This is a genomic window from Oscillibacter sp. (assembly GCF_040505565.1).
Classification (GTDB): domain Bacteria; phylum Bacillota; class Clostridia; order Oscillospirales; family Oscillospiraceae; genus Oscillibacter.
Genome location: NZ_JBEUWZ010000014.1, coordinates 1 through 114,147, shown reverse-complemented (window position 1 = coordinate 114,147; position 114,147 = coordinate 1). Strand labels below are relative to the sequence as shown.

Sequence of the window (114,147 nt, the reverse complement as noted above, 5' to 3'; positions counted from 1 at the left end):
GCCGCTGCGGCTGTATCCCACATCCCTGCCAAACTTGTCTCTTCCGGACACAGTATAGCAGGGCTTCATCCAAAAAGCGTCTAATTTTGAAGGCAAGGTACAAGTATTGATTCTCATGTACCATTTGTTTTTGAGGATTTCAGACTTTAAAACCGCAAAGGAGTGAGCTCTTATGCAGGTTTAAGTTATCTCTCCAAAAAGCGTCTAATTTATGGATGGCTTCTTTCAGTTAACCATTGAGCAGAGCGATTTCTTCTCAGTTTGAAACGCCCGGAAGCAGCAATGCGCAGGGGAACCTCTCACCGAAAGGTTCCCCTGCGCACGTTGATTGGCTTTCTAAGCGGCCGCCATTATTTCAGGAATTTCCGCAACATGTTCAACAGCTCCTCCTGGCGCACCGGCTTGGAAAGATGTGCGTTCATCCCCGCCGCGCGGGTCTCCTGGCGGTCGCCTTCAAAAGCATTTGCCGTCATGGCGATGATGGGGATACTCCCGGCGTCGGGCCGTCCGGAGTTGCGAATGGCCTTGGTCGCCTCAAACCCGTTCATCACCGGCATTCGAATATCCATTAAAACCGCGTCGTAATACCATGCGTCCGCGTTCAGATAGCTGTCCAGCGCCGCCTGCCCGTTCTCAGCGTGGTCCACCAACAATCCGTGACGGCAAAGCATTTTTTTTGCAATCTCGGTATTGACCGGGTGATCCTCCGCCAAAAGGATCCGTTTCCCCTTAAGATTGATCTGACCGTCGGTCTCCGGAGTTTTTTTCTCGGTCTCATCGAGCGGATGGCCCTTGGGCACCGTGATCTGCACGGTAAATTCGCTGCCCTTTCCCAGCTCGCTTTTGACGCTTACCGTGCCGTCCATATGCTCCACCAGATTTTTCACAATGGCAAGGCCCAGCCCCGTACCCAGCTGAGGGTCCTGATAACCGTTGGCCTCCTGCTCAAAGGGATCAAACACCCGGTTTAAAAATTCCTGACTCATACCGCAGCCCTGGTCCCGGAAAACCATGATGCTGGTAATCTTGTCCTCTCCGCATGGAATATGCCTCACCAAGCAGGAAATCTCTGAGCCCGGTTTGGAAAACTTGATGGCATTGCTCAGGATATTGACATACACCTGCTGGATGCGCAGTCGGTCAATCACCACATACGGCGTGGTTACCCCGCTGGTATCCATCCGGAACCGGATGTGCTTTTCCTCCAGGCGGGGGAGCATAAGATCCCGGATTGCCTTGTACATCGTTTGCACGTTCACGTTTTCAGGATGCAGCTCAATACGTCCCGATTCGATCCGGCTCATATCAAGCACATCGTTGATCAATCCCAGCAGATACTCGCCGGAAACCTGAATCTTTTCCAGCGTCTCCACCACGTCCGGAGCTTCGGCATCCTCCTGTGCCAGTTGAGTCAGGCCCAGTATGGCGTTCATGGGCGTGCGTATCTCGTGGCTCATGCGCGAAAGAAACTCACTCTTTGCCTGATTGGCCCGCCGGGCCTCCTCCAACGCGGAATACATCGCCTCGCTCCGGCGGCGTTCCTTGACAAAGACGTCCGTGGCATCGGTCACGGTACAGCAGACCAAGCTGCCGTTCCTGTCCAGCCATATGAAGGCATAGCGCAGCCGCCGGACGTTTCCGGAGCTGTTGCGGCAGTCGGCATACACCACATACTCCGCGTTTTTCTCCAACTGAATGCGTATTTCCTTGAAGCGCAGGCGGCCCAGCGTGTCTGCCAGATCGTCGCCTGCATAGGAGTCCCGGACAGTGTCCAGAATGGACGCCTCCGCCTGCTTGATCTCATGAATCGAATTCTGCCCGGCCTGAGCAGAAAACACCCGGGCGGTATCCGCCGTCAGGTCAATCCGCAAAATCATCAGATATTCACGGCGGATTACGGTATTCATGATCTGCTCCATGAATTTTTGGTCGTCGATGTCAAACGAATAAATGTTGGCTTCCACATCGCCGGTAACGGGGTTTCTGGTAATGTCCGCCCGCACCATCAGCCAGCGGCAGACTCCATTGATCCAGCAGTTCCGTTCATAGGTCAGCAGCGAGGTGCCCCGCTCATAGGCATCCAGCATCGCCTGCCGACTGATGCGGGCGCCGAATGCCTCGGCCTCTTCTGCGGTAATCGCGCGGCTTTTCATTCTCTGGAACGCGGCGTCCGCGGTTCCTTCCACTCCCGCCAGCAGCTCCGGATAGAGAGAAGGTCCGGGTAGCCAGGTATTCTTCGTCAGATTCATCTGGACGGACGCCACTGCGTTGGGCAGGAGCGTCTGGATACGCTGGTTCTGCCGCTCATACCGCTCCATCTCCTGGTGGCGCTGCGTGCAGACCAGGCTGGTACAGAACACCTTTGTCCGATTCCCCTCCGTGTCGTACAGCTGCGTCATCCGGATCTCTACCCATTGGTCTTTGCCGTTTGGAAGATGCTCCCGCACCTCGCAGACGGCATGTTCTTCGCCCCGGTCAATCGTCGCAAACGCCTCTTGCAGCTTGGGCACGTCCTCATCAAAGGTAATCTGCTGGGCAAACCAGGACTGCGGATAATCTGCCATCTCCTCCGGCAGACCGAACAGCTCGCAGGCGCGTTTGCTTTGGTGCAAGGTATGCCGTTGGGGATCGTAGAGCCAATAATCCACATTTGCGTGATCCATGGCTGTCTGCAGCGTGCGCTCATCCTGCTCCAGATGTTCCTGCAGGCGCTTCAGCACATCCACATCGCTGAATACGCCGTAATAAGTCCGGCTGCCGTTTTCCTCCTGTGCCAAAGATGCCTGCAAAGACATCCAGATATAGGTTCCGTCATGCCGCAGTATCCGAAAGGTCTTCTGAATATTCTCCACGCCCTGCCGGCAAAGGCAAATCTGTTCCCCAAAGGACTCCCGGTCGTCGGGGTGGATATTCTGCAGCAGATTGGCATTTTTGTTCTCTGACGGAGCCGGGTACCCCAGCAGCTGATAAAAGGCGGTGTTGAAATGGATCATTTCAACATGATCTCCTTCGTCCACCCGAAACGAGCAGATACCACCCGGTACCAGATCCATGACATTCTGAAGCTGCCGCTCCCGTTCCTGCACCTTGCAAATCAGCGCTCTGCGTCTGCGGTTGTCCCGCAGCAGCAGGGCCGCCAGCGCAATGAGCAACACAATGGCACTCACGCCGCCAAGCAGGACCCGCTTATATTGGAGGACGGCGTCACGAACAGGGTCGTTGAGGTATTCCGTATCCCCGGGCAGACTGCTTCGCAGGACCCCACACCGATCCATCACGCGCTTATCAAACCGGGTGATCACGGGCATTTTCAAAAGGCCCACATCCGTCGCAGCCGTCTTGCCGTCCATAATCTGGCCGGCATACTGCCCAACCTGAAAGGCCATGTCGTCCGGCGAGATCACGCACCCGCCCAAAAAACCGGTGCCCAGGCTTGCGGCGTTGGCAGAAAAAATAGGAAGTGAAGTCATTGCCGTCAGCATTTCCGCCGCCTGCAGATCACTGTAGATATTTCCGCTGCCGTCATGGCTCACCTGGGCATAGATCAGGATCGTCTCCTCCCCGTATCCCTCCATCAGCTTTTGAATCCCGCTCTTGGGCATCTCCCCCAGATCCAGACTCTTGAAATCGAGCTGTGGAAAGGTACTTTCCAGACAGTAAAACGTCCCCATCATTCCCCGGGCCGCATCGGTGCCATCTCCAATGCAGACCACCTGTTTGGCATTCGGATAAAGCTGGGCCGCCAGTGAAATCGTCTCCCGAAAGGGAACGGCGCTCTCAGCGCCGGAGATCCGTTCCTTCTGCGCCGCTGTGGCGGCCAGTAGGGGCTGGCGAATATCCAAAAAGAGGATGGGCAGCCTGGCGAAATATTCATCCTGATAGTTCATGGCAAATTGCAGCGCCGCGTCGCCGCTGACGATCACCGCATCGATGGTGGGCAGCAGCTTCCATGTATCCAGCCGGCGGCAAAGCTCCTGCGACGCCGCCCGCTCGCTCTGGTTACGGGTATCCATAAAGAGATATTTTACGCTGGCCCCGCTGTTCAGGGCCTTGGTAATGGCGTCCAACTGAACGGGAACGTTTTCAAGCTCATAGGAGTAGGCGCTGATGTACAGGACCTGATGGACCCCGTCCACGGCGCGGGCGGAAGAAGCGCACAAAAAAAGCAGCAGGGCAAAGAACGATAGGCACATCGCTCTTTGCCTTGCCGTATTGCATTCTCTCCGCCTACCGCCCATACCCTTCCGCCCTTCCCTGAATACATATTCGCATTCGGTTAGCCAGTGAATAGTATATTCTATTTCGGGGAATTTGGCAAGGCAAGTTGTTTAAAACTACCAAAAGTTATGGTTTACAGCACGTAGAAATAGATCGCCGCATAGTGGAACAAAGACCCCGCCAAAATCAGCAGATGGAACAGCTCGTGAAAGGTCCAATCCGCGGAAATGCTGGGCTTTTTGACCGCGTAGAACACCGCGCCCACAGAGTAGCATACGCCGCCCAGCGCCACCAGCGTCATGCAGGGCTGGCCCACCGCCGCGAAGTCCTTTGCTATAAACAGCACCGCCCAACCCATGATGAGGTAAATCACCGTGGACAAAATACGGGGCGCGTTGATCCAGATGAACTTCATCAAAACCCCCGCCAGTGCCACCGCCCAAAGCGTTATGCAGAACCGGACACCCGTTGGCTGAGGCAGCATCACCATGGCAAACGGCGTATAGCTTCCGGCGATCAGCACATAGATCATGCTGTGGTCCATTTTTCGAAGGAACCGCTTTGCTCCGGCGGTAAGCTCATTGCCGGGATAGTAATGGTAGACTGCGCTGGCCGTGTACAATGCCAGTGCCGACAGGCAGAATACCAGCGCGGCCCACAGTGTCGCCGCAGGGACATTCAGCCCCACGCCCCGCACCGCCATAATGATACAGCCAACCAGCGCGGCCAGCGCGCCCAAGGCATGTGTCTCGAAGCTGACGCGGTCCTGCGCCTTCGCTACCAAATCACGCATATAATTTAACTCCCTTCAGCTAATTGCAAAATGTAATTTACAATATTATATTACATGGTTTGAAAAATATTTCAAGTAGTTTTTTAAATTTTGTTTCGTCGTTTTACACAAAACAGCACCTAAAAATTTTTTTGCCCATCTGCTTGCAATTTATGCACAGGTCCGATACAATAAAGTCACAATGAAAGAATGATAGCTGGAACGAAGTGCTGTTGCGCACGGGCTGACACCTATCATCTTTTGGTGGGTGTTTCAGACCGGAGATGGTTTGAAGCGCCTTTTCTTTTTATATGGCGTGAAAAACATGGAACTATGACAGGAAGACAGGAGGTTTTTGAAATGATTTTACTGGCAAACGGAAAGGTCATCACCCGGGACGCGGAAGGCGCCGGCTACTATCCTGACGGCGGCGTAGTCACCGACGGAGGAAAAATTGTGGCCGTGGGCGACACCGCGGAGCTGAAGGCTCAATACCCGAAGGCGGAATTCGTGGACGCCAAAGGCGGCGTCATCATGCCCGGTCTCATCAACGCCCATACCCACATCTATTCCGCTCTGGCCCGTGGCCTGAGCATTGCGGGCAATAACCCCACCAATTTTTACGAGGTCTTGGACGGCACCTGGTGGGCCATCGACCGCCACCTGGATCTGGAGGCCACGAAGGCCTCTGCGCAGGCTCTGGTGATTGACTCCATCAAGCAGGGCGTCACCACCATCTTTGACCACCATGCCTCCTTCTGTGAGATTCCCGGCTCTTTGATGAAAATTGCAGAGGTCACAAAGGAATTTGGGATGCGGGCCTGCCTTTGCTACGAGGTGTCCGACCGGGACGGCGAGGAGAAGTCCCTCCAGTCCGTACAGGAAAACAAGGATTTTATCGACTATTGTGAGAAAAACCCCAGCGATATGCTGAAGGCCCTGTTCGGCGGACACGCCCTGTTCACCATCTCCGACAAAACCTTTGACCGGATGGTATCCGCCAACAACGGCCGGGTGGGCTTCCACATGCATGTGTCCGAGGGCATGAACGACGTGTACGACAGCTTGCGCAATTACGGCCGCCGCCCTGTCCAGCGCTTGCAGGATCACGATATTCTGGGACCGAAGACGCTTCTTGGCCACTGCATCCACGTCAACACCGCCGAGATGGAGATTATCAAGGAAACGGACACCATGTGCGTCAACAACCCTGAAAGCAATATGGGAAACGCCGTGGGCATCTCCCCCGTTTTGCAGCTGTACAAGAAGGGGATTCTGGTTGGAATGGGCACCGATGCCTATACCAACGACATGCTGGAATCCATCAAAGTGGCTCTTTGTTCCCAGCGGAACAACGCGTGCCTCCCCAACGTAGGCTGGTGTGAGGTCACCGACATGCTGTTCCGCAACAACGCCAAAATCGCGGGCCGCTCCTTTGAGACACCGCTGGGCGTTCTGCGCCCCGGCGCGGCGGCGGACGTCATTGTCATGGACTACAAGCCGTATACGCCGTTTTCCGACGAGAATATCGACGGCCACATGCTCTTCGGCATGACAGGCCGTCAGTGCCAGACCACCATGATCGACGGCAAAATTCTGATGCGTGACCGTGAGCTGACGGAGGTGGACGAGGACGCGGTCAACGCCCATGTGCTGGAGAGCTCGAAACGCCTGTGGGGTCAGCTGAACCACAAAACCTATTAAGGAACGCAAGACTTGGAACCGCCTGCCGCGCCCGCGGTGGGAAAAGTTCGGTCCTCCCATAATTACGAGGGAATCTAAAATCGGAGGTAAGTAAAATGAGCGAATTAATGACCCCTATTCCCTTTCGGGAACTGATGACCTGGATCACCGCGGAGCACCAAAAGGAAAGCTCCGTGTTCGGCGTTCACCGGCCCTATCAGGCCGGGATGAAGACCCTTCCCATTTTTGGGGAGAAGATTGAGACTCCCTTTGGCCCCGCCGCCGGACCCGCAACCCAGCTGGCTCAGAACATCATCGCCGGATATTACGGCGGGGCGCGGTTTTTCGAGCTGAAGACCGTTCAAAAGATGGACGGCGCAGAGCTGGCCGCCTGTGTTCACAAGCCCTGCATTCTGGCAAACGACGAGTGCTATAACTGCGAGTGGTCCACGGAGCTGTATGTCGCGCAGGCATTTGAGGAATACGTGAAGGCGTGGTGCGCCTGCAAGATGCTGGCCCATCTATATGGTTTGGGCGACCCGGACGGATTTGTGTTCAATATGTCGGTGGGCTATGATCTGGAGGGAATTAAGGGTGCGAAGATCGACACCTTCCTCAACGGCATGATCGACGCGTCCGGCACCTCCATTTTTCAGGAGTGCATCGCGGTTTTGCGTCAGATGTTCCCCGGCGAGGAGGCCTTTATTTCCACCATCACGTCCCATGTTTCCCGCAGCGTCACCGTCTCCACTCTGCACGGCTGCCCCCCGGACGAGATTGAGCGCATCGCCAGCTACCTCCTTGCGGAAAAACACCTGCATACCTTTGTTAAGTGCAACCCCACCATTTTGGGCTATCAAACGGCCCGGTCGGTGCTGGACTCCATGGGCTATGACTATATCGCTTTTGATGAGCATCATTTCAAGGAGGACCTGCAATACGCCGACGCGGTACCCATGTTCCGTCGTCTGATGCAGTTGGCTGCGAAAAGCGGTCTGGAATTCGGTTTGAAACTCTCCAACACCTTCCCGGTGGACGTGAAGCAGCAGGAGCTACCCTCCGAAGAAATGTATATGGCGGGCAAATCCCTCTTCCCCCTGACCACCATCATGGCAGCCCGCATTTCCAAAGAATTCGACGGGAGACTGCGCCTCTCTTATGCGGGCGGCGCGGACTATTTCAACATTGACAAGCTGTTCGCCTGCAATATCTGGCCCATCACCATGGCCACCACAGAGCTGAAGCCCGGCGGCTATCAGCGCTTCAAGCAGATCGGAGAAAAGCTGGAAAAGCTCTGCTACAAGCCGTTTACATCCGTGGATGTGGACGGAATCGAGGCTTTGTCTCTGGCCGCGCGGAGCGATCAATACCATGTGAAGGCCGTCAAGCCCCTGCCCCGGCGGAAGCTGTATGAAAAGGTTCCCCTGCTGGACTGCTTCACCGCGCCCTGCGAAGGCGGCTGTCCCATTCAGCAGGATATTCCGGAATACATTGAGCTGTGCCGTCAGGAGCGTTTTGAGGATGCTCTGCGGCTCATCACCGAGAAGAACCCTCTGCCCTTTATCACCGGCACCATCTGCGCCCATCACTGCATGGACAAGTGCACCCGGAATTTCTACGACGACCCGGTACAGATCCGGGCAACAAAGCTTGTGGCGGCGGAAAAAGGCTACGACGCGGTGCTGCGCGGCCTCAAAGTCCCTGTTCCCGCCGAAAACGGCGTGAAAGCCGCCATCGTGGGCGGTGGACCTTCCGGTCTGGCCGCGGCGTATTTTCTGGGACGGGCAGGCGTTCCCTGCACCATTTTTGAAAAGGCTGATCATCTGGGCGGCGTGGTCCGGCAGGTGATCCCCGGCTTCCGCATCAGTGACGAGGCCATCGATAAAGATATTTCGCTGGTTCTGAAGATGGGGGCGGAGGTCCGGTGCGGCGCGCCCGCGCCCTCGGTGGCGGAGCTGAAGGCTCAGGGTTACACGCACATTTACTTCGCCGTGGGCGCCTGGAAGGCCGGGACGCTTGCGATCCCCGGCAACGTGGTGCCGGTCATCGGTTGGCTGAGGGATCTAAAGGTCGGAAAAGACGTGTCTTTGGGCCATGTGGCCGTGGTGGGCGGCGGCAACACCGCCATGGATGCGGCCCGCGCCGCCCTTCGGGCGGGAGCGAAATCCTCCACCCTGATCTATCGCCGGACAAAGAAATACATGCCCGCAGATGCGGAGGAACTGGAGCTGGCCATTGCCGACGGCGTTGGGTTCCTGGAATTGGTCGCCCCCGTGGAGCAAAAGGACGGAACTCTGCTGTGTAAGAAAATGAAGCTGGGCGAGCCGGATGCCTCCGGGCGGCGCGCTCCGGTGGAAACCGGCGAAACCGTGGAAATCAACTGCGACACGGTGATCTCTGCTGTGGGCGAGAAGGTGGACGCGCAGCTGTTCGAAGACAACGGAATTCCGGTGGACGCCGGCGGCACTCCCGCCTTCCGGACGAATTTGGACGGCGTTTACTGCGGCGGCGACGCTATGCGCGGCCCTGCCACGGTGGTAGAGGGCATTGCGGACGCCCAAGGCTTTGCAAACGAGGTGCTTAAAGCTGTCCATCCGACGAGCTTCCCCGTTCGCTCTTCTGCCTCACGTACGGATGCAGTGGCAAAACGCGGCATCCTGTGCGAATCCGCAAAATGCGAGGGCGAACGGTGCCTGAGCTGCAACGTGGTGTGTGAAAGCTGCGCGGATGTATGTCCTAACCGCGCCAACGTATCCATTGAACTGCCCGACGGGCGGCGCGAAATTCTGCACGTGGACCGCATGTGCAACGAGTGCGGCAACTGCGCGGTGTTCTGCCCCTATGACTCCGCGCCCTACCGGGATAAGTTCACCCTGTTCCACAGCAGGGATGACTTTGACGGGACTCCCAATTCCGGTTTTCTCCCGCTGGGCGGGCGCAAAGTCCTTGTCCGGCTGGACGGGAACGTGTTGGAAGCGGATCTGGACGGGGAGAACCATCTGCCTAAGGGTATTGAGTGCATGATTCTGACCGTGTATAGCAAATACGGATATCTAATGGGATAAGCTCAATTCTCGATTTACTCTCCGTTGGGGCGATAGCTTCCCAACGATCTGAAAAGATTCGCCAAATGCCGAATGGCATTTGGCGAATCTTTTGCGGGTATGTCTTTGTCTGGCTGTCCCAATGCCGATTATACGCAAAAAGCAGCGTGACGTGCCACAGGCACATCACGCTGCTTTTTAAAGCGTTCAAATCATTCTGAAAATCGCCCAAACAGCGATTTCTCAGAGATTCTTACTTCTCCTCGATGTCAATGACAGCGCCGGAACCGACGGTACGGCCACCCTCGCGGATAGCGAAACGCAGGCCCTTCTCAATGGCGATCGGGGTGATCAGCTCAACGTCCATCTCGACGTTATCGCCGGGCATGCACATCTCAACGCCCTCGGGCAGAGTGATGACGCCGGTGACATCGGTGGTACGGAAATAGAACTGAGGACGATAGTTGTTGAAGAACGGAGTATGACGGCCGCCCTCATCCTTGCTCAGAACGTAAACCTGGCCCTTGAACTTGGTGTGGGGGTGAATGGAACCGGGCTTCGCCAGAACCTGGCCGCGCTGCACACCGCTGCGGTCAACGCCGCGCAGCAGAACGCCGACGTTATCTCCGGCTTCAGCATAGTCCAGCAGCTTGTGGAACATCTCGATGCCGGTAACGACGGTCTTCTTCTTCTCCTCGGCCAGACCGACGATCTCGATTTCCTCACTCATCTTCAGCTTACCGCGCTCCACACGGCCGGTAGCGACGGTACCGCGGCCGGAGATGGTGAACACGTCCTCGACGGGCATCAGGAAGGGCATATCCTCCTTGCGGTCAGGAGTGGGGATATAGTCGTCGACCGCATCCATCAGCTCCTTGATGCAAGCATACTCGGGAGCCGCGGGATCGGTGGAATCAGTGGTCAGCGCATTCAGCGCGGAACCCTTGATAATGGGAATATCGTCGCCGGGATAGTCGTACTTGCTCAGCAGCTCACGCACTTCCATCTCAACCAGCTCAATGAGCTCGGGATCGTCGACCTGATCGCACTTGTTCAGAAAGACGATCATCGCAGGCACGCCGACCTGATGGGCAAGCAGAATGTGCTCGCGGGTCTGGGCCATGGGGCCGTCGGAAGCAGCGATGACCAGGATAGCGCCGTCCATCTGAGCAGCGCCGGTGATCATGTTCTTGATATAGTCGGCGTGGCCCGGGCAGTCCACATGGGCATAGTGGCGCTTGTCAGTCTCATACTCAACGTGGGCGGTATTGATCGTGATGCCGCGCTCCTTCTCCTCGGGAGCCTTATCGATGGAATCATAAGCTTCGAACTTGGCCTTGCCCTGCAGGGATAGCCACTTAGTGATAGCGGCAGTCAGGGTGGTCTTGCCATGGTCAACGTGACCGATGGTACCAATGTTTACATGTGGTTTGGTTCTCTCAAATTTCTGCTTAGCCATTTGATGATCCTCCTGTCAATTTCAAAAATCCTTGCGGGCAGCGCAGTTTTATTCAGCACTGCTCATTTTACAGTAAAACGCGGGGAAAATCAATCCCCAATTATTCCGCTTTGTTCCCGTTTCGGGTGGCCACAATCTTGTCCCGGATGTTCTTCGGGATCTCGATATAGTGGCTGGGCTCCATGGTATACTGGCCACGGCCCTGGGTGCGGGAGCGAAGATCAGTGGCATAGCCGAACATCTCTGACAGAGGCACATGCGCGTCGATCTGCTGAGCGCCGGGACGGGCCTCCAGCTGAATGATCTGGCCGCGGCGGCTGTTCAAGTCGCCGATGACGTCGCCCATATACTCGTCGGGGACGATGACACAGACCTTCATAATGGGCTCCAGCAACGTGGGGTCCGCCTTGCGGCAGGCCTCTTTGAAAGCCATAGAGCCGGCGATCTTAAATGCCATTTCAGAGGAGTCGACCTCGTGGAAGGAGCCGTCGTACAGCGTGGCCTTCACGTCCACCACAGGGAATCCGGCCACAACGCCGCCGTTCATGGCGCCCCGAATACCGGCGTCGACTGCGGGAATATACTCCTTGGGGATGGCGCCGCCCACTACGGCGTTGATGAACTCATAACCCTTACCGGACTCGTTGGGCTCCACACGAATCTTGACGTGACCGTACTGGCCCTTACCGCCGGACTGGCGGGCATATTTGGTGTCCTGCTCGACCTTCTTCTTGATGGTCTCCTTGTAGGCAACCTGAGGCGCGCCCACGTTGGCTTCCACCTTGAACTCGCGGAGCATACGGTCCACGATGATGTCTAGATGCAGTTCGCCCATGCCGGCGATGATGGTCTGGCCGGTCTCTTCATCGGTCCAGGTCTTGAAGGTGGGGTCCTCCTCCGCCAGCTTGATCAAAGCCATGGTCATTTTTTCCTGACCGGCCTTGGTCTTGGGCTCGATGGCCACGCGGATAACGGGGTCGGGGAACTCCATGGACTCCAGAATGATCGGGGCCTTTTCATCGCACAGGGTATCGCCGGTGGTGGTGTTCTTTAGGCCCACGGCGGCTTCGATATCGCCGGCATAGACCTCTTCAATATCCTCCCGGTGATTGGCGTGCATCTGCAAAATGCGGCCAATGCGCTCCTTTTGGCCCTTGGTGCTGTTCAGCACGGAGGAACCGGTGGTCAAGTGACCGGAGTACACCCGGAAGAAGCTCAGACGGCCCACATAGGGGTCGGTCATGATCTTGAACGCCAGCGCGGAGAACGGCTCTTCGTCGCTGGGCTTGCGGTCCTCTTCCTCATCGGTCTTGGGATTCACGCCCTTGATGGCAGGAATATCCAGAGGAGAGGGCATATAGTCCACAATGGAGTCCAGCAGCTTCTGCACGCCCTTGTTTTTATAGGACGTACCGCAGGTGACAGGGACCATTTCGTTGTGAACGGTGGCCTTTCGGATTGCCGCGCGGACCTTCTCCGCAGAGACGTCCTCCCCGGCCAGATATGTCTCCATAATGGACTCATCCACCATGGAAACAGCATCCATCAGCTTCTCGCGATACTCCTTGGCCCGGTCCAGCATGTCGGCGGGGATATCCTCCTCGCGCATATCCTTGCCCTGGTCATCGTAATACACGTCCGCCTTCATGTCCACCAGATCGATGATGCCCTTAAAGGTATCCTCGCTTCCGATGGGAAGCTGGATGGGAACGGCATTGCACTTCAGGCGCTCTTCAACCATCCGCAGAACGTTGTAATAGTCCGCGCCCATGATATCCATCTTGTTGACGTAGATCATGCGGGGGACCTTGTAGGTATCGGCCTGACGCCACACAGTCTCGGACTGGGGCTCCACACCGCCCTTGGCGCACAGCACCGTTACGGAGCCGTCCAGCACACGCAGCGAACGCTCCACTTCCACGGTGAAGTCCACATGGCCCGGAGTGTCGATGATGTTGATGCGGGTGTCCGGGAACTGGTCCTTAGACCCCTTCCAGTGGCAAGTAGTGGCGGCGGACGTAATGGTAATACCGCGCTCCTGCTCCTGCGCCATCCAGTCCATGGTGGCATTGCCGTCATGGACCTCACCCAGCTTATAGTTCACGCCGGTGTAGAACAGGATACGCTCGGTAGTAGTCGTCTTGCCCGCGTCAATGTGGGCCATAATGCCGATATTGCGGGTGTTTTCAAGCGAGTTTTTCCTCGGCATAGTCTATCTCCTTAATAGCGGAAGTGCGCGAACGCCTTGTTAGCCTCGGCAGCCTTATGGACTTCCTCGCGCTTCTTTACAGCGGCGCCGGTATTGTTGGACGCATCCGTGATCTCGTTGGCCAGACGCTCCGCCATGGTCCGCTCGCCGCGGGAGCGGGCGTAGGCGGTCAGCCACCGCAGACCCAGGGTCTGACGGCGGGCGGGACGGACCTCCAGGGGAACCTGATAGGTCGCGCCACCGACACGGCGGGCTTTGACCTCAAGGCTTGGCATAATGTTTTCCATAGCCTGAGCAAATACTTCAACGGGGTCCTTTTCGGTCTTCTCCTTGATCTGATCGAAGGCCGCATAGACCACCTTCTGGGCCACACCCTTCTTACCGTCCAGCATCACGCTGTTGACCAGTTTAGTCACCAGAATGGAACCATAGACGGGATCGGGCAGAACCTCTCTTTTGGGAACGTTACCTCTTCTCGGCACGATACTTCCCTCCTTCATAATAATATGATGTCATAGGTACTCAAAAGGCAATTTTGCCTTCCGTGAATGCCTGCCAAAGAGGTAAAATATATATAAACCTATTCGGCAAAGCTTTCAGTTTTAGTCCTTACTTGGACTTGGGACGCTTGGCGCCGTACTTGGAACGGGCCTGCATACGGCCGGACACGCCCTGGGTATCCAGAGTACCACGGATAATGTGGTAACGGACGCCGGGGAGATCCTTCACACGGCCGCCGCGAATCATGACGACGGAGTGCTCCTGCAGGGAGTGACCCACGCCGGGAATATAGGCGGTGACCTCGTAGCCGTTGGTCAGGCGAACACGGGCGATCTTACGCAGAGCGGAGTTGGGCTTCTTGGGGGTAGCCGTTCTCACAGCGGTGCAGACGCCTCTCTTTTGAGGGGAGGGCAGATCGGTGTTCTTGTTCTTCAGGGTATTCAGGCCGAACTGAAGCGCGGGGGAAGTGGACTTGTAGGTGGCCTGCTCCCGTCCTTTACGGACCAGCTGGTTAAAAGTAGGCATATTGTTCTCCTTTCTACTAAATATTCGGGCTGTAAAACACACAGCCTTTATTTTTTGCGGAAAGCCGACAGACTATTCCGAAAAAACCGAAGTTTTCCATCCTTATTTCAAAAGGACGGCAACGGCAGCGCCCACGCTGATGCGGCAGGCGGTGCCTAGCTGCGCCATCGTATAGCTCCCCTCCACGGGGACACCATTTTCCTCGCAGCTTTTTTCAAGGGAATCCAGCAGCTCCGGGTCCGCGTCGCAAGCCAGAAAAACCTTAGCGGCTTGACCTTGGGCGATGGCCTTTCGGGACTGCTTCACGCCGACGACTCTGGATTTTCCTGCTATTTCCTCCAGCACGCGGTACTTCCCTCACATTCGCATAGCAAAATTCGCGGAATATCCGCGCAGATTGGAATTGTACCATGATTTTTGAACATAGTCAAGTATTTATTCCCATGATTCATTTATAAAACTTGGATTGGCACCGGCGGGCAATTCGCGCCGCGTCACGGCTGCGCCTATCAAAGCAGCAAATTTTCACACTGGCGGTCCTGTGCTCCCGGGCGCACATAACTGCCCGATTTTCTGCATAGGATGGAGCAACGCAAGGCGGGGAGTGTTGCTTTTTGAAGGGAAACATGGAGGAGCGGGCCGAGCAGCTGGCCCAGTACATCATAGAAAACCGCGCGACGGTCCGCGCCGCCGCGGGAAAGTTCGGAATTTCTAAATCAACCGTACATAAAGATATTACCGAACGTCTTCCCAGAATAAACCCGGCGCTGGCGGCGCTGGCGCGTCAGGTACTGGACGTAAATAAACAGGAGCGCCACATCCGCGGCGGCATTGCCACCAAGGAAAAATATCTTCACGAGCATCGGTGACGCAGGGCGGACAATGCGCATAAGATGGCATAGTCAAGAAATTGGAGGGATTTCCTATGGCAAACCGTTCCAACCGCTGCCGGACTGCGCCCGCTGTCGCGGCGGCGACCGCTTGCGAACCGGAGGTTCACCGGTGGCCTCACCCCATTCCACAGCCCTACACCCAGACATCCACGGAAGCTACCCTGCATTACATATGCTGCGCGCTCAGCTATCAAAATGAGTTGCTCAGCGAGATCAAGACGCTGCTGGAGCAGACCGCCGTGAATCAGCCCGACAAGGATGCGCAGAGCTGACCGTAAAAAGCAGGGGAACTCTCCCCTGCTTTTACACGTAGGTCTTCCGAAAAGGCCGGCGAACTTTTCAAATGCCAAAAAAGCACAAAACAGGCCAGCCGGCAGGCTGACCTGTTTTGCTTTGGAAGATTGGATGAAAAGAAGTTTTGTCTCTTGCAAGTATTAAGATACAGGAGTTCTGTTAACAAAACCAGCCGGAATTGTTACAAAAGTCTTAAATCTATGCTTGTCATCGCTTTTTTAGAGATTTTGTAATTATCCGTAAATTCTTCGTGCTTTCAGTGGTTTGCTGGACTCCTGAAAATTCGTCGTTTGAAATGTTCTGAAATATTCTCGAATTATCTACGACACAGTAAATACACAGTGAAATCCAAAAAGCCTCTTAAAATCTACACAGTGTAAAACTCTGTGGAAAACTATCCGTGCTTCTCCCCGCTCAGAATAGACTGCTCCAGCGCCGTCACATATTCCGCCAGCTTGTCCGCCGCGCTCTTTTTGTGGCCATCCCGCAGATGGGTGTAGACCGCCTCCAGAACCTGGGGCGTATCGCCGACAATCTCCGCAGCCTGCCGGGGGTCAATCCCGGCCTCGTAGCAGATTGTAGCGAAGCTGTGACGGAGGCAATGCGGTGTCACAGGAAACGTCTCCATGATCTCCCCGCTGTCGATCTGTTGGATCTCATTCAACCCGGCTTCCCGACAATAGGCTTTCCAAATGGCGTAAACTTCCGAGTGCCGCATAAATCCGCCATCCTTGCCGGGGAACAACAGCCCAATCCGATTTTTGGGGACACGTGCTGCCAGCGACGGGAGAAGTGGAATATCCCGCAAACCATTGGCGCTTTTCAGGTGGTCTTCCAGCACCGGAACTTGACCGTCCGCATAGGACAGCTTTTTCGTGATGTGGATGCAGCCGGCCTTGAAATCAATATCACTGTAAGACAACGCCAACGCTTCCCCACGGCGGCAGCCAGTAAACATGAGAAAGTTACCCAAGGGACACGCCCTCGCCTTTCCTGTGGTCTTCCAGCGCCACCAGCGCCCTCTCCTGCTCGTCCGTCAAGGATTCGCGCCGCTTTGGAGGTATCGTGTGCTTTGGGATCCGTACCTTGTCCGCCGGAGAAGTGGCAATATCTCCAGATACCACGGCGGAATCGAAAATCATTTTCATGACGGCCAGTTCGATTTGCGCGGTGTTTCGGCTGTGGGTCTTTGCAAAGTCGCTGATCTGCTTTTGCAGCTCCTGCGGAGTGACCTCAGAGGCGAACTTGTCCCCCACTGAATCAACCAGCCGCGCGACGGAGTAAGAATAGACGTGGCGGGAGCTTTCCGAAATCTCGCTTTCGCGGGAAATCTCCCACCCTTTTGCAATCTCCTTGACCTTTCGGCCCTTCTTTGCAGTTTCCTTATATTCCAGGATCTTCTTGTCTACTTCGCGGTCGGACTTTCCCCGGAATGGTACGCGCTTGCCATTGATGGTCCTGATGGACTCGTGCAGCCCGTCTGGCCGCACATAATACTTTGCCATAGTAAAAAATCCCCCTTTTCATCGCGTCGCAACTGTGATAAGATAGGGGCGCAGAGACCCCAAGGATAAAATCCCCCTTGAAAATCTGCTTGCCGTCCCGGTGTTGGTAGCGCCGGGGCGGTGCTTTTTTTGTTACAACTCGGGCAATGGGAAATGCTTTCTTGTCATGACTCTCCCCTGGCACACAAGAGACTGGTTACTATCCCTCGTAATCACCACGTCACAGTCCGCCCGCTCCCGATTCAAGGAAAACAGATACGTAATCCCCAAAACCCTATCATAGTGGTATTGCTTGCAGACCGTACCACCGTCTACGCAGAATACTCCGATGTCTCCATCCGCCAGTGCATCGTGATTCACAAACGCCGTTGAACCGTCTGGGAAATACGGCTCCATGGAGTCACCCTGAATGCGTATTGCAAACGCTGCTCCCGGCGGGTCGCCCGGCCCCAGTTCGTATGGTTCATAGTCCTGACCAACGAGCGGCGTTGCGATGCCTGCGGCAGCGGGTTCCAGATACAGGTTGATAACTTTGGGTTCATCAGGAATAACAGAGTTTTCCTTAAACGCGGCTTCGTCTTCTATGCGAGACAATTCATTATCTGCCACATTACGGACCTGCACGCGCCCCCATTTGTCGAGTACATCATAGTCTTTCGCCAGCTTCAATGCTTCGCCTGAATAAGGCGAGGCGTTTTTTTGTTTTCCCTGGCTAATTCCCAGGGTGCCAATCCCCTCTTTCATGAGCTCAATTATGGCCTTACTTTGCGAGTTGATCCCACTTTCAAATCTGAATTTATTTACTATATCTAATTCTTCATCGCTTAAAGAAATTGTATATCGCATTTTATCGGTTGCCATATTCTACACCTCCTATGCGCACATTGTATCATGGGTTCATCACTTTGTAAAGAGAAAAAGGATGCAGTGATGTCTATAAGTGATGTACTTTTCTGTTGAAAATGTCAATTGTAGTGTTGCACTAATAATGTTATGCTTCATTCAGTACATCACTGTTGCCCCGAATGTCGGCAGTACAACACTTGGAGGAAACTATATGACTAATATGAAGCGCATTACAATCTCGCTCCCCAAAGATCTTGAGGAAACCCTGTCTATCCTTAAAACGGATCCTCATTTTATGGATATGACAAGTTCTCAAATCATTCGTTATCTGCTTCGCATCGGAGCCAAAGCAGAAACCCGCAAAACATAATTGAAAGGAGATGGGCGCGCTCTAAAATCTTTTTGCTCTCAAACGACTCAATAAACAAGGAACCTTCTATGGGGTCACCTCGGCGGATTGCACTTTGAACAGGGAGTGTATCCCTGAGACTTAGCGTCGGATAACGAAATGGCAATTTGGCTTTGACGAAGATACTGACAACCGTCACGGTGATATTTTTCACCAGTCTTCGTCACATACACCGTTACAGTTTGAGTATCTTCGGTGGCAATAGATGATTTGCTCGTATTAGATGTATTGCTGGTGGCTGTAGCCGTGCTGCTTTTAATAGATGCTTTCCCGGCAGATACCCCCTCGGCATAGCCCGACTTATATCCGGCATCTTTACCAGCAGAAAGACCTTCAGCATAGCCAGTGCTATATCCAGCATCCTTACCCGCAGAAAGACCTTCAGCATAGCCAGTGCCATGCCCCGCGTCTGTACCTTCGGAGTATCCGGCGTCCTTACCTTCCGCATATCCGGTATCGTAGCTGACGGCCAAGCCATCCTGGTATCCGGCCGCCTCGCCCGATTGATACGAAATGCCGGATGCTCCCGCCAAAAGGAATACCGCAAGAATACCACTGAGTATTTTCTTTTTCGTGATTTGCATACTGATACCTCCCCCTAAAATTTACCACAATTCTACATCTAAATGCAAAATTTGCCAATATTAAAATAAATGAACCTACTCAAAAATGAGTAAGTTCAAAACAAAGGAAGCAGAACAGGTTTCAACCCGGTCAAAAATGTCCGGGCTTCCGATTTCACCGGAGCAAAAGGAAGGAGGCAGGTTTATGAACGAACTAATCAAGGTTACTTACGACAACGACCGCCCGCTTGTGTCGGCGCGGGAGCTGCATGACTTTCTGGAAGTCGGCGCGGACTTCCCGCACTGGTTCGCTCGCATGTGTGAGTACGGTTTCACAGAGGGTTCAGACTATCGGACATTTTTGACTGATAGGTCTGACGGCCTCCCCGGTAAGCCCAGACAGGACGCCATGCTCTGCATGGACATGGCAAAAGAAATCTGCATGATTCAGCGCAACGAGAAAGGCAAACAGGCACGGCAATACTTTCTCAAACTTGAAAAGGACTGGAACAGTCCCGAAAAGGTCATGGTGCGGGCGCTCCAATTTGCGGACAAGCGGATTCATGAATTACAAGAGAGGGAATTGGCGAACGAGAACAAAATCCGGTTTGCCGAGGTGGTCGGCGCGGCTTATGCGTCCATCCTGAAAAAAGAGGTGCCACAGCTTCCCACCGTCCCTGCTGATCTCGTCAGGATGAAAGAAGAACGAACAGAAGAAAGGAGGCTCAGTATGAGCCGTGAATCAGAGTTTTATCGGGACAATCTGGAGCAGGTCCTCAGATTCTCCAAAGGACGCCAGATGTTGAATATCAAAGAGACCATGGAGTTTACCGGAATTAAGAGCTATGCAACGGTGGGCAAGCTGTTTCCCTTTGTCGGAGGTTACATAAGCGCCGCTACACTTGCCCGCTGCATGGCAAGAAAAGCGGATGCATGATCTGCTTTTTTACTCTCGTAGGCGTCGGCACCTGCACAACATGGTTTTTCAAGATCATTGACCGCATAGAGCAGCCTAAACATATAAGAAGGTGGTACAGGTGAAACCTCGTTACCTCATTTGCACCCGCTGCTACCGGTGCTGGAATGTCTCCCGGCTGCGTGACGATCCCCGGCCTTATCTCTGCCCATTCTGCCGCACACAAAAAGAGCCGCCCCCGGTGAGTAAGACCGGAGACGGCAAATGAAAAGAGAACTTACGGCCAATATAGGCCGGAAAGTGAGATTTGTCAAGTGAAGACAGCAAAATGTCGTGACGCGCCAATACCCCTTACACGCAAGGAAGCCGCAGCCGCTCTGGGGACTTCGCCCTATCGGCTTAAACAGATGATCGCAGCTCACCTTATCCGAACGGTGCCGCCGAATGGGCGGGTTCTTCCGAGTGAGTTGGAGAGGTTCAAGGCTGTCAACGCCAAAAAGATTGAGGCGGCGCAGGCTGAGATTATTCATGCCTATGAAATCGGCCTATCCATGAATCTTGTGGAGAACGTAGCTACTATGGCGCTATGCGCGCAGAATCCTCTGCTGCCCGGTAAACCGACCGCGCGGCAGTTCACATATAAAACCGTCTATGACTACGTAATGAAGGAGAAAAACGAAAATGGCTAATAAATCTGATCTGACCCTTGGCCTTTGCCTGAGCGACGAGAACATTCAGGTAATGAAGCGGTTCTGTGACTCCGTGGACTTCTTGAAGCAGGCGTCGCGGTCCGGCGCGGAGGTTAAGCTGCAATGGCCCGAAAACCCTACCGCTGCGCAGAGTGCTCCTGCATCGGCTGCGCAAATCGTGCCCATTGTGCCGCCCACCCCTGCACCGAATCCTGCACCGACGACTGCTGCCCTGATTGCGCCCGCTCCCATTCCTGCGCCGGTTGCAACCGCGCCTAGTGTAAACCCTACCCCTGCGGTTTCGGCTTCTGTCCCCATCCCCGGATACATGCCTGGTGTCCAGCCGCAGACCGCTGTTCCTACCACCGTGCCCGCGCCTAACTTCACCCCGGCGATTCCGTCCATGGCTCCGCCCGTTCCTATGGCGGCTCCTGTAACACCCACTGCGGCCCCCACGTACACCCTCGACCAGCTCACGAAAGCCGGTGCCGAACTCGCGCAGGCCGGCAAGATGCCGCAGCTCCTTGGTCTATTGCAGCAGTTCGGGATTCAGGCGGTGAATATGCTCCCGGAGGCACAGTACGGCGCTTTTGCTACAGTGCTTCGGGGACTGGGGGCGCAGCTCTGATGCCGACGCCTGAATACCACGCCAGAAAGTCCCCGTCCTCTGCGCACCGCTGGATTCACTGCCCCGCGTCCATCAAGCTGAGCGAGGGTATCCCGGCAACGACCAGCCCCTACGCAGAGGCGGGCAGGCTGGCGCACTCCATTGCGGAGCTGAAAGCCCGCAAGCGCTTCATGGTGCTGAACAAGCGTACATATAACGCGCAGCTGAAAAAGCTGCAGGAAGATCCTCTCTACGAGACCGAAATGGACGGCTACACCGACCTGTATGTCGAAACGCTGGAACAACACGCCATGACGTTCCAATCTGCGCCCTTCATTGCACTGGAAACCTCTGTTCCTATCGGCCTTTTTACCAGCGAAAACAAAGAGGACGGGACCCCGGCCACCGGGACCGCTGACTGCACCCAGATTGCCGAAAGCGTCCTGTGGGTCACGGATTACAAGAACGGCGCGGGTGTGCCGGTGGACGCTGACCACAACCCTCAAATGATGACCTACGCGCTGGGCGCTCTGGCCATGTATGCGCTGATTTACGGTGACTCGATCCAGACCATCAAACTGACCATCGTGCAGCCTGCGCTTCATAGCTTGTCCGACTGGGAGATCAGCCGGGCGGAATTGGAGGCATGGGGGCAGGAAGTCTTGACCCCGGCGGCAGTCCGGGCAGACAGCGAGGACCCCGGAGAGCCTTGCCCCGGCGACTGGTGCCGGTTCTGTCCCACGAAATATACCTGCCGGGCACGGGCTCAGCAGATGTTCCAGCTGGAGACAGACTACCACAAGGGTGTACCTGAAGGCTCACTGCCCGCGGGCTGGGCAGAAACCATAAAGCATGATGGACACGGCCCGTTTGGTTCAGAGACAAAGCGCCTGCTCTCCGACACGGAAGTCGGACAAGCCCTGCAACGTGCGGAGGGGCTGCTATCCTGGTACAACGACCTGAAGGAATACGCGTTGCAGGCTTGCCTAGCTGGTAAGCAGATCGCAGGCTTTAAAGCCGTGGAGGGCCGGAGTTCAAGAGACTGGGATAACCTGGACGCAGCCTTTGCAGACTTCCAGCAGTGTGGTATTGCCGAAGCAATGCTGTGGGAGCGCAAGCCCGCCACCGTGGCCGGACTTGAAAAGATTCTCGGCAAGAAGGCTTTTGCCGAAACTGCCGCCGGTCATGTAATCGCGCATCCCGGCAAGCCCACACTAGTTCCTGAATCCGATAAGCGGAAACCGTATAACTTTGCAGAGGTCGCATTTGGCGATCAGAAAGGACTATAACCTATGAACGCATCTACTTTTACAACTGGTGAGGTTCGCGCCTCTTTCGTCCATCTGTTTACCCCCGACGCGGCCCCCGGTTGCGACCCGGCTTATTCTATCACGGCTCTGATTCCCAAGACAGACGCGGCCACTCTCGGGGCATTCAGTGCCGCCTATGAAGATGCTAAGAACTACGGCATTCAGAAAAGGTGGAACGGTGCGTTGCCTCCGGTATTGCTGGGGGGCCTCGCTGACGGTGACGGTGTCAAATCCGATGGCACACCCTATGGTCCTGAGTGCAAGGGCTGCTACGTGCTAAAATGCAAATCAAACGTTGAAAATAAGCCGCTGGTTGTAGACCAGCGAAATCAAGAAATCCTGGATTCTCGCAAAGTGTATAGTGGCTGCTACGTCCGTGTGAACGCTACGCTGGTTCCCTATAACAATCAGTCCAAGGGCATTACTTCGATTCTCAACGCCGTTCAGTTCGTTCGTGACGGCGAACCGCTTGGGAGTGGTCAGGTAACTGCCGCTGAAGCATTTGGCGCTCCTGTGGCCCAGCAGCCCGCATCTATGCCCGCAACGTCGGGTTACGCAGTTCCCGGATATGCCCCCACGCCGGCAGCTGCGCCCATGTATCCGCAGCAAGCCCCCGCCTATCCCCAACAGGCAGCGCCCGTGCCTGCGTATCCTCCCCAGCAGGCAGCACCCGTGCCCACCTATCCCCAGCAGGTGACACCCGTGTATCCGCAGCAAGCTCCGGCGTACCCCCAGCAGTGGCCGGTGGACCCCATCACCGGACAGCCCATCCCCACCGGCATGCCGGTCATGGGAATGTAAACAAAAAGGGCCCCTTCGGGGGCCCTTCCAATCCGGGAGGTAAATCATGCAGCACCACTTAAATATTGACCTGGAGACATATAGCTCCGTACCGATTGCCAAGGCCGGTCTCTACAAATACGCCCAGAGCCCGGACTTTCAAATCCTGCTTTTTGGATACAGCCTCGACGGAGCGCCGGTGCAGGTCATGGACCTAACCCAGCCGGGGGCCTGCATCCCGCAGAATGTCGCGGGCTGGCTGTTTGATTCGCAGTGCATCAAGCACGCTTTCAACGCCGCGTTTGAGTGGTATTGCCTGAGTCGGTACTTCGGACTTGAGAACTACACTTCTTATTCACCTGAAATCTGGTTACCACAGTGGCGCGACACCCAGCTCCACGCGCTTTACTGCGGATACCCGGCGGCGTTGAAAAACGTCGGCCCAGCAATGGGCCTGCCGGAGGACAAGCAGAAGCTCCGCACCGGCGGAGCATTGATCCGCTATTTCTGCATCCCGTGCAAGCCCTCAAAAGTAAACGGCGGCCGCACCCGCAACCTGCCGCAGCACGACCCCGCAAAGTGGGATTTATTCAAGACCTACAACGCCGGGGACGTTGTTGCAGAGCAGGAGATCGAACGCCGACTGTCTGCGGTGCCGGTGCCGGAGGAGGTACAGCAGCAGTGGGTCCGCGATCAGATTATCAACCTTCACGGCGTGGCCGTGGATCAGCAGCTGGTGGACGGCGCTATTGAAATCGGCTCCATTGTCCACAAAGTCCAGCTGCAGGAGGCCAAGGAGCTTACCGGCCTTGCAAATCCCAACAGCCGGGACCAGCTTTTAAAATGGCTGAATGAAGAACTGGAAGACGATCTGCCGGATGTCCGTAAAAATACGGTCACCGATTTGCTTGCCCAGGGTGTACCTAGCGACAAAGCCTCCCGAATGCTGGAGCTGCGGCAGGAACTCTCCAAGACCTCCACCAAAAAATACAACGCCATTGAAACCTGCGTATGCGCGGATGGACGTATTCGCGGACTGCTGCAATTCTACGGGGCCAACCGGACAGGCCGGGAGGCGGGGCGGCTGGTGCAGGTCCAAAACCTGCCCCATGACACCGTGCCGGCGGAGGCCGCAGCGCGGGGACTGGTGAAGTCCCGCAATCTGGACGGATTGAAAGCGGTCTATGGCAACGTACCACAAGCTCTCTCCGCGCTGATCCGCACGTCCCTGATCGCCGCGCCGGGCATGACCTTTGTAGACGCCGACTTTTCCGCCATCGAGGCCCGCGTGATCGCGTGGCTGTCCGGTGAGGAATGGGTGTTGGACGTGTTCCGCACCCATGGCAAGATTTACGAGACCACCGCGGCGCAGATGTTCGGTGTCCCCTTCGACCGCATCAAGAAAGGTAACCCGGAGTATGCCTACCGCAAAAAGGGCAAAGTTGCAACGCTGGCGCTGGGCTATCAGGGCGGCAAGGGCGCCCTCATTAACATGCGCAAGACTCTGGGCATGACCGAAGAAGACCTGCCGGAAGCCGATATGCCCGACATCGTCCGGCGCTGGCGCAGTGCCAACCCGCACACGGTCCAATTCTGGTATGACGTCAACGACGCCGCATACAGGGCCGTCACGTCCGGGCAGGCTACCAGAGTGGGCCGCGTGACCATCGCCCGGGAGATTTACCGGGCGGCGGGGCTGGACTTTATGACGATCCTGCTGCCCTGCGGCCGCAAGCTCTACTATCCCGGCCCGCATATCGGCAAAAACCACTTCGGCGAAGACAGCATTCTATATTGGGGGCAGGACGGGGCCAACTGGAAACCCGTCGAGACCTACGGCGGCAAGCTGGTGGAGAACATCACGCAGGCTGTGGCCCGGGACTGCCTGTTCTACGCCATGGAGCAGCTGAACGCCGCCGGGTATCCCATTGTCTTTGACATCCACGATGAAGTTGTTTTGGAAGTGCCGCAGGAAATGGCCGATCTGGACAAGGTTGTGGGGATCATGTCCCGGCCCATTCCGTGGGCCCCCGGCCTGCCGCTGAACGCTGACGGCTGGGTGGATACTTACTTTAAGAAGGACTGAGAATCACCACTTACTTTCGGTTATGAAATTTCGTAGCCCATATCATTCCAATATGCAATAACGGCATTCCAATAGCTATCAATTCTTTCAAAAGAAATGGTATTAGCTAAAGAAATACCCGCTTGAGTTAAAAGAACATTACCTATTTTTAATCCATTACCATGAATTTTAACTTGTTTGCCATCAAAATAATCGGCTCTCTCTGCATCAGATTTCAGAACATACGCGTTGGATGGATCAAAGCTAATCAGGCCTAAAGAATCCAGATTTTTTAACGCCATAAAATCAACGCCACCAATATATGGCTTTGTATTGTCCCAAGGAAAAACTAATTTGACGGCGTGATTAGATCCTGTGAAGAACCTGACACGACAATTACTTATAACTGAAAATGTCTTAGCTAGAGAGGTGTCCAAATTCGTAAGAATACTTATTAGCACTTTGGGTACGGTTCCTGGTGTAGCGCATTCATTTGCAAGCAATTTCCCCCACATCAATTGTATTTCCCGATTTGATACATGCTTAGCAGAATCCATAAATCTCGAAAGCCATTCATCATCGATATCTTCGGGATGTGCATCTCCCTGAATTTCATTAAGTGCTTTCGCTACAATACCCGCCTGATTACAATATTTCTTAATAGTTTCTCTGGAACAGGATATATAAGCGGCCTTTTCTAGAGGAGATAATGACTTGTTCTCTTTTATATCATTGATGTATGACTCATTTGCTTGTTCAAAATCTTTCCTTTTTCCTGTCATAACGCAAAAACCAACTGCTGAACCGATCTTATCGATTAAATGCTTGCCGACATCCGCGGCACCAGAAGCGGCGGCGCCAGAAACAATTGTTAATGCTTCGCCCTCAGTCATGCCGATCCCTCTTTCGTACATTTTTCTCCATAATATCCCAATTTTCTCCGTTTGTAAAGGAGTACCCCTCCATGATGATAAATGACCGAAAAATAATAATCAGCATCGGCGCAAGCCGGCAGGCCAAGGTCTGGACACCGCAGACGCTGCTGATTTCCGAACTATATGCCAAGCTGCAAACACCCGCCCGGGGGCAAGAGACGCTGGACGCCTACATGTCCATGCAAAAGGCTCAGCAGGACATGCTGAAAGACGTGGGCGGCTTCGTCGGCGGGGAGATCGTCGGGGGCCGCCGCAAGGTTGGCTCTGTGCGTGGCAGGGACGTCCTGACCCTCGACCTTGACCACATTCCCGCAGGGCAGACGGACGCCGTCCTGCGGCGCGTGGAGGGGCTGGGCTGCGGGTACTGTGTGTACTCCACCCGCAAGCACTCTCCTGCTGCGCCGCGGCTGCGCATCGTCGTGCCGCTGGACCGCACGGCCACGCCCGACGAGTATGAGGCCGTCGCCCGAAAGCTGGCGGAGATGATTGGCATTGAAATGGCCGACCCGTCCACCTTTGAGCCGTCCCGGCTCATGTATTACCCGTCTTGCTGCGCAGATAGTGAGTATGTCTATCAGGTCGGGGACAAGCCCCTGCTGTCCGCTGACGGGATGCTGGGGCTGTATGCGGACTGGCGCAACGTCGCCTCATGGCCGCAGGTTCCGGGCACAGAAAAAGCCCCCAAGCGCCTTGCCGCGCGGCAAGGCGACCCGGAGGAAAAGCAGGGCGTTATTGGTGCGTTCTGCCGTACATACGACGTACTGCAAGCCATGGAGGCGTTTCTGCCCGGAGTCTATGAGCCTGTACCGGGCTTTGATGACCGTTATACCTATACCGGCGGCAGCACCACCGGCGGCGCGATCATCTACGACGGCGGCAAATTTCTCTTTTCCCACCACGCCACGGACCCCTGCGGGGGCAGGCTGGTAAACTCTTTCGATATGGTTCGCCTGCACAAATTCGGAGACCAGGACGATGACGCGGCCCCCGGAACCCCGACTAACCGGCTCCCGTCCAATATGGCCATGCTGGAGCTGTGCAAGCACGATACCGCCGTCTCCGACCTGCTGCATAAAGAGCGGGGCGCTGAAATTTTGGAGGCATTTCAGGCAGCAGGAACGCCGACGCAGGCCAACGACGCCGAACTAGCTATGTTTCTGGGCGGCTTGAAAGGCGAGGTGCTGACAACCGATGTCGTTCGCCGTTTGGTGGCGATGCTGGGCATCCAGATTAAGCTGAACGAGGTCACATGGCACGTAGAGCTTTCCGGGTATCCGAAAGAGTGGTCACGGGCCAATGCGGAAAATCTGCTGCCGGTACGGCTGCTGGACCACCTGCGTTCCGCTGGGGCAAAGGGAGCGGCGAAGAACACCATAGCGGACTGTCTGGACGTGATCGCGGAGGAAAACCGCTTTAACCCGGTGCTGGAAATGTTCACGGCAACGCAGTGGGATAACGCGGACCGCGCAACGGAGCTTTACGATATCTGGGGGGTAACCGATCCTCTATCCCAGACGCTAATCCGTAAGTGGCTGCTTCAATGCGTAGCCATGGCCTATAACGATGAATATAACCCGCAGGGTGCCGACGGCGTTCTCGTCCTGCAAGGAGAGCAGGGCCTTGGCAAAACAAGCGCACTGCGTCAGCTGGTGCCGCTGCCGCGTATGTTCAAAGAGGGTGCTAAACTGGATCTGCGGAATAAAGACACTTACATGCAAGCGCTCAACAGCTGGATCTGTGAGCTAGGAGAGCTTGACCGCACGACCTCCCGCGACAGCGCCGGACTGAAAGCGTTCCTCACGCAGGACATGGACGAATACCGAACCCCATACGCCAGAGACGCCGTCCGCAGGCCGCGCAGAACATCCTTCTGCGGCACGGTAAACCCCGGGGAATACCTGATTGACGACACCGGCAACCGTCGTTTCTGGACGGTCCCGGTGGACCACATCGACCTTGACCGGCTGTTTGCAATCACCAACGAGTGGAAAATCCAAATATGGGCGCAGATGCGGCAAGAGTATCTGACCACGCCCAATGCGTTCCGCCTGACGAAAGAAGAACGCCAGCAGCTGGAGAGTGTCAACACCGCATACACGCGCTCTCTTGACTTTGAAGACGAGCTGCGGGATATGCTCAATTATGACCTGCCTGCGGAGCAGTGGGGAGAGTTTACGTCGGCACAGGTGGCGTCCAGACTGGAGGCAAAGCCCTCCGCAAACCGGCTGGGCCGGGTGCTGGCGAAGCTGACAGCAGAGGACGGCAGAATTACGGCTAGATTGCGAGAAGGCCGAAAACTATACCGACTGCCCCTCCTGTGCAATTGCGTGGTTTCGTCATTCCCGGCGGTAAGTTCAGCGGAGGAAAGATTATGAAAGAAAGTGCAATCGAGGCCAAACTTGGCAAGATGGTACGCGCCCAGGGCGGCCTATATTTTAAATTCGTCTCTCCCGGCAATCCCGGCGTCCCGGACAGACTAGTTCTCCTGCCCGGGGGCCGGATCGTATTTGTCGAGTTGAAGACGGAGCTGGGACGGCTGGCGGCAATACAGAAATGGCAAATATCCGAAATGCAGAAACGTGGTGCCGATGTTCGGGTACTGAAGGGGCTGGATCAGGTCAAAGCGTTCGTAGAGGGGGCGGTTCTGCGATGAAGTTTGTACCGCACCCCTACCAGCGCTATGCGATTGAGCGAATCATACAGGACCCAGCAATTGGCCTGTTCCAGGATATGGGCCTTGGGAAAACAGTTGAAACCCTGACGGCAATCAACGACCTGCGGTATAACCGCTGGCAGGTTTCCCGGGTGCTGATCGTAGCGCCGAAGAAAGTTGCAGAGGCGACCTGGCAAAACGAGGCGCAAAACTGGGACCATTTGAATCACCTGCGCATTATACCCGTGCTGGGGACCGCGAATCAGCGGATGAAGGCCCTGTACACACCTGGCGATATCTGGACGATCAACCGGGAAAATATTCCGTGGCTGGTGGATTACTACCAGCAGGATTGGCCTTTTGATATGGTGGTCTTGGACGAGTCCAGCAGTTTCAAAAATCCACAGGCCAAGCGGTTTAAAAAGCTGAAACTGGTACGCAGTCGTGTCAAGCGCATTGTGGAACTGACCGGCACACCCGCGCCGAACGGCCTCGAAGACCTTTTTGCACAAGTATATTTGCTGGACGGTGGGGATCGGCTGGGCCGGACGATGACCAGCTACCGGGAGCAGTTCTTCACACAGGATTACGCCCACCCGGGGCAGCAGTACCGAACCTATTCACCGCAGCAGGGAGCCGCCGACAGCATCCAGCGGGCAATCTCAGATATTTGTATCAGCATGAAAGCGGAGGATTACTTAACCCTGCCGGACTACATCGAGGACATTGTGCCGGTGGTGCTGGACCCGACAGCGAAAAAGGCGTATGACAAGCTGGAACGGGATATGCTGTTGGAAATCGACGAGGATACCATAACAGCCGGGAGCGCCGCAGTGCTGACAAACAAGCTGTTGCAACTGTGTAATGGCGCTGTGTACGATGCCGACCGCCGCGTAACAGAGGTTCACCGTTGCAAGATTGAAGCCTTTCTGGAGGTCATAGAGCAGCTTCACGGAGAACATGCGTTGGTGTTCTATAACTTCCAGCATGACCGTGATCGCATTTTAGAGGCGCTGTCCGGGTCAAAATTACGGGCGCGTGTCTACAAAGGGCCGCAGGACGAAAACGACTGGAACGCCGGGGAAGTAGACATTCTTCTGGCTCACCCGGCCAGCTGCGCGTATGGCCTGAACCTGCAGGCCGGCGGGCATCACGCCATCTGGTTCGGGCTGACGTGGAGTTTAGAACAATACCAGCAGGCAAACAAACGCCTACACCGCCAAGGTCAGCAGCACCCCGTAATTGCTCACCATCTGGTTGTGCAAGAGAGCGTAGACGTGGACGTTATGACGGCGTTGCAGGCCAAGGGAGACACACAGGAATGTTTGATGCAGGCACTAAAAGCAAGAGTTGAGCGGACGCGTAAATGAAGGAGTCCAGAGAGCATTTGACTCTCTGGACTCCTTTGATTTATGTAGCCTGTTTTTTGAGTGTTTGCTTTCAAGGGCTGTTTTCTGTATTCACATCTTGAATTCCACCGACAACAGAAAGAATTTCACTCCAATTTTCGGGGAACCCAATTTTATTTAACTCGACGCTTCTATGCTGGGCAAGCATCGCTTCTAGCCGAACGGCCAGAGACACTTTAAGACTCGTATCGGGGACTAACTTGTACAATAAAAATATAACAGAGAAAATTTTATAGCCATTTATACTGCTGTAATTAGCAAACATCCTTGCTCTTGAAACTAGATTTTTATTGTATAATCTACCGTAATGCGCGCAGATATTTCTGGCCTCTACAAAGCATCCTAGCCAACTAGTCAAATACGCCTCTGGGATGTTATAATTGATTCTAGAAAACTCTCGCCTATCGGCGCCATTAAGATTCTTAAACATTTTAGAGACCGCGCCAAAGGAGAGAATTTCAACAGCCACCCAAAGGGGAAGAACTCCACCATATTTCTCATCGTGATGTTTGATTATTGGTGATCTACACTGCTGTCGCTTCTCACGTTCCAGCTCTTGAATAAAATTATCATAAAAGCTCCGGGATTCAAATATGCCGGGATTCAAATAACAAGTGGAACAATACTTCAGCGACAAGTAATAAGCAAGTTTTGTTTTGAACTCCAACTCGAACGGCTCAATCAGTGACGATACAATTTGTTTGAGCTTCGTATCAAAACAGTATAAATCATAGATCTGAAAAAAAGATACTCCGTCGGCATACGAAGGCTCTGCGTCAGGATCACAAGTACGAGAGTATAAACCCAAACTATATGCATTAACCAGCCTATAATAGTTTACCCGCGAGAGTATTACTTGCGCCTGTGCCTCGTCATTAAAGTGTAGCCCTCTGTTTTTTAACATCTCTATCTGATCGCTGTAGCTTTTAGGAAGTTTAAGCGCCGCCATAATCCCACGTCCCTACAGAATATAAAAAAGACCTCCCGTGGTCCGCATACAATCCATACGGACTGCCTAGGCGTGGGAGGTTCTGTTGTTGTTATAATACACAACCCGGAGTTGTTATGCAATTGGATAATTGCACAAAGCTCGCTTGTGCTTGAATGTACTCAAAAGGCCAGTCAGACGCAAGATTTTGTGTTTCACATCAGTATTTTTAGCATTTACGCTACATACTGTATAGTGAAAATAACTATACCCATCGCAACTTTTTTTAATCTCGCTGGGTGAACGCAAATAAAAGCTCGCGTTCCGGTTTATCAAACCGCGGGGCAAGTTGAAGGAGAGGGTTTGCCCCTCCTTCTCTTACCTATATGGATTCTTCTTCCACGCGCTGTTGATAGACCGCCACACTGCGTCCTTTTGCGCCCTTGAAAGTCCGCTTGCATCCAGTGCGGCCTGCGCCTCCGCCTGTGAAATGCTCCCGTTGTCGTTCCCGTCCATCGTCCCACGAACGCTCATGTAGTCCTCAATGGAAATCCCGGCTTTGACAGCGGTCTTTACTTTTTCGTAGCTGCTGCCAACAAGAGCGGACCCGTACTTTTCATGCAGGGCGATATATTCCGGCGTAGAGACGCCGATATCGCTTTTTGCCGTCCGGGCATTGTCAATCCATGCGTCATTTACTACTCCGGACGCAACGGTCCCCTTTGCCTGGGCGGCTGCATACTGATACAGTTTCCCGACATAATCAGCCTTTTCCGCATCGCTCATGGCCTTGTAGAAACCGGAGCCAACAGCACCGCTTAATAGCCTGTACTTCTCCTGCCCCAAAGCCTTTGCATACTTTACATATTCATCCGCAGTCAGGTCCTTTTGCTTCGATACGGTATCATCACCTTTTCCAACGGAATAGGTGATGGACTTATCGGCCCGCTGGGGGAAAACAGTGGTTTCGCCGGTTTTGTCGGAAAGACGCTGCAATTCCTGTTCCACGGGCCGTACCTTCACGTCAGAGACATAAGCAGGGTTGAATACGTTGTTAAAAATTCGCTTTGCTGTGTCGCCCTGATCTTCTTCCCGGCCCCATGCGTCAATGTACGGAATCTGGTGATAGTCCACGCCGGGAATTTTGTTGGCGACTTTTCCGAAAAGATACTGTGTATCAGCAGATACGTCACTATTCTTGTCTACGTAGGTGGTCTCGCGGACTTTATCTCCGGCCCGTTCCATCTGTCCAAACGCAGTCGGGAAAACCTGCGTGATGTAGTTTGTGAGCGCCGCTGTGGCGATTGAACCGCCTACGCTGCCTCCACGCTGCTTTGCGTATGCAGCGTTGTCCAGCACATCATTCAGTCCCTGCAGCATTGTCATTTCCAGCATAGGGTCGGTCATGCCCTTAATCACGGTCGAAACGTCTTCAAAGCCCAGTCCTGCGTTTTCCATACCGTGCTGAAGCTGAACACCCATAAAGAACGGAATCGCCGCGGGGGCTGTCCAATCCAGCGTAATTGACTTCCCGTTTTTCAGTTCCAGCGCATAATTCTGATGCCCGGTTAACTCGTTAAAGTCCTGCTGCTTATCGTCTTCATCGTCTCCGCCGGTCACGTACCCCGCCCCTGCCGCGAGGACCCCGGCGGCCATCAGCGCGGAACCGGTCAATCCGGAGGCGATACGGTCAAGCCCCTGTGTGAGTTTCGCGGCGTCGCCATGTCTTGCGCCGCGAATTGTATCAACAGTTCCCATAATAGCCCCCACCGGGGAATACTCCGTACCGCGCATCAGGATATTCGCAGGGGTTTTCTTGAAGGGAAGAACACCCTCCACGCCATAGCCAGCGGCCTTTATATACGGATTCTTGTTATCTCGCAGCCCATTGAGCTTTGATACTGCCTCACTCAGCGAGTTAGTATCGTTAAAGGTATTCCGCAAAGCTTCCTGCGCCGCATAGCTTCTGGCCCGATTTAAGAGTCCGGCGTCGGCCTCAGAAATGGACTTGACGCCGTTCGCTTTCAGGTATCCGGCAAGGCTCTGGGTGTAAATAAACTTCTTTGCAAACGTGTCTTCGGCTTCCAGCAAGGCGCTGTTTACCTCAGACGCCTTGTTGATAACCTTTCCGGCGCCCTTATCGCTGAACGCTTTTTGCTCTGCTTCGATATTGTACAGGGAGGTTTGACCCTCAGTATATTTGCTGCCGTGAGAAAGGAAATCCTTTGCGTTGGCCCAATCGGCGCGGCACTCTTTTGCAAGCTGGCTGGCGGGAGATACGCCCGTAATGGATTTCGTGCGCTCGTATTTCCCGCCGCTGACCGCGCTGGCGATGGCTTCAGCAACGCCGCCGACGCGGTTTTTGACCGTTACAGGGACCTGAAAAAGCGTGTTTCCGAGGATATTGCGAATGTGCGTCCGGGGATTGCCCAGCATGGCGAGGTATCGAATGGCGTCATACTTAGCCTTGAACGTGCCGGGTGCCTGCTCCGCCACATTCTTAAAAATGGTTTCCGCCGCCTTGCCACGTGCAGCATCGTCCGCTGCGTTGACAAAGGCATCCATGTCCTCAGGGTCAATTTCAATGCCGGTGTCATGCTTCTGATTGAACGAATCCACCGCTTTCTGAATGGAAAGCAGCTGCCCTTCCGGGCTGAGCTTGCGGAAAATCGTCTGCGCCTGCATAGCCTGTGCAGCAGTTGTAGAATTTCGGGTATACAGGGATAGCAGTTCAGAGACATGCGCGGTGTTGCCGTCACGCATGGCCTGTAAAAGAAGCTGCTGCCCCAGCGTGGTGTTATCCTTGGACGCAACGTTATTTTCAACGGTAGCACGGTATTGTTCCAGCGCTCCGTCAAAGTTTTTTTCGCGGATGGTGTTCTGAGCTTTGGCAACGGACTTTTCATCCGTGATCGTGTCAAAAGCCAGCGTTCCGTTTGCAATCTGCCGCTCGATCAGGCGCACATCGTCGGCGTCAATTCCCTGCGCCCCCATGACGGTCTTTGCGCTCTCCGGCACATTGCGGTCCTCAAAGTTGGTCTTCGGAACATCCACCACGCGGGCGGCATTTGCCCCGTCATCATGGAAGTTTACGGCGTCGGTCTGGTTTTGAAGCTGAGAATACGGGTCGAACCCGCCTCTCGCACTGCCGAGGCTGTCCATCTTATCCCCATTTGCTTCGGGCATGTCCCAAATGGGCAGTTCTTCACCGGTTTTTGCCGGGGAGCTACCGACGATATCACTTTTTGCTGCTATGTAAGCGCTGTTCGGTTCTACCGTGTCTCCGAATACCGTGGTGTAGCCATTAGTCAGCATTTCATCAAGAACCAGCTCCAGCCGTTTAGCCGCCGCATAGTTTTCCTGCCCGTGATCGTCAATCAGGGACTGCGCCGCATCTATGATCTGATTTCTGGAAAGGCCCATGTCCATTGCGGAGCGCAAGGAAACGCTGTCAATGGCGCTCTGAATCGTCCGCTTTCCGTTTACCGTGCGCTCTGTCCGGCGGGGCATGGGAAACTGCGTGGATATATCAGCGTCAGCCATCAGGCTTTCAGCCGCTTTCTTGTAATACTCATGCAGCTCCGGGTGATCGAACTGGAACGCGTTCACGTCCCGGCTCCCGGCAGTCTCAACCGTCCTCCGGTCAATATGGTCCGTAGGAAGAGGGCGGTATACTTTTCCGTCCGCGTCAATATTCAGTCCGTGGTCGGCTGCGGCCTCAAACTGTGCGTCCGTAAGCTTCCCCTGGTCTACCCGCTTTTTGCCCGTGACCAAATCCAGCACAAAATCACTCTTGATATTTGCACTGGGCGGGGATATGCTATTTCTAGAGCCGTCAATGGCATTTACGGGCCGTACCGCCGGAGTATTCGGATCGGAAGTCCGCGCCGACAGCTCCATAGCGGAAACCACCGGATCAGGAGGCGTCTTGGACGTAAGCTGCGGGGAATGATTTTCCACGTTCAGCGCCTGAGTGGGGTTTCCGCTATTTTCTTTTGCATAGCTTGACCCGGCCATCTTTCGCATAGAGGCAAGCGGATTTGACACAATATCCCCCTTGATATTTGCACCGGACGGGGATATACTACTTGTAGAAGAACTTTGCGGCGAGGCGCTTTGGGCGTTATCTACAGGGCGGGTGGCATCACCTGTATTGTACACCGTATCTTGCGAGTTCTTCCCAATTGGAGCTGTTTGAGTATTGTTCGCGGCGGGTTTCTGACCCGTGCCTGCGCTCGATACTTCGGACAGCTCCATATTTTGTACCCTATGAGTTTTATAATTGTTGACGTTTGGAAACGCCTCCACATCAAACGTCACAACATACTGCTTTCCTCCGACGTTGATTGACGTTTCAAAATAATCAAATCGAATGGTGTTTTTATTCCGTTTTCCCGATCTGTTGAATGAACCACTTCCGACATACTCTCCGTTATGAATAACATCTTCTACGTTATTAAGTACAGCAATACTCTCCGGTGATGCGTACTGTGAAACGATCTTGCCAACGACATTCTTATTAACGTCAACGGTATATTGCTTACCCTCAAAGCTTGTACCATATACCGGGACATTTTTCTTTGGGGAGAAAGTGCTTTCTACGGCTCGCCTTAGTGTGGCGGCGATACCCGTGTGCATGGCACTGTCGACGTTTTTAGCCGCTTCAATCTGCGCAGATGCGTGATTAATGGCATCCGGGGATAACTCCACCATCACCCCCATACCTACCGTGCCTGCCGTGCCAACAGGCTTTTCCCCAGAATACGGGCTGTAAATCGTAGTCACTCTCCCGGCCTGCACAGGATCCGCGTTCTGCGCCGTCTGCGCCGCAGAGGTCAAATTACCTGCTTGTCCGTTTTGCGCGGCTCCTGCGGCCTCCTGAGTGGCATTCTTGCCAGCCAACGCATCAATAAACATCTGCGTCATGCGGTCATTGCCGGTAAACTTCTTTTGCGCGTCCTTTACCGCCCCGCGGGCCTCATTGGAGAACACACCGTTCTGCTGCATGGAATTATAGGCGCTATCGACTGCGGCGCTGGATCTGTTCTCCCGGTGCTGCTGAATTGTATCGGGGATTTCCTTTACAACATCCACACTGCCGCCCGCAAGGCCGAGAACGCCGCCTACAATCGCGTCCGAAAGCATCTGTTCCGAGTCAACCGTCGCGTTCTTGTCGAACGTCAATCGGCGGATAACCGGGTCCAGAAGGTCCCCAACAGCCTCCTCGCTTGCCTCGCCTAATGCCGAAAGCGCGGCCTTTCCGGCGGCAGACTGGGCTAATTTTCCTGTGGCGCGTGTAAGCGCCTTGTCCAAAATGCCCTCGCCAAACATCTTCTTGAACGGGGTGGCAACGTTGAACATCTTTTCTGTGCCGACCTGAATTGCAGCGTTTCCGAGACCATAGGCCAACTGCTGCTTTACGTCCGCTCCACTCTGCCGCGCCTCCTGCGCTCCGCCGCCAAAGGATCGTACTGCCATAGGAACGAGAGCACCGCCCCCGGTAACAGCGCCAATCGCTGCGTCCGCCGCCATCTGCGTCCCTGCCACGCCCACGTCGGTCATCAGCTGTCCAAATTTACCCATCCCAGCCTTTGCGGTGGCGATATTGCGGGTGCCTGAGTCGGTCAGCTTGTCCGCCGTGTCAAAAATGCGCTGTGCTCCCGCGTCGGAGCGCTCCGTCGCCTTTTTGGCATTCACAATGTTGCGGGATACCTGATCCAGCTGCATCTTCCAGTATGCCCGCTCCTGATCGTCTGCGGCATTGTTCATTTCATGGGCATAACGCGCAGCCTCGTTACTCCACTGCTGCGTGTCCACTTCGCGGGCAAGTTTCGTCCCGGAAATCGCAGTCCCTAGACCATTAGTACTGGTCCCGGCATAGGTTTTCACCGCCCCGGAAAGCACATCGCCAACACGGGAAGGGGAGCGCTTCTGAATCGTAGTCCCTTCATGCTGTGCAATATGCTTTGATCCACGCTCGGCGGGTGTACTCTGGCCGGCGGAAAGGCTGCCCATCTTTGCCAGATCACGAATCAGGATTTGCGTCACCGAGTCACCGGGCCGGGGAGAGCTTTTCTGCATCTCCTTCTGGACAGAAGCCGTTTTTTTCTTTGCGGTTTTCGTGTCAAACGAATACGAATCCCCGCTATTAAATTTGATGTTCAACTTTGCCATTTGGCCCTCCTGTTAAATCGAGATGCCGATTTCAGCCAAGTATTTTTTAAGATCGCTCTGCTGTACAGAATTCAGGCTATCCCAATTTGCAGCGATGTAAGATGCCGCGCTGTCATTCTTTCCGGCCCCTGCGTATGTCAAAATGGTGCGCTTCAAGCCGTTGTAGTTTGCGATCCCCATACCACCGGTAGACCCGCCGGAGTTCAGTTTGTAATTATACCAAGCTTGATCTGCTCCCAGGCTTCCGGCAGCTTTAGAAGAAGCAGCGCCCCACGCCCCGTCTGCAGGGACACCGTAATAATTTTGCAGTGTCTTAACCTGCGCAGGCGTGAGGCTCCCGTTGTCGTATGTAGCTACGGGAGTGTTGCCGCTCCCACTGCCTCCGCTGCTTTTCACGCTGGGCTTTTTTGTAGAAGTGCTTTTTACAGAGGATGCAGACGCGCTTTGCAGCACTGCCAGTCTCATAGCCAGCGCATCGGCGGAGGAAATGCCTGCCGCTGCCAGCGTCGAGGAATCCGGCATCACACCCATGCTAAGCATTGTTTTTGCCAGATTATTAGCATATGTCTGCGCGTCGCTGGTCTTGTTATAGTCAAACTCCTGCTGCCACTGGTTCTGGCTGTTCGCATACTGCTGTTGCTGTGCATCATACTGCTTTTCCCAATTGGACTGAGACTGCGCCGCCGAATCTTCCGCCGCCTGTGCTTCTGACTGCCGGACGTACTCCTGATACAGCGCTTGCGCAAGCTGAGTATCACCGCTGGCCTGCGCCTGATTGATAGCAGAATCATACTGAAATTTCAGCTTCTGCGCCGCCAGCGCGTTTTCACTCAGCGCGTCCGCTTCGCTGGTACTTATGGATGAAAGATTCTTTTGCAGCACCGCCGAATTGGCAAGCGCCGCCTGCCCGGACGTGCCGGTGTTCAGTCCACGGGACACCGCATACTCATTGAAGGACTGCTTCGCAACCTCATTCTGAGCTGCCGCATCATTCCGTGCGGCATAGTAGGTCTGCGGAATCTTTGTCGCCTGCGCCTTCAAATCTGACGTATTCTGGTCGTAGGCGCTTTTCAACGCCGCCAGTTGAGAGGCCGTCTGCGAAGCATACAGGTCTTTCAAATACTGAGAATAATCGCTGGTCGCAGAAGCCCCGCTGGAATACTGCGTACTGCTTGCGGAGGTACTGCCGCCGCTTGAACTGCCACCGCCAGAGCCGCCGCCGTAAGTTACACCGTCCACCACATAGCCGGGACTATCCGATGTTTTCGTAGCGCTTTTTGCGTAGCCGTCGCTGTCATAAGTAACGGACTGATTCCCCTGCTGGACGGTCTGCCCCGCTTTCGACATATCACGGGACATATCAGGCCCTTTTGCCATCGTATCCACCTCTCTTTTAAAATAAGGGCGGGGCAGCGCCCCGCCCTGTTGCTTTGTTTACACGTTGTACCAGGGCCGATATGCCCCAGTGATATTCGCATACGCCCGGTTCCGCTCCATCACGCAGCCACCGTTGGCCTGACTGGTGAGAGATGTGTTGCCCTCATACGTGACCACCACTATGCCCTTTACGGACACGACGATGCCCACGTGTTCCGTGATCGCGTCATTCTTCCCCCAGTGCATGAAGAGGATGTCGCCGGGTTTATAATCGCTTGTGACCCACTGCTTATGCTTTTTCGCGTAATCGGCAAGATCGGTGCAGCTCGCCGTTTTAACAGGCAGCGGCAGGTTGGCCCTGGCAAACACCCACTGCACAAACGCCATGCACCAGGCGTAATTGTGTCCGGCGGCGCCATAGAACCAATCATTGTATTTGACCTTGTTGGAGCCGGACGGGTACTCGATCACGCCCAGCTGGGACTCTGCCCATTTAAGGACGTTTGCCCGCTTTTCATCGTTCGTCATTTGTTCGCCCGCCATTTATTTGCCTCCGCTCAACTGCTTTACCGCCTGATTAACGCCGGTCGCCGCAAGGCCGCTCACAATACCCACGGCAATCGCCGTCAGCGGGTCGGTGGCGGGAAAGTTTGGAAGGCCGGTATACAGCGCCACAAGGCCCAGAATACCGCCCACAGCGCCACATGCGATGGGGATATATTTGTCGTTGTTGCATGGTGTGGCCTTGACCGCAAGGCCCACCAGATAGCAAATGGTTGTGATAGCGGCCACTGCCGCGATGCCAAGAGAACTAATATCCATAAATGCTCCTTTCGCACGGGGTCGGGAGCCGTGGGGCCCCCGGCCCCAATCCATATTATTCCGCCAGTGTGTCACCCTTGACGCGATAGACCTTACCGCCGATAATGCACAGCGCGTACATATCGCCCACATCGTTGTCCACCAGCTTGCCGTCCTCGACATACACCTTGTCCAGAGTGCCGGTGCCGGTATCCATCAGGCCCATACCGTTAGCCTCGGCGGGAGTGTCGCCTACAACGGTTTCCGCGATCTCCGCTTCGGTCAGGGTGTTCCTGCCGGGATTGAGCCGCAGATCAACGCCCAGCTGCTTCAGGTCGGCGTTGGTCTCCTCCAGCGTGGCTTTGCCTGCGGTGTATTTCGCAATAATGCGGTTGACTTCCTTGATGTTGTTCATGATGTATACTTCCTTTCAATCTTATGTTCTGCCGCCCCTCGGCGGCTGGATTACGTTTTTGCCGCGTCCTCCAGGTCCTTGATGCGGTTGTTTGCAACCTTGATCTGCTCCTCCAGCACCGGGACGCGCTTTGCAAAGTTGTTGTGCTCCCGCACCTCCCGGGTCAGCTCCTCCAGCTTGGTATCGGTGACGGCCTGTGCCGTGCTGATCTGCGTCTGAGTCTTGTCGGCGGCGGTGTTGTTTGAGTACACAACTCCGATCAGCGCCAGCCCGCCGGTAATAAAAGCTACAAGAATGCTCTCCAATGTCTCACCTCCAGTAATATCGCGGCCGATCGCCGCCCCGGACGGCGTACCGCATCCAGTCAAGCCCGACGATCATCGGCCCGCTGACGAGGCACCACAGGGCCGCAAACTGCGGGCAGACTTGCCCCAGCACATTGCCAGGGAATTCAGAGTAGTCCCACACGCCCCAACCCAGCCAGAGGTTGACCACGCACCCGGTCACGAACTCCGCCGCCGTGATAGCCGCGCCGCACAAGAGCGCCTGCTCCCAAATTGGAGAAGCCCACGGCAACTCCGCGCCCATGCGCTCCAGAACGAGGCCTACCAGCAGCGCCAGCACCAGCATCGTCCAGTTGATTCCCTGCGGATGGCCCTGTGCTGTCTTCCACGCCACCTCAATAAGAAAGTATGTAACCCCAACGAAGCAGCCCAGTAACCCGCTGAGAATCACGTCCCCGACCTTACGCATTTCCGCCTCCCAGCACTGTGGCCATGTGCGCCGCAAGATCGTCCGGCAAAACCGCGCCGTAGGCGATGGCCTGCAAGTCCGCAATGGTGGTGCAGCGCTTTACCCACGCCCGGACATGGTTGCAGTAGGTCTGGTGATACAGGACGTGCGCGGTCGCCCCCTTTGCCATGATTGCGATATCCGCCGCCGGGTAGATTTCGCACAGTGCCCCGTCCAGATGGTAAGCGTAGCCGGTCCCGCCTGCCTTAATGGCCTCCTGCGCCGTGGAAAGGTTAATCTGATCCGGGATGGTCAGCGAAATATGCCCCGCCGTGCCGTCGGATAGCGTCACCCCACACCCGGCGGTAATGGCAGCGTCGCAGGCGGCGTTGACCTCCGTCAGCTTTGCGGCCTGCACATCTGCAAGCGGCGACTCCGGTTCAGTGGTGACAACCTCCTCGTAGCAAAGTTCTCTTGTATCGCGGCCAAAAACCAGCTTATAAGTTTTCCCATCACTCGGATACTCTGGAAAAGACTCAACTGCAATGGATTCCTCCGGTGCAGACTTTTGATCATAATAGATCTCAAGCCCATCTGACCTGCAAACTACATAAACCATAGCAAACCTCCGTTAAACACATTCAAGGGATACAACTTTTGAGCAGGGTAATTGCTTTACAACATGAGTTGAGCCTCCTCGTACTGAAATGAAAGAGTGCGTCGCACCGTTCAACAAGTATGAATCAGCACTTCTAATATTGATTGGGTAGAACCTATTTAGGGGATCATCTATTCCGGTTTTTATGTTATAGGGCAATGAAAACAGACATCCTGATCCCCCAGAACTACCTAGAATCGGAGAATAGTTCACTGCACAAAAGGCACCTATCACATCGTCCAAACCGACTATTACATCGTTAAAGTCCTCTCCCACAAGCACACTCCTATCATAGGGTATGCCCTCCATCCAGTTAATCCTTGATAGCGCACCTGAAAAATAATAGGGTACTGTATTATCCACATAGAAGGATTTTTGTATAAGTTTATATACTTCTCCTGTCTCCAGTGACACATACACAGTAACACCTGTTGCCCCGTAGTAGGTAAAAAAGACATATTTGTCGGATGAACCGAACCCGTACAGATTCTGTATGACCCCCATGTCAAACGTGTTAGAAAACGTATATGCACCAGTAGTCAGATTCATCTTGCATACTGCCACCGTTGAGGTTAGAACCGTTGTAGCAGTTGCTCTAGAGAATAGGATATAGGCAAATCCATTTTTTACAACAGGAGTAGCGGCACCCATATAAGTCCAACCAGCCGGAGGAGATATAGCATAGATTGCATCACAAACAACAGAGGATACAGTATTTCCATTGTCAGAAGATGTTGCGTGATATTTTGCCACTGACCAGCTAGCAGAAAATCCATTGGTAACATTTGAAACTAGGGCATAAACTCCTTGGTCATCGGAGTGAAACAAAGTCGCGCCGGTTACCGATATAGAGGCAGTCGTGCTTGATCTTCCCAAAGCCCATATTTTATTCATATCTGGTGAGTAAGTTAGAGTTGCGTTACTTGTGCCATATTTCCAAGCCATCCAGGGATATCCAAATGAGCTAGAGCTAAATGCATCAGCTGTCTTTGTTCTATTGGTTGTTACTACGTAAAAACCAGATGTGCCACTCATACAGATAAAAGAATCGGTACTACCGTATACTGGATATAAATAGGGTGTTGAAAAGGATGATACGTTTGAAAGAATCGAGAGGGAGGTTATTGCTCCAGTTGATAGATTGCAATAGTATACGGTGTAGTCAAAGTTCGAGGTGTTTACGGTGTTTGGGCTTCGTAGGAGGCCGACGGCATAATCGCCACAAATCAGGGACGATACAATAACAGTGTTAGACGGCAGCGTGGCTACCGCTTTCAATGTATCCAAGTCATACCTAATCCGATATGGACCTCTACTTGTTAGCTTTTTACGAACACCTTCAACCCAGTCTTTTACAGTAACAGCAGCGGGAGACTGAAGCACAGAGGCAGGAGTAACAAACTTCGTATTATCCGTCCCGGCAGCTACTTCCTCAGTAGTTGCTTTTTTCGCAGCAATTGCATCAGACGTCTTTGCCGGGGTCATAAACTTGATGTCGTCAGTCCCGGCTTTGGCTTCCTCCGTAGTGGCCTTGTCAGACTCCTGAACACTGCCATCCGCCTTATCAACAAGCGCCTGAACCTCGCTGCTCAACTTGGTTTTAGTGATCGTGCCTTCGGGAATCTGCCCCAGAACGATATCCTGCAGTTCAGATTTGTCGGCCTTATTCGCGTCAATTTCAACCGTCAGCGTCTCGTTGATGTACTGCTTGACGGCCTCGCCGGCCTCGTCGTATTTTGCTTTCAGCTCCGCCGCAGTCAGCCCGCCTACGTCGTTGGGTTCATCGTCCAGCGATTGAATGACCTGCATATCTTTTGTAAACTTTGTCAATGCCATATCACTTCACCTCACATCGCCTGCGGGACCGTTCCCGTCTCATTGATTTTCCGTTGCAGTTCGTGGTTACCGCGTCCACCTACCACGGGTATTCCGCTGTCGGGGGAGGGGGGCTGTTCGGCCCCCGCTCCGCCTAAGAGCGGACTGTCAGGAATTGTCCCATCGGGGAGCGTTTGCGTCTGCTGCATAATCTTGATAAGCGATTCGCGGTCGGTAATGGACCCGGCGGGGAGCCGCTTCAAATACTCGACTGTGGAAATACGCTTATTCATGAGCAGGTTATCAAGCGTCTGCTGGCTTGCGATCTCAGACCAGTAAGAAGAATTACCGACATCCAGCTTGATCTGAAATGGCAGCTTTTTCAAAATAGAGAAGTCAAAGGAAATAACCAGTTTGTCGGTGTCATATGGGTTTGCGATCTGAACAAACCGTGTCCCGTAATACTCGCCCATAAATTCCATGTAAATACGGCCCAAATCCTCAACGCTCTGCAAAAGGTTCTGCTTCGTCAGCTCCATAGGCGTCGCCGCCGCCCGCTGCAATGCGATAATGGCGGAAGTGTTGTCCGGTCGGGTGTCTCCCAAGGCCACGTCGGACGCGCCGAGGAATTTTTGCGTGTAGGAGACAGCAAGGTCAATAAACTGCGCGATCTGAGGGGAGATAGTGGCCGGGTCCACAATTTTGCTCACATTTTCAACGGAACCGTTCACCCCGATAGCCGCGCCGACCCGATTGTCCCATTTCACAATTCTCGTGCGGTCAAATACCACTTTCGGATATGCCAGCGTCATAAGGGAAATCATGCTCATGGCAAACAGCTTATTGACAAAAATCTGGTTTGGAATCAAGCCCGTAATCATGGCCTGTCCATGGTAGCAGTCCTGCACATAGTCCCAGTTCATCCAGGTAACCGGATACAGCTTGATACCGAGATCCCAGTCCTCTCGTACAACGCAGTCTTTTGTACATTCATACCCGTGAATGGTTCCTGTTTTCTTGTCGCGCCACAGGCGCAGCAAAACCGTTACTTTCCCGCCGCCCAGCCGGTCAAGATTGCTGTCGGAGAGGTTTTCCTTATCGTCCGCCTGAATCATACTTTCAGCGTCGCTCTCCGAAACGTCGTTGGCAATAGCCCGGTCGATCGCGTCTTCCACCAGCATCCGCCGGTCAATGATAATAAACGGTTGGGACTGCACATCCCGGCAATTGGGATTCCCGAAGGTAACCTGCGTATTCTGCAAAACCTCCGTGCGAATGGCGCCTTTCGCCGTCTGCCCGATATCCGCATCCGGGTCAAAATAGGTATACGTGCAGCCGTCTGCGTCCACCGCGGCATTCCTGGCGAACTCCCGAACGCAGGAACCGATGTTGTTCATTTCGAAAATGTTGGCGAACTGATCGTTGATGATGTCCGTCAGGACTTCCATAGTGTGCGGGTCCCGCTCTCCGGTTGACGGCATATTCTCCGCGTGGAGCTTCAGATTGTCCGTGGACACGTTCGCGACGGAGAACAGCACCACGCGCTTTAAAAAGTTGAATACAGGGGTTGGCAGGCCATTTGACTTTACGCCCTCCCACTGCTTACCAATGAAAAAGTTCTCATTGGTCTCCACGTTCCGGTACAACTCAATCCCATTATTGAAGTCAAGTCCGGCGCGATAGTCCTTGTAGACGCTCTGCGGCGTCGGTTCATAGGTATTCCTCATATGTTCCTCCAGCCTATTTCACATTCCCGGAGTACCGAAGCTGCACATCTGCCTGCAATACCGTGGCCGTCGCCGTGGCGCTGTTGCTCTCAAACACCAGCTTGTAAAACGTCGCCTTTTTCACCTTCAGCTTGATCCGCTTTACCTGCGGCTTGCGGTTTGTGTTAAACGAAAAATGGTTGTAATCCACGTGTAGGAAAGTCGCCATATTTGCGGAGACAACCTTTTCGGGATAATCGCTGCGCCGGTTACTTTCAGCGGTAACCAGCACCCGCGCCCCATCCTCCGGCTGAATGGAAACAAACACCAGCGTGGAATACTTCCGCATCCACTCTTTTTCAAAGTCCATGGAGCCAGTCGCCGCCCGTGCATCAATGGCGGCCCCATCGTCGTTCCGGTACTGTCTGGATATGTGTCTAACCTTTCCGTCAGAGCCAAATGCAAGCACTTTTCCATTACACTTAAGCGCCAGCGCCGCCGGAATACCGCTGTACCGATACCACGCATCATTCGAGTAGTTCAAAATCAAAGCGTCGTTACCGCGGCAAAACCAAAATTCATAATTGTCACGGTCATTAAACGTCTCGGTTTCGGAAAGGTTCATTTCGCTGGTGGTGACCCACACCCGGTCGCTGATCCGCTTTGCGGTCCGCTCGTCCGAAACCAGATTCCCGGATGAAGACGTGGATTTCCACTCGTAAATGCTGCTGGAACAGAGAGAAAGCGGGTTATTCTCCACAAGACGGACCTGCCCCATGGCCTCATTTCCAAGCTCCCGGTTTACGGGGGTGCAGTAAAACGCCGCCGTCGTGCTGGAATCGTCCAGTGTGGCGATGCCGTACTGGCAGGAATAAACGCTGTTGGTCTTGTACACGACTAGCCGGGAATAATGGCGAACCAGCGCCGTGATCGGCGTGTTGCTCTCGCCAACCGACATCTCGTAAAGGTCCGGGAAATACTCAGCTGTCGGGTTCCCGTCGTAATCCAGTCCAGAATAAATCGTTTTGTTGGTTCCGTCTCCGTAGAGGAAAACACGGGTATCCGTGCTGCCGTTGAATGTCTCGCAAAAGCGCATTCCGGCGACTTCCGCCCGGGCACCGTCTCCCTTTCGATAGGTAACGGTGACGGTGTTGGTCCCCTTTGCGACGGCGCTTGCAAACGTCAGCTTCCCGGCGGTCAAATCCGTAGTGTAAGTAACGCTGGTCCCGGATACTTCGGTAACAGCGGAAATGCCGGTCTCCGGCAGCTGAAAGGCCGTGGCCGAACCGTCGGGGGAAAATTTCACCCTACGTAGCCCGGTCAGCCGGTTTACCGGCTGCAGAGTCGTACCGGCGCCGGACGGGGAAGTAGCGGTTTGGACAATGGGAACATACCCGGTGACCTCTGAAAAACTCGTCCCGGCGGTCCCGCTCCATGCCTTGTACTCATGCCCGTTCAGCAGGTACACTTTGCCGCCAAATCCGAAGAATGAGGTTTTATCCTGCGTGCAGGTCCCGACCGCCGCCGAGGTCCAATCGGACGGATTCACTTTGAAAATCACGCCGCCGAACGCGCACAAAAGCGTCTCAGAGGTCCCTAAAATCCCGCTCCACGCCCCAGAAAACGCTGGCGCATCCGTGGGCGCTGTGTTGCCGGGAACGGCGCACCACGCATCCCACGCGGCCCGCAGATCGAAAACAGTTGCGCTTCCGGGCCGCACCTGCAAATGCCCGTCCATGGTGATCCTGAAATTCCGAAGCTCTGACAATTCACCGTTTTTGATTTTGGTGTCTCCGTCCGGGTTCTCGTTCAGCCCCAAAAATTTTTTAATTGTCAGAATGGAGTTTGCCATCGTTACCCTCCGTAGTTCAGATAGGAAGCGTCACACTCTCCGCCGGTCATTTCCTCGTCATAATCCGTCCCGGAGTCGCCCAATTCCTCCGGCTTCTGCGTTTCCATCTTCTGCGCCCCCATCACGCGGGTAACCGCAAAATAACGGCAGGCGTCGCAAATATGCGTAATGTCATGAGGCTCCGTGGCGCAGTCGGAGGGGTTTTTCTCGTCGTGTTGAATGGATGGGAGGTTCCGAATCAACCCCACGCATTCATTTGTTACAAGAAGCCCGGGTCGGTCCTTATCGGAGCACACGGGCTTCAAAAGCTCCTTCAGCGCCATCCAGCCCTGAATCCGATTGTTACTGGCCTTAATTATGCCAACGCCGTTTTCCATGAAGATTTCCGCCATGGTCCGCCCGCTGTCCTTCTGCCGGTTCCACATATCGGGCGGGGCTATGGTAAATTCAATCCTCTCCGTGGGCGGCGTCAGGCTGTTCATCAGGGCTGCGGCCGCAGAGACAATCAATCCGCTTTGCTGCACCTCGCGGTATACGTAGCACCGACCATCAAAATTAACCGCAATCCACAGGCAGGCGAACATATCAAGGCCGTAGTCGAACGCCCTGTATTTCTTCCATTCCTGCGGGACGTGGACAAATGGAGCGATTACGTGGGATTCCCTGCGGAACTCCGGGAAAAAGATGCCGGAAAGCGTGTTCCAATCGCCGTACCGCCATGCACGGCGCACATCGTCCGGCAGCGTGTCCAGCATATTCAGGTATCCGGGGGAGCCTTTCAGCAAATCAGGGTTATCATCCACCGTGGCCTGAATAAAGCGGTAATCCTCCGCTTTCTCGCCGTCCCGATACTCCCGATCAACAAAAAGCCGCTTCACCCACAGATGCCCTATTCCGCCGGGGTTGCAGGTAAGGTACATTCGCCGGGGAATGTCAGACGTTCCGCGCAGGCATGCGCCCAGGACGCGAAATTGTGCTTCTGTAAACTGAGTTGCCTCGTCTATAAAAATCCAGTCAAATTCCTGTCCCTGATATTCCAGGTCCGAGCCGGTGTCGTAATGTCCAAATTTGATAGTGGAGCCATTGGCAAACTGCATAATGTGAGCCTGCTGATTGTAGCTTGCAATTTGCATTGGGACCATCTGAATGATGGGCGTAATCAGGGAGTTTTCCATATCCGGGTAGTGCTTGCGGATGATTAAAATGCGGATGCCGGGATAGGTCAGCGCACCACCTACGGACTTTACACGAATTGCGTGGCTCTTGCCGCCGCCTCGCGCGCCGCCGTAGCATACGTACAGTTCACGGGCCTGATAAAACTGCTTTTGTTTTTCGTTGGCATGTCCAAAGTTCATGTTGAACACGCCGCCCGCTTTGCTGAAACTCTTGTATGCCAATGCGTTCACCTTTCCTGATATCCCAATCAGGGGGCCATTGCGGCCCCCTGATTCTGTTGGTTATTCGTATGCCTTGGTCCCCTCGATGCCGACGCAGCCGTCCTTCGTGCCGATAGCCCGCATGGTCTGGCCTGCGGTCAGCGTCACGGGGGCCGTATAGGTTTCGGCGGTGGTGGAGTACCGCGGGTTGGTTCCGTCCACAGTGTACTTAAACACCACGCCGGAAACGGCGGTGATCGTGACGGCATGGCTGGCAATGGCCATGGCGGGAGCCGCCAGAATTGCGGTAGCGTTGCCGCACACGGCGATGCCGTCGCCCTTGGTTCCCAGCACAAAGCTGTCGTAGTAGGTCACACCCTGCACCACGGGGCCGGAATAACCCTGCACCTTAGGCAGAATGTCATACTTCTGGAGCTTCACGGGGTCAATCGTGCTGCCCTTGTACTTGATGAAGAAGTACACGCCGGCGGGCATATAACGAGTGGGAATGGGCTTGACCTTATTTCCGTCGAACTCTCCGACGACGCCCTTGGTCAGCGCCTCCTTGCCCAGCGATTCCACGCCCAGCCAATCGGGGTTCTGCTTCAGGAGCTTGTAATACTTCGTACCAATGTACAGAGTCCGATTTTCCAGAGGAACCAGCGCATCCGTCATCTCCGCGCCCGCGTCGATAATCAAGCCGCCAATGGTGACCTTTGTGGGTTCGGTAGGCTCCAAAATCTGAATATTGCCGCCCATGCTCCACTTTTTGATGCGCCGCTTATCCATGCCGGGGACGGTCACTTCGTCCAGCTGGCGCCGCAGCGCCTTGGCCGCGGACTTCTCAATGGCCTGATCCGTACCGTCCAGCGCGTCGATGGTGAAGCTGAACGCAGGGGCACACTCGCAGGTCATTTCCTGCAAGGTATCGCCCACGTCATGCACATCACCAAAGCGATTGCTGCCGCTGCGGTTGTACTCTGTCTCAGGGACAGTGTTCACAGAGCCGATGCGAATGGTCTTGCTGTTGGGGTCGATAAACGTATAGTCGTGGCCGCAGTCCGCGTCCGTGATGGACGCTTTCTTAAACCGCTCCGCGATTCTAGTCGCGTATTTGGTTGCGTAATTGAATGCCATAAATAATCCTCTCTTTCGTCATAGGAATGCGAAGAGGACACTTGTATCAGGAACCGAAACCGTCCAAAAACGGATCGCTGGCTTTGCTCTCCGCCCCGGCGGTCTTCATGCTGCCGGTAGAACGACCAGCGTTTTTGGTATTCTGGTCTTTTGCAGCGGATTCCTGCTTTACTCGTTGGGCCTCCGTAAGAGCCTGTTTCTCCCGCCACAGAGCGTAGGCAACAGCCAACCGCTGCCCTTGCTTCACGGCGTCCCAGACCTCTTGTGGAATGGCGTTTGCGTCCTTTGCCGCATCCGGGAATGTCTTCTGAAACTCCGCGATATCGGCGTTTCGCCGCTCCTCTGCGGAACTCTCTGTCTGCGCCGCCTGCTGGGCGGCGGTCTTCTTTTCGGCCTCCTCGGCCTCTTTTGCCATAACGGCGCTCTCTCTGTCCTCCAGATCGACAGCCCGCTTTGCCTCGTCCTCACTCATGCCGGAGGACTTCTTTGCCTCCGTTCGCACAAAGGCAACGTACTGTTCGACGGTCATATTGGACTGCTTCGCCATCTGCGAAAACATCTCCATGACCGGCTTCGCCGCGTCGTATTTCTCCCGTACCCGATCATAGTCAAGACCCTTCTGGGCAAGAGTGGTTATCTCCTGCTCATTAACGGCCTTTTCCTCGCCCAGATGCCGCAGTGTCCATGTCTTGGGGGTTTCCGGTGCAGGTGCCGCGGGTTCTTCAGTTTTCTCAGCGGGGGGCGTCTCCGGCGCTGCGCTTGCGTCCGGCTTGTCGGCATCCGCCTCCTGAGTGGGTTCCTGCGTCTCGGACTCCGGGTGTTCTTCCGTATTGCTTTCCGGGCTTTCAGCCTCCGGGGTTTCGGAGTTTTCTGCACCGTCCGCGCCCCATCCGTCCAGAAATGCGTCGCTGGTCGGCGTGCTTTCCTCGGCGGGGGTGTTATTCTCGTTCTCCATGAAATCACCTTTCCCCGGCTGGTCTGCCGGTTTGTATTTCTCGCGGCTGGTCTGCCGCGCATGGCTAATAAAAAGAGAGCCAGCCACTCTCAAAATGAAAGTGGTTGGCTCTGGCTCTTAGGCTCTGGCTCGTTCTCTATTTCGTTTTCAGTCCGTTTTGGTTCTGTCTAAGCCGACCTGATCCCTCTGTGCGATTAAAACAGGCGGAGACGCCTCATTGGACCCGTATTCACGCCCTGCATGAATACGGGGGCAGCTTACTTTATGACAGCGTTTACAGTAAAGCGGGACGTTTTCCAAAACAGAATCCTCTGTCAACCGCTGCACATTCCAACCGCAGTGCGGGCAATGATACCACCATTCTTTTTTCACCATAATGCAAACTCCCCATACTCGATGCCGCCGTACACGTCCTCAACCTGCGCAGCTTCTGCCTTGTTTATCCGTGCTGAAATGACAGAAAGTGCCGCGTCTCCGGTGCTGCTAAAATAAGAAGCAAGGCTGCTGTCCTGTGATTCAATGGCAATCAGTGCCGACGCCAGATAGTAGGGAAGCACCCCGGACACAACAGCATCGGCAAGCTCGATTTTTTCTCCCGGCGCTGCTACGCGAACGTAAGGTTCTCCGACTGCCAGACTTACTCTCGCAAGAATGGAATCCAGAATATCCGGCGTTCTTACCAGGTATTCCTTCGTGTCGGTGGTGGCAGTTGCGCCGGTGGATTCGTTCTGTTCGTCCATCAAGCGAATTGCCTTGTCAAACACGTCCTGCACGGTCATAGAGAATCACCTGTCTTCGCTTTCACGCCGTATGTCATGATATTTTCAACGCCCTCGTCTACGCTTTCGGGAACAGGTTTGATTACTTCGACGCCCTCGGGTCCCTTGACTTCAACCCTGGGAGCGTGCGCAGCTTTTATCTCAGCCAAACGCAGGCGCGTGTAGCACAGCATGAAAACAAGCAAAGCGATCAGTACGGCAAAAACACACGCCAGAACCCCGATTTCCAAAATCCGCATGACGCCCCTCCGTTACTTGAAGTCCGAATCGTCCATTCCCTTGCCCATGTTCACGTTCACGGAAATGTCCTGCCGCGCCTCAACCTTGTCCTGATACCCGCCAAAGCGGGGTTGCTTGTTCAGGAAAATTCCACGGGTCACCATGCCCTTTTCCTGATAGCGGGGATCTGTCTCGATCTGGTTTTGAATGCGCAGATAGGCCATCTGCGCGGTCTCCTGAAAATCCGGGCAGCGTTTACCGTCGTACCAACGCCGAAGTGTCTCAATCGTGACGTTTAAGTGCAGCGCAAGGCCAGCCTCTCCATACAGAGCGCCGTCTTCATCGCACGTCCTGAAATACTCGTCGCATTTCGCTTTTAGCAAGTCGGCGGTTGCATAGTCTCGCTGTCCAGCATTTTTCTTCTTTGCCATGCTTACACCGCCTTTCTTGAATATCTTTCTCGCCAATTCAGCGAGGGGGATTGCCCCGTTACAACCGCCACGGGACCCGGGCGGCGGAGGGAAGTTCTATATACTCTCAACTGCATTGTATCACTTTTTAATCCACTTTCAAGCACTATTTTTTAGTCGTTTTTGTATTTTGATAACTTTTTAAACGTTTTAAAACATTTTGCATAATATTGTTACTCCCAAAGCGTCCTGATATTTTGAGAACCCGGGATTCCAAAAGCCCCGCCCCCTGATTTTCCGCTACCCCCTGCCAGCTTGCGCCATCGTGAGCAAGCAACATAGCGCAGGAGCATGTCCCTAAAGCCGCGGGATACGTGAGTGGAATATCACCTACCCCGCCAGCGCGAGGCCCGCCGTTTTTCTGCTACCCCTCCCCCTATCAACTCCCGGACGGGAGAACGTCTCGCAGACCACTGCACAGGCCCCCCATGCTGCCCCGCGCCTCCAGGCAGGCCCGCTTGTATCATCTGCGCCCAGCGACACGGATCACCTTTTGCGCCGGTGCCAAATAGCGCCCCTGACTACACAGAAAAGACACAGCGCAAGCGTAATCCATTGATATCACAGTAAAAACACTTAATGCCCGATTAAAACTCACGGCTTTTTGCCTCTTGCGGCGGCTGGCCATGATCCAGCACACCACACAAGCCGCGCGAATGGTCTTAGTGTGAAATATAAGTTATGCTAATAGCTAGTCGCAATTGTACGCGCGTTTTTTATACATAACCGCATGTTCTCTCTCCCAAAATCGCACACCTCAAAATATGGACACCAGCAGCCATGCGTCAATGCTCAAAAGCCCCCCGCGGTGGAGAGGTGGAGAAGTGGAGCAGTTTCCCTATTCTCTCGCGTGAGAGCGTATAGAGCGTACAGGGTGTATATATTACCCTCTATACGCTCTAATAATTAAGAATATAGATATAATACACCTACTCCACCGGATTACCCTGTGCGCATTGCCGCGCAACGGATTAGCGGCGGTGGAGTACCTAGAAATCTATTCCACCTAATCCACTTATCCCACCGGTGGAGTAAAACGGCAAAATTTTTACTCCACCGCCCTACTCCACCGGAATAAAATCAAAGCCCCAGACGGCATTAAACCGTCTGGGGCTTTGCTCATAGCTTGTCTTTGATCGCGTCAATAATCCAGGCATTGATACTCTGGCCGCTGGCCTGCGCGGCTGCTTCTATCTGTTCTTTTGTAAGTCCGTCAGTGCCATCCTTGTGCAAGCGGAACACAACACGTTCCAGCTTTTCTAAATGCCTGGCGTTCCCCGCCCTCTTTGCATCCGTTGACATGAAAAACAACCTCCAAAAACTTAAATATACTTTGACAGATACATCATATCATTTTTTAATTCATGACGCCATGTGCATAATAAACATAAAATTCATGGCAACATTAGCTAATCTGCCCGCTTGACATTCATGGCACCATGAATTATGATTAGGCCATGAACCAAACAGCAGCGAACAGGCCGATAGGCCGGAAGGAGATACAACATGAACAGAATCAACATTGAAGCCCTGCGTCAGATAGCCGCCGATGCTTTCGCCGCCTCTGAAGAACTCAAGCTCTTTTCAAAGTCCCTGACCTCACACTACGCGGCGGACTGGACCCGCGAACAGTACGCCCGCTATTGGAAGCTTGATGGGGTAGAATACGCCCGCTGGGACGCACTGCGGGGTGCCTGCTCTCTGATCGGCGCGGAACAGTCCGCTGTGGTTGCCTTTTTCAAGGCCGTGAACCGGTATGAGAAGCACCGGGGACGCTGGGATCGTTGCATCTGGAGCGTAAAGCAGTCCGGCACCTATGACAGCGCGGAGCTTTTCCAGTCTCTGACCTCTGAGGATGGCGAGCTTGGCCGCCAGTATTACCAGAGTACGGGCCGCCCCATCTGTCAATGAAAATCTGCTGCCCCTAAAGGGTCGAGCGCATCGGCCCTATTCCAGGAACCAATACATCAAGGAGGAACTCACCATGACAAAGTTTTTTGAGAACTGCAAGACGCTGGACGAGTTGAAGAAATCCTATAAGGCTGCGGCGATGAAGTATCACCCGGACCTGGGCGGCGACACCGCCACCATGCAGGCAGTTAATGCCGAGTATGAGGCCCGTTTTGAAGTCCTGAAACGCGGCCAGAACGAACGCGCCGCCGAAGATACCACCGGCACGTCCCAGGCCACCACCGAGGCCCCGGAGGACTTCATCCAGATCATCAACGTGCTGCTTCACATGGACGGCCTGACCGTGGAGCTGTGCGGGCGCTGGCTCTGGATCGGCGGCGAGACCATGAAACACAAGGACGCGCTGAAAGCTGCAGGCTGCCGCTGGTCCGCCACAAAAAAGCTCTGGAGCTGGCACTTTGCCGAGGACGGCGCCAAATGGCATAAGAGCCATTACAGCATGGACCACATCCGGGGGAAGTACGGTAGTGAACGCTTCAACAGCGTGAACACTCGCGCCGACCAGCTGCCGGCCTGACGATAACAGCGGGGGCCGCAAGGCCCCCGCAGAAAGGAAACATCATGAACAGATATCAAGTAATCACATACAGCAGGGACATTGGAGCCGACGAAAAGCGCGACTACAAGACCCTGGAAGAAGCAAGCGCCGCGGTACTTCAAAAGTTGTCTTTTAGACCGGAAGATGTAGGAGTTGATGAGGCTGCACTTGTCTATGACTTAAAAGAAAAGAGAATTCGCGCAATCTGGGGATTTTGGCCGGAGTCTGCGAAACCGAAGGAGTCGTAAGCTGTGATTGACTGGACACGCTGGAACGCAACAGAGCGGAGGGTGCAAAATTACATTCAAAAGCCGTCCACTCTCAACACCATTGAGCGCTGCCAATACCTGGACCAGCAGACGGAGAAATATATCGCGGAGCTGCAAGCGGAGATTGCGCAGATGCAGGACTACAGGGCAGAGCTTTTCGCCCGGATGCAGCAGCTATACTCAGCCACCTATGATCTTAAAATCACACTCAAACGCGAGGTTCGATATGGTGAAAAGAAGTTTTATTTCCTTTGCATCTGGAGGGTTTACCACGAGGACGGTATAGCCCCGGAACTGATTGAAAGCACCAAGTACGCCGGCACAGAGCGGGCGCAAGCGATCAAGGACTACCGTGCGGCCCTGAAAGCCCACCCCGGGGTAGCCTGCGAGATGGACATAGCAAAGGGAAAATGGGAGAGATAAATGGGACCCGGAGAGCGTTTGCTCTCCGGGTCCCCGCGACCTACCAAACAGTAAGTTCTGAGGGGGTTTTTGTGTCCTATTTAGGCGTAATATCTAAAAAACAGTTGAATTTTGTAAAACATCGGTATAGTCTTGATGGATAAAGCCGTTATTCTGTTGCATCTAATTTGCTCGATACATAAAATTTAGTACGGAGGTCTCAAAAATGAATCGTGCTATAAGAGATCGGTGTTTTTTTAGCATTTTTATATTACAAGAAATTATCACTCTACATATAATTTATGTAAAATCTGGTAAGCTAGCAGACACACTTTCATTGTTTGTTATATGTGATTTTCTATTTGTTATGACAGGAGTTGTTGTAACAATACTAAAAGAAAGATTTTTGGTATATAAATTTATAGGATATTTAATCCTGTTCACTGTGTGGCAAGCTCTTTTAGTAGCAGCTATTTCGAGGTATTTCCCGGTTTCAATAGATTGGGTTAATAAAGTATTTACGCTTTTGGATTTGCTTTTTATATGCGTAGCCCGCTTTGCCTTTTATGGAAATCCAAAAAGAGAGCAGATTGTTGACTATATTAGGCTCCCAACATATATAGAATATGGCATTTCGCTAATTGCTGGGGCGTTTGGTATTAGTTCAAAATATTTGATTACCAGTGACTTTAGCACACTCTCTTTGATTTCTGGTTTCACAATAATTGATGCGGCAACGTCAGTCTTTTTTGAAATATATGCGAGATATAAGAACAACAGGGGCAAGGGTATTGATATTTTTTGATGGGGTTTCTCTTAGTATTATATATGTGGGCGGTCTCCATGCCACTTTAATAACCCATCTTGGCCCCGCAAGATGGATATATAAAAGGAACCCGGGGAGCGTTTTGCTCCTCGGGTTTTTATTGTTCACAGTTGCGACGCAGTATGCCTTGTATCAATTGGTATTGGTAGAAAAAAATTTGCAAAAGTCTTAAATCTCTGAGCGTATTCGGTGAATTTCTACTTGCAGGCTTCCCTGTCGCTACGGAGTCTTTGAAAAAACGCCCCCAGCACTGTCCGGCATTCCTCCGCCAGCACGCCGCCCACCAGCGCCGGTCGGTTGGGAAAGTCCTCCATAAACAAATTCGTCACGCCGCCGCAGGCCCCGAAGGCCGGGTCCCGCGCACCGTAAAAGACTTCGGCAATTCGGGCGTTCAGAATCGCTCCGGCACACATAGGGCAAGGCTCAAGCGTCACATACAGCGTACAGCCGTCCAGTCGCCAGCTGCCAAGGCGCGTATTGGCGGCCGCAATGGCCTCCATCTCCGCGTGAGAAGCGGCGCAAGCCAATTCCTCGCGGCGGTTGCGGCCCTCGCCAATGATCTCGCCGTTCCGGACGATGACGCAGCCCACCGGCACCTCTCCGGCCGCCGCCGCTTCCCGGGCCAGGATAAGCGCCCGGCGCATATAACTCTCGTGCTCCATGCAATTTTCTCCTGTTTAAAAATTGGAATAATTGTCCAAACTCCCCGTAAGATATAGAGCGTAAGGAATGGGGGAGTCGTATGAAAAACGCGTTCTTTTCCAGACGTCCCGCGCAGGATCCCATACTGGCGGTCCTGCAAGGCGAGTTGCAGGCGGCTCAGGGCGAGCTGTCTCTGGCATATCGCCAGTTCGATCTGGCCACAGACCCGGAATTGGTTGAATCCTGCATTTTCCAGATCAGCGCCGCCAAAGCACGGTGCAATTACCTGATCCGCGCGATCAAGGCCCGCTGCCCCGACACGGCAGCGATGGCAAAGACGGAGGAGGCCGCCACATGGACCTGAGTCAAAAAGTCATGGTGGGACTGCTGGCGGTGTTTCTGCTGGCAGCTCTGCTGCGTATTTTCAAAGCGCCGCTGCGGTTGGCTCTGAAGCTGCTGATCAATACGCTTCTTGGCTTTCTTGCCCTGTACCTCGCGGGCCTGACGGCCCCGTTGACCGGCATCACACTGGGGCTGAATCTCTGGAACGCCCTGATCGTGGGGATTTTGGGTCTGCCCGGATTTGTGCTGCTGTTGTTGGTACAGTGGATCTTGTAGCGGCTACATATGATTCAGAGCGGAGGCGGCGCGCCGTCTCCGTTTTTCTATGCAAGATTAAAAACAAAAGTTAGATTTTGAGAGATATTAATAGTAATCAAAAGATATAACGAGGTACATCAATACTAAATCGATTTCGTATTGACTTTAAGAGGAACGAGTGTTATAAATAATCTTGCTTTGATTTTACCCTGAACCGTCAGGTTTGTAAAGAAAATCAAGAATTTCATATACGGAGGAAAAAATATGTCCACTTTTATGGCGAATGCGTCCAATATTGAGCGCAAGTGGTACATCCTGGACGCCGCCGGCAAGCCCTTGGGCAAGACGGCTGTTCGGGCTGCCGACATTCTGCGCGGCAAGACCAAGCCCACCTTTACTCCCCACGCTGACTGCGGTGATTTTGTCGTCATCATCAACGCCAGCAAGGCAGTGCTGACCGGCAACAAGGGTACCCAGAAGATTTACCGGACCCACTCTGGTTGGATCGGCGGTCTGAAAGAGACTCCCTACCGCATCCTGATGCAGGAAAAGCCGGAGCTCGCCATGCGCGAAGCCGTCCGCGGCATGCTGCCCAAGAACGTCGTGGGCCGCACTTCCCTGACCCGCCTGCACATCTATGCCGATGAAAACTACGAGCAGCAGGCACAAAAGCCCGTGGCGCTCGACGCGGAATAAGGAGGAAGAACAGAATGTATCAGTCTAAGAAGCCCTATCTGTACGGCACCGGCCGGAGAAAGTCCTCTATCGCCCGCGTTCACCTGTTCCCCAACGGTACCGGCTCCATTACCGTCAACGGCCGCGGCATCGACGAGTATTTCGGTCTGGACACCCTGAAGATGGTGGTACGTCAGCCTCTGGAGGCCACCGACAACACTGGTAAGATGGACGTTGTCGCCACCGTCACCGGCGGCGGCGTGTCCGGTCAGGCCGGCGCTCTGCGGCACGGTATCGCCCGTGCCCTGCTGCTGGTCAGCGAAGACAACCGTCCCGTCCTGAAGAAGGCCGGGTTCCTGACCCGCGACCCTCGTATGAAGGAACGCAAGAAGTACGGTCTGAAGGCCGCCCGCCGCGCGCCTCAGTTCTCCAAGAGATAATCTGCTTATCAGAAAGCCCTGTAACCTCATGGTTACAGGGCTTTTTTATGTTGGGTAAGGAGGTAGGTGCGCAGAATTTTTTGCTTCAGCTCTCCCTCTAAAAGCAGCGGGGATGGTTGTCAGAGCGGCGCAGGTGTGATACACTGTTTGAAAACAGCACCTGACAGCTGTCAGGACAGGAGGAACGGAACATGCGGGCAGAGGAACGCAGAGCGGCAATCAGATGCTTTCTGGAACAGGCGGACCAGCCGGTCTCCGCATCGGTGCTGGCGGCGCGGCTGGGCGTCAGCCGTCAGGTGATCGTGGGAGATGTGGCCCTGTTGCGTGCTGGAGGACTGAATGTGTCCGCTACGCCCCGGGGATATGTGACCGGGCAGGTGGCGCCGGGCCTTTTGCATCAGGTGGCGTGCCGCCACGACGCCGCCGGGATGCGCTCGGAGCTCAACGCCATGGTGGATCAGGGCTGCACCGTTCTGGATGTGATCGTAGAGCACCCCATCTACGGCCAGCTGACCGGCCCATTGCGGATGTCCAGCCGCTATGACGTGGAGGAGTTCCTGTGCCGGTGCGACCGCTCCGATGCCAGGCCTCTGTCCGACCTGACCGAGGGGATCCACCTCCACACCCTCGCCTGCCCCAACGAGGCGGCATTTCAAAGAGTACTGGCCGTTCTGCAGAAACTGGGAATTCTTTTGTCGGATTGACAGTTGACAAGATAGCTCGTCCGATGTAAAATCCAATGTACATATATGTGTCATGACACATATATGTACATTGGATTTTTTTGAAAGCAGGTGTCCTCTATGAGAAACTTTCGTGCGTTCCTAGCCCGCAAAAACATCGTCATCTCCGCCCATCGCTACGGCATCGACGCCCTGGGCTATATGGCCCACGGTCTGTTCTGTTCCCTGCTCATCGGCACGATTCTTAAAACGCTGGGTCAGCAGATCAGCTGGCAGTTTCTTGTCGACGTCGGACAATACGCTTTCGAAATGGCCGGTCCTGCCATGGCCGTGGCCATTGGTTACGCACTTAAGGCCGACCCCCTGGTGCTCTATTCCCTGGCAGCGGTGGGCTGGGCCGCCAACAAGGAGGGTGGCGCGGGCGGCCCGTTGGCCGTACTGTTCATCGCCATCATCGCCGCCGAGTTCGGCAAGGCCGTGTCCAAGGAAACGAAGGTGGATATCCTTGTCACCCCCGCCGTCACGGTTTTTGTGGGCGTATCCCTGGCCAAGCTGATTGCCCCCGCCATCGGCGCGGCGGCCATGGCCGTGGGTAGCTTTATCATGTGGGCCACCGACCTCCAGCCCTTCCTGATGGGGATCCTCGTCTCGATCACCGTGGGCGTGGCGCTAACATTGCCCATCTCCTCCGCTGCCATCTGCGCCTCCTTCGGCTTGGTGGGGCTGGCAGGCGGGGCCGCTGTGGCGGGCTGCTGCGCCCAGATGGTGGGCTTCGCCGTTATGAGTTTTAAGGAAAACGGCTGGGGCGGTCTTGTGTCTCAGGGGCTGGGCACATCCATGCTCCAGATGCCCAATATCGTGCGAAACCCCCGCATCTGGATCGCTCCCACCGCGGTCTCGGCCATCACCGGCCCTATCGCCACATGCCTATTCAAACTGGAAATGAACGGCCCACCCGTGGCCTCCGGAATGGGGACCTGCGGCCTGGTGGGCCAAATCGGCCTGTACTCCGGCTGGGTCACCCCCAGCGAGGCCGCCGCAAATGCAGGCGCCGCCCCAATCGTCCCCGGCGCTACAGAATGGCTGGGGCTGATTCTGATCTGCTTTGTCCTGCCCGCTATTCTCGCCCCCGCCATCAACGCCCTGTGCCGTAGGGCTGGATGGGTGAAGGACGGTGACATGAAGCTGGTATAACTCCTTTAACAAGTAGTCGAACCGAAGACACTGACATAGTCGACTTTGAAAAGAGCATTTTTGAAACGCCGACTATAAAACTGCGCGTTGAGGGCGGTGCCAGCCTGGCACCGCCTTTTTATCTCCAAGGATCGCCAAATCTCAGGCGCTGTATCCGTACTTTTATTCCCTTTTAAAAAAAGTTGCATATAATGGGTTGGAAGTTCCAGCTTATAATTAAGGAGAATATGCAATGGCTGTCTTTTTTTTACCTGCCGCATATTATGCTGCAGGAGAGTCTCCATACGGCATAGCTAGTGCCGACTTCAATGGCGACGGGAATGTGGACCTGGCTACGCCGTCCATCCAAAGCTGGAATGCAGAAGTTCTGCTTGGATACGGAGACGGTACCTTTCAGGCTCCGGTACCATATTCTGTAGGTATTAATCCTACGGGGATAACGGCTGCCGATTTTAACAATGATGGGAAAACCGATCTTGCGGTGGCAGATTCCAATGGTGGTGATATTGCAGTTTTAATGGGAAATGGTGATGGTACTTTTCAGACCGCTGCCGGATATCCTGCCGGTTCTAATCCAGTCGGAATTATATCTGCGGACTTTAACGGAGATGGGAAAGTAGATATTGCAATAACCGATATTTCCGGAGACGCTGTCGGCATACTGCTTGGGGTTGGGGATGGTACATTTCTGCCAGTCGTCTTTTATCCCGTAGGCCCATACCCGGATGGTTTGGTTGCTGCCGATTTTAACAACGATGGCAAATTGGACCTTGCGGTAGTGAACAGCGATGATACGGTTTCCATATTACTTGGAATCGGAGATGGAACATTTGATGCTTCCGTATTATACCCCGCCGGTTCCGGACCTGCCTATGTGGTAGCCGCCGACTTCAATGGGGACGGAAAGATTGATTTAGCGATTACAGACAATAATACGGATAGTGTTGCCATCCTGATGGGGAACGGAGACGGAACCTTTCAGCCTCCGGCATTATATGCGGCCGGTTCCGGACCCCTTGGCATTACGGTAGCCGATTATAACGGCGACTTCAAGTTAGATCTGGCAGTTACCAATCCGCTGACAAACGAAGTAGCAGTACTGTCCGGATACGGAGACGGTACCTTTCAGGAACCACAGTTCTTCTCTGTAAGCAACTATCCTTCAAAGCTGGTCAGCGCGGATTTCAACGGAGACGGAAAGATTGATATTGCGGTAACAAACAATTACTCTGACAACATTGCAGTTTTAATCAATGATCAGCCCGCGCCCACCCGGGGAATCCGCTTTTTTTAGACAACAATGCACAACGATTAAAAAGCTGCGCTGTCCGCAGAAACCTGCAGACAGCGCAGAATCGGTTTCCTTTGCATGAATCCCGGAGCATATGGCTTGTTTCCCCGCTTCCCCTGACCACAACAAGGTCTGGCGATGGTTTTCAATTCTCCGTCGGCGCTCAGCCGTTCAAGCATGGCGCAGGGGGTAACAGAACTATTCCTGCTGATGCACAATCGATATCTGATCTCGGCCATTCTCTTTTGACTGATACAGAGCCTCATCGGCTTTTTTGATGAGCTGCTCCATGCCAAGCTTTTTGTCTACCTCTATAATTCCCACGCTGACAGTCACGTTGTAGGATTCACCCTTTTCCTGGTTTTTGAGCGAGTCCATTAAACGCTCCATGATTTGTTTCGCTTGATCCGGTTCCACGGTCAATATACTCAGAAATTCGTCTCCGCCCCATCGCGCCGCAATGCCATCCCCGCTGATTGCTTTGCGTAACTCCTCCCCCACAATTGAGAGAATTTCATTTCCAAATATATGACCATAGGTGTCGTTAATCCCTTTAAAGTGGTCAATATCGAACATAACCAAGGTCTTTCTTCGATTCTTGTATTTACGGATAAACCGCAAATACAGTTTAGCGAATTGCTTTCTATTTGGAAGTCCGGTCAGTTCATCTGTATTCTCTATCGTAATGACACGCTGATTATAATTGATGAAAACAGTTGTTGAAACCATTGTGCAGGCAATCGTTGCAACGAGCATAAAAAGGATATTACTCTTGACTCTATCCTGAAACACGCTGCTGATTGAACTGGTATCCATCTCCAGTATAAAGTGCCAGCCCAGAGTTTCGTTATACTTCGTTATAAGGCACTTTCTTTCGCCGTCTGAAGAATACCATTGTAATATGGGAGCTTCGGACTTGTTTAACTTTATTCTATTTGTAATTCCAGTTAGCTTTGGCAAATCGTCTTCTCTAATAAAAATATTTGTATCACCTGTAAAGGATGTTCTTGCCCCCAATGTATTTATAATATAAACGGAAAGGCCATAGTCCTTCTCATAAGAGCAAACGGTATTTTCCAGTGCGTCAACCTGAAGCCCCACGCCAATCACACCCAGGAGTTCTCCGTTATTGTTCTCAATGCGAAAATTTACAAATACGGTAATATAATCGTTTTTCGTCTGATTTGTATCGACTTCCAAATCATACTCGTGCCCGGACCCGATAAAATTATAATACCAGATATCGTGCGTATCTTCCTTGGAAAGAGTTTTGTTCAAGCCGTCCTGATAATAATAATTTCCGGTCTGTGAAGAAACGCAGAATACAGTTGTATAGTCGTACTCTTCCTGATATGTCTTCAGGTAGCTGTATAACTGTTTCAGGTATGTATCATTTTTGACGTTTTCCGGTTCCTGCATCAGCCAATTCTTTAGGAATTCATCATTCGCCATTGTTTTTGAGACCATCACGGGCTTTGTCATAGTGTCCTCAATATGGCTTGAAATGTCTTTATCTGCAAGACTCAAGACATTTTCCATGTGTTTTTCCGCCAGATCCTGATACGCCGTTGTATCCTTATAGACGATGCCAACAAATCCAATTACAATCGAAAAAATGATGGCCAGACTGCTGAGCAGCAATATATGTTTTTTCACATTTTACCCCTTTTGTGATAGAATCCATGAACAGTCATCGATCTTGAACGCCGAATTAAAGCGTGGGATATTTCAACAAAACCGCTCAAAAAAGGTTCTTTGCCGCATTCACTGACTATCCCATATAGCATATACCAATATATTACAAATTTCAACATGAAAAGAAGCCCCACGGGAGAAAGAAACTCCCATGGGGCGATACCGCCAAGGCAATGTCTGATTATTGTCCGTCCGAACTGTCTTCACCCTCGGCACTTTCAAATCCCCCTACTGCTCGCTTATGAGCCGCAGTGTCGTCCGGGGTGGCATCGGAGGCAGGGTAACAGTCCGCGTAGGATTCCTCGTAGCTTTTCCGATTCTGCTCGTTGTTAGGGGACATCCTCTTCAGATTCAGAGCAAATGCCAGAATGAAGCCCAGCCCGTATCCCGCGATGATGCCGGTGGAGCCAAAATGGATGACCAGGGCGGTAACGACGGCGCAGAGAATAATCGACAGGCTGGAGACCTGAGCTATTCGGCGGTAAGCCGCGCGGATATTAAAGTCGGGGCAGGTCTCCTTACGCCGACGGGTCAGCGGAATGGAGGAAAAAAGGGCTACAGCCGCCTGAATGCCGACAGCCGCCATCAAAATAAACCCGCCCGCTGCGGAGCCGAAGAAAAAGGGAACATCGTTAAAGCTCATGATTTGGAAACCTCCTGAATTGAAGGGGGGCGCTCAGGACTGTTCCTTGCCGCAGGGTAATATCTGCTCTGAGAGCCGCACCTTGCAGCCGTGAAAATGATATATGCAATTTATCATACACCGTTTTATTTTATTGCACAAGCTTTTTCTCTGCTCCTTGACGTTTGTATCTTGCGCTTGGGCTGTGAAGCGTACCATTACCGCCCGCCTTAGGCTCAGCCAAAACGGAACTCTGAAAGCTTGGACGTTTCCAATCAGCGCGGCAAGCGTAGCCTGCTGCGGGAAAAGGATTGAAAGGTTTTATAACTTACGATAAAAAAACTCTTACAAACTGCAGCGTGATGGGAACGCGCGGATTGGGCGCTTCAATCGTATTGAGCGTGAGTCGGCCCTCCTGGACCGAGTAATTAATCTGCGGCTGAATGACTCCGTTGACAAACAGGTTCTGATAGGAACTCAGCTGCGGGGCAGAGATTCCCTTGGTCCCGTACATTGTAATTTCTTCCTGATCCGTATAGATCTTATTTCCGTTTGAATAGGCGTTGTAGGCATACACCTCCGCTTTGAGCAGCAGATCCTCTGAATCCTTGATGACGACGGATTCAAGAACAATCATCGCTCCGGTGGGAGGGATATTTGTTGTGGTCAGTTCAAGATGGTCCTCCGCAACAATAAAATTTGTGTTCGGCTGCAAAGTGCCGTTTATATAGAGGTTGAAATATGACACTGCGTCCGGCGAAGGGATACCTTTGTCCCCATATTCAACCAATTCGTCGTTGTTTGTAAATACCATTTTGCTCCCGTCTGAAACCGTGACGTATTTATTGTCCATGACATAAACTGCTTTCCCGTGGTTTTGACCGAAGGTAACAAACGTCAGAATGATCGTTTCATTTTTTTCCGGAACGTCGTTGGTCAGCAATTTCAGCTGGCCCTCCGAGATGGCATAATTGACATTGGGCTGCAACATCCCGTTCACAAACAAATTGTAATAGGAGACGCTGGTGGGAGAAAGAATTCCCTCGTGTCCATATTCCGTGAGTTCATCCTGGTTCGTGTATTCCGTTTTTACTCCATCAGATAACGCATTATACTGATAAATAATTGCCGAAAGCAGCAAATCATAGATCACAGGGATACACGTATTGAAGCAGACAGCGTCATAGATTTTCAGTACGCTGATCAGAATTTTTTCACAAACCGCGGATTCGGCCGGCTGGACCAAAACATCGACGTAAGCGCAGGATCTTGCTTCTGTTTCAAAGTCAATCAGAACGTCTATCTGGGCAATTTCATTTTCCAATAGGACCGGAACGCCGCAGCAATGGAATTTCTTAACTGAAAAGTCCAAAAATGCTCCTTTGGGGACATCAATGCAGATGTGTTTAACTGCATAAAACGGAATGGGGGAAGACTTCTCTTTCCCCTGGATATAAACAACGATATAGCCTTTGATGGAAACGGTAACCAAATTCTTCTCCGTAAGGGAATCCGTTCCCAGGCATTTCTTAGTTGAACACAATACCGTAAACGCAAGGCCACTCGGATCAGATGTGCTGACCAATTTTCCGTTTTCATCCGTCAGCAGGCAGATGATGAAAGGCGAATCGCACTGTGACATAATAATTGCTCCATTTTTCTGAAAATGATGAAGGGACTTTCGTTTGAATGCCTGCCGATGCTATGTAGCAACAACCCCGAGAACTCCCGAAGTTGTTGCCCGACCAATTACCTAACGGTCTTTGGTCTCATTCCACTTGATGCAATCAGCCGGTAATGACAGGCGCAGTTGTCTCCGGGGCAAAGTTGGTGACAGCCAGAGTGATGATCTTTCCCTCTTCAATGGTGGTTGCCGCGCTAAAGGTGATGGTAACCGCAGTAGTGGTAACGGTAGTTACCACATTGCCTTCCTGCAATTGGCCGTTGATAAACAGGTTATAATAGCCGTTATTTGCGGTGGCCGGCACCAGTCCGCCTGCCGCGACGCCAGTTCCGGTGTCGTCGATCCAGTCCGTGTCGTCAATCGTATAGGTGGCGGCGCCGGTATACCCGCCCGTCGGAGCCGTATTGAAGAAGCGAAGCGCGGTTGGCTTGGCGGTGGTTGTCGGCGCCAAGGCAGTCATTGATAGTTTCAAAAGTGAAGTGGCCATAACACACCTTCATCATAAAATATTATGCTGAGTTGTCGGACAATTCAATGTCCATTCCATTATATGAAGTCTTGCGCGTGTTGTGTGAATTCCGGGGCAGGCCCACCACTCGAATCTAATAAAATGGACAGCCGTTTTTTAGACGGCTGTCCATACTTTTAAAAAAATTCGGTGAAAGCGGAGCGTTTTTTTAGAAAGGCAACTGTATATTCTCTCTGGCGCTGAGCGGCTTGCTTTCAAACCAACACATACGGGAGGCCGGCTGCGCCGGTCTCCCGTTTTTCTGCGGTCTCACTCTCCCGCGCAGTGTTCGCAGTCGTGGTCGCAGATATTCAGCTCTTTGCCATAGGTAATCCCGTTTTTGTCGTAGTAGTCCTTCACCGCGGCCTTTACCGCCTGCTCCGCCAAAACGGAGCAATGGAGCTTATAGGCCGGAAGGCCGTCCAGGGCCTCCACCACGGCCTTGTTGGAAAGAGCCAGCGCATCCGTGACAGGCTTTCCCTTAATCATCTCCGTGGCCATGGAGCTGGTGGCTATGGCACTGCCACAGCCAAAGGTATTGAACTTCACATCGCTGATGGTCTGGGTATCCTTGTCCACCTTGATATACATCCGCATGATATCGCCGCACTTGGCGTTTCCCACCTCGCCGACGCCGTCGGCGTCGTCCATTTTTCCCACATTCCGGGGATTCTGGAAGTGGTCCATCACTTTTTCACTGTACAGCATTTTCAAACGCCTCTTTCTAATTCAAATAATATGTTTCCGCTGCCCATGCTCCAGCTCGTCCCACACCGGAGAGATGTTTCGCAGATACTCCACGATCCCCGGTGTCACCGCCAGAATGTGGTCAATTTCCTCCTCTGTGTTGTACTCGCTCAGACTCAGGCGCAGCGACCCGTGGGCCACCTCGTGGGGAAGGCCCAGTGCCAGCAGCACGTGGCTGGGGTCCAGGGACCCGGAGGTGCAGGCGCTTCCCGAGGACGCGCACACGCCCTCCTGATCCAACAGCAGCAAAAGCGACTCCCCCTCGATCCCCTCGAAGCACAGATTCACATTGCCGGGAAGCCTTCGCTCCCGCTCGCCGTTGAGAATGCTGTGAGGAATCTTTGTCAGTCCGTCAATCAGCTTATCCCGCAGGGCGGTCATCTTCACCGCGTTTTTCTCCATGCTGGCGCAGGCCTCGTCAAACGCCGCTGCGGAGCCCACAATGCCGGGGATATTCTCAGTCCCGGCCCGCTTTCCCCGCTCCTGCGCGCCGCCGTAAATCACGTTCACCAGAGAAACGCAGCCCTTTCTGGCGTATAGGACACCGACGCCCTTGGGCCCGTGGAATTTGTGGGCGGACAGGCTCAGCAGGTCGATATTCATGTTCTTCACATCAATGGGCAGATGCCCCGCCGCCTGCACCGCGTCGGTGTGGAAGGGCACCCCTGCTTCACGGCAGAGCCTGCCGATCTCGGAAATAGGCTGAATGGTGCCGATTTCATTGTTGGCAAACATAATGCTCACAAGGCAGGTATCGGGGCGGAGGGCTTCCCGTACCTGTTCCGGAGAGATCACGCCGGATTTAGGGATCTTCAGCAGCGTAATTTCAAACCCTTCTTTTTCCAGCCGCTCCAGCGTATGCAAAATAGCGTGGTGCTCAAACTCTGTGGAGATGATATGCTTTCTTCCTTTTTTCGCTCCCGCCGCGGCGGCGGAGCGCAGGGCCTGATTGTCCGCCTCGCTGCCTCCGGAGGTAAATGTGATTTCGCTGGGATCGCAGTTCAGCCTCTGTGCAAAAATCTGTCGGGCCACGGACAGCTTTTCCGCCGCCCGCTGACCGATAGTGTGCAAGCTGGACGGATTTCCGTAAAACTCCTGAAAACAGGGCAGCATGGCGGCCACCGCCGCATCGCTGACGGCAGTCGTTGCCGCATTATCGGCGTAAACACGCATATACGGTTCCTCCTTCTATTTCATATTTCTTTACTATGATTTGAATATATCACAGTTTTCCTACTTGTCAAGTATGATACAAAATATTTTTTGTATCATTTTGGCGGATTGAAAGCTGCCGCATTCTGGGTTCCGCCAGAAACGCCGTTGTAAACTGGTAAAAATGTAAATTTGTCACCCTTTTGTGTTTTATTTTGTCGAACAAACTGATATACTGCTTCATACCGAGTTGAATTTCAGAAAGGATGTCTTTTTCTATGCGTCGATTCCTGCCGCTTTTGCTTGCGCTTGCCATGCTGACATCTCTGGCCGCCTGCGGCGCGGTCTCTCCCGCTTCCGGCGGTTCCGGCAGCGGAAGTGGCTCCGGCGGCTCCTCTGCCGCTTCCTCCGCCTCCAGTGAACCGGAAGCCCCGCAGGTGGAGCCATATACCATTTCAGACCCCACTGTGGAGCCCGCCGGCGACATGGTTGACGGTGTCCCTTACACCGCATGGGACGGCGTGGTGGAGCACCTGTTTTTTCATCCGGTGATTGCCTATCCCCAGCTGGCTTTCGACGGGGACGCCGAGTCTAACGGCCTGGATGACTATATGGTCACCGTGGATGAATACGACAAAATTTTGCAAAGTATTTATGACAAGGGCTATATACTGGTGGACATCAACGACGTGTGGAGCGAAACCACAGGTGCGGACGGCCAGCCCACCATGGTCCGAAACACCCTGTACCTGCCCGAGGGGAAAAAGCCCCTGATTCTCTCCTATGATGACGTAAACTATTATCCCTATATGCTGGAGAACGGCTTCGCTTATAAATTGATTGTGGGGGACGACGGCCTGATCTGGAGCGAGGGCAAGGACCCCCAGGGCAACGAGGTCGTCTCTCAGGATCTGGATGCCCTTCCCATTCTGGACAAGTTCGTCAGGGAGCACCCGGATTTCTCTCCTTTCGGCGCCAAGGGCTGTCTGTCTCTGACGGGGTACTGCGGCATTTTGGGTTATCGCACCCAGACAGATACCAAAAGCTGGACAGCGGCGCAGGAGACCCAACGGCAAAAGGAAATTGAGGCGGTAAAGCCCGTCATTGCGGAATTGAAGCGCACCGGTTGGACCTTTGGCAGCCACACCTGGGGGCATATCCGCTTGGGCACCAAGTCCATGGCGACAATTCAGGCGGACACGAAGCGGTGGTTCGACGAGGTGGGCAGCCTTGTGGGACCCACTACGATTCTGTTTTATCCCCATGGAGAGCGGCCGGACGGCGACGACTGGAAAAAAACCGGCCCGGTATTCCGGTACCTGCAAAGTCAAGGTTTTCGGGTTTTTGCCTCCGTGGGCATTGAGAGCTTCAGCTATATTAAAGAGGACATCTGCGCGGTGATCTGCGACCGGCTCCACCCGGATGGCACCACCCTGCGACACTCCCGGGACCGATATCTGCAATTCTACGACGCAAAGGATATCATGGATGTGAACGTCCGGCCTCAGCGGCAGATTGACTGGAAATAACTTTTGAAGGAGTTGTTTGTATGACGCGTGAGGAACTGAAAGCCGCGGCGGTCCGGATGCTGGACAGAGCTTACTGCCCCTACTCCCACTTTCCAGTGGGCGCGGCTCTGGAATGCGCAGACGGCACGGTATTTACCGGCTGCAACATTGAAAACGCGGCCTACCCCGTGGGCACCTGCGCGGAGCGCACCGCCATGGGCAAGGCCATCAGCGAGGGGCACCGGGACTTTGTCCGCATCGTGGTGGCCGGAAGAAGCGAGGACTACTGTGTGCCCTGCGGCATGTGCAGACAGTTCATGCAGGAGTTCGCGCCTCAGATGGAGGTCATCTGCCTCAACGGCAAGGGCGAGGAAATGTCCCTTACCCTGAAAGAGCTGCTGCCTCACGGTTTCGATCACTCGTTTTTGTAAACCGGCGCGTTCCGTTCTCTGTGAAAGCAGTACGTTTGTCTTCTTCGGCGATTCGCTTTTTACTCAAAGCATTGAACAAGAGAGGCGTCACATCTGTGATGCCTCTCCCGTTAATTGCTTGTGTAATATCGATTCTCCAGTCTGTATGCATATCGTCAGCCCGCCGCAAAAGCCTTACCTGCCGAAAAAAATTCGTACCGATAGCGCGGAGCCGATAAACCCCACCAGATCGGCAGTCAGCGCCGCCGGTATGGTATGTCTGGTGCGGGTAATTCCGGCAGCGCCAAAATAGACGGCAATGGTATAAAATGTAGTCTCCGTGCTGCCCAACATTACCGCCGCCACCCGCCCCGTATAACTATCCGGGCCATAAGTTTTCATCAACTCGCTGCCCACAGCCAACGCTCCGCTGCCGGAAATGGGCCGAATCAGCATCAAGGGTGTCAAGTCCGCAGGAATTCCCACCTTTTCCAGCAGCGGCGCACACAGTCCGGACAGCCACTCCATCGCCCCGGAAGCCCGAAACATGGCCACGGCAGTCATCAGCCCCACCAGCGCCGGGGCAATGCGCAAAAGCACCGTCAGGCCCTCTCCCGCTCCGGCAGTCAGCGCACCGTAAACATCCACCCGCCGCCAAAGGGCAATGATTGCTGTCCCCGCCAGCAGACCGGGTACCACCATCGCAGAAAGGCTCATATTCTCCTCCTGCCCAGAAAGGCCAGAGTCTTTGCCGCCGCCAGCCCGGCCGTCACGCTCAGCACCGACGACAACCACACCGCCGGCAAAATATCAAACGGCGCCGCGGCGCCGGCAGCGGCGCGGACGGACGCGATGGTCGCCGGAATTATCTGGATGGATGCCGTATTCAGCACCACCAGCAGGCACAGTTCGTCGCTGGCAACCCCCTCCTGCCCTCTGGCCATCCGTCGGGCAGCCTGAATTCCCAGAGGAGTGGCGGCGTTTCCCAGCCCCAGCAGATTTGCTGAAACATTTGCAGAGACAGCCGAAAGCGTCTCATTGTCCCGGCTGGCGTTGGGCAGCAGTATCTTCAACAGCGGGCGAAACGCACGCGCCAGTTTCGCAGACATTCCGCACCGGTTCATGATCTCCATGACGCCGCTCCAAAGGCAAAGTACGCCCGCCATGGAGAGACATAATTGAATTGCACTCCCCGCTCCCGCCAGTGCGGCCGTGGAAACCGCTTCCATGCGCCCATTCAGCATCCCAAATACTACGGATAGTGCGACCATTCCGGTCCATAGAACCGCCATAGCCATTTTTTACCTCCCTCTATTGAAAAAATGCAATGTAAAATGAGCAAAAACGAAATATCTACAAAATCAAATTTTCTGATTTTGTTTTTATCAGGAATACAAAGAATGAAAAAAATGTGAATATTTGTAAAAAGATTGCGAAAAGAATTGACAAAATATTACATTCTGTGTTATTGTCAGTTAGCCGAAGAATTACAATAATAACCGTGAAAAAGGAGACAAATTATGAAATCAACCGGAATCGTGCGGAAGGTAGACGAATTGGGGCGTATTGTACTTCCAATCGAGATGCGGCGCACACTTGATATTGCTGAGAAGGACGCATTGGAAATCTATGTGGAAGGTTCCTCCGTCATTCTCAAAAAATACAAACCCAGCTGCATTTTCTGCGACAGCAACAAAGATATTGTCCAGTTCAAAGGCAAGAACGTCTGCCCCAAGTGTCTGCACGAATTGACTGAATTGCAGTAATTTTTCCTGCGAATTTTCCCCGCCTGCCCTCCCTGCCGATGCGGATTGTCTCCAAGGCCTTACGCCCGGAGGCAAAAGCAAAAAAGCAAGGCCGGCATAAGTGCTGGCAGCCGTCAACTGAGCGCAGCGACAACAGCCGCCGCGCTTTCAAACTGTCAAGAAGCCCACCTTTTGTATGATACAAAAGGTGGGCTTCTGCGGCACCAATAAAAAATTGCCGTGAAAGATAACTTTGTTTGCAACGTGAAAGAACTTAGCTTTGCCCGTAATAGGCGTTGACCCCGTGCTTGCGGAGATAATGTTTATCCAACAGCTCCCGCTGCATAGCGCCTCGCCGCGGCTCCAGCATCAGCGCGTGGAAATCCATAAAGGCAACCTCTTCCATGACGACGGCGTTGTGGACGGCGTTAAGGGGGTCGGTCCCCCAGCTGAAAGGACCATGGCTGTTGACCAGCACGCCGGGAACGGCCGTCGGGTCAAGTCCACGCTCAATGAACGTCTCCACAATGACATTGCCTGTATTCCGCTCGTAAGGGCTATTTTTGTCATCGGGTGAACCGATCTCCGCCGGTGTCATGAACCGGGTGCATGGAATCTCACCGTAGAAATAGTCACCCTGCGTGGTACCCATGGCAGGAATACCCCGTCCAGCCTGCGCAAAGCTGGTGGCCCAGCGCGAGTGGGTATGCACAATGCCCCCCAGCTTTTCCCACATCCGGTACAGCACCAGATGGGTTGCCGTGTCGCTGGAGGGCTTATAGGAACCCTCCACCACGATGCCATCCAGATCCACCACAACCATGTCCGCGGGTTTCATGTCATCGTACTCTACGCCGGAGGGCTTGATGACCACAAGGCCGGAGGCCCGGTCGATACCGGATACGTTACCCCAGGTAAAGGTCACCAAATTGTGCTTCGGCAGCAGCAGGTTTGCTTCGCAAACCTGCTGCTTCAGTTCTTCCAGCATAACAGGCCTCCTTATTTCAATTTCCAGGCCAGCTCATTCCAGAACAGCTCCTGCTTGAGTCTTTCGAAAGTGGTGTCGGCGGTGATATGGACAAACTCAATGCCCATAATTTCGCACCAGTCCTCCATCATCTGCGCGGTGACCTGCGTGGTCAGGACACTGTGGTGGGCGCCACCCGCCAGAATCCAGCACTTTACGCCGGTGAGAAGATCCGGAGCAGGCTTCCACATGACCCGGGCCACCGGCAGATTGGGCATGGGCAGTGTCGGCTTGATGCACTCGATGTCCTGCACGATCATCCGCATCCGGCCACCCATATCGATCAGGGAGACGACGCAGCCCTTACCCGCTGCCCCCTCAAACACCAGACGGGCGGGTGGTTCCTTGCCGCCGATGCCCAGAGGATGGACCTCGATACGGGGCTTTTCCTCCGCGACGGAGGGGCAAACCTCCAGCATATGGGCGCCCAGGGAAACCTCTTTCCCCGGCTCAAGATCATAGGTGTAGTCCTCCATAAAGGCGCTGCCGCCTTTCAGCCCCTCGCCCATGGCCTTGACGATGGCGGTCATGCCGGAGACCTTCCAGTCGCCCTCGGCACCGTAGCCCATTCCGTCAGCTAGGATGTTCTGGCTGGCAAGACCGGGCAGCTGCCGCATTCCATAAAGGTCCTGAAAGGAGTTGATAAAGCCCCGGGCTCCTTCCCGCTCCATGATTTTGCGGATGGCCAGTTCTTCCTTTGCCTGATAGCGGACGGAGTCCAGATCATCGGTGGCAAAGTCGTAGCGGTCCCTGTACTCCGCCAGTTTTTCGTCAATCTCGGTCTCTGTAACGGCGTCCATCACTTCCACCAGATGGCCCACGGGCCAGTAGTCCACCTGCCAGCCCAGCTTGATCTCGGATTCCACCTTGTCGCCTTCGGTAACGGCCACATCCCGCATATTGTCGCCGAAGCGGATCAGCCGCAGATCTTTGGAAAAAGCCGCGCCCACGGCGGCGCGCATCCAATCGCCCAGCTCCTTTTGGACGAGCGCGTCCTCCCAGTAACCGACCACGATTTTTCGGGCCAGCCGCATCCGTGCGCCGATGAACCCGTGCTCCCGGTCGCCGTGGGCGGCCTGGTTCAGGTTCATAAAGTCCATGTCGATCTCCTCGTTGGGAATATGCCGGTTATACTGAGTGGCAAAATGGCACCAGGGCTTTTGCAGCAGGCCCAGTCCGTGAATCCACATCTTGGACGGGGAGAAGGTGTGGCACCAGGTAATAACGCCGGCGCAGCGGTCATCTGCGTTAGCTTCCTTCATGACCCTTGTGCACTCCGACTCGGTTTTAACGGTTACCTTATAGACCACTTTGCAGGGAATTTGTTCAGCGGCGCTGAGCTTTTCCGCCATTTCCTTCGCGCGGGCCTCCACGGTTTCCAGCACCTCCGGGCCATACAGGAACTGAGAGCCCACAACAAACCAAAATTCATAATCCTTCAGCATGACAATTTCCTCGATTCTCTTATTTTAAAACGGCAGCGGCCTTTTCAACGGCCAGGCCCTCCTTAAAGCGGCACAGATATGCACTGAAAGCCGCCACGTCCTCAGCAACCGGCTGCGTCGTGTGCACCACGGCGTCATGAAACACGCGATTTTGGAGGAAACTTTCCAGCGTCTCGCCTGCGCGGCGGTCTGCGGCATAGGATGCCAGCAGTGCCATACCGTAAGGACCACCCACGGCGGCGGTTTTCATAGTCTGCACCGGCGTGTTTGTTGCGGCGGCCAGGAACTTTGCGCCGACACACTCCTGACGGAACAGACCGCCGTGGCCCATGAGACAATCCAGTGCAACGTGTTCCTGCACTAAAATGTCCATGCCCACTTTCAGCGTGGCCAGTGTGGCATACAGACTGGCGCGGCAGAAGTTAGCAAGGGTAAATCGGCTGTCTGCGGAGCGGAGCAGCAGCGGGTGGCCTGTCTCCACGCCGGTAATCGGCTCGCCGGCCAGATAGTTGTAGAGCAGCACGCCGCCGCAGTCCGGTTCTCCTTCCAGCGCCTTCCTGTAAAGGAGGGGGTAGAGTGCGTCCGCTCCCCCGGACGCACCCATTGCCGCTGCAAGCTCGCCCAGCATCCCGACCCATGCGTTCATATCATTTGTGCAGTTGTTGCAGTGTACCATGGCGACCGGAGCCCCGGCGGGGGTGGTCACCATGTCAATCTCCGGATAATAGGCGCTCAGCGCCTTTTCCAGTACCACCATGGAGAAAACCGACGTTCCAGCGGAGACATTTCCGGTTCGTTTCGCAACGGAATTGGTTGCGGCCATGCCGGTGCCCGCGTCGCCTTCCGGCGGGCAGACGGGAATACCGGGGCGCAGAATACCGGTGGGGTCCAGCGCTCTGGCGCCCGCTTCGGTCAGGCAGCCGGCGCTGTCGCCAGCCAGCAGCACCTTCGGCAGAATATCCCGCAGCGTCCAACCATAGCCGCGATCCGCATTCCGCCGCGCATACTGCTCCAGTTTCCGGGCGTCATAGTCATCGACATCGCTGTCGATGGGGAACATGCCGGAGGCATCGCCGATTCCCAGCACCTTTTGTCCCGTCAGCTGCCAGTGAACATAGCCTGCCAACGTTGTCAGAAAGGAAAGGCGGGACACATGTTCCTCTCCGTTGAGAATCGCCTGTTCCAGATGGGCAATGCTCCAGCGCTGGGGAATGTTGAATTGGAACAGCTCCGACAGTTCCGCCGCGGCCTGAGCGGTGGAGGTATTCTGCCATGTGCGGAAAGGCGTGAGCAATTCCCCCGCCTGATCGAACGGTAAATAGCCGTGCATCATGGCGGAAAAGCCAATGCAGCCAACGGTGGTCAGAGGTACGCCGTACTGCCGCCGAACATCCTCCGCCAGATTCCGGTAGCAGTCCTGCAGACCGCTCCAGACTTCCTCCAGCGAATAGGTCCAGCTGCCGTTTTCATAGGTGCTTTTCCAGTCGTGGCTGCCGGAAGCAACGGGTGAAAAAGTAGCGTCAATTAAAACCGCCTTGATTTTGGTGGAGCCAAGCTCGATTCCAAGCTGCGTTTTTCCGGAGGCAATGGCCTCCCGGATCTCTGATTCTTTCATAATGCGGCCTCTTCTCTCATTTGCTGCGGTTTTTGAGGAATGCGAACACACTCTGCAAAATGATGAAGAAGCACAGCAGTGCGGCGGTAGCAATGTTGGCCCAGCTGGAGAGCAGCTTGCCGTTGGTGGTCACGAGGGTGTTGATCGTACCCGTAATCAGCACGCCGAACAGCGAACCAATCACATTCCCCACGCCACCGGTCAGCAGGGTACCGCCGATGACGGAGGAGGCAATGGCATCCATTTCGAAGCCGCGGGCCTGCTGCACGGAGCCGGACATGGTATTCAGGCAGTAGCAGATACCGCCGATGGAGCACAAAAAGGACGAGAGAATATAAGCTCTCATTTTCGTGCGCCTGACATTCAGGCCCATCATGACGGCGGAGCTTTCGCTGCCGCCGACAGCGTACAAAGAGCGGCCGAATTTGGTGTATTTCAGCACCAGGAAAATAACGGCGACTACCAGCAGCGCAATGATAACGGTGGGGCGGATGTAAGGGATCTGCAGCTTGCCCTTGCTGTTGGTATAGCCAAAGAAAGCAGGCAGATCGATTTTCTGATTGGCCCAGGCATAGAAGGTTGCGTTGGCATCCTGCGTAATGGAGATCTGATCGGTGCAGATCACAGCCGTCATGCCGCGGGCAAAAAACATACCCGCCATGGTGACGATGAAAGGCTGGACTTTCATATAGCCGACCAAATATCCCTGCACCGCGCCAAACACAACGCCGATCAGGAGTACGGCGATCAAAAGTGGAATACAGGGCCAGCCCTTTACACCCATGCCATAGGCTAAAATCATGCAGTCCATGGCGATCAGGGAGCCGACGGAGATGTCGATCCCGCCGGTAAGCATGACGCAGGTCATACCGCAGGCAACACAAATGAGGCCTGCGTTGGTAATCAGCAGGTTCAAAAAAGTCTGTACGTGAGAGAAGCCCTTGTCTGCGTAGATCATGCACCCGATGGCATACATGACCACAAACAGTACGATGGTAATCAAAAGCAGCAGAGAATTGCTGTTCATCGCACGCCTGGTTTGGGGGAGACGCACTTCGGTTTTCATTTTGTGGACATCTCCTTTTTTCCAGAAGTTTCTGCGACTCTTGCAGCCAGCTTGCGGGCGGAACGGGTCTGCATCCACGCCTTGAAGACGGGAGCCTGCACCACAACGATGATCACGACGATGATGGCCTTGATGACCGGCGCCTGATCCGTGGAAACGCCCATGGCCAGCAGCGTGGTGGTGATGGCCTGAATGGTGTAGGCACCGATGATGGAACCGGCCAGGTTGAACTTGCCGCCGCCGAGGGAGTTTCCACCGAGAGCCACCGCCAGAATAGAATCCAGCTCATAATTGAGACCTATGTTGTTGGAATCGGCAGAATAGATTCGGGAGGATGCCACAATACCGGCGATTCCGGCACAAAGGCCGCAGATCAGATAGCAAAGAAAGCAGATTTTGCTGGAGCTGATTCCGGAGATGCGCGCCGCACGACTGTTGATGCCTACGGACTGAATGTAAAGCCCCAGTGCGGTTTTTTTCAGCAGCAGGGAGATCACCGCAATTACTGCAATTGTTATGAAAATGGCGGTTGGAATTGGAATTCCCGGAATAAAGTTACCCAGATATTTATATGGCTCATAGCGGATATAGGTAATCTGGTTATCACACAGCAGCAAGCCGATGGCGCGGGCTGCTGTAAACAAGATCAACGTAGCCACCATAGGCTGAATTTTCAGTTTGGATACCAGAAGCCCGTTGAAAGCGCCGCAGACGCCCCCCAGCAGCACACCGAACAGCATGCCGACGATCATGGGGACGGCCAGTTCCGTTGTGCTGTTGACGCCGTAACCGGCCAGCATCATGCAGCAGCCGCAGGCCGACAGACTCATGACGGAGCCCACGGAAATATCCGTACCAGCGGAAACAGCCACCACCAGCGTCTGTCCAACAGCCAGAATGGCTATTTCACTGCCGCGGTTCAGAATGTCTACCAGTCGGCCGTATAGTACGCCGTTTTTAATGGCAATGGAAAAGAAGTCCGGGCTTTTGATGACATTGATCAGCAGCACCAGGATCATGCAGAACAGCGGCAGAAACAGCGTCTTATTGGTCAGTTTTTTCAAGCTGCTCATTTCTTCTCGCCTCCTGCAATCGCAGACATGACGCTCTCCTGCGTCATGTCGCCCTCGATTTCTCCGACCTTTTCGCCGTCGCGCATAACGCACATCCGTGTGCAGGTGCGGAGCATTTCTTCAATTTCAGAGGAAATAAACACGATGCTCATGCCCTCGGCGGCAAACTGGAGCACCAGTCTTTGAAACTCGGTTTTGGTGCCGATGTCGATGCCGCGGGTGGGTTCGTCCAGAATCAAAAAGTCCGGATGGGTACACAGCCAACGGGCCAGAATGACCTTCTGCTGGTTGCCGCCGGAGAGCTGGTTAAGGGGCGTCTCCCGGGATGCGGTCTTAATTTGCAGCAGATCGACGAAATGATCCGCCATCTCCACCTGCCTGGCCCGGGGAATCCGTTTGAACATACCGCTTCTGGCCTGGAGTGCCAAAATAATATTTTCCCTGACAGACAAATCGCCGATACAGCCATCCGCCTTCCGGTCATCCGGCAAAAAGCCCATACCGACCTTGATGGAATCAATGGGAGAATTGATTTTCAGCGTTTTCCCCCTCATCTGCTCCGTGCCGCTCTGGGCCTTGTCGGCTCCGTAAATACACCGAACCATCTCGCTGCGCCCGCTGCCCAGCAGCCCGGTAACGCCGACCACCTCGCCTTTATGTATTTTAAAGTCAAAGGGCTTGATCGTGCCTTTGTGGCTGAGATGTTCTGCGTCCACCACGATCTCATCACTGACGGAAACACGTCCCTCCGGCTTAATGGAGGCCAGATCGTCGAAGTCCTTGCCCAGCATGGCGGCCACCAGCTTCACTCTGGGAAGCTCTGAAACGGAATACTCCCCTACAAAACGCCCGTTGCGCATGACGGTGATTCGGTCGCAGATTTCATAGACCTGTTCCAGAAAGTGAGTGACAAACACAATACTAACGCCGCTGTCACGCAGGGTGCGCATCAGCTTGAACAGCTTGGCGACCTCTTTGTCATCCAGTGAGGACGTGGGTTCATCCAGAATCAAGAGCTTACAGTCCATGTCCACAGCCCGGGCAATCGCGACCATCTGCTGGATGGCGATGGAGCAGTTTTCCAGCGTTGTGGTCACATCCACATGGATCTCCAGATTGTCCATGATCTTCTGCGCACGCTGGTCCATCGTCTTCCAATCCACCGTGTGAATCCTGGTCCGGGGCTGTCGTCCGACAAACAGATTTTCCGCTACACTCAGGTTGGGGCAGAGGTTGATTTCCTGATAGACGGTCGCAATGCCGATGTTCTGCGCGTCCTGCGTGGAACGGTTCCAAATGTTGCCCTCCGCGCCTTCCATGCACACCTCGCCGGCGTCCCGCTCATAGACGCCGGTCAGACATTTGATAATCGTCGATTTTCCTGCACCGTTTTCACCCATCAGCGCGTGAACCTCGCCCCTTCGCAGCGTCAGCTGCGCGTGATCCAAAGCGGTCACGCCGGGAAAGGTTTTGGTAATATCACGCATTGTTAACAGTACTTGTTCCTCCATGGCTGTTGCTCCCTTTTTATAATCTGAAAAGGGTGGCTCCAAAATTAGGAGCCACCCTTTCCCTGTCACGTATTAGTAGGCGGCGTCAACAACATCCTGTGTCACATGCACCAGAGGCTCGGTAACATCCTTACCCGCATTGTTGGTGTAAGCAATTTCGGTCAGACCTTCTTCGGAGACATACCAAGGCTCTTCCATGTAGGTCTTCTTATCGACCGTCTGACCAGCTGCCAGCTTGGAAACAATGTCAGCGCAGAAGGGTCCCTGCAGGGGGTTGCACTGGAAATCGGCATTGATCTTGCCGGCCAGCACATCCGTCAAACCGGCAGTGCAAGCGTCGAAGGAGATCAGGATCACGTCGCCGCCCACGCCGTAGCTGATACCAGCGGCGCTCATAGCATCCTCGGCGCCGAAGGCCTCGTTATCATTCTGGCAGACAACCACGTTGAACTTACCGGCGTAGGACTTGCAGTAGGATTCCATGACCTTCTGGCCGCCCTCCTGCGTGAAGTCGCCGCTTTGAGAGTCGATGATTTTCCAGCCGTTCTCATCGGCAAGCTTCTTGAAGCCGTTGGTACGGCCGATCTGGGCGGAGGAACCGGTGGTCCCCTCAATGACCAGAACATTCAGCTCGGAGATGCCCTTCAGCTTGGCATAGTCCCTTAACCATGCGCCAGCGGCCAGGCCCTCGTTTGTGAACTCGGAGCCGACCCAGGAGATGTACTTGTCGGAGTCGTCTATTGTACGGTCAATGACGATCACAGGGATTCCGGCGTCGTCGGCCTCAGTCAGGACCGTGTCCCAGCCGGTGGAGACAATGGGGTCAATGACTATGTAATCAACATCCTGCTCGATGAAGTTCCGGACCGCCTCAAGCTGCGCGGCGGAGTCGTTGTCGCAGTCCACAAACTGCAGGTCGAAGCCATTCTCTTTGGAAAACGCCTCCTGCACGGACTTGGTAGAAGCGGTGCGCCAGTCAGACTCGTGGCCGACCTGTGCAAAGCCGACGGTAATCAGTTGATCCCCGGACCCGGACGCAGCCGCACTGCTTGCGCTGCCGCTGCCGCTGGCGGCAGCGGTGCTTGGGGTGGAGCCGCAGGCTGCAAGAGAGGCTGCCATGATCAGAGAAAGTGCAAGTGCCAAAAACTTCTTCATTGTGAATGCTCCCTTTCATCTTGATATTTTAATATGCATGCGTGTCTCCAACACGCGGAGCCGTAAGTTTAAGCGCTTAATTTTTATGTAAATAATTAGTTTTATTTTTTCTTGCGCCTTTAGTTGTAGTTTAGCACTATTGCACAAATATGTCAATTGAAACCGCCGGTACGTAAACGATTTTCTGCACATTGGCCAATAAACACCGCAAATTTTTAGATAAATAGCAAGGTACTTACTTGATTAAGCACTAAATTATTTTCTTAATAATTTGTTAAATTTAGTTGTAGGCATTGCTATTTTATATAAATTTATATATAATGCAGATAAAGAGGCCTATGTCGTATATTATAGATAAAGGAATTGAGGCTATGACTGTTACTGCGAAAGAGATTGCTGAAAAGCTTGGCGTTTCCCCCGCGGCTGTCTCGCTGGCGATGAACGGAAAGCCCGGGGTAAGTGTTGCGACCCGAGAAAAAATTCTGGCAGAGGCTGTTCGCGTGGGGTATGCCAAGCAAACCGAATCGGCGCCGACTTCCGCTCAAAATATTCGCTATGTAATTTTTCTGGACGGCGGATCCACCGTGAAGGAAACGTCCTTCTACTCGATTGTCTTGCAGGGTATTGAATCCAAAGCGAAGGCCTACGGTTATAACGTGCTGATCAGCTACTTCGATGCAAACGGAAATTGGGATGAGCAAATTGCAAGCATCTGCAAGGATGTCGCGGGGTTAATTGTTCTGGCCACAGAAATCGAGGATCGGCATATTCGTAAAGCCATTGAACACGGTCTGGGAAAGCAGCCAATTCCCGTGGTGCTGGTGGATAATGCCACCAGTATGGTGGATGTGGACTGCGTTGTAACCGACAATCTTGGCGGCGCGTATCACGCGGTTATGTATCTGCTGAACAAAAATCATCCCGATGTGGGATACCTTCGCTCTAAAAGCCGCATTGACTCTTTTGATGAGCGCGAATCCGGCGTTATGAAAGCGCGCCGGAAATTCGGCATCAGCGAGCACACGCCGCTGCAGCGAATTTGTGTCGGTATTTCTTCCGAAGATGCATTTTATGATATGGCTAAATGGCTCGACGACGGCGGCAAGCCGCTCTCCGCCTTTTTTGCAGACAACGATATTATTGCGGCCGCCTGTATCCGTGCATTCAAGTCAAGAGGGTACCGTATCCCGGAGGATGTTTCCATTGTCGGATTTGACGATATGCCGGTTTGCACGATGGTTGACCCGCCGCTCACGACCATCCGGGTCATGAAAAGTCTGATGGGAACGACCTCAATGGACTTGTTGTACCAGCGGATTCAGGACGGCGCGCACGCGTTGTCCGATGAGAGGATCGGCGTGCTGCGCACAACGATTTCGACACACCTTGTAGAAAGAGAAAGTGCCGTCAGTTATCATTCCGAAAAATAAAATCAGAAGCAAAGAACAGGCTGAACGTTGTTTCTTCAGCCTGTTCTTTATGCAATTCTTTGAGTCAGAGAGTTACTCCTCCAGATCTCTATAGGCAGCCGTCATTTCAAGGTGCTTGCTCAGATGATTTCTGCCTTCCAGCGTGATTTTAGACTGATCCAGACCGGACGACGGGCCGGAGTCTGCGGATCCGTTCCGATCTGCGCCGCTCAATTTAATATAGCGTTTCTCCTGCATATTCAATATTGCGGAATCAAACTCGTCCTTCGAGCTTCCCAGTTTTTCATAGTATTCCAAATGCGGCGTTTTGCCTTTTGACATCTGGTTCAAGATGCTAAGCTCTAACTGTTCCGATGAAATCTTCATTACCGACCAACCTTTTCTGCATGATTGATACCACTAGTCTATCCCATGTCATAAAAAATATTTAAAAAAAGCGCCGCGGGAGAATTCCCGCGGCGCTTTAAGGCATTTCTGTATCTTTCTATGAGTGGTTGGAAAATCAGCCGGTGAATTCCTGCGTCCAGTAGTTTCCGTCTGCCACGTATCCAACGCCGATCTGGGTATAGGAAGCGTTGAGAATGTTGGCCCGGTGACCGGAAGAATTCATCCAGGCGTTCATAACCGCCTCGGGTGTGGCATAGCCCATGGCAATATTTTCGCCTGCGGCACGGTAGCTGATCCCGAAGGATTTAAGCATATCGAAGGGGGAACCGTAAGTGGGGCTTTCGTGAGCGAAGTAGTGCTTGTCATGCATATCCTGGGACTTGACCCGTGCCACGTTGGACAGCGTCGTGCTGAGTGTCAGCGGCTGCAGGCCATTGGCAGCGCGCTGTTCGTTAACAAGCGCCGCGACTTGCTCCTCAAAGCTCTTCTTGTCCGCGTTTTGCGTGTTTGAGGAAGTAGAACCGTTCTGATTGGAAGGGGTTGTGCCCGGAGCAGACTGTCCGCTGCCGGAAGGTTTGGTCTGATTGCCTGTGTTCGCATTGCCTCCGGCGGGTGCGGACGTGCCGGTATTGCCGGTCGTGCTAGGCTGCTGTGCGGGTTTATCTGTCCCGTTGGAAGTGGGGACGGTAGCCGTCGTATTCCCGCAGCCCGGCAGGGTAATACCCAAGGAATTCAGATTGACGCCGCATTTATTCAAGAAACTGTTGATACACTGCATCAGTGTGTTTCCAGACGCCTGAGAGACTTTCGTGTTACATGCGGTCTGAATGTCAGCGGTATTGCATCCGCTGGAAGTCGGGGCAGATGCCGCAGCAGGGGCAGAGCTGTTCTGAATGGCAGATTCGGGTTTTGCTGCGGCTTTCGTCCCCGCTGTTTGCGCGGCAGTCTTTGTCTGTGTGACTGCCTTTTCAGAAGGAGAGGACGCCTTTACGGCAGCACCTGTGTTGCAGTTTGCCGGCTTAGAGGCTGTGGTCGGGCAGGAGCTCTTATCGGCAGCGGCCTGAACGTTCGCTGCGCACTGCTTGTCGGCGGTATCCTGCTTTGCGGTATTCGGGCAGGTCTGGTTTTTTCCAGCTGTGTCTGGCTGGGTTTCGGCCAATCCCCCGGTACTGTCGCAGACCTGCCCGGACGGGCAATTGGAATACAGATTTCCCAACAGAGATTTCAGATCCGAATCGGACAGAACATTGGAAGAATCCGAACCGTATGGGCTGGTACAACTGCCGGAATTCGATAAGCAGTTTGAGCTGCCTGCATTCGATAGAATGGTGTTCCAGTCAGAGCCGCTTCCGGGGCAGGATGTTCCGTAGTAGGTAAAGCTCTGCGCCGAGGCGCTTACCGTCAAACCGGCCGCGAGAGTCGCTGATGTAAGGAGAAAGATGAGTTTATTTTTTACGTTTTTCATTTGGCCACCTCCGTACAACCATTGTAACTGATTTGTAACTTTTTGCAATCTGTAAATGTTTCCAAGGCAGCCTCTGTATGGAAGATGGGCACGGAGTCCAAAAAAACACCGGCAGCCACAAAAGCGGCTGCCGGCATCGGATCTGTTTTTCGATACAGTTTACGGTGCTCTGAACAAAACGGTCATACTATAGTCTACTCCCACCCCAGACGAGCTGAAGTCCACGTTGATGTTCTGGAAAATGATCCGCAGGCGGTATCCGTTCTGCTCTGTGTCCAGGGTCAGCTGTTCTGCGGGTAACCCGTTCATGGAATCGGGAGCCGCGTCAATAAGCGTTCCGGTAAAATCGTAAAGATCCGTCCCAACCAACTCCGTGCCGTCCGCTGCCTGAACGGATACCCGGACATCGCGGTCGGAGATACGCGATGCAGACATGCGATACGCATTGTCCCGAATTGTAAATGAGCTGGACTGGTCATGCGAATCATACCGACCGGAATTTAAATTGGCGGAAATATCATAGCCGGAAATAGACATGGGAGCATTGGGCGCTATAGAGAATTGGCTATATTTGGTGTTCGGGTCATACCCGGAATACGTGGAGTCAAACCCGAACGTAGTCCTCATATCTTCGTAAAGCTCAAAGTCTTGCGGGAGCCATGAAAGCTGATCCAAAGCGGCATGGCCCTCCAGATAGGAGAGAATGCTGGTGGTTTCCCTTTTGGTTTCGTCAGAGGCATTGGATTTGGGCGTCAACACGTCGCCGCTGAGCATTCCCTCCGCTTGAAGAATGCGCTCCAGTCGGCTGACCTGACTGTGCCGGGATACGCTGAAGGCGTCCACGGGAGGGATGATGGAGACGACCGCAAAGCCAGCTGCCAACAGAGCAATCAGGCGGTTTCCGGTAACCGGGCGAACGCTGAGTATAACACCGATTGCAAGGGAGAAAACGCCAAACAGTGCCAAATAGTACCGGGACTCCGTGACACCATAGGCTTTAAGACGGATGCCGACGGAAACCATCTGCAGGACCACAATTGGGACCAGCGCCTTTGGAAACAGCTTGCGGTACCAGACCGCAAAACGGTTTTGCGCCAGACTGGCCAGAACAAGCAGGACCAGTCCCACCGCCGAATATGCAAGAATCAGAGGCCCCAGTTGCCCCGAGGGCCATTTGTGGGTCATGAGAATTTTGACAAAGTAGGCAGCCAGAACGGCGGTGTATGCTCCCATCAGCGGGATGGCAATATAGGAGATCAGAATCTCCAAAAACCGTGGATACTTACCTGCGCGTTCCTCCCTCGAGGCATCCTCTTCGCGGCCAAATTCAGGAAGGAGGGAAAGGTCGCATATGCCTGCGAACAGGAACCACACCACAGACAGCATATAGCGATATACGACACTGTCAACCTGAAACAAAAGGATGTCCACCGCGCTTAAAATGGCCGCAATACCGCCAGAAAGCACAGCGGCATACAGCACCGATGTGAAGACAGCCTTGAAGTGGGTCAGGGCAACTCGATTAAAGTCTGTCTTTCCGTTTACAGAGGGTAGCCAGAGAATCGCACAGATCAGTGCAAACACAGCGACAGCCGAGCGAACGCCAATTTCGGGGCCGATTCTGGGGGCGGGCCGCAAAAGAAAGAAAAATCCCACCGCCAGCGCCGCTGATACGATGTGAGCCGCAGCGCGCAGCGCGCCAAGCTTTAAAACATTTTCCACTGCAAACTGGGCGGCCATGGACAAAACCGCTGCAACCAGAAACGTAAGCGCCAATTTCTCCAGAATCAGAGGTGAAGTGCTGCGCAGAAAAATCACGTAGCAGGAGACGGCAGTGATCCCTGCCAGGCAGAGAACTGTGAGTGGAAATCGGACAATTGCCCGCGACAGGTCTTTTCCAGTTGTTTTGATAAATCCACCGAACTGTTTCATCAGATACCTCCTGTTAGACATGTTTATAGTATATACTAATTGGGCCAATTCAGTCATTGCGATTCTCGGATTATCCTGTGGGACGTCGCCTTGAGATAAGCCCCTTAGATGACTTGCCGGGGAAAGTCGCGCATCTGGCAGACTTTTCCCGGCAAGATACCCTGATGAGACGTGTTCAGTCCACCCTGCAGTCGGTGGGGTCATGCTGCGGCAAGAAAGGCGTCAACGCGTTTTTTGACGGTCGATTGGCTGCGGATAGCGGTAGATATCCCCGCGGAAATTCTCCATAACGACCTCGCGGTCGTCTTTGGAGATGACATAGTTGTAGTTGATTGGTACCTTTCCGCCGCCGCCCGGCGCATCAATCACAAATTTCGGCACGGCGTAGCCGGAGATATTCCCGGTGAGGGCGTGCATGATTTCGATCCCCTCGTCCACGGTCGTACGGAAGTGCCCGATGCCGCGGGACAGATCGCATTGGTAGAGGTAATAGGGCCGCACCCTCAAATGCACCAGCTTCAAAAACAGTTCCTTCAAAATCTCTGTACGGTCGTTGATCCCCCGCAGCAAAACAGTCTGGTTTCCAAGGGGAATCCCCGCGTCCACGATTGTGGCACAGGCCTTTCCAGACTCAGGCGTGATCTCCCTTGGATGAGTGAAATGGGTGTTGATCCAGATAGGCTGGTACTTTTTCAGCATCGTGAGCAGCTCCTCCGTAATCCGCATGGGCAGCACCACCGGCACGCGCGTGCCAATCCGGATGATGTCCACATGCGGGATGGCGCGAAGCTCAGAGATGATATGTTCCAGTTTTTCCGTACCCATAACCAGCGGGTCGCCGCCGGAAATCAGCACGTCCCGGATCTCCGGATGGCTCCGGATATACGCAAGCGCCGTTTTCAGCGCCGGCTCAGAAATAATTCGGTCCTCTTCCCCCACGACGCGGCGGCGCGTGCAGTAGCGGCAATAAGTGGAGCATTGCAGCGTAATCAAAAACAGCACCCGGTCCGGGTAGCGGTGTACGATGTGCGGCACTGGACTTTCACTGACCTCGCCAAGCGGGTCCGCCATGTCGTCTTCACAAGGGTAGGTCTCCTGTATGGAGGGAACGCAGACCTTGCGGATGGGGTCATCCGGGTCATCCGGGTTGATGAGGGACGCGTAATAGGGGGTGATCGCCATGCGGAACGCCGAGAGGCACTGTCCCACGTCGCTTCTCTCCGTCTCCGTCATCCCAAGAAAGCCGGCAATCCCGTCCGCCGTGGTAATGCGGTTGGAGACCTGCCACTTCCAGTCGTTCCATTTCGGATAATGGGCGGCATAATCCTTGCATCGCTTCATGTCACCGCCTCCATCCGCAGCGGCTGAGCCCCGCGTTTAGTACGGAGTACACCAGCTCTTTGTACGGTACGCCGGAAAACTCCGCCAACATGGGATAGTCGCTATAGCCTGGGGCCAGGCCCGGAAGCGGATTGATTTCGATAAAATAGAGTCTGCCTTCGTCCGAAAGGCGGAAATCCACCCGCGCAAAATCCTGACAGCCGATAGCTTCGTAAACCCGGCGGGCGGTTTTTGTCATTTCCTCCTCCTGCTCGCGCGTCAGTCGCGCAGGGCACTCATAGTCCACAAAGCTCTGGTAGTCCTGCTTCACTCCGAAGCTGTAAATCCGGTAGTCCCGATCCGTATTTTTGCGGAAGACGATCTCCATGGGGGGGAAAACGCGCAGCGTCTCGCCGTTTCCCAGCAGTCCGACGGTGAACTCCCGCCCTGCAATGTACTCCTCCGCCAACACAGGGCCGCCGTAAAGCTTCAGGCTCCGCTCCGCCAGCGCATGCAGCTCCGCTCTGTCGGAGGCCACACAGGCATCCGGGATCCCTTTGCTGGAGCCCTCCGCGTTCGGCTTCACGATGAGGGGGAAGCGCAGGCCCCTCGTCCGGATGTCCCCCTCCTTCAGAAAAACCCGGGACTTGGGAGTTCGTATGCGATATGTGGAGAGAAGGCGTTTGCAAAGTGCCTTGTCAAGCGCAACGCAAAGAGTTGTCTCGTCCGAGCCGGTGAACGGAATCCCAAGCAGATTCAAAAGCGCAGGCGTCTCCGCCTCTCTTCCTCTGCCGCTTCTGCCCTCGGCGATGTTGAAGGCAATGTCGATATGTGCCGCTGTCAGTCTTTCGGGAAGCGTTTCATCGCACTCCAGCAAAACCGATTGGATTCCGAAGGAGGCCAGCGCGTCGCGGATTGCATAAACCGTGTCCATGCTGTCGTACTCCGCCTCTGCGTCGGGAATTTCGCCGTTGATTTTCCGTTTACAGTTAAAAAGAATGCCAACCACAGGTTGGTGAGACGGGAGCGGCACATCACCGGTTTTTTCTTCCATTTTCATCACATCTTTCTCACGTTGATCTCTGAATTTCCAATCACGCCGTCTGTGCCTGACTGAAATTCTGCAAATGGTATACAGCATTCCGCGCCGTAAGTCAATCCTTTTTTTACATAAACAGAACTTTTTATCGTCCGGCATTTTTTCCGCTTTCGTGGGTACATATAGCACCCGCTTCCAGCGCACAACAAAGCAGTTGGGCGTCATGTGGCGCCCGGCCCGCGCCGCATCAATCACATGCATCGTAATCAATTCATATCCTGACTCAGAGGTGATTATCTCATGGTAACCTATATCATTCAGCAGGGCGATACACTTTACAAGATCGCAAATCAATACGGGGTGAGCGTGCAGGACGTTATCACTGCTAATCCCGGCGTCAATCCGTTCAACCTTCATGTCGGCCAGATCATCCGAGTTCCAACAGGTACAACTAATAACCAGCAATATATTTACCAGGGACAGCAACCCGCCCAGCAGCCTATGCAGCAGCCTATGCAGCAAGTTCCTCAGCTTCCGCAGCAAATTATCCAGCAAACACCGCAATCGCCCAGCTGCCCAAATGGCAGCCAATCATGCCCTCTCGGCAATATCACATAATACGCGCCCCGCCCCCTGTCCTGATCGGATGGAGGCGGGGCTTTTACTTATTGTGGCGCTTCTGTAAGGCTGGAGACGTTTACAGTTCGATGGTCATCCGGCTCGCTGAGCGGGTGGATGTTTGCGGTACCCTTGTCATCAGAAACGCTGTCAATATAAATAGGAACGCCTATATGAGTGACGTTTGCCATATGCTGTGATGCACAGATCTCTTTTGCACGTTTCGAATCCATTACGATTCTCCTTTCTTTTATAATAAAATAGAATGAGCGATCGGCTTGTAAATATGCAGGCGGCGGTCCTATTTCTGCCGGTAAAGTTATACTTTCCCGGAGCTTCCCGATCGGCAGGCTCCGGGAAACACTTGCAGCCGCAATATTGAAATGCGGTGTGCACGCAGTATTGGGCATCCAAAATACATCCAAAATTTTGACAGTGTAACAATTTTCAATACGCCCATACTACCTTTATGAAAAGAGGATGGGATGCATTGAAGATTCAACGAATTATATTCCTGGTGGCGGCTGTCCTATTATTGGGAAGCGTGGTGGCTTCAGAAACAGCCATTTCCGTGGATTCTCAAGTTGAAATTCCAGCAGGCGAAAAATATATTGCTCTGACTTTCGACGACGGCCCGAAAGCAGATACCACCTCTCGACTTCTGGATGGGCTTCGTGATCGGGGCGCTAAAGCAACCTTTTTTCTGGTGGGTAAGCAAATTGAACCCAATGCCGCTTTGGTAAAGCGTATGAAAGCAGAAGGACATCAAATCGGAAACCATACTTGGGATCATTTAAAACTACAAGGAGCGTCTTCACAGGCAGTATTGGAGGAAGTCTCCAAGACCGACGCCGAGCTTTGCAGCCTGCTTGGTGATGACGAATATTGGGTGCGTCCGCCCTTCGGCCAAATAGATCAATGTCAGGAAGCGCTGTTCACAGTTCCTCTCGTGAAATGGTCCGTTGACCCCTGGGACTGGAAGCTAAGAAATACAGATAAGGACGTTGCGGCAGTACTGAAACAGGTAAAATCAGGGGATATTATTCTTATGCATGATACCGTGCCGGAATCGGTTGACGCTGCGCTGAAAATCATAGACGTTTTACAAGAAAAGGGATATGTGTTTGTTACGGTGAAGGAGCTGTTGGAGAAAAACAAAGTAACGCCGCAGCCTTGCATTATGTATTATTCGGACAAAAGGCACTCATAAAACTGCCCCGGGGCTTACCAATAGGAGCCCCGGGGACAGCTTTTGTGTTTCGGCAGGCCACCGGAAATAGAATGCTCAATCGTCGGCATTGCGGCGGCTCCGGCCCGAGTGTACCAGATGCCATTTATGTTGATTCCGCCTCTATTGTCCTGCAGATTATTGCCTACTATGGTAGCGACTTTGTCATAGTATGTTGTTATACAAATTGCAGCAGAGCTATTGTTGAGTTTTCTCACACAAGTATAGTCGCTGATATTTTCCTTGTTACCGTTGATGCTCCTAAAGATAGATGGCATTTCCGCTGCCGTCAGACTGATTTTGTCGGCCATGGTAATCCGTTCCAGCCAATATCTTCGTTTTATGGCGTGCTCCTTGGATTATAGCATGATTCAGCAGCTCACTTGGCAATCCAGCTGCCTTTTCAGCAGTGGGTTCAGGGATCGCCAATCTCTAATATAAGAATTATCCTGCTGTGTGAAAGCCGCGAACAACCGATAAACCAAAACACTCACCCTATGGATGGTTTTCTTCATCTCTCATATATTGTTTCTAAAGAAATAAACTATATGAAAATAGCGATAATTTCACATTGCAAACGTTAAAATAGCTTTAAAATCCTCTTAAGATCCTGAATCAGCAATTTTTCTATGCTGGAAGTATTCTTTCTGTAAATCATAAATACGGCAAGTTTTCTTGGCGTATCAATTATAGGAACCATAAAAACTTCATTATCTTTACTGGATTCATTTCCAATTAAAGAACAGCCTGGTGCTATTCCAACGGAAGTTCCGTTGACAACCGCCTGCCTAACCGTATCCGGTTGATTAAGTACAGTAAGACGCCCGCAAATTTCCTGAAATTCAGTTATTCCGATTTGCTTCAAGCAGCACTGAGAAATAACTATGTGTTCAGAAAGCAACTCGCTTTGCATTATACCGTCATTTCTTGCAAACTCAGAATCAGTATTGACATAGCAACACATCTTATCTTCAAAAAGCTCTTCAATAATATAATTTAAGTTTCTTAGTATACGCTTATAATACGGTAATTCTTCCACCGCGCAGTGGCTAATTGTGATGTCGGCGCTTCCATTAATTACATTATCTAACCCCAAAGAGTCCTTGACTTCCAACATAGTGTTTGAATATCGTTCACTCAGAATTAGCTTTGACAGTTCTAGACTTAAATAACTGCATAAACATGGATATGCGCAGATACATATACTTTCTTTTTTGCCAATGATGTAATCTGTATTCAACTCAAGCATTCGATCATACCCATCGCTTATTTCCTGCATATGGGCAAGTGCTTCTCTCCCTTTCTCTGTTAATTCTACGCCCTTTGCGGAGCGATTTAAAAGTTGGTAACCCAATTCGGATTCCATAGAGTGTATTACGGAACTGAGTGTACTTTGACTTATAAATAACTTCTTTGCCGCAGATAGAATTGAATGGCATTGAGTTACTTTAATGAAGTATCTTATGTATTCAATTCTCACGGGCTTCATCCTCTGTTCTTTTGAGTTGAAATTATAACCCAATAAGAATATTCTGTCAATTTATGTGCAATTTCCATAATGAGTTGTTTGCAAATGCTTTTTATATTTAAATTATGGTGTGACACACAAATTCTGCAACTATGTAAAGGTGCTAACGAAATATGCGATGTCTCCCGCTTGAAATTATGTATATGGTAAAAAGCCAAATATCTTGTTTTTAAATCCCAGAGGGCTTGCCTAATTTGTTTTATAAAGTAAAATTATAAATACACTAGGAAGAGGTTCAAAAAAGAATACCTGAGCGGAATCATGCATAGTGCGTCTTGTCCAAGTATTGCTTGATGGCGTCTGCGGCGCCTGAACTCACGCTACCGTTCTGCTCAAGTGTTCGTAGTGCGAATTGCGTACAAAAGTAATTCTAGGGGAGTGAAAGCATGGGTGATGATTTATTGAGGGAGATCTCTGCTGGCAGCGAAGACGCAAGGAAGGGCGGGTTTCTGACATTATATAAGTTGCGATGAGACGAATGGTATCGCAATTGAAAAAGTCTTGAAAATTATCGGAATACCGCCGATTACAAAATGCCCGAAATGGACTGCGCAGAAAGAGCCTGCGTTACTACTATCCATATTGGTGGCATGTCAACCCGATTGAATGTGGATTGCGTATTTGAGGTGCCGACAACTCAGGATGAGAGAGATCCGCTACGCCCATAATCAGCTCGGGTGACGGACAGGGGGTATGTTAGAAGCATCGGGAAAGCCCAAAACCATATCACATTGCTGCTCGACTGCGAAAAGCTGCTGAATGAAGTGAGTTTGAAACTGACTCGGTGCAGCTGTAGTCACATATATCAGTCCGAATTCCGAAACACAATGATTAAAGCAACATTTTATGTGAAGTAACAACATCTTTAACACTCGGCCCTTGGAGAGGGGCTTTAAAAACTACTACTCAATAATGCGGAGAAAGAGAAAAATGAAAAAGCGCTTTGAAAATATGAAAGTGTCACGAAAGCTGTCAACCGGATTTTTTATTGTTGCCCTTATTGGAACTGTTATTGGTATTGTAGGTATTTTAAATCTGATTAAGTTTTCTAACGATCAGCAGGTAACCTATGATCAATGCACCATGGGAATAAACTACGCTTCCCAGGCGGAAACGGACTTTATGGCTCTTGGCAAGGCAACAATCGGACTACAGATCAACTTAAATAACGCGAATGCAAAAGAGCAGTACATTAAAAAAGTTGAAAGTTATATTGATGCAATAGAAGCAGACTTCGAGGCATACAGTAACACAATCGCCAATGACGAGGACCAGAAGAATCTGGACGCTGTTAAATCCGCATATGCGAGTTATCTGGAAATAATCAACAAAAATTTGTCCCTTGCAAAATCCGGCGGGTCCTTTGATGAAATGACGGCCAATATTTCTCAGGCGGAATCCATTGTCAATGATACGACAAAGGCATTCGCCTCCCTGACGGAATATGACGTCACCCTTGCGCAAGAAGACATCGCGGCCGGAAAAACATCGGCAACCTTATCAATCTGCCTGATGATTGCCGTAATTTTGATATCTTTTGCGATTTCTTTTATCTTAAGCCGTTTTATATCTGGCATGATTAGCAATCCCATGCAAAAGTTCGCGGCGTTTGGCGAAATGCTGGCAGTCGGTGACATTGATGCGAGCAAAGTTTTAAGCAAAGAAGACTTGCAGTTGAAATACAGGAAAGACGAAATCGGGACGCTTGCCTTATCCTTTAATAAGGTGATGGAAAGCACCTCCGAGCAAGCTCGAAAAACTGCGGCAATTGCGGAGGGTGATCTTACCACTGTCATAACGGTAAGATCCGAATTTGATGTCATGGGCAAAGCTCTCACCGACCTTGTGGCAAAATTTCATGACCTCGCGGCCTCCATTGTCGCATCGGCCGATCAGGTGGATGCAGGTGCAACGCAGGTGGCGGATTCCAGTACAGCACTTTCTCAGGGTGCGACAGAACAGGCCAGCTCCGTTGAGGAACTGTCGGCATCCATGGAGGAAATCACCTCACAAACGACACTGAATGCTGAGAACGCGCAAAAAACCAATACGCTGGCAGCCAGCATTCAAAGGGATGCAAATTCCGGCAACGCACAAATGGTGGAAATGCTTCGCGCTATGGATGAGATCAATACTTCTTCTGTTAGTATCAGTAAAATCATTAAGGTAATCGACGATATCGCTTTCCAGACAAATATTCTGGCGCTCAATGCCGCGGTGGAAGCGGCCAGAGCCGGAAGCGCGGGCAAGGGCTTTGCCGTGGTGGCCGAAGAAGTCCGAAATCTTGCTGGAAAGTCCGCACAAGCTGCAAAAGAGACGACAGAGTTGATCGAAACTTCCATGCAAAAAGTGGATGCCGGAACGAACATCGCAAAAGAGACGGCGGGCGCGTTGGGCAAAATTTTGGAAGGGGTTTCGCAGACCGGCGAGCTTGTCGGAGCAATCGCCACCGCTACAAACGAACAGGCGGCGGCTTTGGAACAGATCAATCAGGGGATTGTTCAGATATCGCAGGTTGTTCAGAGCAACGCGGCTTCTGCCGAGGAAAGTGCGGCGGCCAGCGAAGAACTTTCTGCTCAGGCCGACAGTTTGAAGGACTGTGTCAGTGTATTCAAGTTAAATAAAAAATTTGCTGCTGGAAAAGATGAGTCGATTCCGGACGAAGAGCCAATGAGGAAAATCCCGTACCAAACGGCTTCATCCAAAGCAGCAATATCTTTTGCGGGCAGCGGCGTGAAAAAATACTGACGGTAAAAACGAATATCGGTACAAATGCAGGCGTGAGATGCTGACTCTGCAAACATCTCACGCCTGGGAAATATTTTACGAGCTATATAAACGATCATTGGATTGCTCAACGTATCGCCAAGAAAATGGGATAAATCTACAGGCCGTTGCTGCGTTGCATCGCCCCGTTACAACAGTTGCAGAATTTATTCACACTCTTTTATAGAACGTGAGCAACTTTCTTTCATAGCCCTGCATTCAAAAGGCGTTATCAGTCAACTTGCATACATACGACTGTCACAAAAGAAGGTAATCAGACTTGACTCATTCAAACAACGCACAAAAGCACAGGTCTACATCAATAATACGGGTGTTTATAATTACATTTATTCTGTTACTACTTATTACAATTATCGGTATTGGCTGTATGGTGTTCTCAAATTGGGAGGTTTCCGGGAAAGAATCCTCAGCTGGGCTTGCAAAAAAAATGACTTCGGAGATTGAAGACCGGGTTAATTCGTTCATACAGTCGTCCTTGAACATGAACGAGGTAAACAGCAAACTCTTTGAAGACGGCGTAATAAACTTTTCGGATGACGGGAGCCGCGACAAGTTTCTTACCGACAGCCTGCATTCTTTTTCGGACTATATCTACAGCTACGGCTTCGGCACGCCAACGGGTGAATACTTCGCAGCGCGCAGAGATCAAAGCGGTAAGATGGAACTCACAAAAAACAGTCATGAGACAAGTAATGAATCATGGGTCTATACAGTGAACGAAGATATGTCCGCAGGTACTTTTTTAAATAGTGAGGAAGCGCGCGATCCTCGTGCAGCGGAATGGTATCAGTCTGCCGTTCAAGCTAAAGGACCGGTGTTTTCCACAGTATACAGATGCTCCTTCATGAAGGATCTTGCCATATCCGCTGCTCAGCCGGTGTATAACAGTAACGGAGAGCTTCAAGCCGTCCTTAACGCGCGCATTCTCCTGTCCGACATGAATAAAACACTTACGAATATCGTTGACGGATATGGCGGTTACGTTGTTATTATGGAAAATAATACAAGGTGCCTTATTGGCAATTCTTTGGGCGCTGATAACTATGAGCTTGCTGCGGATGGCACGCTTGAGCGAAAGACTGCAGATGTTCTTGGGGATCCCGCAATTATACAGGCTTACGAGCAGTATCTGCACACCGGCAATTCCAATCAATTTGTAGAAGAAAAACGCGGTGGGTTGTTTGCAAGTTTCTGTGAATATAAACTGCCGGGTATAGATTGGATTATCGTGTCCGCAATTCCAGAAGAGACTTTGACAACGGGGCTGATGCAAAGTATTCGCACAACTGCGTTCCTTGTCTGCATTGCGGGTCTGCTCTCTGTTCTGATATTTTTTATGATCAGCCGAAAGCTGCTAAAGCCCATGTTCGGTTTATTAAGCGCCTCGGAGCAGTTCGCTGCCGGGGATTTGAATAAAAGGGCCTTAATTATTAGAAATGATGAAATCGGAAGAATATCCGAAGCCTTTAACCAGGTAGCGGACAACATGCAGGCTCTTATTAACAATCTTGAGCAAACTGTGGCTTCGAGAACAAAAGAACTAAAACAGGCAAATGATGCTCTGCAGGAACACCGCAATCAGTTGCAGCTAATTCTGGACGCCACGGCGGAAGGTATATTTGGCACGGATCTTGAAGGCATCTGTACCTTCTGCAATGCAAGCTGCCTACGCCTTGTGGGCTTTGAGAACGCAGAAGACATGCTCGGGAAGGAAATTCGGTCCCTTGTCCACCACAGCTACAGAGATGGGACGCTGCGCTCCACGAGTGAGCGGCCCCTGACCGAATACCTGAAGGCAGGGATGACCGGCCAACCGGTTGAGGATGTGTTTTGGCGGGCCGGGGGTGGTTGCTTCGACGCCGAATGGCGCGCCATGCCTCGATTGAAAGACGGACGTAGAGACGGCTTTGTCGTCACGTTTTCGGATATTACCATGCGGAAGCAGGAGGAAGAAAAAATTCTTTTTTTAAGCTGCCACGACGCAATGACAGGCCTTAAAAACAGACGCTGCTTTGAACGTGAAATGGAAGTGATAGATACTAAGGAGAATATTCCTATATCCGTAATTTACATAGATCTCAACGGGCTGAAAATGATAAATGACGCTTTTGGGCATTCCGTTGGGGATAACCTGATTGTAAATGCGGCAGAAGTGCTGAAAGAAGCCTGCCGAGAAAGTGATGTTGCCGCCCGTGTGGGGGGTGATGAGTTCGCCATTCTGTTGCCCAAGACCACATTTCGAGACGCTGAGATGATCGCAAATAGGCTGAAAACCGAGTTCTCACGTAAAAAGGTCCAAATGATCTGCGGCAGTATGGCCCTTGGTGTAAGTACAAAAACTCGAAGCTATCAGATACTTGAGCAGACATTAAAAATTGCTGAAAATGAGATGTACAAAGAAAAAAACATCTCAGGCAAGAGATTTGGAGCAGATGCTGTTAAAAGTATTATCCGTTCACTCCATGAAAAAAGCCCCAGGGAAAAGGAACATTCAGAGGAGGTTAGCAGACTTTGCGGAGAAATCGGTACAGTTATGAGGCTTCCGGAACAAGAAATTCGAAGACTTCGCGATGCCGGATATCTGCACGATATCGGCAAGATTGCGCTTAGCAACGATATTCTCGAAAAGGACCCGGAGACGCTAACTGAGGGGGAAAAAGAACGAGTACGACAGCATCCCGCGGTGGGTTATCGGATTCTGAACCTGTACGAGGACTCGGCAGATCTTGCGGACGGCGTTTTTGGACATCACGAAAGATGGGACGGCTCGGGGTATCCGAAAGGGTTGAAGGGCGAGGAAATCCCCTTCATTTCAAGGATTATTGCGATAGCCGAAGCCTATGAGCGGGTACGAAACAGAGGCAACTATTTGGAAGAGAGTAAAGAATGTGCGCTGCGGGTAATTCTAGAGGGAGCTGGAAAGCAATTTGATCCAAGTATTCCTGAGCATTTACGACAAGCGCTGATTCTTGATATATCATAACCAAGTATTAATTCCTTTGTGTTTATATGTCTATACTTGCACATTTTACCAGAAGGAAAAAGAGAAAATGTACCAAACATTATGTAGTGAATCTAATGTGAGTGAGATCATTCGCTCTCTTCCGGATGAGCAGATCCGGCATTTAACACATGTTAAAAACTACGTAGATATTATAACTGAACTAATAGTTCGTGCCGGTGCATATCCGGAAATCAAAAGGTTGGGCGAATATAAGTGTTTTGGAAAAGCGGCCTATTATCATGACATTGGCAAGGCCTGGGTACCAGTGGAGATCCTCTCAAAGCCGGATCGACTCACAGCAGAAGAAATGAGTCTCATGCGGAAACACCCCTTATTTGCCGAGGAGCTTTTCAAATTAATCCGGAACGGTTCTGTTTCCGGCATACCCTCCGAACTAATGCAATTGGCGCATGACTCCGCTGTCTATCATCATGAGTGGTGGAACGGAGACGGCTATCCATATGGGATTAAATGTGAACGAATACCCCTAATAGCTCGGATTACCTCCGTGTGTGATGTTTATGATGCGATTACAGGCGATCGGTCCTATCGGAGGGCGCGCAGCCATGAATATGCCTGTAGGGAAATAGAAGCGAACGCAGGAACACAGTTTGATCCAGGGCTGGCAAAATTGTTTTTGGACAATGAATTTCAGTTTTTGGTTAATTAGGTAATGCGAGCAGCTGAAGGTATGTTCGCAACCCCCAACGGAGAATGCGTCCTCTCTCAACTGAAAACGGAAAGTTCGATCTGGCTGGTGTCAGTCCCGCAGGAGGCCATTGACCTGCTCATCACGGAACACAGCAAACATCCCGACAGTCCCTACCTTTTCCCATCCCCCATTACCTGGGGGATGTACTATCCCGACTCGGTGGTCAACATCCACAAGAAGATTTTGGAGGATGTGGGACTCCGAAAGCAGCAAGAAAAGCGTAACTGCAAGGGCGTCCGTAAAGGCGCCCTAAGCAAGCGAGAAGAGAAAGAATTAAGTTACCTGATAAACCTGCTCGGATTTCTACATGGCAAAGATCAAACGTACAAGTTTTTTTGCCGCATGAGAGATAGTAACATTATAGTGTTTTCCTTCGGCACGTTTCTTTGCAAAATAGGCAGCAAAAGTAGGATCCCAAAGGCAATCGTATCTCGCTGCGGTATAGATTACGAACCGAAGATAGCGCGAACCGCGCTTTTTCATGCGAACATGGCCGCTTATGTGCTGGCCAGATTGGTAAATAGACGGTGAAAGGCCAGCATAGACAAGAATCTTGTCTGGAGAATTAAATTGGGGGAAATCTCCAATCTCGGCTAAAATCATGGCTCCCATGCGTGTGCCAATACCAGGGATGGTGATGATGGGAGAATGAATTTCAACCATCATAGCTTCAATCTGCTCTTCAATTTCGTCGATCTCCATATTCATCTCTTGAATGAGGCGAATTGTGTGTTGCAGTTCCAAGGACTTTGCAGGCATTCGGGAACCAACAGATTGCCTGGCAGCATCACGAATCTCAATTGACTTATCTCTGCCGTAGCGGCCTTTGGAGGCGTCCACAAGAATGGTTTTCAAGTGCGTCAGGTTGCAGGAGGCAATCTGGTAAGCACCGGGCAGTTCGCTGAGAAGTGCATAAACAGACGCCCCGTGAAGTGAAGGAACCAATTTTTCGAGTTCTGGGAAGAGAATATTGACCAACTAAGCGACAGACTGTTTGGCTTGGCGCGTGCCCGCATTTTGTCAAAACGGTATCGCGTGAGTGACTTTAGTTCTTCGTTGTGGTAAGCTGTGTCCGTGTAGGACTTGAGATTCACATCAGACATGAGCTAGCTGCAATTGTTCGTGCATCCACACGGTCTGTCTTAGTCTTTCTAAGGCTGAGGCTTTTCCGATAAAAATTGGTGTGCAAGGGGTTAATGACAACGCTGTCTAGGCCATTGTCCAGAAAAAGCCTAAGAATGTTGTAGCTGTAGTGTCCGGTAGCCTCAAGCCCTACCTTTATTTCCTCGGACTTCCCGGCGCAGGAATGGATCTTCTGCAGTAAACATTCAAAGCCGGCTCCGTACGCCGTGTGGAGGACATCACAGAGGCGCTGTGGGGCAGCAAGGTATCCTCGCGAGCTGAACAAAAAAGCCTACGCTCATATTGAGGATTGGCGCAACCGACCACTGCATGGCGGGAAATATCCGTATCTGGCGAAAACCTCCAGATGCCAAAATGCAAGACACCCCAGGCCGAAGCCCATGGCATGGAGGTGATTAGATGCCGTCAACCCGTAAAAAAGAGACCAAGGATGGGCGCATATTCTATGAAATCATTGTTCGCCATGGCCGTGATTAGTCCGCTTTAACTTTGGAGTCAGAGGGCCATAGACAGAGAACTTACAACCGTTGCCGCAGACTTTGAGCGCCGCTGCAATGCCGGTGAAGTTATATCCCGTCAGGAGAAGAAGGACAGGGCTATTTGGGAGGCGCAGGAGGCCGCCAAGGTGCTGACCCTCGAGAGACAATATGGGCAGACCGTGTTCATGCCCGCCAAGGCCGTCACAATTAGTGAGAACACCCGTTCTAACTTCTATGGTTGCCTTAACCGGAGCATATACCCGATTCTTGGTGATCTCAAAATGCCGGATATCACACTGGCAAATATATTTGCCTTACTGCTGTCCATTCAGTCAGAGGGGAAAGCACCCGCCACGGTTATCAAATGCTATACCATCCTTCATAGCCTTTTTAAGATGGCCTATATGGCCGACGCTATACCCAAGAATCCGATGGACAAGGTTGAGCGGCCAAAGCCACGTAAAGACGAGACGCAGACCACCGTTGAGGCGTGCAGCATTGAAGAGCTGCGGCATATCCTGCAATGCCTGGAGCAGGAGCCGTTGAAGTGGCAGGTGCTGGCCCGGCCGCTGATGGATACAGGCATCAGGCGCGGAGAGTGCCACGATCTTAAGTGAAAGGACATTGATTTTCTGACCAACACCATCACCGTCACCGGAAACCTCTGCTATACTCCACAGAAAGGCGTTTACCTTGACACCCCAAAGAATGACAAGCCGCGCGTGGTTGATGTTGACCATTCTGTAATGGCCCTCCTTCGGTCTCTGCGGAGTGAGCAGGCCGAAAAAGTAATCCGTGCGTATGTCTTCGCTCAGGACGGAAGCCCGGAACCAATGCACCCATAAAGCCCTACGCGCTATCTTAAGAAGCTTTCTGAGCGGTACGGTATGCCGGGTCTCCACCCTCACAAACTCCTCCGCAGCTTCGCTAGCGTGGCAATAACGAACGGCGCTGACATCACCAGCGTATCGGAGAAACTCGGGCATAGTGACAAGGCGGTCACGCTTCGGATGTACACCCACGCTGATCAGGATAGCACGAAAAGGGCCAGCCAAATATTCCGTGATGCAATCGAAAAGATATAAAAACACCGGGCAGGAATCATCCCGCCCGGTCAATCTTTGTGCCTGGTGTTGATTTTTGTGTTGGTTTTTCGGTGTAGTCAGCAGCCAAGAAAAAGCAAGAAACTCTTAGAGCCACAATGGTTCTAAGAATTTCTTTGGAGCTGCTACCCGGATTCGGACCGGGGACCTCATCCTTACCAAGTGATTGGAAGGCTTCAGTTTATTGCGATGCAACTCTTTTTAGCCGTTTTTGCTCCAAAAGAATGAGGCCTTTTGTCCTATTTATTCCGTTGTCTCCATCCGCTCGTTTCCCCGTGTGGGTCAATGTGTGGGTCAAGGCAGTTTTCAGCGTCCAAAATCTGCGCCGCAATTAAACAAAGAAAAAGCTTGAAGTGCAGTTCGTCGCGGCACATTTTCCTCCAGGGCGGCGCCCGCCCAACTTCCGTCGATAATAGTAAGTTTTATACCGCTGTTCCTCTTCTTCAACTATGCCTTACTGCACTAGGTCGCGTCTGAAAAAGGCGGGGAAATAACCATCATGGATGCGGCGGATTTTGAAACAAAATTTGATGTTCTTTGCAAGTGCTTTCAATAATTTTCCGGATGGTGTCTGCATCTACCGTTTCAGGATTCAGTGTGATATAGAGCGCGCACGGACCATATTCACTAAGGCTCAGCCACAAATCGTATTTTTCTGCGGCCATGGCTTCCGCAGCGTTTTGGGCATTTGAGAACACCTGCTCACATGGAAAAGTATAGAAGTCAAAGAAGCAGTAGTCTTCCGTGTCCAGGCTCTTATATGCCCAAAAAGCAGTCGCATCAAAGCCTTCTGTTAAAATCACCAGATTTTTTTCATCCTTTGCATAGGTAGATATGGAAGCATTTAAATTCTCCAGGAAGTGATGATACCGTACAGTGAATTGCTCCGGATGCCATCGCTGCTTTTTGGAATATTCTTTTCCAGACTGGATCTCTGTCAAAACCTGGTGAGAAACGCAGAGTTGCTCCATCACTTCCATGCTGAGCTTTACGATTCTGCGGTCATCCTCGCCTACGTTTGCACCAAATTCATATTGAATATGAGTGCATGGAACAGCTTTCTGGGCCTCGTCCGTGCATTTGACAAAGTGCATGCTACCGTCCGGCGGCCAGTCATCCGATACGGGCGTAAATTCGTAGTGCCGTGGGAAATAGTAAAGGTCCCATAAAAGTTTAATCAGTCCCATATCTAATCCTCCGTACAAGTAATATCCACGATGTATTGCCCAAGCGCGTCTCCGCCCAAAGCGCCGCCGATGCCGCCCACAATACTCAGATCCGGGATTGCAATGGGTGCGGCCGGGCCGGTTGCCGCTCCGGCCAGCGCGCCGAGTTTTGCCCCTAGCACGGCGCCCGCCCAGCTTCCGCCGATGCCGACGGCGGTGGAAAGCGTCTTTTTGCCAAGCTTCCGGTCCGCGTCCGTTAAGTCCACTTCAATCGTTGTCCCCAACTCCAACGCATCCAGTGCAATCCCTGCGACCAGCAGCACTCTTCCAGCAACATGAACCATCTTGCCAGCGCCTTTTAAATCTTTTAGCTTGTCGTAGGCGCTATCACTGAGCCGATAATGATTATAGTTGCTCTGTATTTGGTCGTAAAGCCAATTGCTATCCGGTCTCGGATCGAAATTAATGTGCGGATAGGTGATATCCGTTTTCATGCCGCGCGGCCACGCTGTTTCTGTTCCTTCCGGTTTCGGATCAATCCGAATATATGGATGAGACCCTATCATAAGCGCGTCGTCTAAATTGTGAGTCTTACCATATCTTGAACGGCCAACCGTAATGCCTGTTAAATCGCTTTGTAATGGGTCAATCCAAGTCAGCGTCGGAACCGTTCCGTGTTCCAAATTACTGATAAATTTCTCCCACGCCGCCAGCGTTTTCTTCCCGTAAACACCGTCCTCATTGAGATGCTCGTCCACACCCAGCTGGTTGAGCTTGCTCTGCAATTGACGGATCTTTGCCGGATCGCCGCCCACAAACCACGCCAGCTTCTCGATTTTACTGTTGGCCGAACCGGTGCTGATACCGCAGCGTTCCAGCTCGCTGACAGCGGTTTTCAGATTTTCCTCCGTTTCATCCGTGATGTAATTGTTCTCCCGTTCATTGCGCTCCAGATCTCGCTCCAGTTGGTGAGCTATGGATTCCAGCGCGTCCCTCAACAGACCGTCGTAATTCGGGCTACCCCAGCGCGCGCTGCACATTGTCGGGACATCCTGACGGAAAACAACTCGCTCCATGCGATCCAGATACTCGCTGCTGCCAATGGGATACCCGCATTTTCCCCGCGTATCCACATTGCCACTGCTGCTTTTGTAAGAGTCCAGAACCTCCTGCAAAAAATCCTTGTCCTTTCCCTGCGCAATCTCCTCCAGAAAAGCCCGCTTTTTCGCGTTGCTTCCCGCAGCGAAAGAAATGCTCCAGTCCGCAGCCTTCTGAATGAGATCCACGCATTCACTGGCAAAGAAATTCGAATTGTTTTTGATTTAGCGGATGGCGTTTTGGATCGCACGCTCGTCGCTGAAAGGATTGCTGAAAAATCCGGACAGGGTCAGCATAGCAACGCACTCGCCGCTGTGGCTGCAGGAACTGCCAGCCATTCTGCATACATCATACAACCCTCGAACCTGCATTGCAAGGGCGTTTCGCCGGTCGGAATCGATGGAGGAAAGCTGTTTTCTGTGCTCCTGTAAATCGTCGTAGATTTCTTCTGTCATGTCGCCTGCCCGGCTGCCGGTTTCCCGCAATGTTTCGGAATAGTTTGTCTCCGATGTCCGCCGCATCAGTCCGCCGAGAAATGTGGAGCGGTTCACCCTGCTCCAATAGTCCCCGCTTCCCAAGACGGCCCCATTTTCCCCAATTCCTTCTTTACTCACAAATACGCCTCCTAAAAGTCTTTTGATAAAAGCGTATCAATGGAAGGATATTGCATATAATCGTGCAACAGTTTTAAAAAGTTAACAATATTTTATAAAAGAACATGAAGTGTCATCTGACAATCTGCATGGTCTGTCGAAAAAGGCAAATAAACGCAAAATATAGCTCAATATACAGTTGGCAAACGGTTGAACATCAGGACTATGTGATCCTTCACAAACTCGTACATTCACGAGTTGCAAACCATGGCAGAGAATTTGTCGCAATTCTCGATGCACATATGCGGCAGTCTGCTCTATACCATCCGCTCCATTCAAGAGGCGCTGGCGCTGTTCTATGAGCGACTTGCGAGGGACGAAAGAAGAAGCAGGATACAGGGCGGGCGTCGCCAGCGCCGCCCGCCCGGTCACAACTGCCCGCAGTGCGGGCAGTTACGAGAGATTTTCGGGTACCGCAGATGGGGTCAAAGTTAGGGAGGAAAGAGCTTGCTGAGGTCATCAGGCGGAAACATCACGGTGGAGCAAGGCTTTGAACGGGGTCAGAGCCGGAAAGAGAGGCAGATATGGCCTCCGGAAGCGGCCCAATTTCGCCCGAATTGTGCCCAGCGTGGTCTGCAATGGCTCACACAGCGGCTCACAGAGGCTGACAGGGGCGAGTTTTGCGAGCCGGCGTTCCACGCTTTGTTGCTGGAGCGCCGTGTCTGCCCATGATGGAGAAAACTCAAAAATTCGCAGCCTATTTTACTGAGGACCAGAAAGACAAGATTGACCGTTGCCAGGAACTGGACGAGGGTCAGAGCGCGGCGGAAGTCGTACGGAGAGCGGTGGAATTCTACCACGGGTACTGACTGCGGGTGACACCGGGCTGTTCCTTCCACAAGCAATCCAATCATACCTGGACGGTCGGCTCGGGATGTTCGAGGATTGCATGGCGAGTCTGCTGTACAAGCAGTCGGTGGAGATCGACATGACCAACGGGATCATCGCCACCGCTTATGACATCGGCGAAGATGCGCTGCGGCACATGCGGGCACAGAGCGTCAGAAATGTGAAGGAGACAAACGGGCGCATCTCTTTTGAGCAGCGCATGCGTGATGCGGGTGACGAGTAATGGCGAAGCTGATCGTTAAAAGTCACTATGCCGCCTACCGCGTCGGCAAAAAATATCTCAAAGGGGAGATTATGTAAAAAGATATGGGCAAGGCGCTGCGATATCTGACCGACGCCGCCAACGCCGAAAACCAGTACGCCCAATATCTGCTGGGTAAGCTGTATCTGGCCGGGTCCGTAACGAAACGTGACATACCCACGGCGGAATACTGGTTCTCTCAATCTGCCCGGCAGGGAAATCAGTACGCACAATTTTTCCTCGACCGAATGTGTCCCTCACGCCAGCCTCCCTCATGCTGTCAGCGACCCGGCTTCTCCGCCACATGGCGAATATATTCCGGGATAACTCGCTGCCAAAAACCGGACCCATGGGAATGCGGATTGACCGCAAGCGTCTGCAAAAGCTCGGGGAGAAGAAAATCGCCATGGGCCACAAGCCGGACGACCATGAGGAATACACCGGCCCCACCCTGTCCATGTAAACCTCCAAGTCATTGGAAACACTGCATTTTCTAATTGCTTTGTGCCGGCGGTTGTGGTATATGTGTTGTCTTGAAAAGGAGGCGATTCCATGTATGACTATATGAAATCTCTGCAGAGGAGCTTCGACACGCCGCCCGATTGTAAGCGTCTCAGATATGAGCTGGACTGTGCGCATGAAGCTCTGCACGAACAACTGGATAAACAACAACGCATATTGCTGCTGCGCTACATTGATTTGGAAAACGCACTGCGCGACGAGACATCGCTGCACAGCTTCCTCGCCGGCTACCATCTGGCCTGCGGAATTTACCGGGAGCTGTCCGACCAGCCACGCTACTCTTTCGATAAAGAGGAAGAAGAACACGCACGGGTTCTGAACGAGGAAGAACATCCAATGTGAAAACAACACCATCCCAAGTTTTGCAATCTATCTTTCATAAGACCGAGGGCCGCATTCCAGTAATGAATGATCCAAAATCTGCGCCGCATAAACAAAGAAGAACACCACGGCGACAGTCGCACTGGCAATTGATAACTTTCTGATAACTTCGCGCTGATCTCATGGCTGCTGCGATTGCTGTATGGTATTGTGGGTCATTACAAAAGAGTTGATTTTATGGCAAAGAAACGCGCCAAAGGTGAGAAAAGTAGAGATGAACGTGCTTTCATTGGAAAGCATCAAGGTCCATTTGAAGGCCGCCGTTCAGCGGGACGCTCTGCCCATGTTCTATCTGGAACTGGTCAGCGGTATGCGAAAGGAGAACTGGTTTCGCTCCTCTGGAGCGATGTGGACACAGCTCATAATACGATCTCCGTCAGTAAGCAATATGTTCGCAACCCCAACGGAGAATGCGTTCTTTCTCAACCGAAAACGGAAAGCTCGATCCGGCTGGTGTCCGTCCCGCAGGAAGCCATTGACCTGCTCATCACGGAACACAACAAACATCTTGGCAGTCCCTACCTGTTCCCATCCCCCATTACCGGGGGGATGTACCATCCCGACTCGGTGGTAAACATTCACAAAAAGATTTTGAAGGATGCGGGACTCCCACACCTGAAATTTCATAAACTCAGGCACACGTTCGCCACGACAGCGCTGCAAAATGGCGTGGATGTGAAGACCGTTTCCGCCATGCTGAGTCACTACGACGCTGGCTTCTCCCTCCGAACCTACACGCATGCCACCCGGCAGGCCCAGGACGCCGCGGCGATCACCATGGGTGAAGTTATGCCACAGGTGGTGTGATCCCGACAAAGCCAAAAATCGCCCTCAAAAAACGCAAAATCACCGAACAGTTTCCTGTCCGGTGGTCTTTGTTCGTCTTGGGGCATTTCCGCATGTGGGTCACGGTGTGGGTCAGAAATTTACATTAAACTAATTCAGAACTTTTCAAAAGAAAAAGCCACCGCTTTTTATGGAAAGCGGTGGCTTTTGGAGCTGCTACCCGGATTCGGACCGGGGACCTCATCCTTACCAAGGTGTCTGTGTTAAGTACATAATTGTTATATACAAATGCTTTGCAGTCTAGCAAATCAAGAGGTGACACATGTAGTGCCACATTTTATCAATGACAAGTTATGCGTCAAATAGAAGTTAAGTTAACTTAACTGGAAGCAACTATAAAAAACTGAGCCACTGTTCTTAAATTATTTCTAATTCGTATTGGCTTTGTTCGGCACAGCCTATTTGATTTCAGGATAGCGCAAGAAGCCCACTTCTTGGGATAACAACAATTCAACGAGGATTCCATATTGTCCCAGCGATTCCCAGTACAACAGCCATGATTAACCCACATGCAATATAGGCCGCGTACATCGGATCAACAAAGTAGATAACGCATATCATAACGCACTCAATGGCTGCCGTGATGGCAACTTTCACTTTAATGTTCTTCCTGCGTGCCTGAAGATACATCTTGTTTTTATGAGGGACCGGAGCTATGGCAATGGCGATAATGGCTCCCGCTACGGTGCAGAGGACTGCGGCTACAGGATGGACTGCCAAGACAGGGCTGACGGCCATACTGGACGCGCCGATCACCGTCCCGATCAGAATGCACCAAAAATAGGACAGGGCATGCAGCCCTCCCAGGTTGGCCCGCAACAGAGAAAAACTGACCGCCCAGATCAGTAAGGGTACAACGTGGTGTGTGAAAAGCCCAATCACAAGCAAAAAACCGTCTGAGATCAGAAGGTTTAAAAAGCACTCGGCCCCATAGGTAAGTACCTCTTCCTCCTCATGATCGGCACCGTTCTCAATGAGATACGCCGATATTTTTTTGGATAATTCAAAAATCATACGATTACCTCATCATGTCCGCATAAGACATCAGCGTGGATCGGACGTCCTGTAAATAGGTTTGGCTGATTGGCACAATTACGCCGTTTGACAGCACCAATTCCCGTCCTTTCAGCTTGGATACATGCTCCATATTAATGATAATTGTCCGATGGCAAAAGAGAAACCGGCTGGGAAGGTGGGAAAAGACGATTTGCAGCGATTCCCTCTGCCGGAAATCCCCATCCGTGGTAATAATCTGTGTATAGTGGTTGGCGCTGCAAAAATAAATAATCTTGGAATAGGCAATGCGCGTCACCCAATCATGATTGCGGAACGTATAGTGATCATCATGCAGTTTCTGCTCCACATAGTCCATGCATTTTGCAATTTTCTCGTAGGAGACGGGTTTCATGAGATAGTTCAGGGCTTGCACTTCATATCCGTCAAATACATATTCAGAGAAAGAAGTTAAAAAAGCAATCTGCCCATGAAAGCCCTGCTGCCGAAACTGACGGGCTGCAGAGATCCCATCCATTCCGTTCATCTTAATATCCATCAAGACAAGGTCAAACGAATCCTCGCAGGCATTCAAAAATATCTCGCCGCTGTCGAAAAGCGCAACATCAATCAGGGCCTGATGTTCCTCAGACCATTGCCGCAGCAGATCCCGTAAGGCCTCGGCGTGGGGCGTCTCGTCTTCAACAATTGCGACCTTCATTTCGTGTCCTCCAGAGGAATCATAATGCTGACGCTGAAATGGTCTTTTTCCGCCTGGAATTGGCAGGTGCCGCCAGCTTGCTCGACAATCTCCCGGATGCGCCGAATTCCGATGCCGTGGTGATTTTCTTTTTTGGTAGAGCGCAGACCCCCTTGTGTCCCAAGCAAATAAGCTCCATCGGAAGAATTCGAACAGAAGAGATACAGCATTTGTTTCCATGGCCTAATTTTAAACTGGATTGCGGCGTTTTCCGGAATTTTTTTGCACGCCTCGATTGCGTTGTCCAATAGATTTCCTATAAGAGAGGCAAATGTCACGTCTTTTAAAGGAATCTCATTTGGCAGATACAGCTGGGTATCAAATCGAATGTTGTGTCGCCGTGCCTCCATGATGCGAAGAGAAATGACAGCGTCAATTGTACGGTTTCCACTGCACAAGATGCAGGCGGAAGCCGGAAGCGCCGAATCCAGCTGTCCGCAGAATTGCTTCAGTTCCGCGTATTTCTCCTGTTCGATCAGGGCAGAAATCAGCCGCAGTTGCCCTTGATAGTCATGTTTCCATTCAGATAAGGATTCGGTTGTGGAAACCATTAAATCATATTGCTGCTGCTCGGCCAGCGTCAGCTGCTGCTTTTGCTGCAGCTCCCTGTTTTTTCTGAGAATGACGCCCAGCCATTCAAACGTAACCAGCAGTGTAAAAAGAATCAGCAACAGGATATAGCATAAGATCGTCAGTGTCTGTGCCTCTGCAGCGGTTGTGGGATTGGTTCTCAGCACCAAGGAGAGATCTAAAACGGACTCTTCTGCAAAAATGCCGATGGACAGAAGAGCAAATAGAACTAGACTGACGGCCAATGGGAACGCCGGCTCTGGTTCGCCGAGATGGGCGGACACCCATACGATCACAGTCACAAGAAATAAGTAGACCAAAGTAAACTGGATTCTAACATTATCAAATGCCATGAACTTTTCCAACGGAGCGTTAGCCATTGATTCCGCAACAGAAAACGTAATATTATCCGCCAGAGCCACGATCAAAAAGTAGATACCCGGCCACAAGACCGCCTTGTACCACATGGCGCGATGGAACCCGTTAAAAATCCAAAATGCAACCAGAACGCAGACGGAAAAATTGAGTAAGATCCGCAAGCTGGAGGATATCTCCAGGAAAGTAAATAAGCTCAGTGTGCAGGTCAAGACGCCCACTGAAAGAAGCAGCCTGATTTTGCGGTGGGCGTTTAAGCCGATCTTTTGATAGAGCAGATACGTAATCAGCAGTGCCTCAATCAGGCAGACAAATATTTCCCAAAAATAAGATTGCATAAAGTAAATATCCACCCCTCCCACCGGTAACGCTTTTTATATTACCATAAAAAGCCAGAGGATGACAGGGGTGTTAGATGCAATTCACGCCGGAAAACAGGCAACTCGCGCCAAAGCCCTTGTTTTTTCCAGATTCTGTGATAGCTTCGACTGTAGAGATGTAAGAAAATTGGGAATCTCAAAAATTTAAATGAAGGAGCTGTTTGGAATGAAAAAGAGACAGGACAAAGAATTTAAGCGGGTTGCGAGGAAACGGATTCTCCATGCAAGCGGAGCCTTTTTGACGGCTCTGGCAGCCGTCTTTGCGGCGGCCCCCTGCAGCGCCCATTTTTATGAACCCGAGGTTCCCAGGAAACTGTGGTAAACGCTGATTGCTTTTACAGGAAGCTATACTCAAGCCGAAAACCGACGATTCCTATAAAGTCCCAGTTTAGGTTTGCTAGTTTTAGTTGGAAACGCAAGTATCTGCCTATAAAAAGCGGAAAGGTACTGCGCACAAGCAACTTTGCAAAGAGAGGGGTGGGCCCCGTGCAGTAGGAACGTGGAACACCGATTCGGTAGGTAATTCTGGTGGTAACGATGAAAATAAAGGGAATATCCCAATGGGCTAATCGTGACGCTTTCCTGTAGGTTGTTCCTTGTCGCTTTACTCGAAACCACACAAATGAAAGGAAGTACTATCATGAAAACGAAGAAGTCTAGCATAAGAAAAAGAGAACTCTCCCTGCTCCTTTGCCTTGCCATGCTGTTTACGTTGTGTATTCCAGCATTCGCGGCAGAGCCGGTGTCGGGAGAAAATAAGACCGAATCTGAAATGGCTGCACTGGATGCACAAATTGCACAGGAAAGTGAAGCCTACAAACAAGCAGAGTACAAATCTATTCACGAACAGCTATACGTCCAGCTAAAGGAACAGAATGCCCTCGACCTTTTGCCCAAAATGCAAGAAACTATTTACGCTTCTGTTGAGAAGGAAATAGACGCCTTTATAGCAAAAAAGTATGGTCGGTCCTTATCGACGCAGAACACCACAACTCGCAATGAATATAATGAAATCTATGCTTCGAATGGGGGGTCCCTCGAATATGAAGAAATTGATTCCAGCTACGATCTTAAATGCGCCGAAAGCTATTTAGATACAGATGATACAGATCAGCTTCTTTGGGATCAGGCGACTTCTTTTACCCTGAGTGATGTGCTGTATACGGTACTGGGATATGTACCTAAAGTGGGGGCTTTCTTCAGCTTATTGTCCGGCATTCCGACTTATACCAATAAATTTGCGTGGCAAAATGTTAAAGACGCGGGCAAGCATGCCAATATTATGAACACTGAATCTTACGACCAATTTGATGGCGAGACTACTCGCGTATCCGTATTATTAGGATGGTATTCGTATCCGATGATGAAATATCCGACTGACGTAGATTCCGTAAGTTATACGTTACATCATTAATTATATGTTCCACCACGCAATAAAGCTCTGATGTAAATCTCTACTAAACATCTCTCGCTGGTTGAATCCTGATCATAGAAGCAAATCTACAATAGAACAAGGCAAACCAGCTTGTTCTGGTTTGCCTTGTTCTGGTTTGCCTTGTTCTGGTTTGCCTTGTTCTGGTAAACTCTTTTGCATATCACAAGACAAATATGCCTGCATGATTTGCACGAACTCAAGCAAAACGGAGGATATTATGATAAAGAAGCGACTTCCCATAAGAAAAACAGTAATTCTATTGGCGCTGTTTTCTGAGCTGGTTTTTCAAGTCTTTTTTCTTCAGAGCTGGATTAACCATCAGAATATTGTCATCCTTTCACCTGCGGACCACTTTTATACTTATGCCCAACTTGAATGGTTAGACACATACATTGAGCCGGAAAATTTCGATCAGTTATTTTCCCTGACTATGTGGGTTGGATTTTTATTTAGTATGCTCCATATTTTTGTCTTTCTCGGCCTGAGCATGAAGGAACAACGAAATAGGATTGGGCTACCCTACTGGGCAGGAATTACCTGTCTTGCTCTACATGTGAATCTCTTTTTTCAACGGTACTACATGTTCCATGTGGATCAGTATACCCTGCCCATGTCGTTAACTTCTCTAGAAATTCAGTCGCTTTTTTTCTTGGCCTTAATTATCAAGCTACTTCTGTCAAGCTCCACGTATATGAATAATATTAATAGCGCAAAGAGTTGGCGTGGCTGGAAAATTGTGGTTGGCGTCGCGTTTGCCACCTGTCTGGGACTGATTATCTATCTCTGGATGAGGTATTCCAACTATGCTTATATGGACATTTTCCATCTCCGCCGTTATTCGGAGCAGGATTTGAATCAGATACGCCAAGGTCTCTCCTTTCCCAAAGGGTATCAGCTTTTAGTTGGAGTTACAGAAGGGGTGAATATGGTGCTACAATGTATTTTTCTAACCGGAAGTTGTACCCTGCTGTCCCAAAAAAAATGGTGGCACAGCAGAGCCAGAATTCCAGTCCTCATTATCCTCGCCGCAGTCAGTGGGCTTTGTTATCTGACTCTTTATTATAATGGTCAACTTGCCAAAGTTCTCGCCCTGCCCATGCTGATGACTGACACAGGAATCTTATCCGTGGGGACCATTCTCTTGTTTATCTGTGTCAATCAACTTTCTGAGGATGATACATCGTCTCCGGCAGAAGGTTCGAGATAATGATTTGTTACATGAGGTGCTTCGAATATTGGACCAGCGTTAGAGTTAAAGATCGAGGGTTCTAAGCGGCAATTTTAGCTTGATTTCGGGCAAAATCGGCTGGTGTAAGGCATGTTAGTGCGCAGTGAGGACGAAATTCATTATAGTCCGTTCTCCAGAGCTCAATCTTCTCTCTGGCGTCTTCCAGAGACATAAACCAGTTATCATTCAGACATTGAGCCATTAAACGATTCCATGTAGGCATTATCTGTCGGTGTTCCCGGCCTTGAGTAATCTAACTGGACATGATTGAAGTAGGCCCAAGCATCCAAAGCCTTTGATATAAATTCAGGGCCATTATCTACCTTAATGCGTTTGGGTAAGCCTCTTGTTTGTCGAACTTGATCCAGTACGGCAGCTACCGTTTCTCCAGTAATGTTCTTATTCGCGTACAGAGCCAGACACTCCCTGCTGCACATATCAATCAGGGTAAGCGTCCGAAATCTCTTTCCATTATAAAATTGATCGCTGACAAAGTCCATTGCCCAGCACTCATTGAGAATACTGGGTATTTCTGTTGATGGGATCCTGCTTACGATCTTTTGGCGCTTTTTCGCCTTTTGCCGTAGATTGAGCCCTTCCTCCCGGTATAGCCTATAAACACGCTTGTAGTTAATCTCCCATTCTTCGCGCAATAGCAGAACATGGATACGGCGATAGCCGTACCGGATGCGAACCTCTGCTATTTCTCGAATTCTTTTTCTTAATACAGCCTGTCGGTCTTTCTTTAATTCATATCGATAAGAATAGCGATAAATCTTCAGCACCGCGTACATCCTCCGTTCGCTGATGGAATAATGCTTTAGAAGATATGTCGCCGCCTCTTTCCGATCGACAGGCCTTACCAGTTTTTTGAGAGCATATTCTGCAGCATCGCCTTATCCAAACTCGGATCTGCCACCAGCTACGAGCCGTTTGAGCTTCTTCATATCGCTGGGCATCATGCCGCCATATTTCTTCATCCATCGTTTGAAACTTTGCTCCGTTATTCCGAGCTTGCGGCACACCTCTGCCACCGGCGTGCCCAGTTCTACCTGCTTTAACGCAAACACGATCTCCACTTCTGTATAATGGTTCTTTTTCATCTTCGTCACATGGTCCTTCCTTTTTTCTATTTTACTAGATTTTTAACTCTTTTATTGGGCCACTTTTTCGGGGGCAGGTCAGGAGGCCACACTACATCACAGTAGTTTCTTACCAACAATATCCTACGTCAGTCCTGGATCAATAAGTGAAATGGAACATTGCCAGCAATGGTTGTTAGCGACAGTACTAACCTTATTTAGGGCGGCTTATTTTGGAGAGTAGCATAGCGGCAAGTGTACCAGCCCTTGAAGCCGGGAAAGCAGGTCGGCACCTGCCTCTCTAGCCATCCGATTCGGAGCAGATTATTATCGGTGAACTCTCTGATGGGCCAGCCGTCCCAGCCAGTTGGTACACAATATATAGTGTGTTTTATTGTTGCGCAATCGCATATATAGCTGTATAATATTCCCAATGATGTTATAAGAATAGAGGGTGGGAATAGTATGGCAAACATTGATGCGTTGTCAATGCCGTGGATGAATAATCCATTGTTTGAACAAATGGAAAGAATGCAACAGTTGCAAGATAGTATGCGACAATCGCTCGGGCTAAGCTATCAACAAATTTTTCAAACAAATTTGAATTCGGCTTCAGCAGCACTAAAAGCTATCACGCAACTTCCAATGCCAGATATAGGAGCCAATATTTCAGGCGTTTCACAAGCCTTAAATATGTTTGGCAATAATATAAAATGGGAACTCAACATTTCTCCGATGATATATTCCATTAATCAATCTGTTCAAAACTCTTTAATTGGGCTATCTCGAGCAAATATGCTATCAAATTTATCATCAGTTCTTGAAGGCATTAATCTTATTGATCTCTCTGATATAGATACAGATGACCATGATGATGATATTGATAATGCTGAGCAAGAGAAACAACTCGCTGCTGATGCAATATCAGAGATCATTAGCGATTCTCAAAATTGGCAACAAAAGTTGTTATCAACAATTGAGGTGTTTAAAGAGTCACATCCAGTAGTAGCATCAATAATAAGAGAAATTTTTATTAGCATTATTGCTTCGCTTATATTGCAAGTGGCTACATATTCCGTTGGCAAAATCACGCGTACTACTAAAGCTTACGAAAAGCCAACTTCTTCTTCGACGGTAGTAAGCATAATTGGCGAATTGACCACCGTTTGCGTATTCTCCGGCATCCGGCCAAGGTTCGCATCTGATCCGGCCAGATGTCG

General features: G+C 52.3%; 107 protein-coding genes, 1 tRNA gene and 5 pseudogenes. 49 read left to right on the top strand and 64 right to left on the bottom strand.

Annotation, left to right across the window (positions count from 1 at the left end; genetic code table 11):
* Positions 1-350 precede the first annotated feature (350 nt).
* On the bottom strand, positions 351-4,193 hold the full coding sequence (locus tag ABWQ15_RS08040) for an ATP-binding protein (RefSeq protein ID WP_353908244.1): 3,843 nt from the start codon (positions 4,191-4,193) through the stop codon (positions 351-353).
* Between the two features lie 158 nt (positions 4,194-4,351).
* On the bottom strand, positions 4,352-5,011 hold the full coding sequence (gene trhA / locus ABWQ15_RS08035; RefSeq protein WP_353908243.1) for a PAQR family membrane homeostasis protein TrhA: 660 nt from the start codon (positions 5,009-5,011) through the stop codon (positions 4,352-4,354).
* A 339-nt stretch (positions 5,012-5,350) separates the two neighbouring features.
* Between trhA and ssnA the strand changes: the two genes are divergently transcribed.
* Together ssnA and ygfK are read left to right on the top strand one after the other, a co-directional pair.
* The gene (gene ssnA / locus ABWQ15_RS08030) at positions 5,351-6,694 is read left to right on the top strand and encodes a putative aminohydrolase SsnA (RefSeq protein WP_353908242.1); all 1,344 of its coding nucleotides are present in this window, start codon (positions 5,351-5,353) and stop codon (positions 6,692-6,694) included.
* Positions 6,695-6,789: 95 nt separating this feature from the next.
* Positions 6,790-9,738, top strand: coding sequence for a putative selenate reductase subunit YgfK (gene ygfK / locus ABWQ15_RS08025; protein ID WP_353908241.1), 2,949 nt, complete (start codon positions 6,790-6,792; stop codon positions 9,736-9,738).
* A gap of 232 nt (positions 9,739-9,970) precedes the next feature.
* Here ygfK and tuf read toward each other — a convergent pair whose 3' ends face one another.
* The 5 genes from tuf to ABWQ15_RS08000 form a co-directional block, all read right to left on the bottom strand.
* Entirely contained in the window at positions 9,971-11,176 is a 1,206-nt protein-coding gene (gene tuf, locus ABWQ15_RS08020; RefSeq protein WP_353908240.1) for an elongation factor Tu, read from the bottom strand.
* 100 nt (positions 11,177-11,276) lie between these two features.
* Positions 11,277-13,385, bottom strand: a complete 2,109-nt coding sequence (gene fusA / locus ABWQ15_RS08015; protein WP_353908239.1) for an elongation factor G — start codon at positions 13,383-13,385, stop codon at positions 11,277-11,279.
* 11 nt (positions 13,386-13,396) lie between these two features.
* Positions 13,397-13,867, bottom strand: a complete 471-nt coding sequence (rpsG, locus tag ABWQ15_RS08010; RefSeq protein ID WP_353908238.1) for a 30S ribosomal protein S7 — start codon at positions 13,865-13,867, stop codon at positions 13,397-13,399.
* Between the two features lie 127 nt (positions 13,868-13,994).
* A complete protein-coding gene (gene rpsL / locus ABWQ15_RS08005; protein ID WP_353908237.1) occupies positions 13,995-14,411 on the bottom strand; it encodes a 30S ribosomal protein S12 in 417 nt (138 codons plus the stop codon).
* Between the two features lie 102 nt (positions 14,412-14,513).
* Complete coding sequence (locus ABWQ15_RS08000; protein WP_353908236.1) at positions 14,514-14,756, bottom strand: ribosomal L7Ae/L30e/S12e/Gadd45 family protein; 243 nt, start codon at positions 14,754-14,756, stop codon at positions 14,514-14,516.
* Between the two features lie 269 nt (positions 14,757-15,025).
* Here ABWQ15_RS08000 and spoIIID point away from each other — a divergent pair, with 269 nt between their 5' ends.
* Together spoIIID and ABWQ15_RS07990 are read left to right on the top strand one after the other, a co-directional pair.
* Positions 15,026-15,280, top strand: a complete 255-nt coding sequence (spoIIID, locus tag ABWQ15_RS07995; protein ID WP_353908235.1) for a sporulation transcriptional regulator SpoIIID — start codon at positions 15,026-15,028, stop codon at positions 15,278-15,280.
* 56 nt (positions 15,281-15,336) lie between these two features.
* Entirely contained in the window at positions 15,337-15,576 is a 240-nt protein-coding gene (locus ABWQ15_RS07990; protein ID WP_353908234.1) for a hypothetical protein, read from the top strand.
* A gap of 416 nt (positions 15,577-15,992) precedes the next feature.
* Here ABWQ15_RS07990 and ABWQ15_RS07985 read toward each other — a convergent pair whose 3' ends face one another.
* The 3 genes from ABWQ15_RS07985 to ABWQ15_RS07975 all read right to left on the bottom strand — a co-directional run bounded on the left by ABWQ15_RS07985 (position 15,993) and on the right by ABWQ15_RS07975 (position 17,964).
* Entirely contained in the window at positions 15,993-16,571 is a 579-nt protein-coding gene (locus ABWQ15_RS07985) for a tyrosine-type recombinase/integrase (protein WP_353908233.1), read from the bottom strand.
* Entirely contained in the window at positions 16,564-17,103 is a 540-nt protein-coding gene (locus ABWQ15_RS07980) for a site-specific integrase (protein WP_353908232.1), read from the bottom strand. The genes ABWQ15_RS07985 and ABWQ15_RS07980 overlap by 8 nt, the downstream gene beginning before the upstream one ends.
* A 132-nt stretch (positions 17,104-17,235) precedes the next feature.
* Entirely contained in the window at positions 17,236-17,964 is a 729-nt protein-coding gene (locus tag ABWQ15_RS07975; RefSeq protein ID WP_353908231.1) for a S24 family peptidase, read from the bottom strand.
* A gap of 196 nt (positions 17,965-18,160) precedes the next feature.
* On the opposite strand from ABWQ15_RS07975, the gene ABWQ15_RS07970 reads away from it, so the two are divergent.
* Positions 18,161-18,319 (top strand): hypothetical protein, encoded by a 159-nt coding sequence (locus ABWQ15_RS07970; protein WP_353908230.1) that lies wholly within the window; start codon positions 18,161-18,163, stop codon positions 18,317-18,319.
* A 74-nt stretch (positions 18,320-18,393) separates the two neighbouring features.
* Here the strand turns inward: ABWQ15_RS07970 and ABWQ15_RS07965 are convergent, their stop codons facing one another.
* On the bottom strand, positions 18,394-18,942 hold the full coding sequence (locus tag ABWQ15_RS07965) for a FliH/SctL family protein (protein ID WP_353908229.1): 549 nt from the start codon (positions 18,940-18,942) through the stop codon (positions 18,394-18,396).
* Between the two features lie 184 nt (positions 18,943-19,126).
* Here ABWQ15_RS07965 and ABWQ15_RS07960 point away from each other — a divergent pair, with 184 nt between their 5' ends.
* From ABWQ15_RS07960 to ABWQ15_RS07935, 6 genes are all read left to right on the top strand, one after another.
* On the top strand, positions 19,127-19,858 hold the full coding sequence (locus ABWQ15_RS07960; RefSeq protein WP_353908228.1) for an antA/AntB antirepressor family protein: 732 nt from the start codon (positions 19,127-19,129) through the stop codon (positions 19,856-19,858).
* A 293-nt stretch (positions 19,859-20,151) separates the two neighbouring features.
* Entirely contained in the window at positions 20,152-20,526 is a 375-nt protein-coding gene (locus tag ABWQ15_RS07955) for a DNA-binding protein (RefSeq protein WP_353908227.1), read from the top strand.
* Positions 20,519-21,154, top strand: coding sequence for a hypothetical protein (locus ABWQ15_RS07950; protein ID WP_353908226.1), 636 nt, complete (start codon positions 20,519-20,521; stop codon positions 21,152-21,154). The genes ABWQ15_RS07955 and ABWQ15_RS07950 overlap by 8 nt, the downstream gene beginning before the upstream one ends.
* Complete coding sequence (locus ABWQ15_RS07945) at positions 21,154-22,422, top strand: DUF2800 domain-containing protein (RefSeq protein WP_353908225.1); 1,269 nt, start codon at positions 21,154-21,156, stop codon at positions 22,420-22,422. Before ABWQ15_RS07950 ends, ABWQ15_RS07945 begins: the two co-directional genes overlap by 1 nt.
* A gap of 3 nt (positions 22,423-22,425) precedes the next feature.
* On the top strand, positions 22,426-23,244 hold the full coding sequence (locus ABWQ15_RS07940; RefSeq protein WP_353908224.1) for a DUF2815 family protein: 819 nt from the start codon (positions 22,426-22,428) through the stop codon (positions 23,242-23,244).
* A gap of 46 nt (positions 23,245-23,290) precedes the next feature.
* Positions 23,291-25,309 carry a DNA polymerase gene (locus ABWQ15_RS07935; protein WP_353908223.1) on the top strand — a complete coding sequence of 673 codons (2,019 nt, stop codon included), beginning with the start codon at positions 23,291-23,293 and terminating at the stop codon, positions 25,307-25,309.
* A gap of 20 nt (positions 25,310-25,329) precedes the next feature.
* On the opposite strand, the gene ABWQ15_RS07930 is transcribed toward ABWQ15_RS07935, so the two are convergent.
* Entirely contained in the window at positions 25,330-26,181 is an 852-nt protein-coding gene (locus tag ABWQ15_RS07930) for a DUF2806 domain-containing protein (RefSeq protein ID WP_353908222.1), read from the bottom strand.
* Between the two features lie 71 nt (positions 26,182-26,252).
* On the opposite strand from ABWQ15_RS07930, the gene ABWQ15_RS07925 reads away from it, so the two are divergent.
* Genes ABWQ15_RS07925 through ABWQ15_RS07915 form a run of 3 tightly spaced genes read left to right on the top strand, consistent with a single transcriptional unit; the run spans position 26,253 to position 30,246 of the window.
* On the top strand, positions 26,253-28,598 hold the full coding sequence (locus tag ABWQ15_RS07925; RefSeq protein WP_353908221.1) for a virulence-associated E family protein: 2,346 nt from the start codon (positions 26,253-26,255) through the stop codon (positions 28,596-28,598).
* Positions 28,595-28,876: a PDDEXK family nuclease gene (locus ABWQ15_RS07920; protein ID WP_353908220.1), complete on the top strand. Its 282-nt coding sequence runs from the start codon at positions 28,595-28,597 to the stop codon at positions 28,874-28,876. Before ABWQ15_RS07925 ends, ABWQ15_RS07920 begins: the two co-directional genes overlap by 4 nt.
* Entirely contained in the window at positions 28,873-30,246 is a 1,374-nt protein-coding gene (locus ABWQ15_RS07915; protein WP_353908219.1) for an SNF2-related protein, read from the top strand. Before ABWQ15_RS07920 ends, ABWQ15_RS07915 begins: the two co-directional genes overlap by 4 nt.
* Positions 30,247-30,316: 70 nt before the next feature.
* Here the strand turns inward: ABWQ15_RS07915 and ABWQ15_RS07910 are convergent, their stop codons facing one another.
* The 19 genes from ABWQ15_RS07910 to ABWQ15_RS07815 form a co-directional block, all read right to left on the bottom strand.
* A complete protein-coding gene (locus ABWQ15_RS07910) occupies positions 30,317-31,234 on the bottom strand; it encodes an Abi family protein (protein WP_353908218.1) in 918 nt (305 codons plus the stop codon).
* 357 nt (positions 31,235-31,591) lie between these two features.
* The gene (locus ABWQ15_RS07905) at positions 31,592-37,387 is read right to left on the bottom strand and encodes an LPD3 domain-containing protein (RefSeq protein WP_353908217.1); all 5,796 of its coding nucleotides are present in this window, start codon (positions 37,385-37,387) and stop codon (positions 31,592-31,594) included.
* 12 nt (positions 37,388-37,399) lie between these two features.
* A complete protein-coding gene (locus ABWQ15_RS07900; protein WP_353908216.1) occupies positions 37,400-38,764 on the bottom strand; it encodes a hypothetical protein in 1,365 nt (454 codons plus the stop codon).
* Between the two features lie 57 nt (positions 38,765-38,821).
* Positions 38,822-39,307 (bottom strand): CHAP domain-containing protein, encoded by a 486-nt coding sequence (locus ABWQ15_RS07895; RefSeq protein ID WP_353908215.1) that lies wholly within the window; start codon positions 39,305-39,307, stop codon positions 38,822-38,824.
* Entirely contained in the window at positions 39,308-39,586 is a 279-nt protein-coding gene (locus ABWQ15_RS07890) for a phage holin family protein (protein WP_353908214.1), read from the bottom strand.
* Between the two features lie 55 nt (positions 39,587-39,641).
* Positions 39,642-39,980, bottom strand: coding sequence for a hypothetical protein (locus ABWQ15_RS07885; RefSeq protein ID WP_353908213.1), 339 nt, complete (start codon positions 39,978-39,980; stop codon positions 39,642-39,644).
* Between the two features lie 50 nt (positions 39,981-40,030).
* Entirely contained in the window at positions 40,031-40,285 is a 255-nt protein-coding gene (locus ABWQ15_RS07880; protein WP_353908212.1) for a hypothetical protein, read from the bottom strand.
* A gap of 4 nt (positions 40,286-40,289) precedes the next feature.
* Positions 40,290-40,733 (bottom strand): putative ABC transporter permease, encoded by a 444-nt coding sequence (locus ABWQ15_RS07875; RefSeq protein WP_353908211.1) that lies wholly within the window; start codon positions 40,731-40,733, stop codon positions 40,290-40,292.
* Complete coding sequence (locus tag ABWQ15_RS07870) at positions 40,726-41,331, bottom strand: DUF4376 domain-containing protein (protein ID WP_353908210.1); 606 nt, start codon at positions 41,329-41,331, stop codon at positions 40,726-40,728. The genes ABWQ15_RS07875 and ABWQ15_RS07870 overlap by 8 nt, the downstream gene beginning before the upstream one ends.
* Before the next feature lie 12 nt (positions 41,332-41,343).
* Positions 41,344-43,206, bottom strand: coding sequence for a hypothetical protein (locus ABWQ15_RS07865; protein WP_353908209.1), 1,863 nt, complete (start codon positions 43,204-43,206; stop codon positions 41,344-41,346).
* Positions 43,207-43,217: 11 nt separating this feature from the next.
* Entirely contained in the window at positions 43,218-44,912 is a 1,695-nt protein-coding gene (locus tag ABWQ15_RS07860) for a portal protein (protein WP_353908208.1), read from the bottom strand.
* A 13-nt stretch (positions 44,913-44,925) separates the two neighbouring features.
* Positions 44,926-46,743, bottom strand: coding sequence for a hypothetical protein (locus tag ABWQ15_RS07855; protein WP_353908207.1), 1,818 nt, complete (start codon positions 46,741-46,743; stop codon positions 44,926-44,928).
* Positions 46,744-46,745: 2 nt separating this feature from the next.
* Positions 46,746-48,149, bottom strand: coding sequence for a phage terminase large subunit (locus ABWQ15_RS07850; protein ID WP_353908206.1), 1,404 nt, complete (start codon positions 48,147-48,149; stop codon positions 46,746-46,748).
* Between the two features lie 51 nt (positions 48,150-48,200).
* On the bottom strand, positions 48,201-49,256 hold the full coding sequence (locus ABWQ15_RS07845; RefSeq protein ID WP_353908205.1) for a chitobiase/beta-hexosaminidase C-terminal domain-containing protein: 1,056 nt from the start codon (positions 49,254-49,256) through the stop codon (positions 48,201-48,203).
* Between the two features lie 46 nt (positions 49,257-49,302).
* Entirely contained in the window at positions 49,303-50,211 is a 909-nt protein-coding gene (locus tag ABWQ15_RS07840; protein ID WP_353908204.1) for a hypothetical protein, read from the bottom strand.
* Between the two features lie 368 nt (positions 50,212-50,579).
* Positions 50,580-50,990 carry a hypothetical protein gene (locus ABWQ15_RS07830; protein ID WP_353908202.1) on the bottom strand — a complete coding sequence of 137 codons (411 nt, stop codon included), beginning with the start codon at positions 50,988-50,990 and terminating at the stop codon, positions 50,580-50,582.
* Positions 50,987-51,229 (bottom strand): hypothetical protein, encoded by a 243-nt coding sequence (locus tag ABWQ15_RS07825; protein WP_353908201.1) that lies wholly within the window; start codon positions 51,227-51,229, stop codon positions 50,987-50,989. The genes ABWQ15_RS07830 and ABWQ15_RS07825 overlap by 4 nt, the downstream gene beginning before the upstream one ends.
* A gap of 12 nt (positions 51,230-51,241) precedes the next feature.
* Entirely contained in the window at positions 51,242-51,640 is a 399-nt protein-coding gene (locus tag ABWQ15_RS07820) for a terminase small subunit (RefSeq protein WP_353908200.1), read from the bottom strand.
* 1,158 nt (positions 51,641-52,798) lie between these two features.
* The gene (locus ABWQ15_RS07815; RefSeq protein WP_353908199.1) at positions 52,799-52,981 is read right to left on the bottom strand and encodes a hypothetical protein; all 183 of its coding nucleotides are present in this window, start codon (positions 52,979-52,981) and stop codon (positions 52,799-52,801) included.
* Between the two features lie 204 nt (positions 52,982-53,185).
* Here ABWQ15_RS07815 and ABWQ15_RS07810 point away from each other — a divergent pair, with 204 nt between their 5' ends.
* The 5 genes from ABWQ15_RS07810 to ABWQ15_RS07790 all read left to right on the top strand — a co-directional run bounded on the left by ABWQ15_RS07810 (position 53,186) and on the right by ABWQ15_RS07790 (position 55,664).
* Positions 53,186-53,590 carry a hypothetical protein gene (locus tag ABWQ15_RS07810; protein ID WP_353908198.1) on the top strand — a complete coding sequence of 135 codons (405 nt, stop codon included), beginning with the start codon at positions 53,186-53,188 and terminating at the stop codon, positions 53,588-53,590.
* Between the two features lie 73 nt (positions 53,591-53,663).
* Positions 53,664-54,167 (top strand): hypothetical protein, encoded by a 504-nt coding sequence (locus tag ABWQ15_RS07805; RefSeq protein ID WP_353908197.1) that lies wholly within the window; start codon positions 53,664-53,666, stop codon positions 54,165-54,167.
* A gap of 44 nt (positions 54,168-54,211) precedes the next feature.
* On the top strand, positions 54,212-54,436 hold the full coding sequence (locus ABWQ15_RS07800; RefSeq protein ID WP_353908196.1) for a hypothetical protein: 225 nt from the start codon (positions 54,212-54,214) through the stop codon (positions 54,434-54,436).
* Between the two features lie 3 nt (positions 54,437-54,439).
* On the top strand, positions 54,440-54,880 hold the full coding sequence (locus ABWQ15_RS07795; protein ID WP_353908195.1) for a hypothetical protein: 441 nt from the start codon (positions 54,440-54,442) through the stop codon (positions 54,878-54,880).
* A gap of 205 nt (positions 54,881-55,085) precedes the next feature.
* Positions 55,086-55,664 (top strand): hypothetical protein, encoded by a 579-nt coding sequence (locus ABWQ15_RS07790; protein ID WP_353908194.1) that lies wholly within the window; start codon positions 55,086-55,088, stop codon positions 55,662-55,664.
* A 218-nt stretch (positions 55,665-55,882) separates the two neighbouring features.
* Here the strand turns inward: ABWQ15_RS07790 and ABWQ15_RS07785 are convergent, their stop codons facing one another.
* Positions 55,883-56,347: a nucleoside deaminase gene (locus ABWQ15_RS07785; protein WP_353908193.1), complete on the bottom strand. Its 465-nt coding sequence runs from the start codon at positions 56,345-56,347 to the stop codon at positions 55,883-55,885.
* An 80-nt stretch (positions 56,348-56,427) separates the two neighbouring features.
* Here ABWQ15_RS07785 and ABWQ15_RS07780 point away from each other — a divergent pair, with 80 nt between their 5' ends.
* The 7 genes from ABWQ15_RS07780 to ABWQ15_RS07750 all read left to right on the top strand — a co-directional run bounded on the left by ABWQ15_RS07780 (position 56,428) and on the right by ABWQ15_RS07750 (position 61,213).
* The gene (locus tag ABWQ15_RS07780; RefSeq protein ID WP_353908192.1) at positions 56,428-56,691 is read left to right on the top strand and encodes a DUF2508 family protein; all 264 of its coding nucleotides are present in this window, start codon (positions 56,428-56,430) and stop codon (positions 56,689-56,691) included.
* Positions 56,682-56,945 carry a pro-sigmaK processing inhibitor BofA family protein gene (locus ABWQ15_RS07775; protein WP_353908191.1) on the top strand — a complete coding sequence of 88 codons (264 nt, stop codon included), beginning with the start codon at positions 56,682-56,684 and terminating at the stop codon, positions 56,943-56,945. Before ABWQ15_RS07780 ends, ABWQ15_RS07775 begins: the two co-directional genes overlap by 10 nt.
* 246 nt (positions 56,946-57,191) lie before the next feature.
* Positions 57,192-57,623 carry a 50S ribosomal protein L13 gene (gene rplM, locus ABWQ15_RS07770; RefSeq protein WP_353908190.1) on the top strand — a complete coding sequence of 144 codons (432 nt, stop codon included), beginning with the start codon at positions 57,192-57,194 and terminating at the stop codon, positions 57,621-57,623.
* Positions 57,624-57,637: 14 nt separating this feature from the next.
* Positions 57,638-58,042 carry a 30S ribosomal protein S9 gene (gene rpsI / locus ABWQ15_RS07765; protein ID WP_353908189.1) on the top strand — a complete coding sequence of 135 codons (405 nt, stop codon included), beginning with the start codon at positions 57,638-57,640 and terminating at the stop codon, positions 58,040-58,042.
* A 191-nt stretch (positions 58,043-58,233) separates the two neighbouring features.
* Complete coding sequence (locus ABWQ15_RS07760) at positions 58,234-58,746, top strand: transcription repressor NadR (RefSeq protein WP_353908188.1); 513 nt, start codon at positions 58,234-58,236, stop codon at positions 58,744-58,746.
* Between the two features lie 99 nt (positions 58,747-58,845).
* Complete coding sequence (locus ABWQ15_RS07755; protein ID WP_353908187.1) at positions 58,846-59,919, top strand: PTS sugar transporter subunit IIC; 1,074 nt, start codon at positions 58,846-58,848, stop codon at positions 59,917-59,919.
* A 232-nt stretch (positions 59,920-60,151) separates the two neighbouring features.
* Positions 60,152-61,213, top strand: a complete 1,062-nt coding sequence (locus ABWQ15_RS07750) for an FG-GAP repeat domain-containing protein (protein WP_353908186.1) — start codon at positions 60,152-60,154, stop codon at positions 61,211-61,213.
* Between the two features lie 195 nt (positions 61,214-61,408).
* Here ABWQ15_RS07750 and ABWQ15_RS07745 read toward each other — a convergent pair whose 3' ends face one another.
* From ABWQ15_RS07745 to nifS, 6 genes are all read right to left on the bottom strand, one after another.
* Entirely contained in the window at positions 61,409-62,866 is a 1,458-nt protein-coding gene (locus tag ABWQ15_RS07745; protein WP_353908185.1) for a sensor domain-containing diguanylate cyclase, read from the bottom strand.
* A 220-nt stretch (positions 62,867-63,086) separates the two neighbouring features.
* Positions 63,087-63,548 (bottom strand): hypothetical protein, encoded by a 462-nt coding sequence (locus tag ABWQ15_RS07740; protein ID WP_353908184.1) that lies wholly within the window; start codon positions 63,546-63,548, stop codon positions 63,087-63,089.
* 307 nt (positions 63,549-63,855) lie between these two features.
* Complete coding sequence (locus tag ABWQ15_RS07735) at positions 63,856-65,169, bottom strand: DUF4183 domain-containing protein (RefSeq protein WP_353908183.1); 1,314 nt, start codon at positions 65,167-65,169, stop codon at positions 63,856-63,858.
* Between the two features lie 145 nt (positions 65,170-65,314).
* Positions 65,315-65,698, bottom strand: coding sequence for a DUF4183 domain-containing protein (locus tag ABWQ15_RS07730; protein WP_353908182.1), 384 nt, complete (start codon positions 65,696-65,698; stop codon positions 65,315-65,317).
* Between the two features lie 291 nt (positions 65,699-65,989).
* Positions 65,990-66,427 (bottom strand): Fe-S cluster assembly scaffold protein NifU, encoded by a 438-nt coding sequence (gene nifU / locus ABWQ15_RS07725; RefSeq protein WP_353908181.1) that lies wholly within the window; start codon positions 66,425-66,427, stop codon positions 65,990-65,992.
* 21 nt (positions 66,428-66,448) lie between these two features.
* Complete coding sequence (gene nifS / locus ABWQ15_RS07720) at positions 66,449-67,639, bottom strand: cysteine desulfurase NifS (RefSeq protein ID WP_353908180.1); 1,191 nt, start codon at positions 67,637-67,639, stop codon at positions 66,449-66,451.
* Positions 67,640-67,896: 257 nt separating this feature from the next.
* Here nifS and ABWQ15_RS07715 point away from each other — a divergent pair, with 257 nt between their 5' ends.
* Positions 67,897-69,147 (top strand): polysaccharide deacetylase family protein, encoded by a 1,251-nt coding sequence (locus tag ABWQ15_RS07715; protein ID WP_353908179.1) that lies wholly within the window; start codon positions 67,897-67,899, stop codon positions 69,145-69,147.
* Positions 69,148-69,167: 20 nt separating this feature from the next.
* A complete protein-coding gene (cdd, locus tag ABWQ15_RS07710; RefSeq protein WP_353908178.1) occupies positions 69,168-69,557 on the top strand; it encodes a cytidine deaminase in 390 nt (129 codons plus the stop codon).
* 174 nt (positions 69,558-69,731) lie between these two features.
* Here the strand turns inward: cdd and ABWQ15_RS07705 are convergent, their stop codons facing one another.
* Together ABWQ15_RS07705 and ABWQ15_RS07700 are read right to left on the bottom strand one after the other, a co-directional pair.
* The gene (locus tag ABWQ15_RS07705) at positions 69,732-70,253 is read right to left on the bottom strand and encodes a spore maturation protein (protein WP_353908177.1); all 522 of its coding nucleotides are present in this window, start codon (positions 70,251-70,253) and stop codon (positions 69,732-69,734) included.
* A complete protein-coding gene (locus ABWQ15_RS07700; RefSeq protein WP_353908176.1) occupies positions 70,250-70,834 on the bottom strand; it encodes a spore maturation protein A in 585 nt (194 codons plus the stop codon). The genes ABWQ15_RS07705 and ABWQ15_RS07700 overlap by 4 nt, the downstream gene beginning before the upstream one ends.
* Before the next feature lie 222 nt (positions 70,835-71,056).
* Here ABWQ15_RS07700 and ABWQ15_RS07695 point away from each other — a divergent pair, with 222 nt between their 5' ends.
* Positions 71,057-71,302 (top strand): AbrB/MazE/SpoVT family DNA-binding domain-containing protein, encoded by a 246-nt coding sequence (locus tag ABWQ15_RS07695; RefSeq protein WP_353908175.1) that lies wholly within the window; start codon positions 71,057-71,059, stop codon positions 71,300-71,302.
* Positions 71,303-71,555: 253 nt separating this feature from the next.
* Here ABWQ15_RS07695 and ABWQ15_RS07690 read toward each other — a convergent pair whose 3' ends face one another.
* The 7 genes from ABWQ15_RS07690 to ABWQ15_RS07660 all read right to left on the bottom strand — a co-directional run bounded on the left by ABWQ15_RS07690 (position 71,556) and on the right by ABWQ15_RS07660 (position 80,173).
* A complete protein-coding gene (locus ABWQ15_RS07690) occupies positions 71,556-72,269 on the bottom strand; it encodes an L-ribulose-5-phosphate 4-epimerase (RefSeq protein ID WP_353908174.1) in 714 nt (237 codons plus the stop codon).
* Positions 72,270-72,280: 11 nt separating this feature from the next.
* Positions 72,281-73,759: an L-arabinose isomerase gene (gene araA / locus ABWQ15_RS07685; protein ID WP_353908276.1), complete on the bottom strand. Its 1,479-nt coding sequence runs from the start codon at positions 73,757-73,759 to the stop codon at positions 72,281-72,283.
* Between the two features lie 13 nt (positions 73,760-73,772).
* Positions 73,773-75,368 (bottom strand): xylulokinase, encoded by a 1,596-nt coding sequence (locus tag ABWQ15_RS07680; RefSeq protein ID WP_353908173.1) that lies wholly within the window; start codon positions 75,366-75,368, stop codon positions 73,773-73,775.
* Between the two features lie 16 nt (positions 75,369-75,384).
* Positions 75,385-76,434, bottom strand: a complete 1,050-nt coding sequence (locus tag ABWQ15_RS07675) for an ABC transporter permease subunit (protein WP_353908172.1) — start codon at positions 76,432-76,434, stop codon at positions 75,385-75,387.
* Positions 76,431-77,507, bottom strand: a complete 1,077-nt coding sequence (locus ABWQ15_RS07670) for an ABC transporter permease (protein WP_353908171.1) — start codon at positions 77,505-77,507, stop codon at positions 76,431-76,433. The genes ABWQ15_RS07675 and ABWQ15_RS07670 overlap by 4 nt, the downstream gene beginning before the upstream one ends.
* Positions 77,504-79,018, bottom strand: a complete 1,515-nt coding sequence (locus ABWQ15_RS07665) for a sugar ABC transporter ATP-binding protein (RefSeq protein ID WP_353908170.1) — start codon at positions 79,016-79,018, stop codon at positions 77,504-77,506. Before ABWQ15_RS07665 ends, ABWQ15_RS07670 begins: the two co-directional genes overlap by 4 nt.
* A gap of 72 nt (positions 79,019-79,090) precedes the next feature.
* The gene (locus tag ABWQ15_RS07660) at positions 79,091-80,173 is read right to left on the bottom strand and encodes an ABC transporter substrate-binding protein (RefSeq protein WP_353908169.1); all 1,083 of its coding nucleotides are present in this window, start codon (positions 80,171-80,173) and stop codon (positions 79,091-79,093) included.
* A gap of 371 nt (positions 80,174-80,544) precedes the next feature.
* Here ABWQ15_RS07660 and ABWQ15_RS07655 point away from each other — a divergent pair, with 371 nt between their 5' ends.
* The gene (locus ABWQ15_RS07655; protein WP_353908168.1) at positions 80,545-81,603 is read left to right on the top strand and encodes a LacI family DNA-binding transcriptional regulator; all 1,059 of its coding nucleotides are present in this window, start codon (positions 80,545-80,547) and stop codon (positions 81,601-81,603) included.
* A gap of 72 nt (positions 81,604-81,675) precedes the next feature.
* Here the strand turns inward: ABWQ15_RS07655 and ABWQ15_RS07650 are convergent, their stop codons facing one another.
* The 5 genes from ABWQ15_RS07650 to ABWQ15_RS07630 all read right to left on the bottom strand — a co-directional run bounded on the left by ABWQ15_RS07650 (position 81,676) and on the right by ABWQ15_RS07630 (position 87,767).
* Positions 81,676-81,969, bottom strand: a complete 294-nt coding sequence (locus ABWQ15_RS07650) for a hypothetical protein (RefSeq protein ID WP_353908167.1) — start codon at positions 81,967-81,969, stop codon at positions 81,676-81,678.
* Positions 81,970-82,105: 136 nt separating this feature from the next.
* Positions 82,106-83,455 (bottom strand): CAP domain-containing protein, encoded by a 1,350-nt coding sequence (locus tag ABWQ15_RS07645; RefSeq protein ID WP_353908166.1) that lies wholly within the window; start codon positions 83,453-83,455, stop codon positions 82,106-82,108.
* A gap of 159 nt (positions 83,456-83,614) precedes the next feature.
* Positions 83,615-85,387, bottom strand: a complete 1,773-nt coding sequence (locus ABWQ15_RS07640; protein WP_353908165.1) for a DUF4153 domain-containing protein — start codon at positions 85,385-85,387, stop codon at positions 83,615-83,617.
* A gap of 222 nt (positions 85,388-85,609) precedes the next feature.
* Positions 85,610-86,728 carry a KamA family radical SAM protein gene (locus tag ABWQ15_RS07635; protein ID WP_353908164.1) on the bottom strand — a complete coding sequence of 373 codons (1,119 nt, stop codon included), beginning with the start codon at positions 86,726-86,728 and terminating at the stop codon, positions 85,610-85,612.
* 1 nt (position 86,729) lies between these two features.
* On the bottom strand, positions 86,730-87,767 hold the full coding sequence (locus ABWQ15_RS07630; RefSeq protein WP_353908163.1) for a D-alanine--D-alanine ligase family protein: 1,038 nt from the start codon (positions 87,765-87,767) through the stop codon (positions 86,730-86,732).
* Between the two features lie 279 nt (positions 87,768-88,046).
* On the opposite strand from ABWQ15_RS07630, the gene ABWQ15_RS07625 reads away from it, so the two are divergent.
* Positions 88,047-88,364, top strand: coding sequence for a LysM peptidoglycan-binding domain-containing protein (locus tag ABWQ15_RS07625; protein WP_353908162.1), 318 nt, complete (start codon positions 88,047-88,049; stop codon positions 88,362-88,364).
* A 47-nt stretch (positions 88,365-88,411) separates the two neighbouring features.
* Here the strand turns inward: ABWQ15_RS07625 and ABWQ15_RS07620 are convergent, their stop codons facing one another.
* Positions 88,412-88,774: an H-type small acid-soluble spore protein gene (locus tag ABWQ15_RS07620; protein ID WP_353908161.1), complete on the bottom strand. Its 363-nt coding sequence runs from the start codon at positions 88,772-88,774 to the stop codon at positions 88,412-88,414.
* An 80-nt stretch (positions 88,775-88,854) separates the two neighbouring features.
* On the opposite strand from ABWQ15_RS07620, the gene ABWQ15_RS07615 reads away from it, so the two are divergent.
* Positions 88,855-89,574 carry a polysaccharide deacetylase family protein gene (locus ABWQ15_RS07615; RefSeq protein ID WP_353908160.1) on the top strand — a complete coding sequence of 240 codons (720 nt, stop codon included), beginning with the start codon at positions 88,855-88,857 and terminating at the stop codon, positions 89,572-89,574.
* A 14-nt stretch (positions 89,575-89,588) separates the two neighbouring features.
* Here ABWQ15_RS07615 and ABWQ15_RS07610 read toward each other — a convergent pair whose 3' ends face one another.
* Positions 89,589-89,903: a hypothetical protein gene (locus ABWQ15_RS07610; RefSeq protein ID WP_353908159.1), complete on the bottom strand. Its 315-nt coding sequence runs from the start codon at positions 89,901-89,903 to the stop codon at positions 89,589-89,591.
* 269 nt (positions 89,904-90,172) lie between these two features.
* Complete coding sequence (locus tag ABWQ15_RS07605; protein WP_353908158.1) at positions 90,173-91,072, bottom strand: LysR family transcriptional regulator; 900 nt, start codon at positions 91,070-91,072, stop codon at positions 90,173-90,175.
* A 978-nt stretch (positions 91,073-92,050) separates the two neighbouring features.
* Here ABWQ15_RS07605 and ABWQ15_RS07600 point away from each other — a divergent pair.
* From ABWQ15_RS07600 to ABWQ15_RS07590, 3 genes are all read left to right on the top strand, one after another.
* On the top strand, positions 92,051-93,868 hold the full coding sequence (locus ABWQ15_RS07600; protein ID WP_353908157.1) for a methyl-accepting chemotaxis protein: 1,818 nt from the start codon (positions 92,051-92,053) through the stop codon (positions 93,866-93,868).
* 298 nt (positions 93,869-94,166) lie between these two features.
* The gene (locus tag ABWQ15_RS07595; RefSeq protein WP_353908156.1) at positions 94,167-96,890 is read left to right on the top strand and encodes an HD domain-containing phosphohydrolase; all 2,724 of its coding nucleotides are present in this window, start codon (positions 94,167-94,169) and stop codon (positions 96,888-96,890) included.
* 67 nt (positions 96,891-96,957) lie between these two features.
* Entirely contained in the window at positions 96,958-97,581 is a 624-nt protein-coding gene (locus ABWQ15_RS07590) for an HD-GYP domain-containing protein (protein WP_353908155.1), read from the top strand.
* Positions 97,582-97,926: 345 nt separating this feature from the next.
* On the opposite strand, the gene ABWQ15_RS07585 is transcribed toward ABWQ15_RS07590, so the two are convergent.
* Together ABWQ15_RS07585 and ABWQ15_RS14125 are read right to left on the bottom strand one after the other, a co-directional pair.
* The gene (locus tag ABWQ15_RS07585) at positions 97,927-98,601 is read right to left on the bottom strand and encodes a transposase (RefSeq protein WP_502919112.1); all 675 of its coding nucleotides are present in this window, start codon (positions 98,599-98,601) and stop codon (positions 97,927-97,929) included.
* Positions 98,602-98,713: 112 nt separating this feature from the next.
* Positions 98,714-98,905 carry an IS110 family transposase gene (locus ABWQ15_RS14125; RefSeq protein ID WP_502919113.1) on the bottom strand — a complete coding sequence of 64 codons (192 nt, stop codon included), beginning with the start codon at positions 98,903-98,905 and terminating at the stop codon, positions 98,714-98,716.
* 57 nt (positions 98,906-98,962) lie between these two features.
* On the opposite strand from ABWQ15_RS14125, the pseudogene ABWQ15_RS07580 reads away from it, so the two are divergent.
* From ABWQ15_RS07580 to ABWQ15_RS07570, 3 genes and pseudogenes are all read left to right on the top strand, one after another.
* Positions 98,963-99,098: pseudogene (locus tag ABWQ15_RS07580) on the top strand (transposase); the annotation flags it as partial.
* Between the two features lie 293 nt (positions 99,099-99,391).
* Positions 99,392-99,862, top strand: coding sequence for a tyrosine-type recombinase/integrase (locus tag ABWQ15_RS07575; RefSeq protein WP_353908154.1), 471 nt, complete (start codon positions 99,392-99,394; stop codon positions 99,860-99,862).
* A 249-nt stretch (positions 99,863-100,111) separates the two neighbouring features.
* Positions 100,112-100,330 (top strand): annotated as a pseudogene (locus ABWQ15_RS07570) (tyrosine-type recombinase/integrase); the annotation flags it as partial.
* Positions 100,331-100,845: 515 nt separating this feature from the next.
* On the opposite strand, the gene ABWQ15_RS07565 reads toward ABWQ15_RS07570, so the two are convergent.
* From ABWQ15_RS07565 to ABWQ15_RS07555, 3 genes are read right to left on the bottom strand one after another with little or no spacing between them, the layout of a single operon-like run.
* Positions 100,846-101,535 carry a hypothetical protein gene (locus tag ABWQ15_RS07565; RefSeq protein WP_353908153.1) on the bottom strand — a complete coding sequence of 230 codons (690 nt, stop codon included), beginning with the start codon at positions 101,533-101,535 and terminating at the stop codon, positions 100,846-100,848.
* Between the two features lie 2 nt (positions 101,536-101,537).
* The gene (locus tag ABWQ15_RS07560) at positions 101,538-102,800 is read right to left on the bottom strand and encodes a peptidoglycan-binding domain-containing protein (protein WP_353908152.1); all 1,263 of its coding nucleotides are present in this window, start codon (positions 102,798-102,800) and stop codon (positions 101,538-101,540) included.
* Between the two features lie 36 nt (positions 102,801-102,836).
* Positions 102,837-103,226 carry a hypothetical protein gene (locus ABWQ15_RS07555; RefSeq protein WP_353908151.1) on the bottom strand — a complete coding sequence of 130 codons (390 nt, stop codon included), beginning with the start codon at positions 103,224-103,226 and terminating at the stop codon, positions 102,837-102,839.
* 707 nt (positions 103,227-103,933) lie between these two features.
* Between ABWQ15_RS07555 and ABWQ15_RS07550 the strand changes: the two genes are divergently transcribed.
* From ABWQ15_RS07550 to ABWQ15_RS07525, 6 genes and pseudogenes are all read left to right on the top strand, one after another.
* The gene (locus ABWQ15_RS07550; protein WP_353908150.1) at positions 103,934-104,074 is read left to right on the top strand and encodes a hypothetical protein; all 141 of its coding nucleotides are present in this window, start codon (positions 103,934-103,936) and stop codon (positions 104,072-104,074) included.
* An 80-nt stretch (positions 104,075-104,154) separates the two neighbouring features.
* On the top strand, positions 104,155-104,337 hold the full coding sequence (locus ABWQ15_RS07545) for a hypothetical protein (RefSeq protein ID WP_353908149.1): 183 nt from the start codon (positions 104,155-104,157) through the stop codon (positions 104,335-104,337).
* 83 nt (positions 104,338-104,420) lie between these two features.
* Positions 104,421-104,528: pseudogene (locus ABWQ15_RS07540) on the top strand (hypothetical protein); the annotation flags it as partial.
* 131 nt (positions 104,529-104,659) lie between these two features.
* Complete coding sequence (locus ABWQ15_RS07535) at positions 104,660-104,818, top strand: hypothetical protein (RefSeq protein WP_353908277.1); 159 nt, start codon at positions 104,660-104,662, stop codon at positions 104,816-104,818.
* Between the two features lie 89 nt (positions 104,819-104,907).
* Positions 104,908-105,219 (top strand): DUF6809 family protein, encoded by a 312-nt coding sequence (locus ABWQ15_RS07530; RefSeq protein WP_353908148.1) that lies wholly within the window; start codon positions 104,908-104,910, stop codon positions 105,217-105,219.
* A 232-nt stretch (positions 105,220-105,451) separates the two neighbouring features.
* Positions 105,452-106,065 (top strand): annotated as a pseudogene (locus ABWQ15_RS07525) (site-specific integrase); the annotation flags it as partial.
* Positions 106,066-106,554: 489 nt separating this feature from the next.
* On the opposite strand, the gene ABWQ15_RS07520 reads toward ABWQ15_RS07525, so the two are convergent.
* Genes ABWQ15_RS07520 through ABWQ15_RS07510 form a run of 3 tightly spaced genes read right to left on the bottom strand, consistent with a single transcriptional unit; the run spans position 106,555 to position 109,140 of the window.
* Positions 106,555-107,118, bottom strand: a complete 564-nt coding sequence (locus tag ABWQ15_RS07520) for an accessory gene regulator B family protein (protein ID WP_353908146.1) — start codon at positions 107,116-107,118, stop codon at positions 106,555-106,557.
* Between the two features lie 4 nt (positions 107,119-107,122).
* The gene (locus ABWQ15_RS07515; protein WP_353908145.1) at positions 107,123-107,818 is read right to left on the bottom strand and encodes a LytR/AlgR family response regulator transcription factor; all 696 of its coding nucleotides are present in this window, start codon (positions 107,816-107,818) and stop codon (positions 107,123-107,125) included.
* Positions 107,815-109,140 carry a sensor histidine kinase gene (locus ABWQ15_RS07510; RefSeq protein ID WP_353908144.1) on the bottom strand — a complete coding sequence of 442 codons (1,326 nt, stop codon included), beginning with the start codon at positions 109,138-109,140 and terminating at the stop codon, positions 107,815-107,817. The genes ABWQ15_RS07515 and ABWQ15_RS07510 overlap by 4 nt, the downstream gene beginning before the upstream one ends.
* 208 nt (positions 109,141-109,348) lie before the next feature.
* Between ABWQ15_RS07510 and ABWQ15_RS07505 the strand changes: the two genes are divergently transcribed.
* The 3 genes from ABWQ15_RS07505 (at position 109,349) to ABWQ15_RS07495 (ending at position 111,824) form a co-directional block, all read left to right on the top strand.
* Entirely contained in the window at positions 109,349-109,504 is a 156-nt protein-coding gene (locus ABWQ15_RS07505) for an AgrD family cyclic lactone autoinducer peptide (RefSeq protein ID WP_353908143.1), read from the top strand.
* 318 nt (positions 109,505-109,822) lie between these two features.
* A complete protein-coding gene (locus ABWQ15_RS07500; RefSeq protein ID WP_353908142.1) occupies positions 109,823-110,596 on the top strand; it encodes a hypothetical protein in 774 nt (257 codons plus the stop codon).
* A gap of 238 nt (positions 110,597-110,834) precedes the next feature.
* Entirely contained in the window at positions 110,835-111,824 is a 990-nt protein-coding gene (locus ABWQ15_RS07495) for a hypothetical protein (protein ID WP_353908141.1), read from the top strand.
* Positions 111,825-111,885: 61 nt separating this feature from the next.
* Here the strand turns inward: ABWQ15_RS07495 and ABWQ15_RS07490 are convergent.
* Positions 111,886-112,948: pseudogene (locus tag ABWQ15_RS07490) on the bottom strand (IS3 family transposase).
* A gap of 213 nt (positions 112,949-113,161) precedes the next feature.
* Between ABWQ15_RS07490 and ABWQ15_RS07485 the strand changes: the two are divergent.
* A tRNA-Gln gene (locus ABWQ15_RS07485) sits at positions 113,162-113,235 on the top strand.
* Positions 113,236-113,392: 157 nt separating this feature from the next.
* On the top strand, positions 113,393-114,147 hold a 755-nt coding region (locus tag ABWQ15_RS07480; RefSeq protein WP_353908140.1), incomplete at its 3' end, for a hypothetical protein.

What these genes read in the sequence shown, in the direction of transcription:
- ABWQ15_RS07790 (WP_353908194.1), top strand. Translation starts at nt 55,086, where the DNA reads ATGAATCGTGCTATAAGAGATCGGTGTTTTTTTAGCATTTTTATATTA.
- ABWQ15_RS07740 (WP_353908184.1), bottom strand. Translation starts at nt 63,548, where the DNA reads ATGAGCTTTAACGATGTTCCCTTTTTCTTCGGCTCCGCAGCGGGCGGG.
- ABWQ15_RS07650 (WP_353908167.1), bottom strand. Translation starts at nt 81,969, where the DNA reads ATGAAGATTTCATCGGAACAGTTAGAGCTTAGCATCTTGAACCAGATG.
- ABWQ15_RS07890 (WP_353908214.1), bottom strand. Translation starts at nt 39,586, where the DNA reads ATGGATATTAGTTCTCTTGGCATCGCGGCAGTGGCCGCTATCACAACC.
- ABWQ15_RS07500 (WP_353908142.1), top strand. Translation starts at nt 109,823, where the DNA reads ATGAAAACGAAGAAGTCTAGCATAAGAAAAAGAGAACTCTCCCTGCTC.
- ABWQ15_RS07675 (WP_353908172.1), bottom strand. Translation starts at nt 76,434, where the DNA reads ATGAAAACCGAAGTGCGTCTCCCCCAAACCAGGCGTGCGATGAACAGC.
- ssnA (WP_353908242.1), top strand. Translation starts at nt 5,351, where the DNA reads ATGATTTTACTGGCAAACGGAAAGGTCATCACCCGGGACGCGGAAGGC.
- ABWQ15_RS07855 (WP_353908207.1), bottom strand. Translation starts at nt 46,743, where the DNA reads ATGGCAAACTCCATTCTGACAATTAAAAAATTTTTGGGGCTGAACGAG.
- ABWQ15_RS07915 (WP_353908219.1), top strand. Translation starts at nt 28,873, where the DNA reads ATGAAGTTTGTACCGCACCCCTACCAGCGCTATGCGATTGAGCGAATC.
- ABWQ15_RS07925 (WP_353908221.1), top strand. Translation starts at nt 26,253, where the DNA reads ATGATGATAAATGACCGAAAAATAATAATCAGCATCGGCGCAAGCCGG.
- ABWQ15_RS07875 (WP_353908211.1), bottom strand. Translation starts at nt 40,733, where the DNA reads ATGCGTAAGGTCGGGGACGTGATTCTCAGCGGGTTACTGGGCTGCTTC.
- ABWQ15_RS07625 (WP_353908162.1), top strand. Translation starts at nt 88,047, where the DNA reads ATGGTAACCTATATCATTCAGCAGGGCGATACACTTTACAAGATCGCA.
- fusA (WP_353908239.1), bottom strand. Translation starts at nt 13,385, where the DNA reads ATGCCGAGGAAAAACTCGCTTGAAAACACCCGCAATATCGGCATTATG.
- ABWQ15_RS08040 (WP_353908244.1), bottom strand. Translation starts at nt 4,193, where the DNA reads ATGTGCCTATCGTTCTTTGCCCTGCTGCTTTTTTTGTGCGCTTCTTCC.
- ABWQ15_RS07905 (WP_353908217.1), bottom strand. Translation starts at nt 37,387, where the DNA reads ATGGCAAAGTTGAACATCAAATTTAATAGCGGGGATTCGTATTCGTTT.
- ABWQ15_RS07660 (WP_353908169.1), bottom strand. Translation starts at nt 80,173, where the DNA reads ATGAAGAAGTTTTTGGCACTTGCACTTTCTCTGATCATGGCAGCCTCT.
- ABWQ15_RS07940 (WP_353908224.1), top strand. Translation starts at nt 22,426, where the DNA reads ATGAACGCATCTACTTTTACAACTGGTGAGGTTCGCGCCTCTTTCGTC.
- ABWQ15_RS07705 (WP_353908177.1), bottom strand. Translation starts at nt 70,253, where the DNA reads ATGAGCCTTTCTGCGATGGTGGTACCCGGTCTGCTGGCGGGGACAGCA.
- ABWQ15_RS07980 (WP_353908232.1), bottom strand. Translation starts at nt 17,103, where the DNA reads ATGGCAAAGTATTATGTGCGGCCAGACGGGCTGCACGAGTCCATCAGG.
- nifU (WP_353908181.1), bottom strand. Translation starts at nt 66,427, where the DNA reads ATGCTGTACAGTGAAAAAGTGATGGACCACTTCCAGAATCCCCGGAAT.
- ABWQ15_RS07775 (WP_353908191.1), top strand. Translation starts at nt 56,682, where the DNA reads ATGGACCTGAGTCAAAAAGTCATGGTGGGACTGCTGGCGGTGTTTCTG.
- ABWQ15_RS07495 (WP_353908141.1), top strand. Translation starts at nt 110,835, where the DNA reads ATGATAAAGAAGCGACTTCCCATAAGAAAAACAGTAATTCTATTGGCG.
- ABWQ15_RS07820 (WP_353908200.1), bottom strand. Translation starts at nt 51,640, where the DNA reads ATGGCAAAGAAGAAAAATGCTGGACAGCGAGACTATGCAACCGCCGAC.
- ABWQ15_RS07535 (WP_353908277.1), top strand. Translation starts at nt 104,660, where the DNA reads ATGGCGAATATATTCCGGGATAACTCGCTGCCAAAAACCGGACCCATG.
- ABWQ15_RS07590 (WP_353908155.1), top strand. Translation starts at nt 96,958, where the DNA reads ATGTACCAAACATTATGTAGTGAATCTAATGTGAGTGAGATCATTCGC.
- ABWQ15_RS07965 (WP_353908229.1), bottom strand. Translation starts at nt 18,942, where the DNA reads ATGCAAATCACGAAAAAGAAAATACTCAGTGGTATTCTTGCGGTATTC.
- ABWQ15_RS07645 (WP_353908166.1), bottom strand. Translation starts at nt 83,455, where the DNA reads ATGAAAAACGTAAAAAATAAACTCATCTTTCTCCTTACATCAGCGACT.
- ABWQ15_RS07610 (WP_353908159.1), bottom strand. Translation starts at nt 89,903, where the DNA reads ATGGCCGACAAAATCAGTCTGACGGCAGCGGAAATGCCATCTATCTTT.
- rpsL (WP_353908237.1), bottom strand. Translation starts at nt 14,411, where the DNA reads ATGCCTACTTTTAACCAGCTGGTCCGTAAAGGACGGGAGCAGGCCACC.
- ABWQ15_RS07700 (WP_353908176.1), bottom strand. Translation starts at nt 70,834, where the DNA reads ATGGCTATGGCGGTTCTATGGACCGGAATGGTCGCACTATCCGTAGTA.
- ABWQ15_RS07670 (WP_353908171.1), bottom strand. Translation starts at nt 77,507, where the DNA reads ATGAGCAGCTTGAAAAAACTGACCAATAAGACGCTGTTTCTGCCGCTG.
- ABWQ15_RS07565 (WP_353908153.1), bottom strand. Translation starts at nt 101,535, where the DNA reads ATGGGACTGATTAAACTTTTATGGGACCTTTACTATTTCCCACGGCAC.
- ABWQ15_RS07840 (WP_353908204.1), bottom strand. Translation starts at nt 50,211, where the DNA reads ATGGAGAACGAGAATAACACCCCCGCCGAGGAAAGCACGCCGACCAGC.
- ABWQ15_RS07805 (WP_353908197.1), top strand. Translation starts at nt 53,664, where the DNA reads ATGACAAAGTTTTTTGAGAACTGCAAGACGCTGGACGAGTTGAAGAAA.
- ABWQ15_RS07635 (WP_353908164.1), bottom strand. Translation starts at nt 86,728, where the DNA reads ATGAAGCGATGCAAGGATTATGCCGCCCATTATCCGAAATGGAACGAC.
- ABWQ15_RS07620 (WP_353908161.1), bottom strand. Translation starts at nt 88,774, where the DNA reads ATGCCCAATACTGCGTGCACACCGCATTTCAATATTGCGGCTGCAAGT.
- ABWQ15_RS07545 (WP_353908149.1), top strand. Translation starts at nt 104,155, where the DNA reads ATGGCGAGTCTGCTGTACAAGCAGTCGGTGGAGATCGACATGACCAAC.
- ABWQ15_RS07680 (WP_353908173.1), bottom strand. Translation starts at nt 75,368, where the DNA reads ATGAAAGAATCAGAGATCCGGGAGGCCATTGCCTCCGGAAAAACGCAG.
- nifS (WP_353908180.1), bottom strand. Translation starts at nt 67,639, where the DNA reads ATGCGTGTTTACGCCGATAATGCGGCAACGACTGCCGTCAGCGATGCG.
- ABWQ15_RS07520 (WP_353908146.1), bottom strand. Translation starts at nt 107,118, where the DNA reads ATGATTTTTGAATTATCCAAAAAAATATCGGCGTATCTCATTGAGAAC.
- ABWQ15_RS07885 (WP_353908213.1), bottom strand. Translation starts at nt 39,980, where the DNA reads ATGAACAACATCAAGGAAGTCAACCGCATTATTGCGAAATACACCGCA.
- ABWQ15_RS07735 (WP_353908183.1), bottom strand. Translation starts at nt 65,169, where the DNA reads ATGTCACAGTGCGATTCGCCTTTCATCATCTGCCTGCTGACGGATGAA.
- ABWQ15_RS07930 (WP_353908222.1), bottom strand. Translation starts at nt 26,181, where the DNA reads ATGACTGAGGGCGAAGCATTAACAATTGTTTCTGGCGCCGCCGCTTCT.
- ABWQ15_RS07810 (WP_353908198.1), top strand. Translation starts at nt 53,186, where the DNA reads ATGAACAGAATCAACATTGAAGCCCTGCGTCAGATAGCCGCCGATGCT.
- ABWQ15_RS07945 (WP_353908225.1), top strand. Translation starts at nt 21,154, where the DNA reads ATGCCGACGCCTGAATACCACGCCAGAAAGTCCCCGTCCTCTGCGCAC.
- ABWQ15_RS07800 (WP_353908196.1), top strand. Translation starts at nt 54,212, where the DNA reads ATGAACAGATATCAAGTAATCACATACAGCAGGGACATTGGAGCCGAC.
- ABWQ15_RS07530 (WP_353908148.1), top strand. Translation starts at nt 104,908, where the DNA reads ATGTATGACTATATGAAATCTCTGCAGAGGAGCTTCGACACGCCGCCC.
- ygfK (WP_353908241.1), top strand. Translation starts at nt 6,790, where the DNA reads ATGAGCGAATTAATGACCCCTATTCCCTTTCGGGAACTGATGACCTGG.
- ABWQ15_RS07505 (WP_353908143.1), top strand. Translation starts at nt 109,349, where the DNA reads ATGAAAAAGAGACAGGACAAAGAATTTAAGCGGGTTGCGAGGAAACGG.
- ABWQ15_RS07990 (WP_353908234.1), top strand. Translation starts at nt 15,337, where the DNA reads ATGGCAAACCGTTCCAACCGCTGCCGGACTGCGCCCGCTGTCGCGGCG.
- ABWQ15_RS07935 (WP_353908223.1), top strand. Translation starts at nt 23,291, where the DNA reads ATGCAGCACCACTTAAATATTGACCTGGAGACATATAGCTCCGTACCG.
- ABWQ15_RS07920 (WP_353908220.1), top strand. Translation starts at nt 28,595, where the DNA reads ATGAAAGAAAGTGCAATCGAGGCCAAACTTGGCAAGATGGTACGCGCC.
- trhA (WP_353908243.1), bottom strand. Translation starts at nt 5,011, where the DNA reads ATGCGTGATTTGGTAGCGAAGGCGCAGGACCGCGTCAGCTTCGAGACA.
- ABWQ15_RS07815 (WP_353908199.1), bottom strand. Translation starts at nt 52,981, where the DNA reads ATGTCAACGGATGCAAAGAGGGCGGGGAACGCCAGGCATTTAGAAAAG.
- ABWQ15_RS07630 (WP_353908163.1), bottom strand. Translation starts at nt 87,767, where the DNA reads ATGAAAATGGAAGAAAAAACCGGTGATGTGCCGCTCCCGTCTCACCAA.
- ABWQ15_RS07895 (WP_353908215.1), bottom strand. Translation starts at nt 39,307, where the DNA reads ATGGCGGGCGAACAAATGACGAACGATGAAAAGCGGGCAAACGTCCTT.
- ABWQ15_RS07975 (WP_353908231.1), bottom strand. Translation starts at nt 17,964, where the DNA reads ATGGCAACCGATAAAATGCGATATACAATTTCTTTAAGCGATGAAGAA.
- ABWQ15_RS07860 (WP_353908208.1), bottom strand. Translation starts at nt 44,912, where the DNA reads ATGAGGAATACCTATGAACCGACGCCGCAGAGCGTCTACAAGGACTAT.
- ABWQ15_RS07845 (WP_353908205.1), bottom strand. Translation starts at nt 49,256, where the DNA reads ATGGCATTCAATTACGCAACCAAATACGCGACTAGAATCGCGGAGCGG.
- ABWQ15_RS07785 (WP_353908193.1), bottom strand. Translation starts at nt 56,347, where the DNA reads ATGGAGCACGAGAGTTATATGCGCCGGGCGCTTATCCTGGCCCGGGAA.
- ABWQ15_RS07640 (WP_353908165.1), bottom strand. Translation starts at nt 85,387, where the DNA reads ATGAAACAGTTCGGTGGATTTATCAAAACAACTGGAAAAGACCTGTCG.
- ABWQ15_RS07730 (WP_353908182.1), bottom strand. Translation starts at nt 65,698, where the DNA reads ATGGCCACTTCACTTTTGAAACTATCAATGACTGCCTTGGCGCCGACA.
- ABWQ15_RS07900 (WP_353908216.1), bottom strand. Translation starts at nt 38,764, where the DNA reads ATGGCAAAAGGGCCTGATATGTCCCGTGATATGTCGAAAGCGGGGCAG.
- ABWQ15_RS07825 (WP_353908201.1), bottom strand. Translation starts at nt 51,229, where the DNA reads ATGCGGATTTTGGAAATCGGGGTTCTGGCGTGTGTTTTTGCCGTACTG.
- ABWQ15_RS07970 (WP_353908230.1), top strand. Translation starts at nt 18,161, where the DNA reads ATGACTAATATGAAGCGCATTACAATCTCGCTCCCCAAAGATCTTGAG.
- ABWQ15_RS07960 (WP_353908228.1), top strand. Translation starts at nt 19,127, where the DNA reads ATGAACGAACTAATCAAGGTTACTTACGACAACGACCGCCCGCTTGTG.
- ABWQ15_RS07695 (WP_353908175.1), top strand. Translation starts at nt 71,057, where the DNA reads ATGAAATCAACCGGAATCGTGCGGAAGGTAGACGAATTGGGGCGTATT.
- rplM (WP_353908190.1), top strand. Translation starts at nt 57,192, where the DNA reads ATGTCCACTTTTATGGCGAATGCGTCCAATATTGAGCGCAAGTGGTAC.
- ABWQ15_RS07750 (WP_353908186.1), top strand. Translation starts at nt 60,152, where the DNA reads ATGGCTGTCTTTTTTTTACCTGCCGCATATTATGCTGCAGGAGAGTCT.
- ABWQ15_RS07755 (WP_353908187.1), top strand. Translation starts at nt 58,846, where the DNA reads ATGAGAAACTTTCGTGCGTTCCTAGCCCGCAAAAACATCGTCATCTCC.
- ABWQ15_RS07515 (WP_353908145.1), bottom strand. Translation starts at nt 107,818, where the DNA reads ATGAAGGTCGCAATTGTTGAAGACGAGACGCCCCACGCCGAGGCCTTA.
- ABWQ15_RS07760 (WP_353908188.1), top strand. Translation starts at nt 58,234, where the DNA reads ATGCGGGCAGAGGAACGCAGAGCGGCAATCAGATGCTTTCTGGAACAG.
- ABWQ15_RS07690 (WP_353908174.1), bottom strand. Translation starts at nt 72,269, where the DNA reads ATGCTGGAAGAACTGAAGCAGCAGGTTTGCGAAGCAAACCTGCTGCTG.
- ABWQ15_RS07950 (WP_353908226.1), top strand. Translation starts at nt 20,519, where the DNA reads ATGGCTAATAAATCTGATCTGACCCTTGGCCTTTGCCTGAGCGACGAG.
- ABWQ15_RS07715 (WP_353908179.1), top strand. Translation starts at nt 67,897, where the DNA reads ATGCGTCGATTCCTGCCGCTTTTGCTTGCGCTTGCCATGCTGACATCT.
- ABWQ15_RS07830 (WP_353908202.1), bottom strand. Translation starts at nt 50,990, where the DNA reads ATGACCGTGCAGGACGTGTTTGACAAGGCAATTCGCTTGATGGACGAA.
- cdd (WP_353908178.1), top strand. Translation starts at nt 69,168, where the DNA reads ATGACGCGTGAGGAACTGAAAGCCGCGGCGGTCCGGATGCTGGACAGA.
- ABWQ15_RS07550 (WP_353908150.1), top strand. Translation starts at nt 103,934, where the DNA reads ATGATGGAGAAAACTCAAAAATTCGCAGCCTATTTTACTGAGGACCAG.
- ABWQ15_RS07600 (WP_353908157.1), top strand. Translation starts at nt 92,051, where the DNA reads ATGAAAAAGCGCTTTGAAAATATGAAAGTGTCACGAAAGCTGTCAACC.
- ABWQ15_RS07865 (WP_353908209.1), bottom strand. Translation starts at nt 43,206, where the DNA reads ATGGCATTGACAAAGTTTACAAAAGATATGCAGGTCATTCAATCGCTG.
- rpsI (WP_353908189.1), top strand. Translation starts at nt 57,638, where the DNA reads ATGTATCAGTCTAAGAAGCCCTATCTGTACGGCACCGGCCGGAGAAAG.
- ABWQ15_RS07910 (WP_353908218.1), bottom strand. Translation starts at nt 31,234, where the DNA reads ATGGCGGCGCTTAAACTTCCTAAAAGCTACAGCGATCAGATAGAGATG.
- ABWQ15_RS07665 (WP_353908170.1), bottom strand. Translation starts at nt 79,018, where the DNA reads ATGGAGGAACAAGTACTGTTAACAATGCGTGATATTACCAAAACCTTT.
- ABWQ15_RS07510 (WP_353908144.1), bottom strand. Translation starts at nt 109,140, where the DNA reads ATGCAATCTTATTTTTGGGAAATATTTGTCTGCCTGATTGAGGCACTG.
- ABWQ15_RS07655 (WP_353908168.1), top strand. Translation starts at nt 80,545, where the DNA reads ATGACTGTTACTGCGAAAGAGATTGCTGAAAAGCTTGGCGTTTCCCCC.
- ABWQ15_RS07780 (WP_353908192.1), top strand. Translation starts at nt 56,428, where the DNA reads ATGAAAAACGCGTTCTTTTCCAGACGTCCCGCGCAGGATCCCATACTG.
- tuf (WP_353908240.1), bottom strand. Translation starts at nt 11,176, where the DNA reads ATGGCTAAGCAGAAATTTGAGAGAACCAAACCACATGTAAACATTGGT.
- ABWQ15_RS07870 (WP_353908210.1), bottom strand. Translation starts at nt 41,331, where the DNA reads ATGGTTTATGTAGTTTGCAGGTCAGATGGGCTTGAGATCTATTATGAT.